We start from the raw sequence: 115,343 nt of genomic DNA, 5'->3' as shown, positions 1-115,343 counted from the left end.
TGACTAGTTCCCAAACCCACTGCTTTGTATTTTTCACCATACCCAACGGCAAGTACTACGTAAAGGTTCTTACTTAAAGATATATTATAATATTTGACATTGTCTAAATAATTAGTCAAATATCTGTCTATTTTTTTTATTTCTTCTATCTTATCTATGTTTAATTGCTGAGCCTTAGTATGAAACAAGAAGTTAGTAATATAGCTCTGTCTTTCAAAGAATTCTTTATATGCTGTCCATATTAATGGCTTTGATTTTTTATGCGAGGCCATACCCGAAGAATCCACAAAACTATTTTTAAACAAAATCATATCAAGATTGACTTGTTTAATGCTTCCATCAATTAAATTCGTGGCAATAACCGTATGCTCTTTTGGTGAATTTTCGTTGATGAGTGTTTCTCGCTCCAAATACTCTCCTATAGTCGAAAGAATATGCTGCCTTTTATTCTTTAAATCAACCTCATAGGCTTTGATAGGTCTTTTAGAATATTTTTCTATATATACGTTATAGTGATGTGACATAAATAAGTCCTCATTTAAAACAAAATTCACCTTATTTCTTAAAAAACCTTTCAAAAGTATTCTCCTTTCTATCATTGGATAGGACAATCAACAGAGTAATCAATTAAGTATCTTTTAGTAATCTCTTTATCTTTTTGTCTTTCAATATTTATCTTAATTGGTAAAGAATTTAGTAACTGTTTGGATATACATTTTATTGTTTTAACTCCTCTATTTATGTCATCTCCAATTACGGATACCTCAACATTGTCAATCCAATCAGCAGTTTTAATATATTTCGTGGCTTGTATAGAATCTTTTGTAATAACTTTGTATGTTTCATCCATAAACTTTACTTTTTCAAAAATTTGTTTATGCAATTTATCAGAAAATTTATTTGCTTTTGCTAAGGGATTATTAAAAGTTTGCCACTCTATTCCCTTAGCTTCTTTCAAGGCCAAAATTAGAGATTGTTCTATAGTAATACTACAACATACACCTGAGGTTAGTAATTTCCCTTCTAAAAACCCCATCACGATCACTGTTGAATAATTACTAAGTTCACGAACTACATAAATTTTAAACATATTTGAAATAAAATTATATTCATTAATTAAGTCATGAATTTCTTTATCTTGTGTTAACTTTTCCCCTTTCAAACCATACCAAAAACAAAAAACTTCATTTTTCTCAATCAATTCTGTTAGTGCCTTTTGGATTATTACTTCTGAAAGTTTTCCAGATGAAGTTCCTGTCGTATCATTAAATCCAAACTCATGATTTCCATATCCAAATTCTGAATATTTTCTGCTACTTACAATATTTTTTTCTAAATTTACAGAAGAAATAGTTTTATTTGTACTTAATGGTACCCCTAAGAAAAGTCTTTCTAAATATTCATTATAACTTTTAATAAGTGATAACTGTTTATTTTCATCAACTGAGAAAGCACTACCTGCTGTCGTTCCTTGCTTAATCTTGACACGTGAAAAATTTACATATCCAATATTTATACTTGATAAAAACATACCACTTTTCACACCGTAGGAACTTTTATTCGTAAATAGCATCAGTTAACACCTCTAAAATTAAAGTTTCCATTAACAAACATTTTCTCAAGTTTATACCTAATCCATTTGTCAGTTGTTGCTCTGGTACTAGCATTTCATTTATTATTATGTTTTTTTCTTTACTAATCGCTAATTGACTGCTTTTAGAAACGTAACCAATTTCTTTTATACCATTTGTGTACGCCTTTTTTCTATATAAACAAATTGCATCCTCTATGTTTAAAAAAAAAGCTAACACTAGTTTATCATTTACTATTTCTCTAACCTTAGTTACATCCGTTTCATATAGAATCAAAAAATTATTTTTAAAATCGAAAGAATAACAGCCAGCATTTACATTCCCTATTTTTTTTGTTATGGCTAGTATTGGCATACTAACTTTATATATAAAGGAAGCATAATTTTTTTGTAAATCACTAGCTAACGTTTTTACAAAAACAGGCAACTCATCAAAAGGATATGCCGCTAACCTAATATCCGAGTATTTCACATTATAGAGACCTAAAACATCGTTCAATTCATCTAAATTATTTTCTTCTACTTGTTTATTCACTACCCTTTGTTGATATTTTAACGTATCAATTAAATATGCTTCATCTAATAGTACATTCTTATATTCATTCCAATAATAATCACTCATAGCAATCACAATACCCCCAATGATAAGCAATATCTTTTGTAACTAAATGATTATTTAAATCAATAGATAAAACTTCATCTAAGTCACATTTCATTAAATCGCTATCCAAATTCCTCATTATGGTATAAACTATCGTAAAATAATCATCCTTTTGCAACGGGTATTCTATAGCAAAATTTTGTGATTTTGTATAAAGTAAATCTATAATTGTCTGAAAATTAGCTGTATCAGAAGTTATTTCTCCTCTTAATTGGCTTTCTAGTTCAGAAAAAAAACATATTGGACATGGATTGTACCATTCCCTTTTATAGAAATTCGAAAAATAAATATGATGATTATAGCTAAAAATTATTTTAATGACTACATTCTTTTCCTTAGCTATATTTACAATATTTTCATATTCTTTAAAATTGAAAGCCTTTAAAAATACTATAAGCAATTTACCATCCATATTTTTAGATTCTAAGTGGGAAATACTGCTCTGATGACTAATTATAAATTTTTCGGAAAATACGTAATCGAATAATTCAGAAAATTCAGAATCATCGGTATATACCAAAACCTCATTAATCTTGTTATTTTCTATATCAAGCTTTTTAATTAATTTATTTTCTTCTAAAAAGACCAGTACATTATTAATCATGTTACTTCTAAAATAATTGGATAATAGAGATTCCTCAAAATTTATTACTTCATTTTTTTCTAAATCTTTTAACATTCTAACTAAATTTTTATTAGTAATAATTATCGACGATAGTTTTGTTTGAAAGAATGTTTCTTTTTCACTAAGATCATGCCATATAAAAGGGTTTACTTTATACATTTTTTCACTCCTTTTTACTTGATTATGTAAAGAGGTAAGTGCGTCCACTTACCTTATGAAGTTTCTATTCTTCTAATCCTGTGGCACCCCCACAACAACAGCAGCAACAACAACAGCAGCCACCGCCACCGCCGCCACCACCGCCGCCGCCTTTAGAGACAGTAATGTTCTCAACAACAGAACCATATCCAAACCCATATAATTCAGGCTCTTCATTAATTGCAGTTGGGGTTTTTTGTGACACTAAAATTTCTTCAACATTCATTTTAATACACCTCCGTTATAATTTTATCAATATTGATAAAATTATTTTACCATTACGTAATTATTTTTCAAGGAAAAACTCATCTTTTTTTAATAAAAAAACATGTTTTTGTATTGAAAATTCTAAAAATTCTTGCTTAGACAATAAAAATAAAAAAATTAATAACAAAAAAATATCATTAATTTTTGTATCAATGGAAATTCGAACAACCATAATTTAAAAATAGTTATTTTATTACCATGAAATTATAATGTAAAATGCATATTCCCATATTTTTAAATTTCAGCTATTTTATAAAAATTATGAATACCTCATTCACAGCATTTAATAACAAAACATATTTAAACATTCAAAAAGCAATAACTGTTAACACAAGAGCTGACAATCATTGCTTAACTTATTATAAATTGTATATACAAAAAAATATCAGTTTTTTTCTCTTTGAAAAAATACCCTAAAGAAAACACACAAAGAATCTCAAAGCTAAAATTCCTAAAAAAGTATAAAAAATAGATTGATATAACTTAGGTATTTCCGGTTCTTTAATATGATTAGAAAAATCTTTTTTATCAAAATACAACTGTTTTATATATAGATCTTTTAATTTTTCATATTCTGATTTAAGTTCAGATGTTTCTTTTATAAAAAGTAACCAAATAACTATTAAAGACAATATAAAAATAAGTAAAATTAATAAGCTTTTCTCTGATTTAGAAAATAAAATTTTTTTCCACAAATTGTCTCCATCAACACTTTTTAACTCATCATATATATAGAGAGCCACTGCAGAACACCAACCAAGAAATTTTAAGTGAAGCGCTTGATAACTTTCTTGCTTTTCCTTACTCAATTTTAAAAAGTCATCTTTCAACAAGTTTACTTGAGAAAAGTATTTATCTGTTTCTTCTTTTATAATTCTATTAAATGCAGAATCAGCACTACATAAGTCTCTATTAGATAAATCAAACGACTTTTTCCTAATTATCAGCTCCCGAATTATCTTTAATCTTGTTTGTATATTGTCTTCATTTTTTATGATCCAAAGATAAGTATCATATAAATTCAACACCTTAATATCGCAGTAATTAATATCCATTTTAAACTCTTTGTCATCACATCTAACCTTAAAATTAAAAATATTATTTTTATAATTCGTAATATTAGATAGAAACAATAATATATATATTGATTGGATAAATTTAACTTTATCGGTTTGTTCATAATTTGTAAAATGTTGTATAGATATACCTAATTTTTCCTTCTGCAAGCCATTTATATTATTCTCCCTGATAACATTACTGAATTGAAGAACGTCTTTCGAATAATCAAGTACTTTTTCTATCTTATTATTTTTGTAAATTTTTAAATTATTATCAAAAACTTTTTTTTTAAATTTATCTATAATTTTCGAAAAGTTGTTACACTTATCTATATATGCTTCTTCATAGAATAATAATGAAGGCGTGTTATATATTTGTCTGTCTTCTACATAATCTTGCAGTTCTTCAGGCCACGCACTCGAAAATTGAAAAGCGGTATCTATAAATTCCCCTCTAATTTCCATCAGTTAACTCCTTAGGTAAATTATTTACAAATTTTTCAGAAACAGATAATATTATTTTTCCGTCTTCGTATTCTATTCCCTGTCTCCTGATTAACTTTTCATAATTATCAGTCCATATTTTTGTATCCTCTGATACAAAAATTTCTTTATGATAACGTTTTTTTATAGCTTTTTTTGAAATTTCAAAACCAGTATCAATATTTTTTGAAGACTCTGAGTAGACTAAATTCAATTCTGTATCTCTAATTAAACTTTTTTCTACTAATAACTCTTTTAATTGTGTCTTATCAAAACTTTCATTTTTAAAAATATAATTTTCTGTAGCTTCTTTTATTTCCTGTAAATTGCCTTTTGAAGATATATTTTCTGAAAATAGTTTATTTTCTTTTAGTAAATCAATTAAGTCAATTGAATTTTGGTACGAATCCCTATTTAATGAAAGTTTTAAAAAATCTTCTCTCCAGTATTTTGCAATAGTTTTATTTCGATCAATAACGACTACTTTATTTAAATTTCCGTCGAAAATACATCCCTTATAATAATTTGCTTCAGTAGAAAATGATGTTTTCATCTCATAATTTTTTTCTTTATCAACAACCTCAATATTCTCTAATTTTAATAAAATTAATTGCTCATCTTCTTTTTTTATGAATAAATTTCCTTTTGTAATTTGCTTATTTCTAGTCCCATCTTTCTTTAGTTCTGCCCCTCTCAAACTCTCGGCAAATTCATACATATTAAAAATTGTTTTTGAATTCATATATTTGTTCAAAATAGAATCTTCTCTCGCACTACAATCAATTCTTAAATGATCTGCATTTTCTGAAGAAAATATTTTTTGAAAAACTTTTTTTATATTCTGAATATCTTTTTTTTCTAGTTTCTCTTCATACGCATCTTCACTAATATCAAAGACCTTTATTTCCACTCAGCTTTCTCTCCTTTTATTATAAATCCAATGTTAGAATTTATAATATTTCATTTACCTTATTACTTTATGGTTAGTTTATCACGAATAAAGTTTAAGATAAAATGCATATTCCCATATTTTCGTATATCAGTTAATATAGTCCTTACTGTACTATATTTCCTACAAATAAGTTAACGATATCTATAAAACAAGTACAGCATTTACTGAAAAAAATATTTTTTTTAAATGACTAGTATATATTTAAAAAGAAATAACTACTAACACAAGGGCTAACAATTATTGCTTTTTAAACTTATTTATTATGAAAATAAATCCAATTGAAACCAGTATTCTCAATACATTGAAACAGAAACAACTACCTACAACCATAATTACTGTATATTTCACTTATCATTACAATCGAAATATACAGTAATTTCAAATTGTCAAAAAACCAAAAAAGAATAATATTCAAATTAATGACAAAAATAAGTTCAGATAAATTTTAGTTACTACCATATATTTTCCAACAAAAATTTATCACAGTTCTATCACAGTATATATCATTTTAAGCTATATTTTAGTAATTCAACTAAGCTTAAATCTTGATACACAAGCAAAAGAAATTCAAACTATTCTTTCTACTACAGAGTGGGAATAACAATCAACCCGCTAGAAAACCTATTTTATAGGTGTTTCTAGCGGGTTTTCTTTTGTGTTATCACACTTTGCTCCACCGCCCTCAAAGTCCTATAATTTAATCATAAGAATAGTGGCTATTAATAAAATTCATCAATTAAAAGGAAGCGATTTCAACATGTCAAAAGCAACTTTTCTTAAGTATGGTTTTATTGTCCTCTTCATAGGAATTTTTTTACTTCGTGCCCAAAAATTTATTTCTGAACCCCTTTCGTACCTTTTTTCGGGTATTCTTTTGCTTATTGTTGCGTATTTAATACTCGTGAAAAAAATGAACTTTTTCTCAAGTTTGCTCACTGTTACCGATCAACCTTCTTCTACCCAACAACGATTAGGTCAACTTTCTGGTCTTGTCAGTTTATTGATTGGTTTACTTCTGGTAATTTTTTCAGTCATTTTATAGACACTTTTTCACTATTGTTCTTATAAAAACAAGACGTTCTTGTTTGGCCTTTGACGTTGTCGTATACTATAAATAATAAATAAGCTATGAAGGAGTAAATTAATGAAAAAAAGTGTTATAACTAGTTCTATGTTAGCGGTTTTGTTGTCGGGATTTCTCGTTACCCCTATTTCTGCTTACGCTTTGGAACGCTCTAAGGGAACTACTGAAGAAACGGTGGCTTCAGAAACATCTCTAACGGAGCAACAAATGAGTAGCGGTGTCACTGAAGAAATGAATCCAAGCATCATAAATTCTCAAGAGGAAACAGAAACAACTTCCACTTCCTCAACCTCCGATTCCACCACTGAAGTTTCTACATCAGAAGTAACAACTGTTAATGATACAGAAAATAGTAGCGACGATACTGAAACTACTTTGGAAACATCACAAAGTAATGAGGACACACCTGTAGCACCGGCAAAAGCAGAAGAAAAAGTTCCTGATATTAATTATCAGACACATATCCAAGACATCGGATGGCAAGGGGTTGTCAAAAACGGGGAAATTTCTGGGACTAGCAGACGCTCTTTACGTCTTGAAGGAATTAAAATGAATATTTCAAATTCAGATTTGGCTGGATCTGTAGAATATAGAACACATGTCCAAGAAATTGGGTGGCAAGGATATGTGAAAGATAATCAATTGTCTGGTACAAGCGGAAAGTCTTTGCGGCTCGAAGCGATTCAAATTCGCTTAACTGGAGAAATAGCTAACGCATATGATGTTTATTATCGTGTGCATATAGAAGATAAAGGTTGGTTGAATTGGGCAAAAAACAGTGAGTCCGCAGGTAGTCAAAGCGCCGCTAAAAGATTAGAAGCCATTCAAATTAAATTAGTGAAGAAGGGCGAAGCGGCACCTGAAGGATCTGGAAAAGCCTTTTTAATTGGAAATGAAGCAAAACGTCCAGATGAAATCAAACCAACTGTCAATTATCAAACACACGTGCAAAATATTGGTTGGCAAGGGGTTGTCAAGAATGGTGAAATAGCTGGTACAAGTGGGAAAAATTTACAACTGGAAGCAATCAAAATCAACCTGAGTGATGGTGCTCTAGATGGAAATATAGAATACTCTACGCACATCCAAAATATCGGATGGCAAGATTATAAAGCCAATGGGGCATTATCTGGCACAACTGGAAAAAATTTACAATTAGAAGCCATTAAAATTAAACTGGCCGGTGATGTTTCAAGATATTATGATGTCTATTATCGAGTGCATATCCAAGATAAAGGTTGGTTAAATTGGGCAGCTAATGGCGCCCCAGCTGGAAGTCAAGCTGCATCTAAACATTTAGAAGCCATCCAAATCAAAGTAGTTAGAAAGGGCGAAACTGCTCCTAAAGGAAATGGAAAAGCCTTTTTAGTTGGAAATGAAGCAAAACGTCCAGATGAAATCAAACCAACTGTCAATTATCAAACACACGTGCAAAATATTGGTTGGCAAGGGGTTGTCAAGAATGGTGAAATAGCTGGTACAAGTGGGAAAAATTTACAACTGGAAGCAATCAAAATCAACCTGAGTGATGCTGCTCTAGCTGGAAATATAGAATACTCTACGCACATCCAAAATATCGGATGGCAAGATTATAAAGCTAATGGGGCATTGTCTGGCACAACTGGAAAAAATTTACAATTAGAAGCCATTAAAATTAAACTGGCCGGTGATGTTTCAAGATATTATGATGTCTATTACCGTGTCCATATCCAAGATAAAGGTTGGTTGAATTGGGCAGCTAATGGTGCCTCAGCTGGAAGTCAAGCTGCCTCTAAACATTTGGAAGCTATTCAAATCAAAATAGTTAGAAAAGGTGAAACGGCTCCTAAAGGATCTGGAAAAGCTTTTTTAGTTGGCGATGAAGCTCGCACACCAGCAGAGATAGCAAACAGATTACGTGCAGAAAGATTAAAGAAAAAACCTTATTATTATTCTCAACGTGACCCGCAATGGATTAATACTTATATCGGAAACTATACCATTGGCGCAGCAGGATGTGTTCCAACAAGTTTATCTATGATTTTAAGAGGCTCTTACGGTTATAATGTAAATCCTGTCAGTGTTGCAACAAGAATGGCATCTTATGGCGGGTTAAATCAAAGATACTTTGGCGCTTCTGCAACTGATTTAGTGATAACAGCTCAATCATATGGCCGTTCGATCAAAGTTATTAATGATGTAGCTACATTAAACGCCTATCTTTCTGAAGGATATCCTGTTATTTTATATCAAAATGTTGGGATTGGACATGCTATTGTCGTTCATGAGTACAAAAATGGTTACACTTTAACCTATGATCCATACGGTCGCCAGTTTTACTCAGGTTGGGTGTCAACACAAGCACTTTGGAATACTCCGTCAAATGATCCAATTGATTGGACAGAAGGCCGACCATGTTTCGTTATTTTATAGGAGGATATAATGAAAAAAAAACTTATTGTACTATTGTTAGCCTTATTTTTAACGGCATGTAGTAATAATACTGGGGGAAAAAATAGCGACGCTTCATCTACTGAAGTATCAACTAAACAGCAAACTACCCAGTCTTCTAAAAAAGATAGTAGTAATCCGGACACAACACCAACTTCTACATCATCTATAACAATTGAAACAACCGAGAATTTAAAGAATAGAGAATTGAATCCAACAGATGATGTTTCAAAAACTAGACGACAATTGTATGAACAAGGAATTAACAGTTCAACAATTACGGATAAAGAACTAAAGGAATATATATCAGAGGCTAAAGAACAAAAGAAAGATGTGATTGATTATATTAAGCAAAAAATAAATCAATAAAGTTATCTCATATTCATTCCCCCCTTGACTCTCCCTTCACTCTTGGCTATGATTACCTTAGCAAGTACAATGGTGTACTGTGAACAGTTGAGCAACGGCGCTCAAAAAGATTGGCTTTCGTGCATTCTTTTTGAGGGCTTTTTATTTTTAGAAAGTAGGGAAATTGAATGGAAAAAATGTACCGCAGTCCGTATGAAGCGTACCCGTATCTATCTTCTAAACCAGAAGATTTACGATGTGATTTTGAATTAATGACTGATGAATTGGCCTCGATGACAGGTCTTCTACGAGGATATGTGCAACAATTAGACGTCCCTGAACAGCCTGCACTAACAGAAGAACTAGCTAAAATTTGCGAGTTAATCTACCATGTCAATCCAACGACCCGAACAAAATTAACAGTCACAGAGGACGAAATAGCCTGGCTTTTGGAACGTGTCAATGCTATGAATGAACTGACATACGAAGAAAATCGTCCTTTTGTTTTACCGATGGGCACAATCTGTTCCTCTTATGCACACATTTTAAGAGCCAAAGCCAAAGATATTGTTCGTTTACTTTATCGCATGGACTATGGTGGTAAAAAAATTGATTCGCAGCTGTATGATGTAGTCAACTTACTCTCAGGTTACTTTTTCATGTTAGCTTTGTACCTAAATCAGCTCGAAAATGGTGAAGAAGTCCCCTTTGTTTCTCGCAACTATTCTATTTAAAAAGTACACCCACCGCTAACGACGAATTGCTAGCGGTCGGTGTACTTTTATACAGGCAAGTAAGCTTCCCCTTTTGCAAATAGTTTAGCAGTACCACCAATAATGACTCGATTTTCTTTCACTTCACAAGTTAAAAAGCCGCCTCTTGGGGACACTTGATAGGCGGAAAGGGTCGTTTGATTGAGCCGTTTTCCCCAATAAGGAATTAAATTGGCGTGCGCAGAACCACAAACTGGATCTTCGTTAATTCTTAGTTTCGGGAAAAAAGTCCGTGAAACAAAATCCACCGAGTCTCCAGGTGCCGTTACAATGACTCCTACTCCTAAATCCAATGCTTTTAATGCAGAAAAATCTGGTGTGATTTTTGCCACTGTCTCTTCGTCTTTTAAGACAAAAAATAAATCGCGGCCTAAATAAGCTTCATAAATTTTCGCGCCTAAAGCGACTTCATACTCTGGCAAAATTGGAATCCTTTCCGGTAGGATGTAAGGAAAATCTAGATAATAGTATTCCTCTTTTTTGGTCACTGCGAGCGGTCCACTTTGACTAGTAAAATGAAGCGTTTCTTCCGCAACGGAATAATAGTTAAATAACACAAAAGCCGTCGCTAATGTAGCATGCCCGCAGAGATCGATTTCTCGTTCCGGCGTAAACCAGCGCAGGGCGTAACTTTTTCCCTCTTTGACTGTAAAAGCAGTCTCTGACAAATTATTTTCAATCGCAATGTTTTGCATCACCGCTTCTGGCAACCATTTTTCCAAAACATAAACAGCGGCGGGATTGCCTTTAAAAACTTCCTCCGCGAAAGCATCGACAATATAATAGGGATAACTCATTTTAATTCTCTCCTTGTATTTTTTGATAAATGTATTCCGCGCAACACAAATCCTCAACTGCTAAGCCAACCGCATCAAAAATCGTGCGGTCTTTCTGCTCCGCCTTTAGTTTAACTTTGCCAGTCACTAATTCGCCGAGAGAACCTACAATTTTTTCAGCTGAAAAGGCACCTTCTGAAATCGGAATTAAAAGATCCCCGCTTTCTTTTAATGCAGCCGCATACTCATCTACAAACACTTGACTGTTTTTAACAAGGTCGCTTGTTAATTCTCTGGAAGTCGGCGTGAATGTACCAATTGCATTGATATGGGCATTCGTCAAAACGTCTTTTTCTTCTAAAAATGCGTCCTGACTGGAAGTTAGTGTACAGATAATTTCCGCTTCCTGGACGGCTTCTTGGACAGAAGAACAACCAATAAAGGTACATGCGGGGTAATTGTGCTGTTGCTTAGCGATTAATTTTCGTCCGCGTTCTGCTGTGCGGTCATATATAAAAACCTTTTCAATCGCCCGAACGCTTTGTAGCGCTGCGAGATGAGATGAAGCTTGTTGACCCGCACCAATCAAAGCGATACTTTTTACCTCTGGAGCTGCTAAATAATCGGTTGCCAAAGCAGAAACAGCTGCCGTGCGAAGCCACGTAATCGCATTGGCGTCCATCATCGCGACTGGTCTTCCAGTAGAACTATCAAACAATAAAATTTGACCAAGATGCGAGGCCAAATTTTTTTGTGGATTTTCTGGAAAAGCTGTAATGATTTTTGCCCCAAAAAAGCGATTTTTTCCTAAGTAAGCAGGCATTAATGCAAAAAGATTCTGATTTTCCCCATCTGGTAAAACCTCTACATGGCGCTCACTTTGCGAAATTTTTCCTTTTTGCAACTCTGCAAAGCAACGTTTCATCACTTGAATTGCTTCGGAAAACGACAATTGTTGAATAACCCTCTCATAAGAAATAATGTCCATCTGAATTCCTCCCTTTGCGCTATCATAAACCAGACAAACAATACACTCAATGCTATAATTGTATGGAATACAATTTTATAGAAAGGAAGTTCCCCTCATGCCGATTAATTCCTATGAGAACTATGCGTTGTCATGGCGCCCTGTTAAAGAACGTTTAACAAGACCTTATTACCAATCATTGGTTCAACAATTAGAAGCGGATATCTTATCTGGTGCACTTCAAAAAAATGTGAAATTGCCTTCGCAAAGAGAATTAGCTGATTACTTGGATCTGAATTTCACGACGATTGGTCAAGCCTATAAACACGCTATGGAAAAAGGCTTACTTTATACCAACATCGGTAGCGGCACTTTCGTTTCTCCCAACGCGTTTTACTCAATTACAATCTCTACCAACCAAGTAGCGGACCATCTAATTGATTTAGGGCTGGTTAGTTCCTTTGATATGTGTAATCAGCGGATTTTACCTTTTATTGAATCAGTTAGTAAAAATGCGGCCCTTAACAGTTTGCTAAATTATCGCGATCCTTTAGGTACGCACTTTCAACGAGCAACCGCTGCCGAATGGCTTCAGACACAAGGCGTTCGGACCAATGCCGAAGAAGTTGCCATTGTATCTGGTGTCCAGAATGGGCTGGCCGTGACGTTAGCCGCCGCTTTTTCTCCAGGTCAGCGGATTGCCGTAGATCGATACACGTATTCAAATTTTATTGAACTCGCCCAGCTTTATCATTTAGAAATCGTCCCGATTGGCTATGATTCCGAGGGGATGGACCCAGAGCATTTACTGCAAGAATGCAAAAAGAAAAAAATACACGGTATTTTCTTAATGCCCGCATGTAATAACCCGATTGGTTTCCAAATGTCTAGCGCCCGCCGAATGACTTTAGCTGAAATCATTCAGCAAGAACACTTATGGGTAATTGAAGATGACATTCATTCTTTTTTAACAACTTATGCACAGCAAGCAGTTTTACCAACGTTTCAAGAACTCTTACCTCAACAAACGATTTACTTAGCGGGGATGACAAAGTTTGTCTGTACAGGCTTACGCATTGCGTACCTTGTTTTCCCTCCGCTTCTTCGCCAAGAAATAGAGCGTGCGATTTTTAACATTAACGTTAAAACTTCTGGCTTTGATGCTGAAATTGTCACCCAAGTCTTACGCTCACCAGTTGCAGAAGAATTAGTGATAGAAAAATTGGCTTTAACAAAACAAGCCAATGACTTATTTGATGCCATTTTTGGGTTAGCTAGACCTAGCAATCCTTTGCCGTACTACCGAACTATTCCCCTTTCTACCGAAAAAACGGCGCCGCAAATTGAACAAGAATTTCTCCAAAATGGGGTACGTCTTTTTCACTCGAGCCGCTTTACTGTGCAAAATCAGCCAGATGCTTTTTTACGAATTTCCTTGGCCTCCAATCAGCTTGAGGTATTGGCGAAAGGATTAACCATTATCCAAGAACTCTTACCGACATTAAACGAAAAGAAAGGACATTCCCTATGAATTCATTGCCAATACTTGAAAAAGCAGTGGGCGCGATCACCCTGCTTTCCGAAGAACAACAAAATGCCGAATATGAAGGCTTTTTATGCCAAGTTAATGAATCGCAACAACTTATCCGCAGTCGCTTAGCCAAAAAAACGCCGAAAAAAGAAGGCTATTTTGTAGCCTTCTGGGAAAAAAATCAACAAAATCAGAACGAAGCCTTTGATGCAACGGAAGCCCCTGAAATGTTAGCAATTGTCATTTCTGATCAAGAAAAGCAAGGTCTCTTTCTTCTGCCGAAAGAATGTTTAATCCAACAAAAAATTCTCAAAACGCACCAACAAAAAGGCAAAATGGCAGCCCGTTTTTATCCTTCTTGGTGCCAAAACCTTAATCAAACCGCCAAAAAAACACAAAAATGGCAACTAGCTTACTTTACTGATTTATCTAAATACTAAAAACGTCAGCTGGCTTCAGAAGCCAGCTGACGTTTGTTTCTTCTACTGTTTAACCAATTGGTGGCGTACCTTCTGCGTTCCCAGCAATCGCTTCGATTTGAATCTGGGCACCTTTTGGTAAATCCGTCACACCAATCACTCTTCTGGCAGGCGTGCCTTCAGGGAAGTACGTTTGGTAGACGTCATCTACTGCCGCCAGCTCTTCAATCTCTTTCACAAAAATGTTCACTTTCACCAGATCAGCTAAGCTGTGATCCACACTTTCAATAATCGCTTTGATGTTTTCTAAACATTGCGTCGTTTGTTCCTTGATTCCGCCAGCGACTAACGCATTTGTTTTAGGGTCCAATGGTAGCTGAGCTGATAGATGGTTGTAATGAGAAAAAGCAACAGTTTGTGTCGAAAATGGACACTTCGGTGCGTGATCTGTATTATTTGCTTCAATAATTAATCCATGTCGATCTTCAATCGCTTGTGGTGGCGTACCATCCCCATGAGAAACCACCGCTTCTACTTGCACCGCCGCGCCCACTGGTAAATCAGCAACAGTAATCACTGTTCGTGCTGGCATATAATTGACCGTGCGCGCAATTCCTGAATCTGGGAAAAAAGCGGCATATACTTGATTGACAGCTTCCAACTTAGATAAATCTTTTAAATAAATATTGACCTTCACAATATCATCAAAAGGCACATCAATACTGGTTAAAATGGCTTTTATGTTTTTCAAACATTGTTTTGTTTGCGTTTTAACACAGCCAGCCACAACTCTGCCCGTTTGAGGATCTATAGGCAATTGTGCAGACAGATTGTTATAGTGAGAAAACGCGACCGTTTGACTGGCTAGAGCATCAATTGGTGCCTGAACAGTCTGATTTGTTAATTTAATTAAATCCCCAGCTTGAGGTGCATTAGGGATAGTTCCTTCCCCATTTGAAACAAGTGCCTCCATTTGAACAGAAGCGCCTAACGGCAAATCTGCGACGGCGACCACTGTTTTAGCTGGATAATAATGGGTAAAAAAGGCCGCATAGACCTCCTCAACTGCGGCAGCATCCCGCATATCTTTGACAAAAATGGTCATTCTGACAATGTCACTCATCACATGGTTGATATTTTCAACAACCGCTTGGATATTTTTCAAACATTGTGTCGCTTGGGCCCGAATGCCACCTTCTACCAATTGTCCAGAGGTTGGCTCAATAGGTAATTGTGCCGACAAATGATTGTAGTGGGAAAATGCGACTGTTTGGGCTGCGAGAGGATGCTTTGGTGCACGCTCTGTATTTCTTGCTAAGACGATATTTTCATTACTCATAAATCTACTCCCTTTTTTAGCATTCCAACAAAAATGATTCCGCTTACATTTCCAAGCATTAAACTTCCAACAAGCTCCTTTTTATTTTCCTGCTTTTCTATTAATGGTGATAGCTTTCCACCACCACTTCTTTCAGTCTACAATAAGAACAGGAACATTTCAATAAGGCAATCCTAAATTAATTGTTGGCACTCAAACAAATCTTCTTCAGTTAAAGAAGACTGGCACGAATCAAGCTTGATTCGTGCCAGTCTTTATAGATAACTCGTTAGCTATAACTAGTTTTATTTAACCACCATATACTCACGATAATTTTCCGAGAACGTATCCATTAGCGTATAAATTCGTTCAAAATCATAGTCACGACGAGGGTCATCATACCAAACACATTGAATACTTCCAATAATTGGAAGATTCGGGCTACCTGCTGGCACATCTGTAAATGCTTTTTTCGACATATTTGCTAAAGCATCATCATATTGATAAATGCCAGAATCAACATTGCCAGCTACCCAATACCACGCATCATTGGTATTAAAAATTTTGTGTCCTTTTTGAACAAAGTACTCAGGTTTGGCTACGTCATATCCGCTCCAACCGGCTGTCCAATAAGAAATAATAATCTCTGGGTCAAATGTACCGAAAGAATCGTCACTGTTGTAATAAATGCCATCATTGAAGCTCATTGGCTGCATGCCCGCATCTTTAATTATTTTAGCTAAATCATTCGCATAAGCGACAAAATCCTTGTAGCGCCCAGAAGATTGCAGTTTTGCCCAACCGCCTGTATCGACATCATTTGCATACTCATCGCCACCAAAATTGAAAATTTCACTATGCGCGGAAAAATAAGCCACGTACTTACTGATAATTGCCTTTGTGAAATTCACTGCCTTTTGGTTCCCTAAATCTACTGTTCGTTTTGAGCCATCAAAAGCGGGATTTTTAATCGCTAGTTTTTCCATAGCCACTAACAAGGCATCCATATGTCCTGGACTGTTAATCACGGGAATGATGTTGATGTTGCGCGCTTTCGCAAAAGCCAACAACCGATCCATTTCTTTTTGTGTTAACGCGTTGCCATTAGGGTCATTGTAATACGCGTTGTTGCCTCGTTGGATTGCTTTTGAAACCCGGTTGTGGTTGTATTTTTTACCATTCACATTGACCGACATATCATCCAAGATAAACCGTAAGCCATCATTTCCTAAAATTAATTGGACATCTGTGTACCCATTTTGACTGGCTTTGGCCACTAATTCTTCCAGTTGTTCCACGGAAAAATATTTTCTTCCCGCATCAATGGAAAAGACACTTTTTAAAGGTTGTGTTTGTTTCTCTTTTAAATTATCCAAAGCTGTTTGGACCTCCGTTTGCCAAGTAGTCACTTGCGCGGCTGTATACGTTTTTCCCGCAAGTTCTGTTGCGACTGTCTCTTTTGTTGTTTGTAGTGCTTGAATCGTTTCTGGTGTATAGCTTTCTGCCTTTTCAATGGCTGCAACTGCTTGATCCAACGCACGATATAAAGTGGTTAAGTCAATGGCTAACAGGCCTTTTTCTAATTCAGCATCATAGGTATTTGAAAGCCCTTGGCCATAATCGCCACCTAAAATAGCTTTATTCACATCATAAAGCGTCGTTGCTTGTGTCACTGCTTCTGCGGCTTTATTTTGTGCTTCAAGGTCTGTGTTGGCGTAGCTAATTCGTTTTAAATAGTGTTGCGCAGCCGCTTTCATCTCTCCAAGAGAAACGCCTTTACTCTCTGCAATGGCCGTTTTTGTCCAAAGTAAATTAGAAGGTTTTATCTGATTTAAATCGTCTTCATTATAGGTGCGACCATCGCGATCTAAGGCATAGAGGAACATGCCCCCTAAATTATTTTCATAAGAATAACGAGCTACTTTATACATGTTACTTTCCATATACGGCTCTTTTGTGTCATACCAGCGGTTGCGATCTTGCTCTTCTGGGAAAGTTAATCCTGGAACAAATCGTTCCCCATTGAGAACCGGACTTAAATTATTTAATGCTCGTTGCGTGCGTTGGTCATCGCTGCCATACTGTTGATAAGCGAGAAAATCGAAACAGTCACTGACATCTTGTAAAGGTGGTAAATATTCTGCATTGGTATCATACAAAAATGGACGATCCGTTCCCGACTTCGGTCCAATGTATTTTGATAATGCACGAATGACACCATTAGATAGAACAATATCTTTTTCACTTGGACGAGTTTCCATGTCAATATCTAACCCATCAATTCCTAAATCATCGACAAATTTGGTTAACAGCTCTTTCGCATAAGCATCAAATTCTGCTTCTGTAGGCGTTGTTCCTGCATAAGGAACTTTTAATAGCTCGCTATAATCAATCCCACGAACTAAACGAACACCTCGTGCATGTAATGCTGGCGCATACTCATTTTTTAACGTATCATAAAATAGCTGTGCAAGTGCTTCTTGTCCTTTTGGCACATAACTAAAGACATTCACAATGTCAATACCATAAGGAATATCGTGCATCGTTAGCCAATTTTCATCTGGCAATGTTGTATTAACTCCTTGCATCGTTTTGTCACGCCAAGCCCGATAATAAACCATAAAATGTTTCTCTTGGGTCGGCTCATTGGCTTGGCTGATCATTGGTTGATGAAACAGACTAAATAAGATAAACGCCAAGCCAACCAATAACGAAAGACCCAGCCAACTGACAATTGTTTCTCTGTTTTCTCCTTTTCTTGTCGATAAATTGTTCCCCACTTTGAACACCATTCCTTTCTGCACTCCGTTCATTTTTGTGTATCCGCCTAAAAAGAAAGCGCATACACAACCATCAATAGAATAACAAAAAATAACGAATTTGCAAAATAGAAACTGGAAAAATGAGGATTTTCTATAAAAATCTTTTCCCGCCTAAAATCACTTTTGTTAGACGGCGTTTAAATGGTAAATTTTGAGACTTGCAAGAAAAACAGGCCTATTTTTCTTGCAAGTCTCCTTTACTTAGTCGTAATCAACATCGGCGATTTTCACAACAATTTTCCCTTGTGCTCGTCCTGTCAGTGAATAATCCACCGCTTCTTGAATTTGTCTAAAAGGAACGACTCGGTCAATAATCGGCTGTAATTTCCCCTGTTCAATGAACTCAGTGAGTAAAGCTAATTGCTCGCCATCTGGACGCATAAACAAAAAATGATAACTAACATCTGTGGCTTGCTCCAATCGATGAATCTTGCGGGTAGCTATTTTAAAGGCCCATTGTTTCCAAAGCGGCAAGCCATACTCTTTAGCAAAACGTTCGTTGGGAATGCCTGACAATGTAACGACTTTTCCCTGAGGTTTAACCACTGAGAAAGCTTTTTCTAAGATTGTCCCCCCCATTGTATCAAACACATAATCGTAGTCGGATAAAACTTCTTCAAAATTTTGTGTCCGATAGTCAATCACTTCATCTGCTCCCAACGCTTGAACCCATTCTTTATTTTTACTACTCGTTGTGGTGGCAACGTAAGCGCCCGCTAGTTTTGCTAATTGAATCGCAATGGTTCCAATCCCTCCTGAACCTGCTTGAATCAGGACTTTCTGGCCTGGCTGTACATTCATAATATCATGTAGCGCTTGATAACTTGTCAAACCGACTAACGGAATGGCCGCAGCTTCTTCAAACGTTAAATTTTTAGGCTTCATAGCTACAGCCGCTTGATCCACAGCAATATATTCAGCAAAAGTTCCCACGCGATTTTTGGGTACTCGTCCGTAAACTGCATCGCCCAGCCTAAAATTTTGAACATTTTTTCCAACAGAGACAACAATCCCAGCAAAATCACTGCCTAAAATCAGTGGCATTTGATAATTTAAAAGCATCTTTACTTTGCCATCTTTTGTTTTTAAATCAATCGGGTTGATACTGGCAGCGATAATTTTGACCAAAACATCATTGTCATGAATGGTGGGTAAGGGCACCTCCTCGATTGCTAATTCTTTTTGTCCGTATTTATGAATTAAAGCGGCTTTCATCATTGAATCTTTCCTCTCTTTCTATCCCTTCTATCGGTTTAAAAGTTTAAACCTTTAATCAATTAGTATCTTAACGAAGAATGGGATCCACGTCAAGTTTCAGCCCTCAGCGTATTTTATTGACAAAAAACACGAAAAATGGTTTAATCGTTTAAAAATACGAACCAAAGAGGCGAAAGAATATGAAAGAATTAGAAGAAATTCAAACAGAATTTACTGCGCTTAGTGATTTTTTAATCGCATTGGGTGATGAAAAACGCCAAGCAATTATTATTGCACTGTTAGAAGACCAAGCCTGTGTTGGCCGTCGTGTCACTGAGTTAACAGAGGCGACACAGCTCTCACGCCCCGCTGTTTCTCACCACTTAAAAATTTTGAAACAAGCCAAATTAATTGATTGTCGCAGTGAAGGAACTAAAAATTATTACTCTCTTTCTCACGATACCACCAAAATTGAGCAACTCCAACAACTATTGACCCACATTACGTCGATTATGCCAGGGAGGAAGCAAGCATGAAAAAAATTCTCGTGGTCCTCACAAACGTCTCCCGTTATCACGGCACCGAAGAACCAACGGGCCTCTGGCTAGGTGAAGCCACGGAGTTCGTGGAAGAAGTAATCAAAGCAGGATTTTCAGTTGACTATGTTAGTCCCCAAGGAGGCTATGTCCCTTTGGATCCCCGGAGTATGAAATATGTAGATTCATCCATTATGGCAGTTTATGAAAGTGCTGATTTTCAAGAACGAGCGCTAGCACATTCCCTCTCTCTTGAAGAAATTGAGCCAGATGAATACGCAGCAATTTACTTTACAGGAGGCCATGGCGTTATGTGGGACTTTCCTGATAATCCTCAGTTGCAAGCAATCACTCGTAGCCTTTACGAACAGGGCAAATACCTAACTTCTGTTTGTCACGGAATTGCTGGCCTTTTAAATGTCAAAGATGCGTCAGGAAATTATTTGATTGCAGATAAAACCATTACTGGCTTCACTACTGCAGAAGAAATTTTAGCCATGAAAAAAGCAGTTGTTCCTTTCTTAAACGAAACAATTGCCAAAGAACATGGTGCTACTTTTGCGAAAAAGCGTCCCTATAAAGAATTTGCCTATCAAGATGGCCGTATAATCACTGGGCAAAATCCTTTTTCTGTCCGCGCTGTCGCAAGATTGTTAATTCAACAACTATCAAAATGAAACAACAGCGACTACTTTTAGGTAGTCGCTGTTGTTTCATTGCTTCTTCTTTTTTCCGAAAGCCGAAGCCCTAACATAAAAAATTTTTGATTAGCTAAAGAGTAACATCGCGCCAATTAAGATAATTAGGTTAATTAAGCCTAAGACAATCATTGGTTTGGCCATGAATTTTGTCCAAGTGGCATATTGAACTTTGGAAATTTCCAAACCACCCATTACAACACCAGATGTTGGCGTGATCAAATTAATCAAGCCACAACCTGAAGCAAAAATCATAACCATCACTTCTGGACTTAAACCAATGTTTTTAGCTAACGCACCCATTACAGGAATAGAAACATATGCTAAACCAGAAGTTGAAGGAATTAGGAAAGATAAACCTAAGTATAAAACAAAGGCACCGATGACAAATAAGACTGGGGAGAGTCCTTGTAATAAGCCTGCCGCTTTATCAAGGATAAATGAATCTAAATACGTTTTAGACATCAAAACAGATGCCCCGCGAGCAACTACGATAATTAAAACAACGGATAACATATCTTTGGCACCGTCGATAAATGCTTCAATGGTTTCTTTTTCAGTAAAGCGACCAATCAAGGCAGCAATAATCCCTAAAAGGAAGAACCACATCGCTAAGTCGCCAAAGTACCAGTCACCGAAACTGTTGCCTGTTAAAACAGACGTCCAGCCTTTGAAAATCGTCACTCCAAAGTCGTTCCATGGAATTAAGGAAACAATCATAATGACAAAACAGAAAGCGAATACCATTAAGATTTTTTTATGACGATTCGTAAATGGCATTTCTTTCGACGCTGCTTGTCCATACGTTTTTTCCATATCCTCTTGTTCTTGTAAAGATAAAATTGTTGAACCTTTGTCAGCCTTCACTTTTTTCGCATAACGCATCACAATGAAAATAGAATAGCTGGTAGAGGCCGCCCACAAAATAGCACCGACAATTAAAATAATTCCTGTATTCGGCTGAATGCCAATACCTCGCAACGCATCCATCGCTACCCCTGTGGAGAAAGGGTTAACCGTTGAACCGATAACACCTGATCCTGCACCCAATAGCACAGTACCCACTGCGACAAACGTATCAAACCCAGCGGCGACCATGGTAGCACTCAATAAACCATAAAAAGGAATTGTTTCTTCTGCCATCCCATAAGTCGACCCACCAATAGAAAATAAAATCATTAAAATCGGAATGATTTTCAATTCGTTCCCTTTTAACTTTTTAACGACTGATTGAATCCCCGCTTCAAGAGCCCCAGTTTGTGTCACAATATTTAAAAAGCCACCAAGTACTAAAATAAAAATATTAATTTCAATGGCATCTTTAAACCCATTGAATGGAGCCATGATAATATCCGATAATTTGGCCCCTACCACGTGGTCAACCATTTTGCCATCAATTTCTCTTGGGGTAAATGGCTGCCCATTTAGCAAGACCGTTACGATACCTAAAACAATTAAAATAATAAATAAAATACTAAAAGACGAAAGCTGTTTTTTGTTTTTCTTCTTTTTTTCTGCCATATCCTCTTATACAGGAACCTACTTTCCTGTATCTCCCTTCTCTATGATTAATTACTCAATCGATCAATAAAGAATGGCGTATCTAGAAAAGTTAAGAATTTATGACTGTAGCTAATACGGTTCATTTGGACTAATTTTTTCATAACACTGCTTGCTGTTTCCCGCGTAGTTCCACTCATCCGTGCAATGTCATTAATGGTAATTGGACAAGCAATTGCAACGCGTTCTCTGTTGTCAATTCGTTCTCCTAAATCATTTAATAACATCGCCAGTGATGTCACAATCCGTTCACATGCATCATTGGTTGTTCCTTTTTGGATTTTGATCATGCTTTCTTTTAAAAGGACCGATTGTTCTTGAATCCAATGAATCAATTGCTGGGGATTATTTTGGAGAAAACGCTCAAACAGTTTAACTGGCACAAACACAACCTCAATATCCGTATAGGCAATCGCGGAGTCGTAATGAACCTCATCTTGAAACAGTCCGATTCTCGGAAAAAGAGCCTGCTTTTTCATAAAATGCAGATAGGAAAAATTACCACTGCGATCATTTTTTTCAATTTTAATGACACCTGAAACCAGTAAAATCAAATGATTTCTCGGATCACCTGGATAAAAAAGGACTTGGCCTTTTTTATAGGAGCGAACGAAACTCTCGTTGCGCAATTCTGTTAGTTCTGATTCAGAAAAGTATTGAAAATCTTGATTATTTTTAGTGATTATTTTCTCTATCATCATCTTAATTCTCCTAAATACTATACTTTATTTTGTCACAACCGTTCCTACGATTTCATCGCCGCTCATACTTCCTAAGTTTTCCAAAGAAGTGATAATTGCTTGTTTATTGGGCTGGCTTTCTACAAACTGAATAGCGGCTTCAATTTTCGGTAACATACTACCTGGTGCAAAATGACCCGCTTGTTTGTATTCTTCCAACTCTGCTACAGTGACATTGGTTAATTGTTTTTCATCTGGTTTGCCATAATTAATGCACACATAATCCACGCCAGTTAAAATAACTAGTGCATCCGCATCCACTAATTCTGCTAGTTTTTCAGAAGCAAAATCTTTATCGATTACTGCTTCGACACCTTTTAATTCTTGTCCTACGACAGGGATGCCGCCACCACCACATGAAATGGTAATTATATCATTTTTTATTAAGGTATTAATAGTCTCAGCCTCGTGGATGTCAATTGGCTTAGGACTTGGAACGACTTTGCGCCAGCCACGCCCTGCATCTTCTTTAAAAATAGCACCTGCTTGCATTGCTTCTTTGGCTTCAGCTTCTGTTAAAAATGGACCGATCGGTTTTGTTGGATTTTTGAATGCCTCATCTGCTGGATCTACGACCACCTGTGTTAAAACAGTAGCCACTTGTTTCTTGATTCCTGCTTTGTTTAATTCTTGATTAAGCGCATTGGACAACCAGTAGCCGATACTTCCTTGTGTCATAGCAACACACGTATCTAGCGGCATTGCTGGATTTTTTTCAGAATCAGCTGCTTGTTGTTGCAATAATAGATTTCCGACTTGTGGACCATTGCCATGTGAAACAATCAACCGATGCCCTTGTTTAATTAAATGAACTAAATAGGCAGATGTTTGAACTAATGCTTGCTGTTGTGCGTGTGCGCTAGCATCATTTGAAAGGATGGCATTTCCGCCTAGTGCAACGACCATTTTTTTCCCCATTACAAATCCTTCTTTCCTATCATAATAAAGAATAGGCCGCCCTTCAAAAGAATCTCTTAAAGGGCGAAACGACTATTCTTTTTTCAATGTTTTTTCAGTTGCTTCCTACACACGAGGAATGAATAAGTTGCCTAAAGTAGCTGCCATGATCGCTTTAATAGAATGCATTCTGTTTTCTGCTTCTTCAAATTGACGACCATATTTACTGCGGAAGACTTCATCCGTGATTTCCATTTCAGTAATGCCGAATTTTTCAGCAACCATTTCTCCGTATTGTGTTTTCGTATCATGAAAGGCTGGTAAACAGTGTAATACGATTAAATCGCCATCCATGTTTTCGGTTTTTTCTAACATAGCCATATTAATTTGATAAGGTTTCAACAGATTGACACGTTCTTCAAATTTATCTTCTTCACCCATGGACACCCAAACGTCTGTATATAACACGTTGGCTCCTTTAACACCTTTAGCAACGTCGTCTGTAATCATTAATTCTGCACCAGATTCTTTCGCAAATTCTTTTGCGTAATTAACGACTTCATCAGAAGGGAACAATTCTTTTGGTGCACAAATGCGAACATTTACGCCTAAAATAGCACCTGTCACTAACAAGCTGTTTGCCATGTTGTTACGGCCATCACCGACGTATACTAAAGTGATTCCTTCTAAACGACCAAAGTTTTCTTTCACTGTCATAAAGTCCGCAATCATTTGTGTTGGATGCCATTGATCCGTTAAACCATTCCAAACAGGAACACCAGAATATTTCGCTAAATCTTCCACTACTTCTTGACTAAACCCACGGAACTCAATCCCGTCAAACATACTACCTAAAACAATCGCTGTATCTTCAACAGATTCTTTTTTACCTAATTGAATATCGTTGGCGCCTAAATACTCAGGATGTGCCCCTAAATCAATCGCTGCTGTCGTAAATGCAGAGCGTGTCCGTGTCGAAGTTTTTTCAAATAAAAGAGCGATATTTTTTCCTTCTAAATAGTGATGTGGAATCCCTTTTTTCTTCAATTCTTTTAAGTGAATACTGAAGTCTACCAAATACTCTAATTCTGCTCTTGTAAAATCTTTTTCTGCTAATAAACTACGTCCTTGAAATACTGAATTCATGATGATTCCTCCTATTTTTGGGTGTTTTTTTAAAGATCTTCACGGTAAAGTGGCATGCTCATACAACGAGGGCCACCACGGCCACGTACTAGTTCACTTCCTGGAATGTAATTCAATTTCACGCCTGCTTCTTCTAGCGCTTTATTCGTAATCGTATTCCGATCGTAAACAACAACTTCCCCAGGGGCAATTGCTAATGTATTTGAACCGTCGTTCCATTGTTCACGGGCTGCTGCGGTTAAATTTCCAGCGCCGCAACGGATTAATTGAACATTGTCTAAATGCAAGTATTTGCATAAAATGTTATCTAATGTATCTTTTTCTTTTGTAATTTGGATGTCTCCATCTGCTTTTTCAGTGATCGAGTAAACAACCAAACCACCTTCGATTTCTGGATGAATCGTAAATTTATCATAGTCAATCATGGTAAAAACGGTATCTAAATGCATGAATTTACGATGTTCACCGATATCAAAAGCCAAGATATTTTTGAACCCTAATTTTTGTTCAAAAATATTTCTCGCAATTTTTTCAATTGACGCGGCATCCGTTCTTTGAGAAATCCCAATGGCCACTACTTCTTTTGAAAGAATTAATTCATCGCCACCTTCAATTCTGGTTGATTCTGAACGATCATAGACTCTAGGAACCTCTTTTCCAGCAAAACGAGGATGATAATCAAAAATGTATTGCCCAAAAATAGTTTCCCGTTGTCGAGTTACTGAATACATATGATTTAAAGAAATCCCGTGCCCCATTGTCGCAAAGTTATCACGCGTGAAGTATAAGTTAGGCATTGGATCAATAATGAATGGATAATCCGCTTCAACCATATCTGTTAAAAATTCTTGCTCATATTTAGGTAATTCTTGTTTTTGAATGCCTGCAATCGCTTTTTGAATCAGTTCTTCGTTGTCGTCAATTTCTAACATTAACTCTCTAACTTTTTCTTTTGCTGATTCGCTGCGAATATTGGCTTCTTCTAAGAATTGGTCAATAAATTGTCGGCGGACCTCTTCATTAATCAACGCTTCAGCAGCTAAGTCCTCTAAATAGACCACTTCGATATCTTTTGATCGTAACAACTCTGCAAATGCATCATGTTCTGCTTGTGCTTTTTCTAAAAACGGAATATCATCAAACAACAGTCTCTCCAGATAATCTGGCATTAAATTTTCTAATTCCTTACCTGGACGATGTAACATCACTGTTTTCAATTTTCCGATTTCAGAAAATACATTAATTGGATGACTCATGTGAAATAACCTCCTCAACTTAATTACAAACACAGAATAACAGACCTGATTAACCTAGGACGTGAGCCATTTGCCAAACAAAATACCAAATATACAACGGTATTCTTTCTTATGCATATTTCTAGCCTAAAAGAATGCGCTTTCATAGATATTCTAAAAAAATAATGCATAATTAAATAAAAAAAAATGCATTTATTCAAAAAAAATTATTTCTCCATGCATTTCATAAAGTTATAATCTTATAGAGGTAAAAGGAAGGGAACCAGAAGTCAAAACGACTTCTGGCTCCCTTCCTTTTATGCGTTACTTTTTGACAAAGGTGTTGGCTGAATAAATTGTTGAAAATACTGCTCTAGTTCTTGTGCTTTTTCCTCGGATGATGAAACAATAATAACAGTGTCGAAGCCAGCGACAGAACATTTCTTTTCACACAAAGACACTTCATCAAGTACAGCTGAAAACAATGTTGCGTTGTCTGGTAATGTATGAACCACTAGTAAAAAGGCGACACGTTCAACTTTGGTCACTACCTCACGAATTGCTTGTATCAACTGTTCTTTTTTTCGTTCTTCTAAAGAAGTGAATTGTTCAAAAATCGTTAACCGCATCTCGCCAGAATCATCTAATGCTTTGACGACTTTTAATTCCCATAAATCCCGTGAAATCGTTGCTTGTGCGACATTTATCTCGCGCTTTTTTAATTCTCTTAACAACTCATTTTGACTATGAATTACAGTTGTTTGAATGATTTCTTTAATCAAACTTTGGCGTGTTTGCTTATTCACAAATAACACCCTTCCTCCAGACATTTACAAAGCAATACTAGCAGAATCTCTCTAATTAGAATAGAAAAAGGGTCGTTTAGCTAAAAGGTTCTCATTGATTTTGTCGGATATTTCGCATTTAAAAAAGTGAGACTTGCACAATTTAGTAAAACGTTGTACAGTGATTTTAGGGAATTACTGGCACCGTTTTAAATAACAGCAATGATGTTTTTTTGCATGATTAACTGAACTGGAGGAAAGTAATGAACCGATTAAAACGCCAAACGATGATTAAGCGATTGGTCACAGAAAATGAAATCCATACACAAAGTGAATTACTAGCATTATTGGAAAAAGAAAATATTCACACCACACAAGCAACTATTTCTCGTGACATTCGTGAGCTGAATTTAAACAAAGTAGACAATGGTCAAGGAGAAGCCTATTATCGTATCTTGAATAATTCTGCCCTTCGTCCAAAATATAAAACAGATGAAGAACGTCTTGTTGACATTATTATTGAAACTGGTGTTTCTTTAACACAAATAGAGTTCACAAATCTTTTAACCGTCTTACCTGGCAACGGGCAAGCCATTGGGGTTTTAATTGATCGCATACGTATCCACAACCCTCATATCTTGGGCTGCATCGCTGGGGATGATACCATCTTAATTCTTTCAAAAAATAAAGAAGATGCCCTTGAAGTTAACAACTATTTCCAGCAGTATTTGTACCACCCATAATTCATCACTTAGTAAAATCGACTATTTTTTGACATCATTGCTATTTTTATTAAAGATAAATAAAAAAAGGCGTCTCAGTGAAAGCTGAGGCGTTTTCTCATGAGTTTTTCTTTTGAACACCGTCTTTTTTTTGTATAATAATCAAAAAGCAAAGAAAGGGTTTCTTATGACTGAACAATTCATACTCACTTCAAACGATCAACAAACTCAGCTCAATGTACGTCATTGGCCCTGTCCTTCACCCAAAGCCGTAGTTCAATTGATTCACGGCATGGCAGAGCATATCCAACGTTATGATGAATTTGCTCGTTTTTTAAATCAATTAGGATTTACCGTAATTGGTCATGATCATCTAGGTCATGGCGAATCTGTACAACCAAACGCACCGATCTATGGTTTTTTTGGAGAACAAGGGCCTGAAAATGTCGTTACAGATATTCATCAAGTGAAACAATGGGCTGTGAATCGCTATCCACAATTGCCCTATTTTATGATGGGTCACAGCATGGGGTCTTTCGCCTTGCGCAACTATCTGCAAGACTATCCTGTGACTATGCAAGGAGTCATTTTCATGGGTACTGGAACAAGTCCGTTACCTTTAACCGCCGCATTGCCTTTTATTAAAAAAATGGCCGAGAAACAGCCGAAAAAACCAGCTCCGTTCATTGACAAGCTGGCATTTGGTTCTTTTAGTAAAAAATTTCCTGAAGCAAGTTCCTTTAATTGGCTTTCTAAAAATCAAGCCAATGTGGCTGACTATGAAAATGACCCATTAATGGGCTTCGTATTTACCAACAATGGTTTTGCTACCCTTTTTTCGCTTGTTAAACGAGCCAATCAAAGGAATTGGTACCAAGCGATCCCAAAAGAATTGCCTATTTTAATCATTAGTGGCGCTGAAGACCCAGTTGGTGATTTCAGCAAGGGTCCAGCGAAAATTCAAAAGCAATTAAAGCATGCAGGTTTTCAGCACGTGACGTTACGACTATTTCCCACATTGCGTCATGAAATTTTATTAGAAACGGAAAAAGCAACAGTTTTTCAAGAAATTGGGCATTGGTTAACGGATTTAACGAATTAAAAAAGAAGGTTGATGTTGTGACATCAACCTTCTTTTTTAATCTATTTTCGTTAAACCGCCCATATAAGGACGTAGAACTTCTGGAATCGTTACGGTGCCATCTTCATTTTGATAATTTTCCAAAATGGCAGCCACTGTTCGACCAACAGCAAGTCCTGACCCATTAAGAGTGTGGGCATATTGAACATGACCCGTTTTATCACGATAACGAATCAACGCCCGACGTGCTTGGAAGTCTTCACAGTTTGAACAAGAACTAATTTCTCGATACGTTTTCTGTGCCGGAATCCAAACTTCTAAATCATAGGTTTTCGCTGCCGAGAAGCCCATGTCACCTGTCGAAAGAGTAATCACTCGATAAGGGAGGCCCAATTTTTCTAAAATGTCTCCAGCATTGTTGGTCATTTTTTCTAATTCTTCATAGGAGTGTTCTGCATCACTAAATTTAACCATTTCTACTTTATGGAACTGGTGTAAACGAATTAATCCTCGGGTATCACGGCCTGCGCTACCCGCTTCCGAACGAAAAGAAGGACTTAAAGCAGTGAAATAAATCGGTAACTCTTGCGCATCTAAAATTTCATTATTATAGTAGTTAGTTAATGGGACTTCCGCTGTGGGAATCAGCGTCAAATCACTTTCTGCAACTTGGAAGACATCTTCTTTGAACTTAGGAAACTGACCAGTGCCAAACATTGCTTTGCTATTGACCAAATAAGGAGGAATCACCTCGGTATAACCATGTTCATTAACATGTTGATCTAACATAAAATTATAGACCGCTCGTTCTAAACGAGCCCCTAAGCCTTTGTAATAAAGAAAACGGCTACCAGATACTTTCGCGCCTCTTTCAAAATCTAAAATTCCTAAGGCTTCACCGATTTCCCAATGTGGTTTCGGTTCAAATGAAAAAGTTTTCGGCGTACTCCACCGCCGAACTTCTACGTTGGCGGCTTCGTCTGCGCCAACAGGTACGCTCTCATGAGGTAAGTTAGGCAGACGTTCTGCAATTGCTGTGCATTGTTCTTGCAAATGAACAACTTCTTGGTCTAAAACTTTAATTTGCTCGCTAACTTCTTGCATATTTAGCAACTGTTGTGAAGCATCTTTTTGTGCACGCTTTAATTGTGCAATTTCTCCTGACACCTGATTACGGTGTTTTTTCAGTTCTTCAACTTTAACAAGTAACGCTCTCCGTTCTTCATCTAAAGCCAAAAAGCGTAATAAAACTTCCTCGTCCACACCACGTGTTTTTAACTTTTTCTGTACCACTTCTACATTTTGGCGAATTTTTTTCATATCCAACATCTTATTTCCCTCTTCATGATTAAATTTTAAACAATGGTGAATTTTACTTTTTCAAAAATTTCATTCTTCATTCGTTGGCCAGTCGCTGTGCCAGCTAAGCCACCTAAACCCGTTTCTCTCAATTCTCGTGGTAATTGACGGCCGACTTTATTCATGGCTTCCACCACTTCATCTGCTGGTATTTTATTTACAATTCCAGCTAAAGCCATATCTGCAGCGATTAACGCATTGCCTGCACCTACTGTATTTCGTTTAACACAAGGAATTTCGACTAACCCAGCCACTGGGTCACAAACTAAACCTAATAAATTCCCTAAAGCCATAGCAAAAGCTTCAGAAGATTGGCGTGGTGTTCCGCCAGCCGCTTCAACAGCTGCAGCAGCGGCCATCGCTGAAGCACTGCCTACCTCGGCTTGACATCCACCAACAGCACCAGCAATCATCGCATTGTTGGCTGTGACCATTCCAAATAAAGAACTGGTAAACAAGAAACGAATTTGTTGATCACGCGTTAAATTCAAGGTATTTTTAATCGCTGTTAAAACCCCTGGTAAGGTGCCACTTGCACCAGCGGTTGGCGTTGCGCAAACAACGCCCATTGCTGCATTGACTTCATTAGTACCTAGTGCGGCTTGAACTGCAGACATCATTAAATCACCTGATAACGTTTTGCCAGCTGCGCGGTATTTTTTTAAACGCGCCGCATCACCGCCCGTTAACCCAGTAGGAGAAAAAACGCCTGCTCCTTCTTGTGAGCGTTTGACAGCAGCATCCATGACATCCAAATTTTGACCCATCTGTGTCCAAATTTCTTCATAGCTTTTTTGGCTACGCTCCATTTCTTGCTCAATCATCAAATCAGAGATTTTTTTTCCTGTTTTTTCAGCTTTATCGATAAATTCTTCAATCGAAAGGTACATATGTCAAACTCCTATCATAATAAGATTATTTTCGATGTGTCATCTAGTGAAAACAGTTGTTCTTTCACCGAGGAAATTGGTGCCGAATCTAAGTCAAAGATGAATAAAATTTGATTCCCTTCCACATAACGAGACACCGCATTCACTTGAATATTATTTTTTTGTAACATATCTTTAAAAGCTTGCATCGCCTGCTCTTCTTGATTAATGACTAACAAAATAGGTAAAGGACCATGTAGTTGGACATTGAAACCGTCTAATTCAATGTATTTCACCTCGATAGTACCGCCACCTACAGAAATTCCTGTTAAATGGATTTCGTGCGTTGCATCACTGAGTGTCACACATGCTGTATTAGCATGCTTCACTGGACTTTCTTCACTCATTTCTAAAAATTGAATCTCGATTCCTTGTTCTTCCGCAAGTTCAATGGATTGTGTTACGTTGGCATCATCTGCTGCTAGTCCAAGAATTCCGCCAATAATTGCAAAATCAGTTCCATGTCCTTTATGCGTGTCTGCAAAAGATTCATAGTATTTAATCACAATTTTTTCTGGCGTTCCGCCGAATAACTTTCTTGCCGCTAAGCCAATTGCTAAGGCCCCAGCTGTATGCGAACTAGAAGGACCAATCATAATAGGACCAATAATGTCAAAACAACTTTTGTAGTTCATTACTTTGTTCACTTTTTTAGGTTTATTGATGGCCATAGCTGTGTTCATACGTAACTCCTCCTTTGGTTTTTACTGCTTCTTTTTCTTTTTCACTGGTTACTTCCGTCGTTCCTTCAAATTCTGGTGTATTATCCACCACTTCAATTCTGTAACGTTTAAAGACCAGCGCACCTAAAAATCCAAACATCAGACTGACCACTGTGATAATCGCTACTGCTAGTAAAGTCGTTTGAATGGCATTGTTACCTAATGTCACAAGTAAACCAGCCCACGGCGTTGCCATTCCTGTCACAGGTACTTTTAAGCCAAAGAAAGTCACTACAATACCACTAACCATTCCTGAAAATAAATTCGTTGCGTAAATAGGAATTGGATTGGAGCTGATGATATCGACTTGTGTTAATGGCTCAATTGCCACAGCTAACGGGGTTGAAGCTGTGCCTAGTTTTAACTTTTTAAATAGCGCCGCATTGACAATGGAACTGCCGTAACAAGTCAACGCACCGACAGCCATTGGTACACCAGTCAAACCAATCAAGGCAGTTAAAACCATTGAACTTAACGGTGTCATACCAACAATCGGGATAATAGCACCTAAAATTGCGCCCATCACATATGGATTGCCATCTACTGCACTTAAAATCGTGCCCCCAATAACTTCTAGGACACCTAATACAACGGGTTGAATAAAACCAGCAACTAACGAAGCAGCGACTGGAATGACTAAAATAACGACTAATAAGTCAATCCCTTCTGGAATACGTTTTTGCATCTGCTCAACAACAAAAGATAAAAGATACGCGGTAATAAAAGCTGGTAACAAGCTGACTTTAATCAATGACAGACCTAAAATAATTGAAAAAACTGGACTAATCCCGAAAGCTAGCGGCACAAGAGCTCCAGCTGCTAAACCACCTAGACTACCCATAGTTTCACCAATTTGCGACACATAATCTAAATGAAAAACGCCGCCTACTGCATACCGCAAAAATGCCTCTGGTAGAAAGGTGGCACAAGCTGCACCAGACAAAGCACTTAAAGATTTTTTCCCTCGCGGTGCTTTAAAAGAGAATAGGGACATGCCACATAAAACTAAGACTAACATCAAGATTCCTGATAACGTTTTCATTTCTTTGCCTCCAACTATATTTTTTTATAACGGATGGTACTCCTGAATAAAATTTTTATTGCTCAACAAGTGAAAGAATGAGCGAGCATTTCGATGAACTAAAGTACAATGAGTAACAAAAATTTCATTCCACATTCAGAGTATACGACTAAACAAAAGTTTAGTCAATGTATTTTTTTAACGTAAAGAATCTTATTGCTTTTCCATTAAAAAAGTATTACACTAAAATTAATTTCAGTGTAGGGGAGGATATCACTTGGAGTCATATTTACGTTTAAGTGAAGTAGATAAACAAATCTTACATTCACATGCCTTAATGCTTGATGGATTAGGGAACTTCTTTGGTAGTACCCATGAAGTCATTCTTCATAGTTTAGAAAATTTGGAAAGTTCAGCTATCAAAGTCATCAATGGCCATTTCAGTAACCGCAAGGAAGGTGCCCCCATTACTGATATGGCGTTAAAAATGTTAAGTCAAGTAGAGTCGGAACATGATTACGCTGTGAAACCCTACTACAATAAAAATCAAAAAGGGGTTATTTTAAAATCTTCCACCATTCCAGTTATCGGTGAAAATGATCGTATTATTGGATTGATCTGTATCAATATGCATTTAGAAATGCCATTAATTGATTACTTGCAAGACTTATTACCTTCAGGACAACAAAATGATATGTCCCAAGAGCTTAAAAATTCTGAACATTTTTCTGACAATATTGACGAATTAATCACTACTTCACTGACAAAAGTAAAACAAGCAGTAGAAAGCGATCCAAATGTATCACATTTGAATCAAAATAAAGAAATTGTTATTCGTTTATATGATCAAGGAATTTTTAATCTCAAAGATTCTGTCATAAAGATTGCCGATCGATTAGGTATTTCAAAAAATACCATCTATTTACATATCCGCAATCATAAAAAAGAAGAAGCTTAAAACATCAAAGCCACCAACGCTAACTAGCGTTGGTGGCTTTGATCACTTCTCTTCTATTTTAATTTGGTAAATCAAACAAGTAAGGTGTCCCTATTTCTCCATTTAACGTAACGTCTAAGCGATTTTTTGTGCCGGGAACTAAATTACTGGCTGTGAAATTCCCTTGGGCATCCGCAGTAAAACTTGCTAAAATCACCCGCGCATCATCTGCACGTGACACTAAAATAGTTGCATTAGGTGCTGTTTTACCAGAAATTGTCCCTTGTTTCGGATCAATCGTAATATTGCTAAAAGAAAGCGCTGCTTCTTGTCCTGAACTTGGAATATCAATTTGGACAGGTGCACTATTCCGTTGATCAACGGTTGCGATTAATTGAGTAGTCGCTCCCGCTCTGGGACTAATTACTGTAAAATTGCCATTGGCATCCGCATAAAAAACACCTGCTTGTGCAGAAGCATCACCGACTACCGTTGCTGTAATGGTTGCATTAGGTAATGTAGTACCATTAATTTCATTTCTTTCAGGATTGAAAACAACATTGGTAATTATAATGTTTGTATCAGGTGTTTGATTTTGAGGGACTTCATTCGTTTCATCAGTTCCTGCAGAAGGCTGCGTGGCATTTTCTGACGGATTTTCCCCTGTCACATTAGAATTTTGACCCGTGACAGACGAATGACTACTTTTCATTTCTTGTTGACTAGAGGATTTCTGCGTGGCTTTCTTTGTTTCTTGCTTTGGCTTAGAATCATTTGTGCTTGCTGTTTTTTTGTTTCCACATCCTGCTAGACTTAAAGACAATACACTGAACGTTAACATACTGAACAAAGCAATTTTTTTCATTTTTCGTTACCTCCAGAAATCTTTTTGTAACATTAATGTAACATTGTTTTAAAAATCTAGCAATAATTTTTCAACCGTTTTCCTTTTTGTTTAAAAAGAAAAAACCTGCACAAAGGCATTTAGCCTTTGTGTAGGTTTTTATCTGCTAAATGGATTTAATGTTTGCGATAGCTTAAATAGTAAAAGCCAGAAACAAAAATGGCACCACCAATGATATTACCTAAATAAACAAAAATAAAATTACGGAAAAAATCCCCCCACTGAACGCCGCCTTCAAAAATTGCGGCTGGAATGATGAATGCATTCGCCACACTATGCTGAAAGCCAATTGCAACAAAAATCATTACTGGAAACCAGATGCCTAATAGTTTCCCCGCTGCATCTTTCGCACCATAACAAAGCCATAAGGCCAGACCTACGAACCAGTTACAGCCAATACCTGAAATAATTGCTTGAAGCCAAGTTGCTGCAACTTTATGTTCTGCAAGAGAAAGAACCTGATTTAAATAGGCGCCGCTACTGGTTAAACCTAAATAATGGCCAAAAAAATAGGCAACAAATAGGGCGCCAACCATATTTGCCAATGTAATTGTGACCCAGTTCACGAGTAATTCTCTGAAAGAGACCTTTTTAGCAAACCAAGCCGTACTCACCGCCATCATATTTCCTGTGATTAACTCACCACCAGCCATTAAAATAACAATTAGACCAATCGGGAAAACCGCAGCTCCCACTAAAGCTTGAACACTGGCTAAATCTGCTGGAATAGAGGCGGAAACACGCACATAAGCCAAATAGCCGAGGGAAATCATAGCCCCGCCGATAAATCCTAAAATGAGTTTTGCTACCAAAGGCTTTTGAATTTTTTTCTGACCATTTTCAATACTGATACTTAAAATTTCATCTGGTGTATACAAATATTTCACTTCCTTTGTTTTTTGTCCTCCTTTACTTTACCCTTATATCACAGAAATTCAAGTACTTTTGTGTGTTTTTTCACTAAAAACTGTAGTTCTTTTAATTTTATATGAAAACATCCTGAAACAAGTCCTATTTCTTGTTTCAGGATGTTTACTTATCCGTTTTTAAAGAGTTATCTTTTCACTTTAAAACAATAGGTTGCTATGGCTAACGATAAAAAGCTCAGGCCTAGAAAGCTCCCAACTGCTGAAGATTGTTCCCCTGTTTTGGGGAATTTTTTCTTGGCAATTTTGGTCGTATTATCCGCTTTTTTGACTGTTCCTGACGATTCTTGATTCGTCTGTATCTGTTTAGTTGCTTGGTTTTCTGCTACTGATTCCTTTGTTTGACTAGCCTTGGCAGAGGGCTTTGAATTACTTTGAGCGTCATTAGGATCTTGATTAGACTCTACCGCGTAAATGACAGAATTCTGGCCTTTGTTTTGGCTGCTTTCATTTACAGTGCTTGGGGTGCTACTCTCACTTGTACTGTTGGTTGCGCTGGTCGTACTTGAAGCACTACTTTCGCTGGTACTACTTGTTTTACTGGTTGTACTTGGTGTGTTGCTTTCATTTGTATTGCTTGTTTCACTTGTCGTACTTGAGGTACTACTTTCGCTGGTACTACTAGTTTCGCTGGTTGTGCTTGGCGTGTTGCTTTCACTCGTACTACTGCTCTCACTTGTCGTACTTGAGGTGCTGCTTTCGCTGGTATTACTGGTTTCGCTGGTTGTGCTTGGCGTGTTGCTTTCGCTGGTACTACTGCTTTCACTTGGCGTGCTTGAGGTGCTGCTTTCGCTGGTATTACTGGTTTCGCTAGTTGTGCTTGGCGTGCTGCTTTCGCTGGTATTACTGGTTTCGCTAGTTGTACTTGAGGTGCTGCTTTCACTCGTACTACTGCTCTCACTTGTCGTGCTTGGCGTGCTGCTTTCGCTGGTACTACTGCTTTCACTTGTCGTGCTTGAGGTGCTGCTTTCGCTTGTGTTACTAGTTGTCTCTGTTGATTTTTCAACTAACAGAAGTAACGCCGTTTTTATGGTTTGTGTTAATTGATTAATACGCTTTTGTGCATCTGCAGGCGTTTTAAAGCCACCAAGTGTTGGCTCTAATAATTCTTCATCTGACCAAGCAAGCAGTTGTTGTAACTGCTTAGAGCTTCTTTCGCCAGTTGTTGTATCTATTAAGGCTTCTTGCATGGCTTGCCAAGAGTCTGTGGTATATACAGATTCGTCTAATTTATGAACGCTTGCCAGTTCATTTTCTGCTTCTGCACGCTCTAGCGTGATATCGGCTTTTTTGACTAATACTTTCATTGCAGATTGCAAATTACTTGTTAACTGATCCACTTGTTCTTGAGTTTTGTCCCCACTCACCTGACCTTCTGCTAACAATTGTGTCGCCTGCTGATAATAGGAAGAAACAATCGTTTTAGGCCCAATGGCAGTGAATAGCTGCCAAGAGTAAACCGTATATTGGTTTGCTTCACCAATCGAAGCATAAACGGTTTGTAGTTGGGACAAATCAAGCTTTTTTGCCGGAGCCTCTACCGTCACCGGTACGTTCACTGTTACCAATGAACCTGTTTCATAAGTTAATTGAACAGTCACTTTTTGTTGGCCGATTTCATTTAAAACCTCTGGATTGACGATTTTAGCAGTTGGGACTGCTTCATCCGCGTCATTTGTATTAGCAACCAGTTGCTGCGGATCGATTGATTGTCCTTGCACAATCGTTGTAGCCACAGGGGTTGCTAAAGTATTTCTAACCGGAATTGGCGTATTTTTATATTGCTCATAAAGTGTTGGTGAAATTAACGATTCCCATGTTGCTGGCATTAAACGATAGTCGGCCTCTGTCCAATTTTCTACCAATAATTGGCCGTTTTTAAGGCCATCATCTCGAGTATTGTCTTTCACAAAACTCGTTTCTGGTCGGAAACCACCGCCACTAGCGATTAACAATTCCCGACGTCGGTTTTGCGGAATATTGTGGTAGTTAACAAACTGATTATTGATAAATACGCCATTGAACACATTGTTATTTCCTGTATGTCGATTGTATTCCATTCCAATTGCATATTGATTGTCCCAATACTTCCAATCAAAAATGTTATTAGCCACTAGCCAGTTGGATAATTCTGAAATAGCTCCCTCTGCTTGTGTTTCTGCCAAACCAATCTCTGGTGTTCCATACATAATGAGACCTGTATTTCGCAAATAATTATTCATAATCGTAATATTACGGCCTGATTTAAATTTAAATCCGCCAGCTGGACCATTTTGTAGTCCACGTAAATGATTCCCCACCACCGTGATGTTTTGAGCACCACGGAAATAAATTGCATGATCTCCCACCAGACCATTCAAGTCTTCATTATCATAAGGTGAATAGAAAAAATTATGTTGAACAGTTACATCCTTCAGCATATTAAAAGAATTAACCCCGGTGGATAGATAATTTTGTTCATTAGGTACTGAAATAGCACCAGCTTCAATGGCTGTTTGCAAACGTGTAATAGTCGCTGCTAAATCTGAACGACTGGTACTTTTAATTGCATCTAATTCTGTCACTTTTAACCCAAATAGATTGTCCACGATGTCTACATCTGACATATACTGGAAGCGACTTGGTGTTGAATAACCACCAATGTAAATCGCTCGGTTAAAATCAATCTTGGGTTGCATGTGTGCTGTGTCTCGCATGAAAATATTGCCTGAAATCTTAACGCCAATGTCTGCATTTAAATTGACCACAAATCCTTTTAATGGATTATAGAAGATATTGTTTGCTAGCGTTAATTGATTCGTCAATTTCAAGGTCACATTGATGCCGTCAAAAGCAATATTTTGAAGTCGTACATTGGTTTTCGTCCCGTACGTTGTGTCTGTTAGCTGAATCGGTGCACCTGTAGCATTATGTAAAATAGTGGCTCCTGTTGTATCGCCAATTAATTGATAATTTGAAGAAATCGCAATATCTTTTGACAGAGCATAACTTCCCTGTGGTAAAAATAATGCCCGTCCTTCCTTTGCTGTCTGACTCAGTAATGTCTGTAACTTATCTGTTTGATCCTCTGTGCTATTAGGTACCATCGCTTGCGCACCAAAAATTGTTGCATCTGTTGCATCTGTTGCATCAACTGGTTCAGCCGCTTCAGTCACCATTGGTAGACCAACCACCGTCAATAAACCAAATAGAAGAATAAGTATTGTTTTCTTCATGTGTTTTCCTCTTTTCATTCCGTTACTTCCAACGGCTTATTTTGTAAAAGTTGATACAGCGTAATAACACGACTGTCTTCGTATGCATAAATTTTTTTGAATTTTGGATTCATATGTAAGATACTTGTTACCTTTAACAAGTTTTGATTTGTGACTTCTAATTCTAAGGCCTCAACCAATTCCTTTAATCGAACACCGGCACTATTTTCTTCACAACTTAAGATTTCTTCAATTTGTTCCATCCGTTTTTTCATTCTATCCCGCCTTCCTTCCCTTGCTCTTTCTATTATATAGAAAAATTCTTGTGAGAACCCTCAATATTTTTTAACCGCCTGTTAAAAAAAGTAGTAGTTCCTTTACTATCAATAGCTAATCATCTATTATTTACGATAAAAAAAGCAAAAAAAGTACCTTTTTGACATAATTTTCAGAAGAATTGACGCAGTATTTATTAAAAAACAACGAGAAAACGTCAATAAGTAGGTGTTGATTACCTACTTATTGACGTTTTCTTCTTGTCTTTTTTTACTTTTTAGAAAAATTTTTTTACAATTTATCGGACATATACCTCAAAAAAGCCCATTTTTTTGATTTTTTATTAAAGTGACGTGGTTCTTTTCTCGTTAATTTTTACTATTTTTTGGTTCAAACGATTATATTGCTCAAACGTTAACTCACTTGAAAGTAAAAAGATCTCTGGATGGCCCGTTTCTACATCTGCCAAAGAAGTCACTAATAGTAAATCAATATTTTGCCATTCTTCTTTGCTTGCTTCACTGTATCGTAAAACTTCCAATGCATAGAACCGACGAAAATTATTTTCAATCGAAAGTTTCACCCGTTCTTCTTCCAGTACTGGCAAGCCTGATTTTAAACCTAAAACAATTTTTTGTTCGCGATGAATTAAATCATCGGAAAGCGCCAAAACACTAGAATAACGCAGAGCCAAAAATTCTTTATTTGTAAATAATTCATTGCCTGTTTGTTCGTAAAGTTGATTTAAGCCTTGGCTTAATTCTTCTAAAAGAACCGGATATTTTTCTTTAACTTTATTCCAAAAGACATTGTACATTTTCACATTTTGGACATAGTAAAGTTCGGCAAATAAATGTGTAGCAAACAAATAATAAAAAATTTGCGGACGAATTTTCTCCAATTGCGGCGTCATGTGTATTTCTTCTAATAAGAAATGTTGGACTAAATGAGTCAACATATAAACAGGCGCTTCAGACTCATCAAAATGCGCTAAAATTGCTTGTGCAGTGGCTTCATCTTGATAAAATTGGTCATTGGCTAACAAGAAAAAGTACACAAAAGTTAAATCGTTTTTGTTAAGGAAAAGGGTTGTAGCTGTCATCTCTTCTATAAAGGCCTGGTAATGTTTATTACCTTCTAAATAAGTTTCTTGCTCGGCTGAAGGTCGATATTCGGCGCCTTGCGCACTCCGGACTTTTGAGATAGCGACCATATATTTAACTCGGCGTGTCACCGTTTCCGCAACTTCTACGTTGAAAAAAGCCATCATTTTTTGGACAGTTTGTGCGACTTCCGTTTCTTGTATATAGTCAAAAGGCCAAGTATCACGGATTAAGTCCATAAAAATAGTGTAAGCAAAATGGCGCAAATACGCTTCATTGCCTTCAATTTTCCAGGTACTTTTATTAATTACTAAACCCAATGGTGCTAAAATTTCTGTAAACCCTTTGAGCAAGCGCCGAATCGTGGCATCACTAGTATGATACTTTGCTGTCGCTGGCACAATTCCATTAAATCGACCCCAGAATAAATCTTCCATTACTTGATAAGTTAAACTATCCCGAAAAATTGCTGTATAAAGTTTCTGGAACGCTTGGCTAGACGCCAAGTTCAAGCGATAACCATGCCCCTTTTCAAAAGCCAAAGAAGCATCATTATCCACAGCATAATACGTAATGTCATCTTTTAGAAGCTCTACGTATTTTTTGACTGATTTTTTGTTTAATTGTAATTCTTCTGCTAACTCATTGATGTCAATCCAGCCTTCATTAATTGGCAAGTTTCTTAAAATAATAATTTTAGAAACGACATCTGTATCGAATATATCAACATATTCATCCCATTTCACTGTTCACTCAACTGCCTCTCTTCTGTTCTATTGTACACAAAATGAGAAATCTATTCCACGAAAAAATAACAGTTGTTTCTTTTATTCTTTCGTAGATGTGGACGTTTCAGGAACAAACACGTTGAGTCCCCCAGCTTCCACCGTTACTTTAATCGGTAAATCATCGGTAGGGTCGCCATCTGTTCGTGTTTGGACTTTCTTGTCTTTTTCGCCACTAATTTTAAATTGACTCCCAGAGAAATACACGACACCAGGAATTTCATTTAATTGTCCTCTGATAATTTTAGGTAAATAATAGACAAACTTGTAAAAAACTAACTTAGGTAAAATGATAATGTGCACTTCGCCGTCATCTGGCGTGGCATTGGCATCGAAATTGGTAAAGCCGCCAGCAGAATTCGTCATGGTCATCGTTAATAATTGGGCTTTGCCATGCCAACGTCTTTCATCGCCATCAATTTTTAGTTTGTATTTTTTCTTTTTCATTAATAAGCGGAAAAATTGCTTTGTAAAGGCTAAAGGACCATATTTTTGTTTCTCCTGTTGGGTCACATTTGCTGCTGTGTCCGCTAATAGTCCAATCGTTAAGGTCGAAATCATCACATCTTGATTTACCATCCCAAAATCAACTGGCGTGGTCTGTCCTGCCAAAATAGTCTCAAAGGCGTCTTCTTCTTTCAAAGGAATACTTAACACACGCGCAAAATTATTGACTGTTCCACCTGGAATAATCCCTATTTGATAGTCACGAATGGTGTCTTTAAAATTTTGAACGGCATGATGAATGGTCCCGTCACCACCAATGACGACCAAGACACCCACTTGATTTTCTTTGGCATTTTTCCGCATTTCTTCAGGATCAATGTCTGGATTGGAAGGTTGCAAAATAACCGCTTCCCCTCTCGCTTCTGCAGCTTTTTTAAAGCGTTCTGCAATCTCTTTACTTTCACTACTTCCTGAAGTTTCGTTGTATAAAACCATCATCTTTTTCATCATTCTATCCTCATATCTCTAACTAAATTTCTTGCACATGTAAAGTGTACAATATTTTAGCCAAAATACCTAAAGATAGCATCGAAAAACAAAGGCTGAGGCACAAGCGGTTATCTCCAAGAACCCAGTAAGTTCTGTTCAAAGACTAAACTGCGATGAAGGCTTACCTGAGAATGTCAATAAGAAGGAGCTGCTTTTGTTCAGTTGATTAGCTTAAGATGAAAAAAGAGGTCGGTACAGAACCGTTTAGCTCCGAGAAATAAGAAGAAATTTCCGAAAATTGCTCTTTAATTTTTGGAGAATTTCGGCTTATTTCCGAAGGAGTTGGTTCTGTTACCGCCGTTTATAAGGTTTTGAGCCTGGAACAAAAATCCAAAGTGATTTTTGTTCCAGGCTCTTTCTGTTTTTTTATATCTTTTGCTTATTTCTTGCTCTTTTTATAGAAGAGCCGACTTGCCAAACTGACCAACAGGAGGCCGATAAAGACAAAGAAGTAATTGACTTGTGTGTTGGTTTTCGGTAAACCAAGCCAACCTGTCTCTCTAGCTGCTTGTTTCGTTGTTGGCTGATTTGGTTTTGTTTTTTTGGATACAGGTTGTTTCTCGTTAACAAACGTGCCCGCATCCACGAGTTCAGGTTTGTCTTTCGCTGTTGCTGCAATAGTAAATGCGACAGCTTGCTTAGACAGTTGGTAACCATCCGGTGCTTTTGTTTCCACAAAGGTATATTTTCCTGGTTGTAAGTGGTTCACTTGAACTAACCCTTGGTTGTCAGAACGTAATGAACGAGCGACAGTTTGCCCTGTCACTGCATCTGTCACTTTAAATTCAGCACCTGCTAAGGCATTCTTTTGCTGATCAATTTTCACCAGCTTGGCAGCACCTTGGTAATTAATAAAAGGTGCTTTAAGTACCACAGTGGCTGGTTTGCCTTGGTTGTCTTTGGCAATCGTAAAGCTTGCGCTTGGCGTTTCATTAAGAAGATAGCCAGTTGGCGCTTGTGTCTCCACAAAACGATACGTTCCCGGTGCTAAGTTTTTCGCAATGACTTTGCCTTGCTTGTCAGACATCAGATTGGTTTGTCCAGCTACGGTTTGCCCTGTTTCATCAATGACCTTAAACACCGCACCTGCCAATGCTTCACCTGTTTCGTTTTCTTTGGTTAATTGAGCAGTTCCTTGATAATTGATAAGATCGCCTAAAGCAATTGGCTGCTCTTTTCCTAATTGCGCGGTTACATCAAATGGATGTGGCGTTGTGTCTAACAGATAGCCTGTTGGTGCTTTCGTTTCCACTAAAACGTAATGCCCTTCATTCAGCCCTTTAGCGTAAATTTCGCCAGTCTTATCCGTTGTTATTTCAGAAACCTTTTCTCCTGCACGATTCAAGAATGTTATCGGTGAACCTTGTGGCTGATTCTGCTCATCGGCATTGTAAATTGCAAAAACTGCACCCGCTAAGGTTTGACCTTGCTCGTTGACTTTACGTCCCATTACTTCCGCTTGATAATTTACAAACTCTAACTCATCTAGTGGTTGTTTATCATTTGAATTCTTCTTCACTACAAAATAAATGGGTTGTTTATTGACGATATAGCCATCCGTTGCATCCAGTTCATCTAATTCATAACTACCAGCGCCTAAATCCTCCATAGCCAATGAACCATCTTTTTCAGCAGTTACTTCTCTTTCAAAGATTTTTTCCCCGTTTTCGATTCGATACAATTTAAAAATCGTTCCTGGAAGTGGGTTCGCATTGGCATCAATTTTCTTAAAGACGGCACGTCCTTTGAAATTGGCGAAGGCGCCTAATTGGAAGATCTCCGGATCACCTTTGAAATCACCACGAATTTCTACTTTTACTAATTCAGGATAAATAATATAATCTGCGCCATCTGGTAATTTTGGTGCTTTGATTTCTTTGTAATAATAGGTACCTGGCGCCAAGTCTCTAAAGATAATTTTGCCATCTTTGCCACTCGTTGCTGTAATCCCTAATGATTGTTTATTGTGATTATATAATTCAAAAACAGCACCTGCTAATGGTTGGTCTGCGCTATTCGTTTTCACGATTTGGAAAGCCCCTTTGTAATTCACAAAGTTGTCACTAGCAACCACGACCGCTGGTTTACCAGCATTTTTCTCAGCAATTTCAAATGGGACTGGCGTGGTATTTAATAAATAGCCTGTTGGCGCTTTGGTTTCTACAAAGCGATATTTTCCTGGGGCTAAGTGCTCTGCAACAATTTCCCCTTGATTATTTGTCGTCAAGCCTGTTTGAATCGTTTCTCCCTTCGCATCAAGCACTTTAAATGTCGCACCACTTAATAAGTGTCCATTCACATCTTTTTTGATTAATTTAGCCGTGCCTTGATAGTTAACAAAGTTAGCCGTTGCTATAACTGTTGCTGGTTTGCCCCGATCGCTTGCTGCAATCGTGAAAGCACTTGGTTCAGTGTTTAAAAGGTACCCTGCTGGCGCTTTGGTTTCCACAAATTGATATTTTCCTGGGGCTAAATCCGTCACTGTGACTTTTCCGTTTGCATCCGAAACTAAGTGTTCTCGAACTGCTTGTCCTGTGGTGTCAAGGACTGAAAATTCAGCACCTGCTAATGGATTGCCTGCTTGGTCTTTTTTAATTAGTTCAGCAGAACCTTGGTAATTAAGCATTTTAACATGAACATCACGAATTTGTCCGCTCGTGTTTTGTGTCACAATGAATCGTTTGGGTGTCGTGTCTAAAAGATAGCCTGTCGGTGCTTCGATTTCTGTGAACTGATAAAGCCCTGGTTTTAAACTATCCACCTCTAACTGGCCATTTGCGTTGGTTCGATCCGGCGCAAGGGAAACTTCTTCCCAATGAGTAAACGGCGTGGTTACGGCATGCTCTAATTTAAAGCGTGCATTGACTAATTTTTTGCCCTTCTCATCTGTTTTTTCTAAAATTACTTTACTGACATCGTTTTTAATAATGGTTGGCTGTGCATCATCTGCTGAAGTTTCTTCATCAATAGTAATGACTTGGCCTTTAGCTAGTTCGTCCGAAACTGTATAACCTTCTGGTGCTTTTGTCTCCACCAAAATGTATTGCCCTTGCGGCAACCCACCAAATGTGATAACCCCAGTGGCGTCTACTGTACCTTCACGTAGGACTTGTGTTTTAGCTTGGTCCCAAATTTGGAAATGAGCGCCTGCTAAAATAGTCGTCCCATCCATGGCTGTTTTCTTCAGCTGAATTTTGCCTTTGGTCCCTGTGGCATGCCCGCCACTGTGATCAATGTCAACGACCACATCGCCATTGTCATCCCCATGAACGACTTCTGAACCATTTCCAGTAATTGACACTTGGTTGGATACCGTGTCTGTACTCCCCGCCGCTGAAGAAGTCACTAAACTACGATATTCCATATAATAAGGTGCTTCAATATGGGCCATTTTAACGACAATTTTTTGTTGTCCTGTTTCATTATCGGTGGTAACTTCCAGTGTGTAATCTTTTCCTTCTTCTAAAATAACAGATTTATCTGGCGTAATAGTTCCGTCTTCTGTTACGTTGGTACCGTAAATCACCAATGACTCGGGATCTAACACTTGGTTTGGTGAGGGTGTATCAGTAATAACCACATCGTCTAAAACCGATTGGGCGCCATTGATCATTACATGCCAGTACACATGATCTGGATCATCTTTGTGGTATTCGCCACCTTTTTTCACTGATTCGCCACCATGTTGAATAGAAACTTTTCCTGTCACATCACGTGAAGAACCTTGGTTTGTATAAGATGCGGTGTTGTCATAACTAGCCGAACCTTCGATAACTTTTTCATCAACAGACGTCTTAAATTCAATCACATACGTACGACTATCATTAGGAAAATCAACACGCCAAGTATTTTGGTTTTTCTCGCTTGGTTCTTCCATTGTGATATCCGTCAACGGTTGCGCTGGTTTCACTTTTTCAACCGAACCATCTGGCTTTGTATTGCCTTCATAGACTTTCAAGCTCCCAGCCAAATAGGTTTGATTGGCTAAAATTGGATCCGTCAAAAAGGCGTCGACTAAACGATTATTACTTAAATTAACCGCAAGCGTCCAAGTGATTTCTTTGGTAACGGCATTGTAAACACCGCTTTTTTGCGCATTTAAATCAAAAGCAGGTAAAGGTTTAAACGGTTTACTATCTTCTGAATGATGATTGTTTCCTGCTTCATCCGTCCAATCAATGGCAGCAGTATTTCGGTAATGGTCTAACGCGGGATTGTTAGCGTCTAACTCGGTAACATCGAAAAAGGTAGTATAGGTTATGTGGAAGGCATCACTTGTTTTGGCATACGCCCCTATAAAACTTAACTTAAAGCCTGTTTCACCATCTGCATTATGAGTTATTTCTACCTTGTAATCTTTACCTAACGTCAACTGAGCACCAGTGGTTGTATCTTTGACAACCAACGAATTGGGTACCATGGTTAAGCCAGGAACTGGTTCGTACGTATCCGTAATCACGGCATTTTCCATCAAATAATTATTTTGATTCACAGCTAACGTCCAACCAATCGTCGAATTTTGATAATCAACTGCACCAGTGTTTTTAATAATATTTTGTTGACTGGCTGTGCCATCACCTTCTGAATGCTGACCAGTGCCAACATCCACACGATTATTCACGGCAACATCGCCTTCGACAATTCCATCAACTTTGGTTTTATAATCAATCTTGACTGCACCAGTCACATCATGTAAAAAGTCAATTGCAAAGGAACCGTCTCCGTTGATTACCACTTTGTAATCTTTTCCTTCCACAAGTTCTGCTCCAACGACTTCATTTCCTTTGTCATCAAACGTCACTGAATATAAATGTAAAGAATCTGGTTCAAACGTTAAATTATCGCCCATTGTGTCTGTAATGACTGCTTGGTCTTTTGGAATGGTTTGTTCACCATAGTTGTAGTTAATTTCCCAAGTGAATTCTTGATTGGCTTCGTCGTAATCTATATTGCGCTTGTCTAACATTTTGCCATATGTGGCGGTAACAGTTGCTTCAGCATCTAACCCATTTGGATTATTATCACTTGTTAACGTCGCGTGATTTTTAAAAGGCACATCGCCGCCGCCATCTGGAATAACCGCCTCGTCAATCGTCGTTTGGTACTCAAGACGATACGCTTTGTTGGTGTCACCTTTAATCGTCACATTGCCATTTTTATCAACGGTATATTCATCTGGACTAAGTTCGCGACCCACTTCTTTAATTGTTCCATCAAGATTCATCACTAACTCATAGACTTTCACGGACTTAAAGGTATTCCCTGTTGGCCATGTTTCCGTCACAGTTGGATTTGTTTGATCTTTCATCGCTTGATTGATATCTACCGTCCAAGTAATCGCACTAGGATTGGGCGTTCGATCAAAATGGCCTTGTTTATCAATTTGTTGTTCGGTATCTGGGACAATTGGAATCACTACAGGCGGCAAATCTTCTTGTGTAGGAATATCAATCACCCAATCTCCTGGACCCCGCCCATCTGAATCATTCAAATGAGTATCTAAAGAAAAGTCCCCGTGAATGTCACTTTCAGACGTGATTCGCTCATTAAAGGTAAAACGAACCGTACCATCTTCACTAATTGTGTAGGTTCCATAGACATTGCCTTCTGCATCAACTAAATCACCTGAACCGGGTTTATTAGGTTTCAAATTGCCAGGTAATTGAAACTCAAAGTAATCGCCTGCTTTCATTTGTTCCCGCACATCTTCTGGAATCGACCAGTTAAAGTTCCAATGAATGGTCACATCTTCTTTATACGGCGGTGTTGCTGGTGTGCCATCAGGATTTAAATAAATCGGATCTTCAAAATTATCGATAATCGTTGTTTCATCACCTGTAAAATAGTCACTGATATCTGTTGGTCCTGCTACGCGCGGTTTGACAGTCGTCGATTCAGTTGTTTTACTTTCTATCGCTTTTGTCGTGCTGGCGACAGTTTCTTCGGACGAACGAGGAACAGAGGAGTTTATAGATGCTTCTTCTGTTGAACCTTCATTCGCTGATGCGGCTGGCGAACTCGTGATTGCCGTTGATTCTGTCGGATCAGTACCAGTATTTAACGTCAACGCTCGTTGCTGTTGTCCATAAGAAAACGTCACATCTTCTGTAGCTGTAGGGTTCAACGTTAAGACTAACGTATCTGCTAACGCTTGCTGATTCAATTCAATTTGAATCTGTTTCTTCTGGTCATCCACTTGAATCTTGCGCGTATTATTGGGCGCTGCCCAATGTGCAGCTTTGATTGACACATTGGCACTATAATGCACTACAACCTCTTGTGTTACTGGTTGTGCTTTTCCTTGAAGCGCTAAGGTCATTTCTTGCTGGCTGGTTTGCTTCACTTCTCCTAACGTTAACTGGCCATCGCTGTTAACCTCTTCCGCCAAAGCCATGAGTGGTGTTCCATAATTTAGAACAAGTAACAAACACATCAACCCGTAGAGCCAACGGTTTACCATTGGACCATTCTTTCTCATTTCTTTCATCCTTCCTCTACTAACGACACATAGAAGAGAACGTTCACTTCGTACCAATTTTTTATTTTAAATCAAATAAGTGAGTGCTCTTCTGTTGTCTTTCTTCCTTGCTAAAACAGACAGCCAACACACCTTTTCTTTTTATCTCCTCAAAACGCACTCTTACTTCGAATGCGGATTCATTTTCTGCTTTTTCCTATAGACTCTTCTATAAGAATAAGAAGAGTATAACGGGATTTTTCAGCGAAAATTATCAACAACTTCTCCTCCAAATAGAAAAAGTTGATGAAATCCCAGAAACCCTTTTCATCTTTATGAAAACACGCCCTTATCCTTTCTTATTTTTACTATTCCTCCTTCCACTATACCGTTTTTTTAAATTTTTTTCATAAGAACTAACCAGACAAAAAAGCCTATTTGTATGAGCTATTTAAGCTAAAAAATCAACAGACTCAAATTATCATTTTTGTTATTTAAATGTTTTATATAAACTGGTTGTTTTTCTTAATAATTTTTTGCTCTATCATTTTTTGTCCATATTTTCTTCCATTTGACACATTCAGTTCTTCTTGATTTTTAAGAATAGATACAGTAGCATAAGAACAACTAGTTCTTTCACTGGCAATTGTCAAATGTCATTTAAAAAAGAATGCCCTATCTGTATTATCTGAAAAATCAAACAATCATAACCAATTAGAAAGGTGGTTATTATGCATAACTTATTAACCAAACAGGAAATTCAGTTACTTTCCCTAATTGAATACTTGTATGACAGTAAAGAAAAAGTCCCCATGCAAGTACTCCGACGAAAATATGAATTTTCCCATTACAATATCAACAATTTATTGAATCAATTAACTTTGTTAATTTCTCGAGTCAATACACATGAAAATGTACATATTCGCATCATTAATAATCAACAGTCCATAGAATTAGTCGCCGATGAAAATATCCCGATTGAGTTAATGAAAGAAGCTGTTGTCCGCGGGTCACTAACCTATATGTTAGCCCTGGATTTACTTTTAAAACGCTACACTTCAGCCAAAGATTTTTGTGAAGAACATTTCATTAACTTTTCTATCTTTAAACAAGTCAGTGACCGTTTAAACAATTATCTAGCTAGATTTAATTGTTATTTAAATTTAAAAAGGCGCGAAAAAATTTGTGGCAAAGAGAAAGATTTTCGTAGTTTCTTTTACTCCTTATTTTTCATTTCAGGAACTTCTCTCGTTCCTTTTTTATCTAAAACCAATCAAGCGCAATTGCAGAATTTTATTGAAATCATCAAAAACCGTTATCCTTACTTTACATATACCGATTTACGCAAATTAAAATTAATTATGTCCATAGGTTTACTCCGTTACCAATCTGATTTTACAATCAGCGATTATCCTGAAATTGCTACGATCAATTTAGCCTTTCCTTATTCAGAATTTCAATTATTAGTGAATGATTGTTTTATTAATGAACAAAAAGAACCCGACACATGGCGGGCTGAAATTCGTTTCTACTATGATTTTTTCAGTACATTAACGATGTATTCACTTGAACAAATAGAAACGGTCAACTTTGCCAACTTAGCGATTATGGGCATGGATGAAAGTCCCCATGTCACCTGGATTTTTGAAAAATGTACGCAATTACAGTTGGATTTAAGCGCAATAGAAGTGGTCTTTTTGTTGGTTAATTTATCCAATGCCAGTGAACGACTGATTCATTTCCCTGTGGAAGAGGAATTGAGCTATGAGGTTGCTAATGTCTCTTTGTATGAAAAACAATACCCAAATGTTTCACGAACAACCAACTATTTCTTAAAGCGTTTGCCTTTTGACAAAGAGCACCCACTAGATGCATTATTTAAAGAAACCATTTTTTTAATTATTCGGAGTGTTTTATTAAACAAACAAATTCCTGTTAAAATTTTACTTCATTCATCTATTAATCAGATACAAGAAAATTGGTTAGCGAAGGAAATCAATAATTATTGCGATGTTCCTTTGAAATTTGTTAATCATATTCAAGAAGTGCCTGACCTAGTCATTACTGACAAAAATAATCCGCTTTTTCACGCCAGCAAAACCTTTTATTGGCATCCCGTTCCTTATTTAGACGAATACTATAACCTAAAACAAGTAGTTCGCAAAATTTATTTTGCCAAATTACGTGGGGAAAACAGTTTGGAGGGAATCGGATGTTAACAGGATTACTTGATGTACCTTATCGTAAAAGTTTTGTTCTTTTAGAAGAGTTACTCGAACGTCGTGAAGCAGAAGAACAAACATTGGCGATTTCTACTTTAGCGACTCAATTAAAAATGCAACAAACTACCATTCTACAGTCCGTGGCTTTGCTCCAAACAGAAATTGAAAAAAACGGCTGGGAGAACTTATTTTCTTTATCAGCAAATGCCAAAGAAATCACATTTTGGTTTGCACCCTATTTCCAACTGTCGTTTTTGATGCCCTACTTTGTCAAAAAAAGTTTCGCGTATCAAGTACTGACCTATGCCTTTAACCATAATGCAATTGATAGCAAACATTTTGAAAAAGTCCTAGAAATTTCTTCATCAACCTTTACGCGAAAAATTGGACAATTAAACCAATGGCTCCAAAAATATCAGATTGAAATCAATTTAAAACGTACTAATGTGTTGGTGGGCAAAGAAAAAGATATCCGGATTTTCTTTATGATGCTTTTTTGGAACAATTACTCTGAAGGGGATTGGCCGTTGCACACGATTACTAAAAAAGAAGTCCATAGTCTCTTTCGACGTTTAAAACACTCTGTTTCTTTCAATACAACACAAGATTTTACAAAAGACTTAATTTTTTCTGCTGTGATTTTAGCGCGTTGGAAAGAGGGCTTTTTTATCAAAGAAACTTTCGTGGAGGAAGAAGCGATTGTTAATCCCTTTGTTAATCTGAGTGAATTTGAATTGTTTTTTAAAGAAGAAGCCTTACACCAAGTTCCAACAAAATTTATACAAAAAGAAGGACTTTTTGCCTTTTTCTTATTAACGATTAGTGTCAGCTACGCCACACAAGAGGTCTTGGAAATTCCAGCAGCTCGGATGCATATGGTCCAGCTGTTAGGCTCGCCCATTAAAGAGATTATTTATCAACTGACGTCTTTTTATCAAATTAAATTGACATTTCACGAGTATCTTTATCTATATACTTCTATCCAAAATTTAAGTGTCTTTTTTAAGACCTTTGTTACGATTGCCAATCCATTTGTGCAAGAAAGCTTTTTAAAAGAAGCACTTCAAAAAAATCCGAGTCTCTACAAAGATGTGAAGCGACTTACAATTGAAATGCTTCCAACATTGATGGGCAATGAAAAATTGTTAGTTGACTGCTTGTTCATTCTTTTTTGTACACTGAAAACGAAATCTTTACCACCGATTCGTGTCTTAGTAAGGACCAATCAAAGTAATTTAATTTTAGATACCCTTTATGAAATGCTAAGTAAAGCCGTGGATAAAAAATTAATTTTTGTCGCTTCACCAGAAAAGCCTTTCGATGTAATTATTACAGATATCTTTTCAGAAGTTAGTGTCAAATCAACGATTCCTACTTATTATGTTGATTTTTCCGCTAGCATTGGTGAACTAGCGCAAAGCTTAGAAAATTTAAATACACAAATTGTCACCAAACAAAGTCCACGCCACTTTTAAAAGTTTTCACGTGAAACATTTTAAGTGATAAAAATAAGCAAGAGGAGGTCGGGACAGAAGTGTTTAGCTCCGAGAAATAAGAAGGAATTTCCGAAAATTGTTCTTTAATTTTTGGAGAATTTCGGCTTATTTCCGAAGGAGTTGCTTCTGTTCCCGCCGTTTATCAGTTTTTGAGCATGGAGCAAAAATCCAAAGTGATTTTTGTCCCACGCTCTTCTTGCTTATTTTCTTTAAATTACAAAAAACGCCAAAAGGTAGCAGTTTTTCTGCTACCTTTTGGCGTTTTTTACGAAAATTTTCAATGTTCCACTCTAGTGATACCGAAACGTAGAACATTCATTTACTAACTACTCACTTTACATGACGTTATTATTTTCTGTCACCAATTCTAGCTCTTGCAAGTAATGATCCAAAGTCGCGTGATGTTGATCGACATCGGCTAACTCTGTTTCAATTTTAGCTAAACGCGTGTTCATGCGTTGAATTTCCGTTAGTGTTTGTTGTAAAACGTTTAAAATCCGTTCATCGTTAGGCATTGAAATCACTCCTTGTTCATTTATAGTTCGGAGCCGTGTTCAATCTCTTCAATCGTTTCAAGAGACAAATCTTTGGCATCATTTTTAGCTTTGTGGAAGACCATATATAAAATGGTACAAACGATTGGGATACAGCCTGCTAAGAAGTACATTTGTTGGAATGACATAAAGTTACGTAATTCACCTAAAACGTACGGACCAACCCCTAATCCAAGGTCTAAACCGATGAAATAAGTTGATAAAGCAATCCCGATACGGTGAGGACTTGGGCTTTCTTGAAGACAAACCGCTTGGCCATTTGACATGAAAGTACCATAACCTAAGCCAATTAACCCACCTGAAACTAATAACATCCAACCAGACGTAGTCATACTTAATAAGAATAAGCCTAGTGTTAAGAAAATGTAGCTCGGATACATGACGTAGCGTTCACCTTTGACATCGAAAATCCGACCTGTCGATGGACGTGTTAAGGTAATCACGACTGCATAGACGATAAAGAAGAAGGTGCTGACGTCAACTAAATCGATTACTTTGACATAAGAAGATAAGAAAGATAAGACACTTGAATAAGCAAGACCCATTAAAAAGGCGATAAATGTAATAAATAAAACTTTCTTTTCAACAAAACTATCAAAATTCCATTTAGATAAAGCTTCACGATGTTCAGGTGTTAACTCAATATTTTTCACTGGGAAAATGAAGCAAGCAATGGTTGTTAACAAAATTAAAATAATTGAAAAGTTAATAATGACATGGAAGTTGGAAACATTTAACAATAACATCCCAATAAATGGCCCAATGCCGGCTGCTAAACTAGTACTCAACCCATAATAATTGATCCCTTCCCCTTTTTTATTTTTAGGGATATAGGCGGTAACAATTGCGTTGGTCGCTGTCGAAACGGTTCCGTAACCAAACCCATTTAAAAAACGGACCAGATAAAGAATGCCCATACTTGGCATATACATATACGCAACAGTCGTTAAAAGATAAAACAAAGCCCCATAACGTAAGACTTGTTTGCGCCCAATCAGTTCAAGGAGTTTTCCCATGAAAAGTCGTGCAAGCAATGTCCCGATGATGTAAATTCCTGAGGCCAGACCCGCTTGACCTAAAGTAGCATGTATGCTATCTTGCGCAATCACCGCAATAATAACCATTAATAAATAATAAACAAGATAGACAATGAAATTAATCACTGTAATACTGATAAAGCCTTTATTCAAAAGCTTTGTTGGTGTTTGTTCTGTCATAATTCTTTGAATTCCTCTCTCTTTTGTTCTGTTTATTTTGTGTTGCTATTTTTCAATAAAAGACCGCTATCCCCTCACTTTGATGACTTATCAAAAAATTTTCTGAAATTCATTTGCAGTTATTACTATACGAGATATCCGTTACAAAAAAATGTAAATTTGTGAATGATAAACGTTATCTACAAATAACTTCAACAAATGTTGTTGATTTTTGTTGAAGAAAGAGTCCTCAACTATTCTCAAAATATCGAATGGTTGAGGACTCTTTCTTTTAATTAAAAATAAGTTCACATCTATTACAAACTGTCTATAGTTTGACTCTGTATGTCTAAGACATCGGTTACTTTTTGCAGATTCTTTTGGTATTCTTTCCATAATTTCTCCAATAACTCCATGAACATCCTCCTTCGTTAACTTTTCCGCTGTGCATTTAATTTTCTATACTTTATTTCTAACTCTTCCCTCTGACGGTAAAGTTTTCTCTTAGCATGACTTACTTCTTCTGAAAAGTCATATTCTAATCGGCCAAGCGCTTGTCTCGCTTGTTGTAGTGGTTGCTGATTTTCGGCAATCATTCGAATAGCAGACTGAATGTTATAATAGGTTTCTTCAGCGAGTTGTTGGCTTTTTCTCTGATAAGAAGCTAAGAGCATTTCTTGCTCATCTAACTCCCGCAATTGTCTGCGGCATCTTTCTAGCTCATCGGCTGTCGTCATGTTAAGGCTCCTTTCAGTTGGTTCGCTAATTCTTGATCTCTCTGAACCAATTCATTTATTTTAGCGGTAATTTGTTGGGTTAATTGAACAAATGAAGTTCTAATACGATTGATTTTGCTGAATTTTTTCTGGAAATATTCCAGATCTTGGTCAACCATCGTTTGTTTCGTACATTGGACTTGATCCATCGCCTCTCTCATTTCTGCATACGAAAGTTCTGGTGTATGTCGTTGAATGAGTTGCAATCCGTTTTCCCAATCTTCTTGTAATTCTTGCATCACTTTTTTGTAAATATGTAGGCACTCTTCCATCGCTACATCAAATTGTGATGCGGCGACTTTAACAACCGCTAAGGCTTGACTATCTTCTAAATAAATCCGTTCATTACTAGATAATCCGCCACCGCTCGCCGTTAAAGAAACACGTAATTCATTCAACTGATTAAATTGTTTCAGTTGTTCTTGAAGCCATTTGTTTTCTTTTTTTAAACGGTTGATTTCTGCCAATGTCTCAGGATTCGTGCCGTCGTAAGTCTCCAGCCCACGGATTCTATTTTTATTTTCTAAAATCTGCTGCGCCAGGATGGTTTGCTCGATTGCAACGCCACCATGCCCATCTGAATAGACAGCAATATCGCCAAATTTATCAATATAATTACCGGCATCATCAGTTTTAAACATATCCAAATCATGGCCAAACGTCTTTTTAACCCAACTGACAATTACGCCACTATAATTATCAACTCCAAAACTATAAAAAGGAATTTTCCCTTGTCCACCTGTTACAAAACTGCTGGTGACCGCATCTGAAGTATCATAGAAATTAATAATTTGACCTTTGTAGTTTTTAATTTGTTCGTCTGTCAATCCTGAACCAGCCGCACCATACGTGATGGCATTGTAGCCTTTCAAAACCGCAACGTAAATTGCTTCGGCACCACCAAGAGAATGACCTGTCGTGTTAATTGTATAGCCATCTTCTGGAGAATATTGACGCTCAATCTGACTGGCATATGTTAAAGCAGCTTGGAACGCTCCAGCTTGGTGTTTGTCATTAAAGCCAATTTCTCGAAAATTGGTTTTCCAATCTTGCCATGATTTGGTACCAGCGTAGACAATGGTGAGATTTTGGTTGATTACGGATTGGGGATAGCCTGGTACATTTTTTAAATCAACCTCTTCTTTACCCTTGTATTCATCTTTGAGTTCTGCTACTGTCATGGCTTGCATGCTATTACTTCTTGGTTCATGTTCGTATCCGAGGGTATCTTTATCAGTATCGATGGTATTGATTACAAGGTACTTCGCCCCTTTGTATTTAATAACATCTCCTGAATTTGTTGTTTCTTTCTGCACTCCATATACTGTTTCAGAAAATTTCCGATAGTTATCCATTACTTTATCCCTCCTTCATAATACATAATTTTATTCTTGGACATTGTTACAGAAGTTGGCTGTTCTTTTTCTTCTAAAACATAATTATTTCTCGTATTTCCTGGATCCAAACTATAGCGAAATTTTCCTGTTTCTGCTGAGATAGTACTTAATGTTGTATTATCTTCATACACATCGTTAATAATAAATTCGACCTCTAAACCTTTCATTGGTCCTATTGAAAAACTTGTAAATTCTATTTTGGTAATGTCGGAGTATTCTCTTAACGCACTTAATTTATTAAAATACTCCTCTTCTGAAATACTTCCTTTTCCCTTATTAAACTCTTGATAAATCTCTTCGACTTTTTTTTGATTTCTCGTATAAATCCGATAGTTATTATACAAATAGTTCGCTAAGTCTGTTTGGATTTCGTGTAGTTTTGCTTTTTCTTGTTCGTCCATGTACCATTTCCCTCCAATTCCTATGATTAAAATAATGAGTAATCCGATTAACCATTGCTTCCTATGTTTCACTGATTCACCTCCTTGTTCTTTATGTACGATAGTTATCCATTACTTTATCCCTCCTTCATCATACACAATTAAGTCTTCTGGCATTCTTTCCTTTGTAGGTTTATCTTTTTTTTCAATGTAATAGGGACCTTTGCCTGTACCATTTGTTATGCTATAAATGAACTTTTCAGTTTCTGCTGATATCGTGTCTAAATCCACTTCTTCTTCATACACGTCGTTGATGGTAAAATAACCTTTTAATGTATTCATTGGTCCTACTATAAAACTAGTAAATTCTACTTTTTTAATATCGCTGTATTTGGCAATCTCATCTAATTTATTTGAATACTCTCGATAACTCAATTCGCCATTTCTCTTATTATATTTCTTCTCTAATTGTGCTCTTTCTTGCTCATCAAATGTATAAATTCGGTAGTTATTATACAAATAGTTCGCTAAGTCTGTTTGGGTTTCGTGTAGTTTTGCTTTTTCTTGTTCGTCCCTGTACCATTTCCCTCCAATTCCTATGATTAAAATAATGAGTAATCCAACTAACCATTGCTTCTTATGTTTCACTGATTCACCTCCTTTTTGCCACGTAACGACTTTTTAATTAAATTTTAACAAAATCACCTATCAAAGGAAAGTTATATTTAATCTAATTCTAATAAACTGAATAATATTAAAGAATATAAAAAAAGAGTTTGGACAATCACCCAAACTCTTCTGAAAAATATTCTCTATTTTCGTCCTAAAATCCATGAAACGATGGCAACTAAAATCACTGCCCCGATAATCGATGGCACAATAGCCATCCCAGCTAAGCTTGGTCCCCATGTGCCTAAAATGGCTTGACCAATTGTTGAACCAACTAACCCTGCAATGATATTGGCAATAATGCCCATCGATGATCCTTTTTTAGTAATTGCTCCAGCGATTGCCCCAATGACACCACCGACAATTAATGCCCAAATAAAGCCCATGATTGTTTCCTCCTTTTAACCGTTTATTCTACACGTGGTTCCATGTTTTCTTTGACTTGTTCTGTTCCTTTATTCACAGCTTTTTTTGCTTTTTCTGTTTGTTCAGAAGCAAATTCACCGGTACTTTTGGCAGCGCCTGTGACTTTATCTTGAACCGTTTCGCTATCTTCTTCGTATTCTTCTTTTGATTTGATATCAACTACGTTAACATTCACTTCAATCACATCTAAGTGGGTCATTTTTTTCACTTCACGGCTGATTAATTCTTTCATTTTTTCGTAAATGTCTTGAATATCTTTGCCGTATTCTACTACGATATCCATATCAACAGCGACTTGTTTTTTACCAACTTCGGTATCAATACCAGCTGTGACGTTATCTGTGTTTACTAATTTTTCAGCAATATTTGAGAAAAAGCCGCCATCGACTGTTAATAGACCATCGACATTTTCTAAGGCTAAACCGATAATTTTTTGAACGACTTTATCTTCAAATGTTAATTCACCTTTGATTGCATAATCTTCTGGTGTGTGTGGTCCGTTTCCTGCTGGTTTTGGTACATTATTGAATTTTTCGTTACTCATGGTTCATTCCTCCTAGTTTCTTCTATTATTGCTTTATTTTTAATAAAATAATAACCAATTATTGAACACGAGGTGCCGTGTTTTCTTTGACTTTTGTCTTGCCTTTAGTTACCGCATGTTTGGCTTTGTTGGTTTGTTTTGACATAAAACTACCTGTCGCTTCAGCGGCGCTGCCAAGTTTATCTTGGACTGTTTCACTTTCTTCTTGGTACTCTGCTTGTGTTTTGATATCTACTACGTTGACATTGACTTCGATTACTTCCAAGTGAGTCATTTGTTGGACTTCGCGAGTAATAACCTCTTTCATTTGATCATAAATGGTCTCGATATCTTTCCCGTATTCGGCTACAATGTCCATATCCACTGCGACTTGTTTTTTGCCGACCTCGGTGTGAATGCCTGTTGTAACATCTTCACTGTTAATCATTTTATCTCGTAAATTCGAGAAAAAACCACCGTCCACAGTTAACAAACCGTCGACTTCTTCCAAAGCAATGCCAATAATTTTTTGGATTACTTTATCCTCAAACGTCAACTCACCTTTAACAATCGATACATTTGCATTTTCCATAGCCAAAACCTCCTATTTATGATGAAAATAATTTTTGACAATGCCTGTCTGTTCCAAATACAAACCTAGCCAAATACCTAGTCCTGTCAGGAGTACTACTAACAATGTTTTAAAGAAGCCGATTGACAGAAACAAGATTGCAAAAACCAAGCCGACTAGGCCACCAATTAACGGAACGGCATATTGTTTTATCCATTCAACCATTGTACATCCCTCCTACTCCACACGTGCTTGTGTTTGCTGTTGTTGTGGTCGTTTCATTGATTGAATATCTTCAAAATGAACATCAATCGTAATCTTGTGACCAGTTCCCACCAAACGAGCAAGCCGTTCTTCCATTGTTTTTGACCAAGCTTCTGTTTGTCCAATTAAATCTGCCGTTCGTTTCAGTGTGCCTTTGACATTGACCTTAATGCGCCGTTTTGTCGCCTTTACACGAATGGTTGGTGCTTCCAGAAAGTCACTGTCTTGCAAGCTAGAGCGTACAAATCCTTCGATGGCTTTACGGTGTAACACTAACTTTCCTTGCTCTTCTTTTAATTCAAACGTGCCTTTTCTTCTTGGGAATAAAAGAATGAATAAAAATAGAAAGAGCATAATTCCTAGTAAAACCAGCGCTACCCAAAAGATTGCTTGACGTGCGTACTCGTTGTCTTGCAAGAACCATTGGACATTATCTGGTGGTTGCCAAGCTGTATCGGCTGACCAAGTGGTGATGGCCACCGCACCAAATAATGCCATTAAAATCAGTGAGCCTAGAAGCAAAAGTATTTTAACAACTTTATTCACGGAACATCCCTCCTAAAGATTAATTGCTTCTCCACCAGTTACGCCATAAACTTGAGCCGTAACATAACTTGCATCATTGGACGCCAAGAAAACATAAACAGGGGCTAATTCAGCAGGCTGACCCGCACGTTCCAGTAAAGAATGTTGCCCAAATTCTGGCAACTCTTCAATTGGTTGTCCATGATCTAACTGTAACGGTGTCCAGATTGGTCCTGGAGCCACGCCATTTACCCGAATGCCTTTTGGTGCCAGTTGTTTTGCTAAACCAACGGTAAAGTTGGCAATTGATGCCTTCGTTGCTGCATAATCCAACAAATGCTCACTGGGATTAAAAGCTTGGACGGAAGTCGTTGTCACAATGCTACTTCCGGCAGGCAAGTGAGGCACTGCTGCTTTGACAATACCAAACATCGCAATAATATTGACATGGAAAGTGTCTATCACTTGTTCCATTGGCAATTCTTCAATAGCGGCACAGGAAATTTGTTGAGCTGCATTTAAAACGAGGGTATCCAAGCCGCCTAAAGATTCACGAGCTTGTGCAACCAATTCTTCAGGTGCCTGTTTATCTCTTAAATCTGCTGGCAAAAGAAAGACTTTTCGGCCAGCTTCTCGTATATAGTGCGCCACTTCTTCGGCGTCTTTTTCTTCACCTGGGAAAAAATGTAAGGCGATATCTGCGCCTTCACGAGCAAAAGCAATCGCCGCAGCTCGTCCAATCCCAGAATCACCGCCTGTAATTAATACCCGACGATTTTCTAATTTGTGATTTCCGACATAGCTGTCTTCCCCACAATCTGGTTTAGGGACCATTTTGTCCTGTAATGCGGGAGTTTCTTGATCTTGTTGCGGAAATCCATCACTATAAAATAACTTTCTTGGGTCTTTTAAGTTTGGTTCTGTCATTAAATCTCCTCCCTTTCTACTATTACCTTAATACAATTTTTTCTTTTTGAAAAATATTTGAGCACATAAAATAAAAAAAATATTTTTAATACTCATTAAGCGAAATTTTTGGCAAAATTATCTAAAAGCTGATTTTATTTTTCAAAATAGCGTTTAATTGACCTATTTTATCAACATTTGTTATTGACATATGATGTCCAATTCGCTTAAATAAGAAAGAAGCCCAACAGGCAAAAACAAAAATATTTAGAGATAATTGAGGAGTTACCGCCAATGAGAAATGTTTTACAAGACTACTTAGATGAACATTCCTTTCGAGTCGTTGTAAAAAAGAAGAAAAATTATTTAACTTATGAAGGACTGCAAGATCGTTATGCCTATATTTTAAAAAGTGGCATCATCAAAACTAGCGTTATCTCCAAAGACGGTCGTGAATTTAATTTACGTTATATCAACAATTTGGAAATTGTTTCATTGCTACGTGATGAATATTCAGAATTTATTGATGCACCTTTTAATATTCGCATCGAATCTCCACAAGCAGAACTTTACCAAATCGACCGTGTTCAATTTTGGCGGGATATCAATAATAGTAAAGACTTGCAAATGTATGTCAAAGAATACTATCGGGACCGTTTAATGCATTCCATGAAAAAGATGCAGCAAATGTTGATGAATGGCAAATTTGGGGCCGTTTGTACACAAATCTATGAAATGTACGATTCATTTGGCGTAGAAACAGAGGAAGGTATTTTAATCGATTTCGTGGTGACCAATGAAGAAATTGCGCATTTTTGTGGGATAACTTCTGCTAGTAGCGTTAACCGGATGATGCAGCAACTAAAAGAGTTAGGGGCAATTGAACTACGTAACCGCAAAATTTTGATTAAAGATTTAGATATGATTAGAGATAACATTATTGTTTAACATCAGCACCCCCCGCAAGTTTGACCTTGCGGGGGGTGCTTTTTATTTTTCAGTGACAATATTCACAGGAAATTGTCCATAATCTAAATTAAATGTCCGACCAGCCGTCAGCTGAAGCATTTCTTTTTTCATGCCTTCCGCCAAACGTGCATCCCCAAAACTTTCAATCATATCAATAACGGCGATTACTTCTTTATAATATCTCATTTTGCCAGTGTACAGATAATACGTAAGATTTTTTAAGTAACGTAAGTTAAAATGAATATAGTAGATTTCAGCAGGAATCGTGGTAACACTCATTAGCGCTAAATATTCCCGGGCTTTCGCATAATTTTTCTTATAAAGTTGCGCTGTAATGATATTTAGGTAAAAACCATAGGCGACATTTAATGTTTGGGTATCACGTAATTCAGCATCTTTGACAGGAAACATCTGCTCAAGAATCTGAAGGACTTCGTTTTCAGAAAATAACGCCCCTGTATTAGTCACCATTTGATAATCGTAATATGTATAGTAGCTTTTGCTAGAGATAAGTGCGAGAATTGCCATTCGATCGGTTTCATCAAATTCTGGAATTTCCTCCCAATCATTACTGAAAGTTAGCTTAATATCTGTATAAATAGACATCTCTACTGCGTTTTTGTGGGGATTGCGCTCTAATTGATAAAAGTAATGAATCAGGTTCTTTTTTTCACTTGTATTGTTCAACCCCATTTGACAACATTCAATTTGATGCATAATTTTAGATGAAGCCGTACTTCTTGTTTCAGAGACCATATGAAAAAATTCATTAAAGGTAATCCCCAGTGACTGTAATGCTGTCATTAAATCCTCGTAACTTAGCTTGGCTTCACCAATTTCGATTCTTCGATAGGTTTGTTTCCCTTTTTTTGGTAAAACATCTTTCTGAGCAATTTTTTTCTTTTTTCTAAAATACTTTAATGCCTCTAACACATCCATAATATGCTCCTTTCTATTAATAAGTTAATATTAAGTATTATTTTTTTATTAACTAAAATATAACATTTTATAAAAAATTATTTTTACGAACTTTAATATTACCAAATAATCAAATAATATATTTGTTTGAATTATTTTTTTGCACATTATAATTGTTAGACGTCAACAAATTAAAAAAAACTTTTCTAATTCGTTCTTGAAGAAACTAAGATATCTGTCTTATAATGAAATTCAACATAACTTAGAGCAGGAGGTGTCGCAATGTTTGGTTTCAATATTAGTTTATTTCTTATTACTCGGTTCCGTTAAACCCACTCTTCACTAACCATTGTACAATCAATTCCATTTAATATCTATTTCATTTTTATTAAATAACATTTTTAATAAAAGTACATATCGTTTATTTTTAGATATTTCATTTAATTATTTGAAATATATTTATTTAAACAAATAAATTACATTTAATTAAATCAGAGGGAAACAGATTGTAGCAAGTGAAGAAAAAAATAGCTCTTGAGAGATATTTTCTCAAGAGCTGTTTTTCTATTTTATTTCAAAAGCGGTTTGCGTTGTGGGATTATTACTTAATAAGGTGTTTTTATACAGTAAATAGTATGCTGCCGCTGACCAACTAAAGTTTTTCGTACTTAGGCCCTTCCCTGTTAGTGGATCATAATTTTCATGAATAGGTCCTTCTCCCATCAATCCTTCGGCATGTAAGAAGAGTTTTTGTGTCATTTCTTTTGCTTCTTTTGTATAGTCATAGTTTTGAAGAGCTTCTACACCAAACAAGGCTTGATCAAGCCAAACTGGTCCCCGCCAATATTTCGTTGCAGCAAATTTTTCATTGTCTTTGGATGCCGTTGGGAATGGCATAAAGGTATTGAACATTTCTTGATTCATCATGTTTTTCTTAACTGCCGCCGCCTGTTCTTTGGTCGCTACTTTTGCCCAGAGCGGCAACCAGCCTTCTGTTCCTTTGCCACGATTGACTAACAATTTTGTTTTCGAGCCGTCTTCATTTATTTGTAAGTCATAGAAGAAGCCTGTTTTTTCATCAAACATATTTTCTTGAATATATTTTTTTAGTTTCTTCGCTTCTTTTTGATAGTTCTTATAGTCCTCTTTTTTGCCTAGTTCTTCTGCTATCGAAGCTAAATAGCCCTTTTCAGCGTAGAGATACGCATTCAAATCCACTGATTCTTGATTAATCGAATACCCCACTACTTTTCCTTTATTTTTGTTTTCAAAAACTTTAACTCCCACGTCGCCTTTGCCCACACCTTCTTTGTCAAACCGTGTAGCGTTATCCATGCCACTTTCCCACGCGGCTGCTTCAATAACAGCATCATCATCCACTTTAGGTTGGCCATTTTTATCTTTAATGATTTGATCCTTGTCGTCTTTTTGCCAGTGAGCATCACTGACCATGCTTCCATATTCTGCTATCCCATTTTTATTGTGGTCTCTGTTGGTATACCACCAATTATGATAAACCACAAGTTTGGGATACATTTCTTTTAAAAATTCCTTATCTTTGGTTTCTTGATAAATATGCCAAACTGCCCATGCAGCCAATGGTGGTTTAGAATTTCGTTCATTCCAGTTGCCACCTTCACCACCACGCGCACTGTCTTGATTGTAAAAGACAGCATCAATGATCGCTCCTGCATCTTGTGGACGTACGGTATCATCTTTTTGAATTTGATAATCAAACAAGGCCCGCATATTATTTTTAGCTAACTCGGGATTAAAATCAGCCGTTGCTACATCCGCTTTCCACGAATCCCAAGCCCACATACCAATAAACCATTTATAAGACATGGACGGAACAATCCCGTCATGCTTAAAGGCACCTGCCGCGCTTCGCCAATTGGTATTAATCGTTTCAATCGATTTGACTAGCGCATTTTGATATTCAGGAAATTCTGCTGTTTTCTTTTGATCAAACGTTTTATCTAGATATCCTTGCCATCTTTGCTTGTTCTCTTTGAAATAGCGCGCCGCATTTTTGGTATATTCGGGTGCTTGTTGTTGTTCCTTTGCCTCTTCTTCTTTTGTAAAAGTATAGCTTTCTGTCGTATAGGTGTTGTACGTTTGTTTAGGCTTCAATTCAATTGGTTCAGCGGTTGCTGTATAATTCCGATTATCAATTTTTGTTGAAACTTTATCCGCATGATGAATCGTATATTTTGTGTCTTTCGTAGCAAAATAATTCCACGTTTCTCTGACTTCACCAAAATTCACTTGAATATCATTGTCTTTAGCAGTTAAACGAGTGCCAATATCTAAGGTTTCCGTTCCCTCTTGAATTTTGTCAAAGACCGCACCTGTCCAGCTTGCTTCAAGTGACAAGGGCTCTTCACCAGTGTTTTCCAGTGTCGTTTGGATAAGAGCCGTTCGATTGCTGACAAAAATTAAAGCTAAATGAATCGTTAAATCGTCTAATTCATAGGTTTGCTCTAGGCGCCCAGGATAATAAGACAGGTCCATGCGGTTGCTTTGGCTTAAATCATAGGTTTCTCCCGTTTTTTTATTTTTGACCGTTAATTTGTTTAAACTTGCCGCCAAGTTTACCGGATATTCTTCCGCAATAATCAATGGCCCCGCAAAACCACCCAGTAGCTCTTTATTGCTTTTTTCAGGTAAATAGTAGCCATGCCATGCACCTAAATCAGAAAAATTATTAAAATAATTGGTATCGTATACGCCATTCGTCCGTTCGGTTGGTGATGCACTCACATCTAAAACATTTGCAAATTCATCAACTTTTGTTCTTTCAACACTTGCTTGCACTTCCCCGCTTAACGCAAAACAGCTGACTACGGTGATTCCTAACGCTAACCAAGTAGACACCCGTTTCTTTTTTGATAAACCCTTCATAAAACCCCTCCTATAAAATGATAGCGCTTTATACACTGATTTATTATCAGCAAGGACTATGCCAAATGGAGTGTATCCCTTTTTATTATTGAAAGATTCAACTTTCTCTAGAAAAAAAGCGACCGTATCGAAGTGTATTGATCAAAAAATAACGAGTGTATCGATAGTGTATTTAGTTTATGCTTGATTCTGTTTTATTTTCGTAGCTTCCACAAATTTTTCAGTAATTTTTTGCGGTCGTGTAATAACAGATCCCACCACCACGCTATAGGCACCTAGCTCCAGAACACGTTGGACTTTTGCTGGCGTATCAATCATTCCTTCTGCAATGATTGGTGTAGTAAAATGCTTCTTTGCTTCTCTTAACAGTTCAAAATCATTTTGTTCAATCCCCTGATTTTCACTTTGCGGCGTATAGCCGACTAACGTTGTACCAATATAATCAAAGCCTAACTCCGCCGCTTCAATCATCTCTTCCAGCGTGGAACAATCCGCCATCCATTCTTGGTTAGGATACTTTTCTTTTATTCTTTTGAAAAATGTGGCTAACGTTTCGCCATTTGGTCGTTTCGAATGGGTTGCATCGAGAGCGATAATTTCTGGCTGAACAGCCATTAATTCATCTACCTCACGCATAGTTGCAGTAATATATACTTCTGCGTCAGGATAATCTCGTTTAATAATCCCAATGATTGGTAAATCAACCTCTTTCCGGATTGCTCGAATGTCTACCACAGAATTTGCTCGAATACCTTTAGCCCCTCCTTGTTTAGCGGCCAAAGCCATCTTGGACATGATAAAGGAACTATGCAACGGTTCGTCTGCCAACGCTTGGCAAGAAACAATTAATGCCCCTTTGATTTCTTTATTCAACATTGATCCCTCCAATTTAAAAGCGATTACAAACACAGTATACCTACAACAGCTGAAATATGCCACTCTCCCAAATAAGAACAAACGTTTCACGTGAAACAAAAGAAAACAAGCGGTTAAGGCTTGCTTTCTTTTGACTTATTTTTAATTTTTACGACCCTCTAAATAATCATACCCAAAATGTGCATACGCAAATGGCGTTGCAATTCGTCCTCGCGGTGTTCGTTTAATGAAACCTTTTTGAATAAGATAGGGTTCATACATATCTTCCACCGTTTCGGTTTCTTCACCGATGTTTACAGACAAGGTACTTAAACCAACCGGACCGCCACCGTATAAATCAATCATTGTTTTCAACAATTTTTGATCGACATAATCCAAGCCTTGATGGTCCACTTGCAGTAAGGTTAACGCTTTGTCTGCAATCGCTCGGTCTATTTTACCATCTGATTGGACTTGTGCAAAATCACGGACACGTTTTAACAAACGATTAGCAATTCGGGGGGTTCCTCTTGAGCGGCGCGCAATTTCAAAGGCACCTTCCTCAAAAATCTCCGTTTGAAAAATATCCGCGGAACGGAGAACGATTTCTTTTAAATCCTGCTCTTGATAATACTCCATGTGAGAAATAATCCCAAAACGATCTCGTAATGGCGCTGAAAGCATCCCTGCCCGTGTGGTAGCGCCCACTAAAGTAAAAGGCGGTAACGGAAAATGAACGGGATGTGCCGTGGTTCCTTGACCAACCATGATATCAATGTAAAAATCTTCCATTGCGGAATACAGCATTTCTTCCACAACTCGCGGCAAACGATGAATTTCATCGATAAATAACACATCACCAGGCTCTAATTCGTTCAAAATAGCGACTAAATCTCCCGCCCGTTCGATGGCTGGTCCACTTGTGGTACGAATGTTCACATTCATTTCATTGGCGATGACCATCGCCATTGTCGTTTTCCCTAAACCTGGCGGACCATAAAGAAGGGTATGATCCAACGCTTCATTCCGATTTTTCGCCGCTTCAATATAAATCGTTAGTTCTTGTTTTACTTTATCTTGACCAATATATTGTGCTAAAAATTGTGGACGTAACGATTTTTCAATTGAAGCTTCTGCTTCTTGACTTGCAGCTGAAAGCAACCGTTCTTCTTCTGTCATCGTTATTCCTCCTTAGCGTTTCATCATGAATTTTAACGCATTGCTCAAATAAACATCTGTCGTTGTCTCACCTAACGCTTCCAATTGCTTAGTGATACGCTTAATCTCTCGGTCACTGTAGCCTAGGGCACTTAATGCTTCTAACGCTTCTGCCAATGCTTGATTGCTTGTTGTCACCACTTCGGTTGCGGTCATGGCCGCCACCGCTGCTTCGGAAGACTCTAATTCGCCTAGTTTTCCTTTTAAATCTAAAATCATTTGTTGGGCTGTTTTCTTGCCAACACCTGGGAACTTCGTTAAATATGTAACATCTTCCCCTTCAATTGCATTGATTAAACCACCATGATCAGCCACAGAAGCCATGATAGCTAAGCCACTTTTAGGGCCAATTCCAGAGACACTGATTAATTTTAAGAACAATTGTTTTTCTTCTAAACTGCCAAAACCAAATAAAAGTTGTGCATCTTCCCGCACGACTTGGTGAAGATATAGTTTAATGTCCGTATCCATTTTTCCTGAATAGCGATACGGGTTATCGACTGAAATCTGATAGCCAATGCCATTTGTTTCAACGACAATATAGTATGGGCTAACAAACGTTACTTTTCCAATAATATATTCGTACATGTTGTCACCTTTCCAATTGCTGATTGCGTACATATGTTCCATTTTAACACAAAGCATCAAAAAGCCATAGCGGAGAATTTTTTATCATCGACCTTGGCTACATCTATTTGTTACTTTTCGCTCACTAGGGAATTAAAAAGTGCGTACTGTTTTTTTTGACATGCTTGCGTGATAATAGCGGTAGCTTCAAAAAAATAACCAAGAAGGAGACTACATACATGAAATTAAGTATCTTAGATCAATTAACGGTTCCTAAAAATCAATCAGCAAGCGACACATTACAAGAAGCCAAAGAGCTCGCTCAATTAGCGGAAAAACTTGGTTACACAAGAATTTGGTATGCCGAACATCACGGCTCAGACGCCTTTGCCAGTGCAACGCCAGAAATTTTAGTTGCACATATTGCTAGTACCACCGAAAAAATTCGTGTTGGCGCGGGTGGCATCATGACCATGCATTATGCGCCATTTAAAGTCGCAGAAACGTTTAAAACGTTAGCAGCTTTATATCCTGATCGAATCGATTTAGGCATGGGCCGCTCGCCTGGCGGCAGCCCTTTAACTACGTTGGCGTTAAATAATGGTCAGCCACCACAACTAGATCAATTTGATAAATTACCTGAAATTTTACTCTTTTTAAGGGAGGAATTTCCTGAAGATCATTTATATTCTAAAATTTCAGCTGTTCCGCGGGAAGTTCTATTACCACAACCTTGGTTACTAGGTGCTAGTAAAGAAAGCGCACGTTCAGCTGGTGAATATGGCATTAATTTTTCCTTTGCGCAGTTTATTCATGGACATTTGCCCAAAGAAGTATTGTCCGCATATTACAAGCATTTCCGACCAGTAACTGAACAACAAGAGCCGCAAGTGAGCGCTGCGTATTTCACTTTTGCCGCCGACACGAAAGAAGAAGCAGAATACCATGCGGCTAGTTTCGAGCATTATATCTTTGCCACCGAACATGGGCTTCCTAATAAATTTTTATCGCCAGAAGAAGCTCTAGCTTTCCCTTACAGTGAAATGGACAAACTGGTTTTAGAACAAAATAAACAACGCTTTGTCATTGGTAGTAGCCAAGAAGTTGCGGAGTTTTTCCACCAACAAGAAGAACTAGGGTTGACAGAAGCGATGCTAATCACCCCAGGTTATGACAAACAAACGCGCTTTCAATCATTTGAACGCCTAGCAAAAGAATTATTATAGAAAGGAAATGAGAAATGTTAGAGGTTTTAAAAAGAATTAATACGCTTGCACAAAAAGAGCGTGAACAAGGTTTAACATCTGAAGAACAAGCTCTTCGTGTCGATTTGCGACAAGAATATTTGCGGACCATTCGTGAACAATTCAATAAAACATTAATGGGCGTCACTATTTATGATCCTACTGGTGAAGATGTGACCCCAGAAAAATTAAAAGAAGAACAGCAGAAATATTTTGATTAAAAGAGACACAGAACAGTCGATTTGACTATTCTGTGTCTCTTTTTAACTACTCTTCTGTTAAATATGTCCACTTATAATCATATTGTGCGCCAGCACCATGGGCAACGACGCCTTTCACTTCTTTACTGCGTAGATGGGCAGTCGCCTTTTGATAAAGTGGTGCTAAAGCGGTCTCTTCACCAATCAATAACTTCTCAGCCTTAACCATGTCTTCCCAACGTTTTTCAGGATCTGAAGCATCTCTTGTGGCTGAAGCCTCGATCAACTCATCGTAGGCTTTACTTGAAAAACGCCCGCGATTATAGTTATTACCAGTAACAAAAAGGTCTAAGAAACTACTTGGATCTGCGTAATCCGCAGCCCAACCACCTAAGATTGTCTCAAAATCGCCGCGACTGCCTCGATCAATTCGAACTGAAAACGGCACTGGGCTCACTGTTACATCAATGCCCTCTAAAGTATCCTTTAACGTACCTTGAATATATTCCGCTAACTTTTTCGTAGAATCGACATCATCGGCAACAATATCCATTTTGAGTGTTGTTATGCCCAATTCTTTCTTCGCTTTTGCCCAATATTCTTTTGCTTTTTCTGGGCTATATTCAACAATTTTTTTATTTTCATCAGCAAAATCTTTGTCATCTGTCGGCGAATACGACATCCCTTCTGGAATTAAGCCGGTAGCGACTACTGAGCCGTCGCCTAAAATTTTATCTACTAATGCGTTGCGATCAATCGCTGCTGAAATTGCTTTGCGTAAATTCACATTATTATACGGTGAATTTTTATCTCGCTGATTAAATTCCAAATAGCTGGTTCGTGCTTCTTTTTCGATAACCAATTCTGGATCCTTCGCCATTTGCTGGGCCAATTCGCCACTTAAAATAACATCGTCTGCTTGACCATCTTGGAATAAGTTCAAGGCAGTTGGCGCCTCCTTGACAACATCAAAATTGATTTTATCTAATTTGACATTGTCTTTATCCCAATAGTTTTCATTTTTTTCCAAAGTCCAATTGGTATCTGAGCCAGCCCCTTCAAAGTTAGCTAAGACAAACGGACCATTATAGACTGCTTTTTCACTGGAAGCAGCGTAATCTTTACCATATTTCTCTACGGTTGCTTGATGTTGCGGGAAAAATAGTGGAAAGGCCAGTAAATAATCAAAATATGGTGTTGGTTTTGCCAGTTTAATTTCTAGCTCGTAATCTCCGTTTGCTTTAATGCCTAATTCAGAAACTGGTTTCTTACCAGCTACAATGTCTGCACCGTTTTCAATCATTTCTAGAAAATAAGCATACTCAGCGCCAGTCTGAGGATCTGCTGTACGTTGCCAACTAAAAACATAATCGGCAGCTGTGACAGGATCACCATTGGACCATTTTGCTTCTTCTCTTAGTTTCACTGTGTACGTCAGACCATCATCACTGACTTGCACTTTTTCTTTAGCCCCTGCTGGTTGCGGCTTGCTTTTATCATCTAAACGATAAATTCCTTCATACGCATTATTCAGTGCCGTAAAACTAATTGTATCTGTTCCTAAAGATAAATCTGCAGAAGGCATTTCTTGTTGAACCACTACTTTAAATTCTTGTTTAGCGGCGGTTTTCTCTGATTCGCCCTTTGCTTTTTCGGCGCCAGCTCCCCCATCACCACCACAAGCAGCTAAAACTAACAGCGTTGTTAAACTTAACCCGATAAGTCCTTTTATACGTTTACTTTTCATGCCTTTCTCCCTTCACATAAAAAACTCTTCATTTTTTAATTTTTAGAATATTCTTATAATACTAAAATTAAAAACAAATGGCAAGCATTAAAATAAAAAAAGAACCAATCCCGAAGGACGGTTCTTAAAAAATGACTAACTAGCTTCGTTACGTCGTTTATAAATATACCAGCCAGAAGAAGAAAGTCCAACGAACAGTAAACCATATAATGCAAGCGTTTCTGTTTCTGTACCTGTTTTAGGTAAAAAGCCGCCATACTTTTTCTTCTCTGTTACGGATGGATTGCTCTGTCTTGCTTCCGCTTGGTTTTGTTTATTGGTTGCTACTGGTGTTTCTGGTGTTGGTTTTGGATCTGGTTTTGGATCTGGTTTTGAATCTGGTTTTGGATCTGGTTTTGGATCTGGTTTCGGATCTGGTTTCGGATCTGGTGTTGGCGTCTCTCCTCCACCGATTAACTCTTTGTATGCTTCTTCCGAAATAGAAACAATTCGTTCGCCTGGGAATGGTTCTTTATATGGTGCTAAATCAATCGTCGTTGCTGCACGATACAACCGCAAGCTGGTTGCACTTTTCAAGTATTCAATTAAGACAGCATCTAGTGAGATTCCTTCTTCTCGTTCACCACCTAGCATATCGTAACCATCACCACCAGCAGCTAAGAAATCATTGGTGGCCATCCGGTATTGTTTCTTCTCATCTAACGGTTCAAACTTTTGTGTTTGTCGATTTTTAATTTCTATTCCTAATACGCGACTGCCGACAATCGTTTGTCCTGTTTCATTGCCTTCGTCACTAGCCAAGCGAGTACCTGGTTTTGTGGAATCATAGTGGATACGAATAGAGCTTGAAACATGTAGGAAACCACCATTTGCGCCAAGTTTTGGTTGGCCAGCATCATCTAGTAAAATTGTGCCATTCTCATCTTTTTGTGGAATCGAACGAACAGACATTTCAAACATTTCTTTAACTTGAGCGCCGGTTACTTGAATTTGCGCAATGCTATTGCCAAAAGGTAACACAGCAATGACATCCCCAACTTTAATCGGTCCTTGCTTAATATCAGCGCGAATGCCGCCACCATTAGTTACTGCAAAATCAGCAGGTTGACTAAATGCGTCTTGGCCATATGACATAATCGCATCACCAATCAAATTCCCTAAGTTGGTCTCTCGTGTGCGCACATTTTCTCGTTGTCCATCCAATGTGAATGGAATATAATCGACAATTACTTTTTCATTTTCAGCGTTAAAATTCGTACGTGCTTCATCAACGATGGCTTTAACTGCCGGGTTTTCTGGCAATTCTAGCAACTCTGCTGCTGAAATCAATTTTGCTGTTTTCTTAGTTGGTTCACTCTCTGGTGCTGTGACGATCCCAACATTATTTAAATAATTACCTGTTTGAGCATAGATCACTTTGCCATAACGTTTGCCACTTTCGACGGCTGTATGCGAATGTCCATCAATCACAGTGATATCTAACTCAGGATATGTTTGACTAAGGGTTTCTGCTAGCGTATCACCACGCCAGATATGCGGCGTCGTTTCATCTACGCCTAAATGCCCAGTAACCACGAAAGCTTGAATATCCGCGTACTTCTCTTTAATTTCCTTAATCACTGCTTCTACTTCTGGAATCGGGTCTTTAAATGTCACCTTCTCCACGTTTTTCGGGTGTGTTTTCGTTGCTGTTTCTGGGGTCGTCACACCTACAATGGCAAACTTTTTCCCGGCTTTTTCTACGATTGTATACGGATCAAAAACCCGTCCACTGCCATCTTTGTAATACGTATTACTAGATAGAATCGGAAAATTCAGTTGATCTTTATAACCTAGTGCAATCTCTAAACCAAAATCAAACTCGTGATTTCCCACCGCCATGGCATCATAACCAACTTCATTCATTGCTTTGGCCATATCCGCGCCTTTGGAGAAATTGGAGATTGGTAATCCTTGGAAAACATCCCCTGCATCCACCATCAAGGTTGGGTTTTCTTGGTCTTTAAAGGTTTTTAGACGCGCCATACCTAATTCGCCTTTCCCTGCTTCTAATCGTCCATGAACGTCATTTGTGTGCATAATGGTATATGCATTATCTAAATCAAAGCCCGCATTACGGACGTCTTGTTTCGTAATAGCGGCGGCGTTTGGTGTACGTCCATCAGGAGAAGTCGGAATTTGAAGAGTGCCGTCATTCACTAATTCGATTGCTTTGGCACGCCATTTTTCATCAAAATTTGTCCCAATAATTGACCAATTTTGTTCGATTTCTTGTTCTGGATCAAGCGTTCCTTTTTTCTTAATATAATCAACAATCATTCCTCGTAAGGTTTCTGGATCAGAATTTTTAATAGGTTCCCCTACTTGAATCCCTTGGCTAGCTAAACCGCCGTAACGATAATTATTCATAGCAATCGTATATTCTTTGGCAGGATCCAGCGGTTGGCCGTCAATTTTCGCATCTACAATTCGTTCACCCACTGGTTTTGAAATGTCAATCTTGTAGTCCACTCCAGAAATCATGTCATAGTTATATACACGAATGTTTGGATTAAAACTAATGGTCAAATCATCTGGCTGTGTTTGGTTATAGTACGCCCCTTGTTTTTCTAAATACTTCAGTAAGTTTTCACCGTTAATGGAGACACTCACTAAGGTATTCGGGTATTTGTAGATATCAAAAATCGTGGCATAGGAAATCTTCCCCGCAGGTAATTTACTGTCGTATTTAAACAGCGCTGCCGCACTTAATTGTGCGCCTGTTACTTCTTTTTGAACGTTATTAATTAAAGAAATCATCGCTGTTGGTTGTAATTGTGCTTCGGGAATTCCTTTAATTTCTTGTTTTGGTAAAAAATCAGCTGTTGCTGTGCCGATCTCCTCCTGAATAAACGCTCGCGTTTTTTCATGGTATTCTTTTGTCGCTGCCTTAACTGCTTCATCTGCTGGAACATTCGTTGTTGGTACAATCGTTGCTGTACCTTCTTGCACTTCCCACTTATCGGCATTTTTAGCAACTGAAAGATCAATTTTGACAACCTCTGTCCCCGTATCTTTCGGTCCCCCTACCGGTACAGTTTTTCCATTCGGCGCTGCTCCTTGCTTGGTAAAAGAAAGGTGGTCATGACCCAGAATATACGCATCAATCCCCGCGACATTTTCAATTACTTGGTCGGCACTGGCAGCCGGATCACTATTTTGTTGTCCCGCATGAATCGAAGCAACAATAATGTCAGCCTGATCGTTAGTTTTCAACTCAGCAACTGCTTTTTCTGCTTCTTCTTTCAAAGGTAAAAAATTAAGCGAAGTAACACGAGGGCCATCCCACAAAGGAATGTGCGGAATTGTTAAGCCGATAATCCCAACTTTTAAATCTGGCTGCCCATCTTGATTAAAATCAAGTTCCTTCGTGGTAGTCCCTTCAACAAAACGACGACCATCTTCCTTATTGTAGGTATTCGCAGACAAGATTGGAAAAGTGGCTTCTTGTTGAATTTTTTGGATTAACGGTAAACCAAAATTAAACTCATGATTTCCCAAAACCATTGCATCATACTTCATCACATTCATGGCGGTAATCATTGGATGGGTCTTTTCATTCACTAAAGGCGCTTTATTATACAAGTCATCTGTTAAAATAGTGCCTTGAATATTGTCGCCATTATCAATTAAAACGGTGCCTGCTGGGTTTTGCGCCCGGACTTGGTTGACGACTGTACTTACTTGGGACAAACCAACTGGTAATTCTTTATCATCTTCATAAGACCAATTCCATAATTGACCATGAACATCTGACGTACCTAAAATTGTTATTTTTTGTGGTGTGCTCGTTTCTTCTTTTTCAGCGGTTGACGTTTCTAAATTCGTCGTTTCTGCTGGTGCCGTGGTTTCTTGTGACTGCTTGACACTGTCACTCGTAGCCTGATTTGGTGCTTCTTGTTTGATGTCTGTTGTTTCCTGTGTGATGATTGGTTCTTGTTTTCTACTTGAATCGGTGGTACTTGTTACTGCTTCTGAACTTTGTTGACTCGTTGTTTCTACTGCATATGCCGTACTGGATATTTCCATTTAGCGCAAACAAAAAAACCTCGTTCCCTAGAAGAGAGCGAGGTTTTTTATGGACCATACAGGACTCGAACCTGTGACCGAACGGTTATGAGCCGTTTGCTCTAACCAACTGAGCTAATGGTCCTGAAAAAATACCTCTTAAATAATAAGAGGTATTAATAAATTACTATTTGCATTTATGAGACTTATGTTTTGGATCAATCCTGTATATCACTAAATACCCGTCTTCATTATAATAACCAAATACCCTAAATGGATTTTGGTCTTTGCCATAATGATAAACTTCTCTTTTGATCCCATTAATTTCAACTTCTTCATAATTACTTCCTCGGCCTTTTGTCCGCAAAAATAATTTATCGACCTCTGTAATTGATAAATTTTTTCCTGCTGTTTCAGCTATAAATTTATCTAATTCTTTCAAAGAACCTTTATCCATTTTTTTGAAGCAGTATTTATTGTCCAAACACTCTTGAATACAAAATCGAAATTTCATTGATTTTCTATCTAAAAAAGAACCATTTTCTACAACTACATCTCTTGTTAATTTCTTCGCCAACTATTAGTCACCTACATACACACTTTTATAATAATTAGCCATGTCTTCTGTAGATATTTTTTCCCTACAACTATCTCCTTCTGAAACTCCAGCTCTTAATCTTGCTTGTTTCCAAGGTAATTCTGTATGAGTCAATGCTTCAAGCTCATTTGCTGACTTATCACCATAAGTAATCCAAACTGATTCTAGAACATCCACAGTTTGATTATCTATTGCAGCAGGTGAAGTACATTTAGGAATAGAATTCCATTTATATTCTCTATATTTATTATACAATTCTGGAGAAACAGGTCCATGCGCCCAAGCCTGAAATTCAGAATCATCTATTATGCTGTCATCTAAAAGTGCATTGTTCCACGCTTGTGCATAGTAACAAAGTTTTTGTAACTTTTTAGGAGTCATTGACTCTTTATTCAAAAACCAATCAGCTATTTCAAAAATACTATATTTTTTATTCATACTAGCCCCTCCTTAACACTTATAATATAACATTTAGCTACATTATATGCAATAAAAATATAGCATACACCCCTTTGGAAAACGGCATTAAAACAAGTTTAAGAAGTTTTTTTCACTTACAAACACGCAAATATGCCTAATCATAAGCTGGTTATCATATTTGTTAAGTTTAATTAAATAACAAAAAAAGAGCCACCTTAGAAAGGCGACTCAAGAGAAATTTAATAAGTGTATTATTATTTTACACTACCTATAAATATTTTACTATACTTTATTTCACGACTGGAAACATAGCTTCTAAGCGATTATACCAAGGAGCGTTTTTGTTCCATTTATCTTGTCCGTAGAAAGGAATATCTTTGCCGTTGTTTCTCTTGTATAAGTCCTCAATGACTTTCATTTCATCTGGATGAGAGACACGTCTTGTGTTAACTCCGTTACAAAACATTACTGTCCAAGCATCTCCATTCCATTCTAGTTTACCTGTTTTTGAATTAATTGGTCTTTCGTATAAACATTGCATAGTCGTTTCTCCACCTTTTATATTATTTTGATTGTTATTATTTGAATTGCCATTGCCTTCGTTTAGATTGCCCATATATTTTTTTATTTGGCTAATAAAATAGTCTTTTACGGCATTTGTTTCTTTTCCATGCAATTCCCACGAACGGTGAGGACATGCCGTAGGAACAAATTCTTTGTGTAATCTTACAGTATCTCTATTAGGTTGCATGCCCCAAAACTTCATATCTTCAGCAATTTGTTTAAATGTCATTTGTTCATTCGCTAAGAAATCGGCATCGCTAGCACCCATTGATTGACATACTTCATAGCCAACATAGTTCAAATTCCCCTCTGGATTCGCTGTGTGCCATGCTGCATTGAATGTATCTTCTACACGTGCAATTGTATTTCGATCAATATAATAATGAGCAAAGCCATTCGCCAGTTGTGTAGGAGACATTACAGCCAAGGCATTGACATATTGTGCAGCTGTAGCATAAATACTTCCGGCATCATTATGAATGACAACACCTTTTGGCGTCGCATTGGGACGTCTCCCGGCAATCCCACCGCAAACAGATTGATTAATCACTTGCACCATCTTTAGGTTCACCACCTTTATCATTTTCATCTTTTAATTTACTTAAATGCTCCTTAACCCATGAAGGAAAGGGAACGCCTAACTGCCCTAAGTTTTCAATAATGGAAATGCCATACACTGCTATATAAAATAAGACAAATCCAGTAGCGATTGATTCTAGACCCATGATTTTCAAGTATGGATAAGCAACGCTTATTAAGCAGACCACTAATAAATGTTTTACTAATCCTAGCAATCCTTTTGTGCTATTTCCTTCCTTAATGAAAATACCTTTACATAATCCTGTTAAGATATCCCCTAACACAATCCAGACAAAAACCTGAATAAAACCGTTAGAAATCATATTCTTGAATTCTAGTATCAACGCTTGATTATCAATAATCACCATATTTTCCACCTTCCAATAATAAAAACCGCTTAGCTTTTTGCTAAACGGCTTCATTTTAAAATTCAATCTCTATACTAATTCTGTAATATGCATAGAAGAAAGTTGCGTATAATCAAGTTGCTTATCTGCTGCTAATTCTAAACGAAACGCAAGATACTCACCTTTTTTTAGTGTAACATTTAAATCAAAGGCTGCGACATTTTGATAATTCAAACCGCCAACAGCCCCGACTGCTGATCCAACACCTAAGTCTCCTACACCTTCATCAAGACCTTTGTCTATATGAGTATAAGCATATAGAACCCCTTTTGAGCTCCCAACTTGATATTTAACGGTTCCTTGTATATTTAATTTACAATCTCTCAAAACAGTAGCTTGCCACCTACCGCTATTCCATTGCAATGGATCGCTTTTCATCGGTAATCCAAGTCGCTGTCCTACGTTGCTAAATTCTGGTCCTAAGTTGTATCTTGACTTATTTTTGAATCCAGGATGATTAGTTCCTGATGAATACCAAGCTTCGAAAGGTTGCTCTTTTTCAAAAGCTACTTTTTTCCAATCCGTCCAAGATGAGGGCACACCACCAAATTGACGAATAACAATTGTTCTTTCCGTTTGAAATAATTGTCTGACTCCACCTGGATCTTTATTAACAATCAAGCTTCCAGAGTTTGGTAATGGCTTATTTTCAACTCCTGTAGCTGAAATCGAATAAATACCAGGCTCTACTGCATCATTTAAATCTGATATTTTAGAATTTTTTATAACAAACAAACCATTTTCTATATCAGTTGAGTTTACAACACTATCTGTAGTAGCCAAAATTTTGAACGGACTATTTTGAGAAGAGTTAGGAGAAGTCGTTCTAAATGCGATTAAAGGTGTTGTCAACGAATTCATTCTAATTTCTTGATACATAGCTCCCGCAGTGCCTGCGATGGCATGTTGATAAACATATAGAGCAGAATATTTAAATTCAGTTGGCAGATCTGCTTTGTCAGTCATTGTTCCCGCAACTGTAGCATTTAGATAATAAAAACCAGCATAACCTGATAATTCTTTAAATGAAGTTACTCCCTTTGGTAAAGGTAGACCTGAACCATCATCATTAGTTAGCTTTTTATTTTGAATTTCAAGGTTTTCCGTCTTACTTAAAAATCTATTATCAGCTTCCTGTTTCGTATAGAAGTTTCCCTCTTTAAACTTTTCGAGCGCTGCATCAACTTCATCTGTTACTGTCTTCCCAATGGCTGAAATGCGACCTTCTGCATCTACCAATATATCTGTTATTTGTTTTTTTAGCGTATTTAAATCTACCTTGATCGCTTCAATACGTTTTTCAACATCATCATAGTCAGTATTCATTTTATTTAGTGCAGCTTGATATGCTTCATTCAAAGCTTTTACAAGTTTATTGTATTCAGTAATAATTGTTTCAGCTTCTCCGGCATCAATGTCAGCATTTCCTTTAACAATGATTTTAAAGTCTCCCGTAGTATCTCTTTTCCCATCTTTTTGAAACGAAAAATATGCCCTTTTGTACGTCCCTTCTACGCTAAACGCTGCACTAGGAAACGTGTATTCAAATGTTCCTTTTTGCAATCCAGCGTTATTGGAAGAAACGTTTTCAGAATCAAAAACTTTCACTTTTCCGCCTGCAGGTTCTCCCTCAAAGGTGATGATTCCACCCGATAAATCTGCTATCTCATCTCGTCGAGAAATTTTCACAGTAATTGTTTGCATTTTTTCATCGCCAACACGACCATAAATAATTGGTGGCATTATTGGATCCTTAGAGAAATCAAGATTTAATATTTTATTTGCCATCAAATCCCTCCTCTATGATATTTTCTTCTATTCTTGTTAGGTTTGTTTATTTTTTCTTCTAATTGTTCAATTTTTTCAATAAGTTGTTTATTAGTTAAACTGTTAAGCATCACTTGTTTATTCATATCTAAACTTAAATAGTGGTCTTCATTATGTTTAACACTTAAAAATGGTGAATATTGAGCAATTAGCCCAAGTTCTCTTTTATTAGAAGGCTGTTCTATTGGATTATTACTTTTATAGTTTTGCTTTCTATCAAATTCCACAAAGTTTAACTTTTTGGTTTCTTTGATACCATCAATCTTCGTATCTGTTATATTCTCCTTTAGCCGAACATCTGATTGATTTAGAATTGAAAAACCATTCATGTTTAAATTAGAGTAAAATCCTAAGTTAACATTGTTATTCACTGTAAATTTTGTACTAACACTAGTATTTACCAATGTTGAATTTTTTATTTCTCCAGACCCTCCAACATAACTTCCACCCATGTTTAAATTTGATATTTGAACCCCTGCGTCAAAAACTGTAAAGTGTCTCGCAACATCGTTCCCTGAGACTTTTTTTGCTCCGACACTTGCTAACACTCCTGGTTCAGAATAAATATGGATTTCTTCTTTGCCTAAAGAAGTAGAAAATGCTCTACCCAGACCTCCTAACTTATTTAAAGTTCCTTCTTTGTTAAATCGCACACCATCAGAATTTAGTTGCATCAATTCAATTTCTCTAGAATCATATATTGAAAATTTGTTAGCATCCATCGTTGATTTTAAAACATTATTATAGTAGTTCTTGATAGCTCCCTTTGACATTATAATTTTGTTATAGCCACTTTCACTTGTAATGTCACTACCTGTAATTGTCACACCTATAATGTTAATAGCTCTCAATGTTCCTGTAGCCATCCTGTCTGCAACAATTAGCCCATTATTTGTCATTGCTAACTCATAGTTACCGTTATATCCAGTTGAGCTAAATCCCAGCCCTCCAACATTCCACCGCCAGACTTTTCTAGCAGTATTTATACTTGTCGTATCCATAATTAATAGTTCTTGAGGATCTGCAAGCGACGGATATATGAGCACATGACCTTTTCCTGGATTTTTGATAATATCAGATGCTTCTTTTTGCGCTTGTTCAAGCCAATCTATTTTGTCTGACAAATCATTAATATTTTCTTTTGAGTCTTCAATTACCTTAGCAAAATCAGTTCTCGCTTCACCTAATTCGATTGACTCATATCGGTCTAAAGAAATATTCCACACAGTTTTTACAATTTGTGCCGTTGTATTAATGTTTAATTGATTAAACGCAACCGTTACCCAATCACATAAATCTACAACCTCAAGGCTTTTAAGTTGTTCATCTGAGACGGAACTCGCTAAGTCTACATAACTAGCTTTTATACTTACACGAGGAATCCCCACATTATTAGACTTAATAAACGATTTAACCATGCCGCGTAAAGCTTCAACATCTTTTGGCTCTTTATCACTAAAATCAACCATTTGTATTCTACGTTCCGTATAATTACTGACATAGTCACTATCAATATATATTTCTGGTAGAGTGATTACTTTTTCATCATCGCCATTACCGATTTTAGCCCAGCCATATATTGAAGTATACGTATTTTCAATGGATTCCTCTTGATTAATATCTGTTAAATTTTTACCGTAGGCAATGACTACATTCGTATCGGTACCGGCTTTTGCTAACAAGCGAACTTGATTATTATTAAAAAGATATTCCCCACCGAAATTATCTAAAATTGAACCAGCGACACCGCCTAAAACTTCTTGCGCATTTTTATATTTTGCGGGGTCTGTAAAATCAATTGAAGATGTAGTCCCCACATCACTGTAAAAAGTAAAATCACTTTTAGGCTCCATCTGACTTCTTAATTGATTCAATGCTGTTTGTGCCGAAATATTAGAATATTTGGAACCGATTTTTACCATTGTGCGCAACAATTTATAGCGATAATGCTCACAGTAAACAGTGACAATCCCTTTGATTGGTTTTGTAATTTGTGCAATTTCAAACCGTTGACTTTTAGCGACCAATGTCGGTCCAGCATCAGCGACTATCCATCTTCCTACTTTCAGCTCATGAAACAAATTCCCTACCACTGGATACTGGAATGTCATATCATAAATACCATTACGTTCCCTTGTAGAAAGAGGATTTATTGCATCTTGTAAAGGACCTATGCCTAGGGAGTTCCAATTGTTATTTTTCTTATCATGTAAAATAATCGTGCTCATACGGCTAAAGTCCTCCATTTTGGCTTAATTTTAAAATCAGTGATATAGGTATAATTGATAATGCTTTCGCCTGGGGACAGAGTGATTGGGTTATAACCATCTGTATTTAAAAAGCAATATTTTGTGATATTAAGGCCACCATCTTTATAAGCAATGCCTTCTTCGCAATCTAGCGTAATTTTTCCTGTTCCAGCTTCTTTTGCAATCCTGAATTGTTGGCCATTAATATAAATATTACTATCTTGTGTACTACTAGTTTTATTGAAAGTTATAATTGGCAGACTAGAAAAAGCTTCTGGATTCCTAATACCACCTCCACTTTTTATATCTCTTTCATCATCACCATCAAGACGAAAAACGAACGGCTGGCACTTAAAAACAAAATCAACATCTAACCAACTTCTTGTTTTGTCTGCCGCATCTACTTTGCTGTAGCCTAGCGCCTTATAATAGTATTCGCTATATTCACTAAAAATAAGCGGAGCGTAATCTTTTGATAAATAAAGCCACGCAGCTATATCTCTTAACTGCGCGGCAATAGTTGTATCTGCTTGTTTATACAATCGTACTGGAAAGACCTTCTCGATGTCTTTATATTTTCCTTTATCATAAATGACATCAGAGCTCCTTCCATCTACCTCTGTAAACTGCAAAGCGGCTTCCGGAATAGTAAACGTCATTTCGTTTCTTATCCGCATAGCGAATTCATTCGATTGTTTCCCTCTAAATTGAAAATATGGATAGTTCGTTAAATCCATTATAGCCGCCCCCTTGTTTGTCGTTCTGTGAGTGTTGCCAATTGTTGAGAAGTTTCTTCAATTGATTTCTCATTAGAAAGATCTGCATGTTCAATGTTTATATTGATTGTAGGATTGTAGGTTTTCGCAAAGTTGCTATTATTTACAATTTGGCTACCCAAATTAGCAGCGCCCATCATATTTGTGTTTAATGCTAATTCTGGACTAGTAAAGTTAAAATTTGAAAAAGCATTGTCAAATGAGAGTTCCTTAGAAATAGAATCTGCCATATTAGAAGTAAGATGTTTAACATTATCAAATCCTGCTATTATTCCCTTTTCTAAACCAAACATTAGTGCAGAACCATTATCAATTAAAACTTTTTTATCATATGGAATTGGACCTTTTAAACTAGCGATAGTATCTGCGATACCACTAACAAAGCCTTTAACTTTTTCAAATCCCCATTTTATTCCTTTTAGTAATCCACCCATTAAAGATGTACCTGCATCCCATAGTTCATCTCCAACAATTGCAGAACCTAAACTATTTACTAATCTTTTTACTGCCTCTCTAGCCTCTTCTTTATTATTATCAATACCCTCTGCTAAACCATTAATTAATCGTATAGCTGCTTTCCACATTCTATCTGAGAAATTAATAATATTCTCAACTAATTTATCAACTAAATCTGCAGCAGCGTTTACTAATCTGTATAAATTATTTCCAATTCCTTCTATACATTTCACTACTAAATCCATACCTGCATCGACGATTCGTGATAGATTATTAGAAATACCTTGTAGTACGCTAACGATTAACGTCACTCCGGCATCAATGATATCAGGCATTCTAGAAGATAATCCATTTAAGAAATTAATCATCAAATTAACAGCCGCATCGATAATATCTCCCATTCTATTACCGATTGCATTAACAAAATTAACGATAATACTAATTGCTTCATTAGTGACTTTGCCAATATTATTTGCAATTCCACGAAGAAAATTAATCAACAAATTGAAACCAGCTTGCAAAATATCAGGCAAATGTTTATTCAACTCTGAAAGCCACGTGATAATTAATGTAGCCATGTTTTGCACTATTTTAGGTAATTGTTCTGTTATACCTTGAAGCAATGCATTGATTAAACTAGCTCCAGCTCCTAACAACTTTGGTAGTGCTTCAGTAAGTGAACCTAAAAAAGTAGTAATAATCATCGTTGCTGATTCTATGATAGTCGGCATAACTAATAAGATACCATTAGTCAGTGCATTGATTATTTGTACTGCAGATTGAGCAATGATAGGCAACAGCGTGACTATTCCATTAGTAAACGCCATTATCAGTTCCCCAGCAGATACTACAATGCTTGGCAATCCTTGTGCGATACCAGAAATAAAACCAGACACTACTTGTAAAGCTCCAGTAATAATACCTGGTAAAGCATTGGCAATCGCACCTAAAATTCCTTGTAGCGCTGTACCAAAATTTGTACCTAATTGTGGCCCATAAGTCTTGATTCCTTCAGCTAATCCTTTAAAAGAATTCATAATTGTATCAATACCTTTATTTACATCTCCGCCACCCAGAGCTTTTGCTAGTAATTCAAAAACTTTTATAAAAAGACCAACGGGACCCATCATTCCTAGGATAACCATTTTAAGAATTTTTAAACCTACACCAACTATATCAAATGATTTTCCAACTCTCTCAGTTGGGTTTATAAGTTTTTTTAGAGAATCTATCACATTTTTTATTGCTTTACCGATTTTCATGATATTTTGCTCACCTTTGACGGTGAATGCTCCTTCAAGAAAATTACCTAATTCGCTCATATTTTTAATTGAACCAGACATTATTTTTCCGATTGCCTTTATCCCAAGTTTCATATCATTAATTTTTCCAGTAAAATTAATCATTCCTTGCCAAAGACTTTCAGGAAATAGCTTAATAAATTGAGACCTTAATTCCGCGATTTTCTCTCCTGGACCATTGGTTAGCATTTCAACAAAGCCTTTACTTAAAAGCTTTAATCCTTTAAATACTTGATCAATGGGTTTCATGAACGATTTTAAAGTCAACACCATTCCATCAACCTTATTCCTAAAAGTATCTGAAGTTTTATAAAAATAGATGAAAGCTGCGATTAATGCACCAATTCCAGCGATAACTACAGCAAAAGGATTTGCCATCATAGCCACTTTCATTAATGAGAAAGCCGTTTTGACACCATTAATTGCTGTTTTAACACTGTTCATAATTCCGATAGTTGCTTTGAAAGCAATAAAGCCTGCTATAGCACCAACAATAACAGAACCTAGAAATTTAATTATTTGAGCATTTTTACTAATAAGTTCAAACAATTTATCAAAAATAGGAAATTTATCGCCAATTGAGTCTAATAGTTCTGCAAATGCCGCTTTTACATGAGGAATAGAAGCTTTGACAAAAGTAACAATCGCTCTTGGTAATGCTTTTAATATATTTCCAATCATGGGAATAAAGTTACCAAAAAGAAATGTGGCCGTTGTTTCTGCTAACTGATTTAAAGAAGGTTGGATATCTTGTCCAAGAGCCATTTTACCAAGTACATTAGATAAAGAAGCTTTCATAGCTGCGAATGAACCGCTAAGTGTCTCTGCCGCTTCTTTTGCTGTAGTTCCTGTGATATCAAGATTTTCTTGTATTGCGTGAATGGCATTGTATACATCACTTAGGTTACTAATATCATATTTAACGCCTGTAAGTTTTTCGGCATCAGAGAGTAGTCGTTGCATCTCTTCTTTTGTACCACCGTAACCTAATTTCAAGTTATCAAGCATTGTATAGTTTTGCTTTGCAAAACCTTGATAGGCATTTTGAATATCTTGCATATTTGTACCCATTTTGTTGGCGTTGTCAGACATATCAATCATAGCCATATTTGCAACATCTGCTGCTTTTTCTGTATCGCCACCAACAGATTGTAGTAAACTAGCGCTAAAACTTGTTACGTTTTCCATATATGCATTCGCTGATAACCCAGATGTTTTATACGCTTCATCTGCATACTTTTTTACTTTGTCCGCACTACCTTTGAATAATGTTTCAATCCCACCGAGGGATTGTTGTAGATTTGCTCCTTCTGAAATTGCGGTAGAGAATGCAGTTTTAATTGATGAAATAGCTTTGCCTACAACTGCAGAAGCAACTTTTACTAATCCCATTGAGATAGCTAAATTTTTTATAGAAAAACCAGCTTTGTCACTACTGCCTTCCAATTGATCTAGCTGGCTGTTAAGCCCAGCTACACTTTTACCATTAACATCAACATCAATTACAACTTGCCCATCAGCCATCTTCTTCCTCCTCTCCTAAGTCAGTATTAGGTAAGGCATATTTCCTTTTTAACTCTCGCATTCGACGTTTTTCTTTACTTGATTCCCCTTTTTGAGGTTCCCAATTCCTAATCTGAATAATCCTCTGCATAATACAATTATCTGGTAGACTCTCTAAAAGTGCTTGAAACTCTTCCCAACTCATTTTTCCTTGTTCTTCGAAAAGATTAATACCAATTTGACGAAAAGAAGCATAGATATACTTGGCATCATAAACCAAATCTATATCTTTACTATTTATTTTAGTTGGTAATTCATTGCCTAATTCATCAGTTTCAACTTCGGAATGTTGACCTAAAAGCAGGTATTCATCATAAACGTATTTAAACATTTCAAATTTTTGTAGTATATCTAAATCAACTTCCCCAACTAAGATTAGAATCGAAAGTTCAATCTTATCTTCTAATATCAAACTCTCATCTTGTATTATTTCAAAAACATCAAGGACATGATCAAACGCTAAGTTTATTGGAAATTCTTTGCCCAAAAACGAAAAGGATGTAGTCAGCGGATTATTCAACCGCATAATACTCATCCTTTCTTTTTGCTAACTTTTTTTAGATATTCTTGTTTTAATTTTTTTGATTTTTTACCACGCTCATCTAATAATTCAGTCTGTTTCTTAGTGTATTCTTCAATAGATTCACTAATACCTACTGATAAATCGTAAAAGGCGTTTAGCCATGCGATTATGTCTGGGATGTCTTTATACAAAATTGCAAACGTACCTTCACCAAGTACGGAATCATACCCTTTTGTCAACACAGAAATATATAATTCATCACTCATTTCCTCAGAATTTTCATCTAAGTCTTTCAGTTCTTGTACGACTTTATCGTACGTTTCTTCATATTCTTTTATATGCTCTAATGAACAATCAAAGAAAAATTCGTGCCCAGCAATTTTCACTGGAAAACCAGTACGCTCTACTTTAATCTCTAATGCTTTCATTTAATTACCTCCATAAATAAGGACAGCCAAATAGCTGCCCTTATTTTCGTATTTATGCTTGATTATTAAGTGTTAAGGTATGTTGTGCTGTTTTCTTACCATCCTCTGTTTCGCCTTCGGTAACATAAGTACCAACTGGTACCGTTTCTGTCCAAGTAATATTACCTGTTTCAGAGACAGCAAGGCCTTCTGTTACAGGCGTAATAGAATAGTTTACTTTTTTATTTGTAGCATTTTCAGGCAAAACAGTTGCTGTGATTTGTCGGCTACCTGCAGTACCCGCATTTGCTGTGGACGTTTTAGGAGAAAACTCTAAGCCTGTTACAGCAATTGGCGATGTTTTAAATGACGGTACATCTACTTTTTCGCCGCCGTCTGCAAAACCTACTTTGTATGTTCCTGATGGAACGTCGGTGTTTGGCTCAATACCTGTAATTTCTAGAGGGCTTGGACTAGCCGGAACAATGACTTCCTCACCTTTATAAACAATATACTCTCTAGCCATTCTTATTCTCCTTTCTCCATTTCAATGATTACCCCAGTTTTAGTCGGAGTCATTTTACCGATTACTGGGGTTATACTTTTGGGGTGATATTAGGTAAGGTATCAAAGGTAATCGTGCAGCTGAAATCTTCATACTCTGTCGCATCTCCTGCACCAGCGACAATATCTGTTACTGTTGCACGCCCTACATAAGTATCGCCATTCGTCATAATAATTTTATGCCAAATCTTACGATTTTCTCCAATTTTGTATTTTTTACTTGCAATTAATTTTTGTGCGGGATCTTCTGGGTCATAAAATCCTTCAGGACTATAAGCACCAGAAACAGAAGTCACTGTAGTTTCTGGTGTACCATCGCCATCATAGAAACCTGCATCGTCCGTTTCTTCATCGGTATCATCGCCAATTGAACTAATGTACTTGGCAAGACGTTTCCACTCTAACTCGGTAGTTGGTGTTGTTTCTTTCCCAGGTACATACTCAGCAATAAAATGCTGCCGTTTTGCATTTTTGTTCCGTGCAAACATTTGAATATTCATTTTTAATAACATTAATTTTCCTCCTTAAATGTGGTTAATTTTGCTTGAAAATCTAATAAAAAAACGAACCAACCTTGTTCATCAGCTTCATTAATGAACGGTTTGCTCGTTATCATTAAATTATTACACTCAAAAGAGCCATCTTTACTTGATAATTCTTCAATACTTTCTAATACATCTGAAAGAAGCCACAACGTATGCTCTAACTTATTACCGTCTTTTGATTTCATGGCAATTTCATAGTTTAACAACTCGTCTTTGATTCCGTCATAATATTCGGTTTCTACCTTACCGCCCGGTAATGAGTAAATCACTAAACTTTCTAGTGCTGAAAGGTATCCTTTCCGGATATTTAACGGCAAATTTGGAATCTGATTTATCCTTTCGTTTAAACAATCAAGAAAATCCATTATTTAATACCCGCTCCTTTCAAAAAGGCACGTTCCCACGAATTCATATAAGCACCTTTTGCTTTTAAATCCCACCGTGGTCCAGTCCCAGGCGTAGTATATTTTTTTCCATTTAGATAAAATTGGCGTTTCGCATATTTTGTACCATAAATAATCTTTTCACCTTCACTTGATAAATGAGCGCTTTGCCTTAAACTATTATTTTTTCGTGGTACAAATTGATTCATATCTGCCATCGCTTGATTACCCAGCGCATATCTGCCTCGTCTCATTGCCTCAGGGCTTACTTTGGTTCTTACACCGCTTAAATTCACCTTAATCCCCATCAGACTACCTCAATCTCATACGAGTAGACATCATTCGAATAGGCTTCAATTACGGTATCAACTTTAGTGATTACGTGTTCTTTGTCATCGTAAATAACTACTGATTGTTCTTTGAACTCAGGCAAAGGCGTAGTCAATTCGTGATAACAGAAAATCAATCCGTTATACAGCAATTGTTTGCCACTTGATGAAAAAGTATATTGGCTTCCTCTGTCAATTCGGCAATACTCAATAAGGATCGGTTCCTTGTATACTGGCTTGTTCCAATCGCCCTCCCCTAAGTACTCTTTATACTCAAAGGAATCAACTAAGAATTTTTTGGGTGGCTTTGGCATTAGCATGACGAAACACCTCGATATAACAAACCTGTACCTTCCAGATACAAATAAACGTCTTCGGCAGTTAACGACTTACTTTCGTTATTTCCAGAAGGATTGTAGCGACTGGCATTAGAAATACTCGTACGGCCTGCTGAAAAGCTTTGAGGGGCATTGTTGATACTTTCATACGTATCCGCACCAACATCGACAAAATACATTATTTGCGCACACAGAGCGAGTTTAAACTGTTTCACTCTAAATTGCCTAGAATCTTTCGTTATATCATTGAACTGATAAAAGTAATTCGTTACATTATCAATCGCTGCGGTGGCTTTTACTAAATATTTGTCAAAGTTATCTTTATATTCATCTGCGGCGCCTGTAAGCTCTTTAAACTCTTCAAAATCAATATAGGACATCTTAGATTCCTCCTAAAAAAAGAAGGAGACTAAGCTCCTTCTTCCATTTCAATAACAACCCCGCTTGTTGTCGGCGTTAGTTTACCAACTTTCGGGGCTACACTTTTGGGGCAACACCTTTAATAATCGCTTTAGCATTTTTTTCAGGGATATATTTGCCATACTTACCTGCCGCTTGTAACGCTGTGCCTGCGAAATCTTCTGAATCCATAGCACGTGCTACTTGAATACCTACGCCAGCTACACCTACGTTATCAGCTGAAAAAATTGCTACCTCATTTGGTTGAAATTTTTCATCTGGTAACTCTTCTAAAACAAACCCTTTAAATTTGTATAAAGTTTGTTCATCAACATTAGCGGATGAATTTTTAGAAGTTGTTGCAAGTTTTGAATCAATTAATAAGTCGTAAACGTCTGAATTAACATAGGCAACCCATGCAACGTTTTGAGAAACATTGTTATTAACAAATTTCTTATGAGCATTAGAAAATAGTTTTGTAATACCAGCTTCATCTAATGTAGTGGTTAGTTCTTCACTTGCATTGTCAGATAATGCTTTGCCTAACAAGTTATCCACATGTTGCGCCCAGGCAACAGCATGCAAAGCTAAGCGCTCTGCTACAACTTGATCAGGAATATCATTTACAGTAAACTGATCGACACCTTCATGAATTGAAAGTGGCGCTTCATATTTAACTTGTTTATTGACTGATTTAACTTCTTTACGTTTACCAAAACGGCTTGAGCTGCCTGTCCCTGTTCCAAATCCTACATTTTCATCTGTCGAATATGCTTGAATAACAACGTCCGTATCTGTAACTTTCAAATCTAGAAATGTATCGTTTTGAGAGACTCCGTCTTTTGTCTGTAAAGTACCTCCGAAAGCACGTAAAAATACTGCTTTTTTAGCAAACAGTTCTGGCAAAATACCTGCATATTGTTTAGTGTAATATTTGATTGACATAATTTATTTCTCCTTCTTAAATATATTTTTCAACTGCTGCTGCAAACACGTCTGTGTTTCCTTTATCATTTTTAGGATTTCCAGGGTTAACGATTTGCGGCGTTGAAGCTGGGTCTTTATCGGTTTGAAACAAAAAGGCTTTATTTTCTTGTAGTCCCTTTAATTGTTCTTCAAAACCTTGTAAATTACCGTCGACAACTTTAATAGTGTCTTTATCTAGTTGACCAAGTAAGATTTCTTCATCAAGCGCATTCGCTTCTTTTAATGCTAATTTAATTGCGAAATCTTTTTGTTGTTCAGCTAACTGTTTTTCAGAATTATTTTTCGCCTCATCAAACTTTGTTTGTAAATCAGCTAATTTTTGCGTTAAATCATCGTTTCCTTGTGCTGATTCTTTTAAGGCCGTCAATTCTTCTTGGTTAGCTTCTAGTTCTTGCTTAGCGCTGTCACGTTCACTCTCTGCAGTAGCAACTTGCGCATTTAGTTGCGTGACCGTCTTACCATGTAAAGCCATGATAGCCTTCGCTGTTTCTTCCTCAATGCCTAATGCGATTAAATCCTCTTTTTTCATAAATCTGTTCCTCCTAAGTGTTTTTTGAGTGGCAACTCCCACTGTGAGCCGTCTTTTTGAGACTTCCGAGCAGGTCTAGGTATAAAATAAAAAGCCTAACGATAGTTAGACCTGTTTTCTTCTCTTTTTAAATATTCTTCGTAATCGGCATCTAATCGATCGTAAGGATCTTCCTTTGTCTCCATATTCACGCGAAACACATATCTAATAAAAGCGATAGTGATTGCTAGTGATAAACCAATGACTGGCAATCCAATCACAATGGCGATAAATTTTATTAGCATAGAAACACCTCTTTTTTTATTTTATAAATCATAAAATCCCACTTCTTCTCTCTAAAAATCGTCATAGCGAAAATCTTTTAGCAACGTATTAACCGGGGTGTAAACTTTTTCACGGGCATAATTTCTGCCTAAATACTCATTAGAATCTACTAGTTCTCGTAGTTTCGCTTGGTTTGCTCTTACTTTCTGTTTCCATTGCTTGGCATTGTCAGTATGATCTAATGCTTCGGAAACCATTTGATTCTTTTTAAATTTGACTACTTGGCGCTCTAATTGCCGTTGACGTTTCGTCAATTCAGCAACTTTTTCATTTTCCTTTGCATCAATTTTAGGTTGATTATTTGTATTGATACCAGGGATAAAAGGAATGTGTAAATGATTGCAGTTAATCCCTCTATGCCCGCCAGCAGTTCCATATTCTGCGCCCCAATAAGGGTCGTAAATACTCTTATACTTTTCATTACTTGAAACAGATTCACGTAAATCGGCAACGTGTCCTTGAATCTTAGAACAAGCTTTTCTAGCCCCCATATGGCTAGTGACCAGTACCGTGTGAACGTCATACTCGCTCATACGGTCTTTTCGTAACTTATCATAGGTGTTACCTAATGTAGACTTTAAAACGGTTCGAACGTAACGTTCCAAGCTCCACGTATGACCGCCTTTATCTACAAATGTTGACTTAATCCCTTTCTGTGCCCAACTTTGTATAGTACGTTCTAACGCTTCGTCAAATGTAAATAACCCGCTGTTAAATGCAGCGACTGTCTTATTAATGATTTCATTGTACATTTGGCTGGTGGCTGTTCCATAACCGAAGTTAGTGGATAACAACGTTTGATTTACATAGTTGTTAATATCAGACCACACTTGGTCGTGATAGGCTTTCATAATATTGTCTAAATCTGTTGGCATAGGCTTTGGATCATAAGGTAATTCTTTATCAATATCTTTTACAATTTTTTGCCCGGTACTTTCAAACATTCGCTCTATTTCAGATTCAGCAATTCCTGTTACTTGAGAAATGACTTTTGCGGTTTCTTTGTTAAACAAATGTAACTCTTGAAGCTTTTCTCTTTGCCAATCTAAAATATTCTCGTTACCGTTTTTTAAACGCTTAGCGATGATTCGTATTAATTCGCCCTCTAACGATTGGTAGAGGTGTGACATATTAGAGGACCATAAATCTAATTGATGAGGTGTAATCATTATTCCTCATCTCCTAGTTCATTTTCCGCCGATATTCTTTCTTGTTCTGGATAGTCCATTTCTAACGTTTCTGCTCTAATCTCGTGAACTATTTTTTTGGCCTCTTTTTCAGTCACACCAGTTAATTTCTGAATAGCGCTTAGTTTTGATGAAAGACCAGCTGTAACTAATTTAGAGTAATAATCAGCTTTGGCATCTTGAGATTGAAAAACACCGTCATCAAAATCTATATTAATGCCTAGTTCTTTTGAATATTTGAATAGATTAAATGCTGCGGCCAATTCGAATATAGTTGTAATTAATTCTTTTAATGCTTCTTTCACAATTAAGACATTATCTGAACGGGTAGAAAAAGTCTCAGAATTTTCGCTGATGATTTCCGTAGCTGTTTTGACTGATTGTCCATCAAAGCTAAATGTTCCACTTGAAAAACCGGTTTGTAATTCAACAATGCGTAAAATAAAATTAATTGTCTCAATAAATTCCTGTGACCGTAACGTAGGAACAAATTCACTAATAAAAGGCTCGTCTGATTTCAACCGTTGATATACAGATGTCTTACTGTCAAATCGTTTTATAGGATTCCCTTTTTCATCATATCTAACTTTGAAGAAATGATCTGAAGCTAATATTTTTCTTCTCGCTTCTTCAACTTCATTCATAAATTCATCGTATTTTTCGTTAATATCAATCAATTGGCGCTTCGCGTTGTCAATAATACCTAAACTCAATGGACTATCGATATCTATGTTGTTTTTTCCAGCTAGTTTTATATAGACAAATAATGGTCGAGTAAATCCGACTAAAGCAGTCTCCTCTTTTAGTTCCTTGTACTTGTCTAATGTCGGTAATGGTACCCTAACACCTGTTTGAGATTGTTCTTCTGAACGATACAATTCGTTTCTGATATAGTAAGTGCTATTTTCCCACTCATGAAATTCTAAAAGTGTGTAATAAACATTTTTCTTACCTTCATTCTGTTGTGTAATCGTAGCAATAGCTGCTTCAGATATATCATTAGTGTTGGACTGTAAAGGGTAAAAAGTATCAGCTCGGCAAAAGGATATTTTTATTTTGTTTGTCTTTGTGTCTACATAGGGACGTAGGACAAGCCCTCCTATTGCATATCCTGCTTCCAGCTCTTCACCAAAGTTCTTACGAAACTTATTATCGTTAAAAACTGATTGTAAAAACTGGTCCGCTTCATCATTATCAATGCTTATCGCACACCCGTCATTAAAGACTAGCTTAGCTAATTTGCGAGAAACTACTTTTGATACATTTAATGAATGAAAAGCCCTGTGCATACGCATACCATCACTATTAACGTAGCTCACATCAGGAAACTTATTTTTATATATGCGTTTGTTGTCCATTATTCTATCGATTTCAGCAGTATTTACTCCGATTTTTGGATGATCTGTAATTCTATTAAGTGTTTCTACCATACCTATTTTTGCACCTCCAATCCTGAACATCGCTTTTAATTTGTCAAACATGTAAACACCTCTTTTCTAGGCGATATAGGTTTTATAAAAGTAATTATTACCATACCTTGCTTCATCAAGTGCATGATTATATTTATCTACGGGCAATCCATTGTCATTTCTCACATACATAGAGATTTCTTTTTCAAAATTATAGTGGTCAAATTCTTCTCCACATTCTAAAACTATAAATTGGCCACTTATCATGGTGTTTTGTAGTCGTTCTATTCCAACCTCTATCTTTAAACCATTACTTGAAACTTTATCGGAGCTATTGTTATCAGCTTTATCTGTAATAATCCCTATTAAGTCAAGCTCAGAACGTAACGTTTTACAGGCAGGATCGACAAAGAAATAATTCCAGTGTGGCAAATGGTTCCATTTTGTATAACACCACTCAACAAACTGTTTAATCTCTTTTGCATAAATTGACATCGCTTTTGTTTCTCCCGTATCCGTTCCACTATGATAGTAGTTTGCTAAACGATACAGATAAAATTTCCCAGCATAGAAAGTGACAACCCAAAATGCACAGGTAGTTGCATCAGCTTGGCCACCATCAGCAGTAAAAAACGTTTCAATGATGTTTCCTTTTATTTCGGTTGCTTTGTTGTTCTTACCGAACATTGAGTAAATAACACCTTGTGGTAGCACTCTATGACCATACCAGTCACGTTCTAAAAGATATTCGCTACTTGATAACTCATCGTATAACTGCTGCTTTCTTGATTCACTTAAGATTGGATTATCATCTGGCGTCCAATGACGAAATAAAAAACGTCCTGATTTCTCAAAACGTTCTAACAATTCTAAATTAGGGTGATTCGGTGCTGGCGGATTCTGTTCACCTAAATGATAGCGCCATTCTGCAGCAAAAGTACGTCTAAAGCACTCATTAATGAAATCTTTATGCAGCAAGTTAAATTCTAAGAAAGTAACTGAGCCTAACGACATACCCGTAATAGCACCAACCGAATTGATTTTGCCGCCGCCTTTGTAATAAATCTTTTTTTCTCCGTTAGGTGCATATAAAAGCAAATGGTCCCCATGTTCATCATGTCGAATATCTGAAACGCCATCAAATATATGCATTAATCCTAAACCGTCACCGTCCATAAACATTCGGAAAGCTTGTTCTTGATTATAAGCAGTCACAAGATGGTTCTGGTCTGGTGAGCGTAAATAGAAGTCTGCCATTTTAAATATATCACTGGTGGTTTTTCCACTACGAGGAGTGCCTTCGTTTAATTCAAAGGTCACTTTGCTTGTGTTGAAATTAATGTTCGCCACTTGCTTATCACTAAAATTAATTACCATCGCTCACACCTCGTGATTTAACGTTGAGTAAAGCTTCTAACAATTCGTTAGCTCTTCCGCCAACTGTTAACTTATCAGCATTATTAGATGCGATTTTTGCATCAGCTTCTGCTTTTTCTGTTTGCGCATTTAACAATTGTAATTTAATGCCTCTAGTAACTAGTTCTTCCTGTTGTTTTATTGCTTTAGTTAACTGATTGCTAATTCGTGTTAAAGCATCTTCAATCGCTAAGATGTCATCTAACTTTCTAAATGTCTTACGAGTTATTTGTACATCTTTCAAAACTTCTCTTTTGACAGTAACCATTTTCCCATCAATTGCCGATGGCTCTTTAACTTTCCGAAGCTGTTGCAAACGTTCAACTTCTTCATCATTTAAGCCAGCCTCTGCATTTTTTATGCGTTTAAGCATTCTATATTGGCGAATTTTCAGGATTCTTATTTCTTCATCCAAAATAAAAAAAGGATCATCATTCATATTAGAATAGATGTTCTTTTCTTCGTCAGATAACATATCGGCAAATATTGTTTCATATTCGCCAGTTTTAATAGCGTTCTTATTACCTTTAGGAGGAGAACCTCCTTTGTTCCCCTTAGCATTTTTATTACCTGGCGGCGCTCCACTTTTATTGGTAACGTTACTATTCGATTTAGTAACGTTACCTTTTAATTCTTCCGCCCATTTATCAACAGATTTCCATTTCCTGATTTGAGAATCAGAAACATTTAGTTCACTAGCTAATTCTTTAAGAACCTTTTTCCCACCTGAATCTAGCCATATTTTTTTAGCTTCATCACGACGAGGGTCTCTTTTTCTAGCCATCCATTAACACCACCTCACTTTTCGCTTCAATAGTTGAGTTTGTTTTCGTAAATCAAATATACTTCTCTACATTCTCTTGTACATGTTTGTCACTCCAACACCCATGACCGCAATATACCAACTTGCAATAGTCAATTTCTTGTGGTGTAGCTTCTCGTGTCATCTCAATGATGGAATATTCTTTCTTAATCTGCACCGACATTACTACCCGTTTATGTTGGTTTTTCATGGGTTTCGGATAATGGTGGTTCAGGGATATGTACCAATAATTATCCATCCTTCATTCCCTCCAAACAAAAAAAGCAGCCATCAAGGCAATCTCTTTTATTCATCATTCTTATTTGTTATAATTTTATTAGGTAGCAACTCCTTTTATTTTTAAATCAACACCTTATGTAATTCATGATTCCATGAAAAGACACACAATTAGCTACCTAACCGCTAGTATGTCACCACTAGCGGTTTTTATATGCATCAGACAAGACAATTAATGAATGATTTGCTATAATTTATTTACGGGTAGCGACATACCTTAGAAAATTTCTTGCACATGAAATTCCTCATATCGTACTAGCTACCTAACCACCCATGATTAATTTCACTGGTGGTTTTTTTGTTGTTCAGTAAACATAGTTACTAACTCATCATCTGAAGCTCGATTGCAATTAATGTAAAAAAAACAAACACATAAATGTTTTACAATTTTTTTAATATTTGTTAGAATTTTTACAGGCAGGAATTCCTTCTTGATGAATTTAGATTTTGCGATTTAAAATTCTATCAACAAGTCTTACTATAACTGCCTATCCGCTAATTTTCCGATATTAGCGGTTTTTTACATACTAAAAGAGACATTCTTAATTAATTTTATGTACTAAATATGTCATTTCTTACATAAATTGGATAATGTCTATCACTATTAATTTGCTATAATGCTTTTGGGTAGCAACTCCTTAAATGCTGAAACAGTTATTTACACCTAGAAAGCCCATCTTTTTGTAATATAGTCTGCTACCTATCCACTAGATTCCATAGTCTAGTGGTTTTTTTACGTATAAAAAAAGACTGCACGGTGAAAGTGCAGCCTTAGATAGGAAGGAAAATCTTAACCGTCATCTGATCGTAAAGGTAGTTACATTTGACTTATTGACGATTTTTTTATTTAAGTAGCATAGCTACTTACTGGAATAACGAGACTCGAACTCATGATCCTACGATTAACAGTCGTATGCTCTACCAACTGAGCTATATTCCATCAAAATGTCACTTCCTATTGTTAATTATATTCTAAGGTGTATACTTCAAGTAAGGAGGTGATAACATGACTTATTCTACAGGTGAAAAGCCAGGCAAAGGCACCTATACTTGTACTAATTGCGGTCAGCAAGTTGTATTAGATGACAAAACAGATACACTGCCGCCATGTCCTAGATGTGATAATACAAAGTATAGAAAATAATTATTTATAAGCAGTCTTTTAACGGACTGCTTATTTTATATTAATTTACGAAGTGTTTTACCTTCATCATTTAAGAGCCATACTGCAACAATTTTAAAATCTTCGTAATATGGCAGGTTAATTGCAGTTGTTTGCTCCTTGCCAAATGTAATGACAATCGGGTTACTATTGTTAAAAACTTTAACTGCGTCACTATCACAAGAAGTCCCTGAAACCCCTCCGATATAGTCCACTAAAAGTTTCGCTGCTTCTTTACCTTCTAATTCTTTTTTATTAAACTTATCAATTTGCAATAACATATAAATCTTCCTTTCTGTCTGTCTTTTTTTGCATATGCTAGCAATCGCCAAATATATCCCTTGCAAACTTGTAGAAAAAAGAGGAGGTTATTCACCTCACTTCATTTTATTGAGAACGTATGTCTGCAAGTGACCATCGAAAGTCAAATCAAACGGTGACTAAACCAGAAAGTGTTGTGTAATGTGTCCATTTCTTTGACTTTCGATGTTACTATATTAGCACTCAAATTCGTATAAAAACCGCCAACTTTCCGCCAAAAAACCGCCAAAATTTTATTTATAGGCAATTATTTTTCCATTGCGGTAAGCTTCTGCGAATTCAATCAAAGCTTCTGATTTCATTCTTTGAATACTTCTTTCAGAATATCCAATTTCTCTGGCGATTTTGTAATTAGAGTAATGGTCCTGCACGCAAAAACTGTAGTGAAGAATTTGACGACTTATTATGCTTAATGACATCAAAGCCGTTAGAATTGCATCACGCTCTACTTCGACATCAATCATCTGGATCAACGCATCTTCTGCTTTGTTACCATGCTTTATACCTTTGGGCATGTCTGTAATGATTGGCGACCGAACATCTACTAAGGAACGACCAGCTATTCGGTCCAAACGTCTAAAATTTTTCAACACGGCTCTCGCATTGGCTCTAGTCTGACTGAAATCAACTTCTTTTAACAATTGAATCAAGTTAAATCGCTCCTTTTATGTTATAATATCAATGTGGTTGGTCGGAGCGATTCCGACTTTTTTTATTTTTTAGAATTTTGAGTGCCGTTTGCAATTGCTTTTTCTTGCAAGCGACGCTTTTTCTTTTTAATTTTTGATTTTTTCTTACCCATGTTGCACCTCCAGTGTAATTGGTCTACCATACTTTAAAATTTCCCAAGTGCCATCTTTCATATTGGTTTTATTCATATGATTTCTTTCATCACGAGCAATTGTATAATCGAAAAACAAATCGGCTTGATTTGATCCGTGCAGATATTCAACATACACGCCGTCTACTTGACGACCTAAGATATAAACATCTGGATAACTTAGCATTGTTGTTCTCCTTCAAGAGATATAGTCACACCAGTGATTTTTAAGCCAATTAGTTTACTTAAAACCATAATTGCTTCATCAACCAGCAATCCATCTCGTTGAATGGAACTGCCACATGTAAAGCGGTCCATTCTTACAATTTCATCCACCGTAACAGGATATGGAATAATAACGCCTACTTTTTTGGCAATTTGTTCAGTGGCTTGAACATGAGCTTTATTCGCTGCTAAAATATACTGACCTGTTCTAGCGGATTCTTTAACTAGCTCTGTCGTCTTCCCAGTTCCTCGACCTTTAGCTATAATTTTCATCTATTTAACCTCCTCACTTAATCCCTAACACTACATATCCATCTTGTTGGGCATAATCTGTAATGTACGTTATTTCTGCGACATGGACATCACCTGTATATTGTCCGTCTTGATATTCGTTTAAGCGTAAGATATCACCTTTTTGATAGTTACGGTCATTTTTACGGATTTCAAAACGTTTATTACCTGAAACAACCGCTTCAAAGTATTCTGGTAAAATTTTAAGCTCGTGAATGGTTGGCTCTTTCTCGAATTCGTAGCCATTATCAATCGCATTCAATAGTTTTACTTTATTTTCTGGATGTAAAAGCCAACCCTCAACATCGTCAGTTATCAATGTATATTCGTTATAATATAAGCATTCTAACTGTTGACCAACGAATACCATGAATGCAGCACCAGAACTTAGTTTTTTATCACTAATTCTACCCTTTAAACCATCAAGCCAATCCGCCACAAATTTCTCTTCATGCGAAAATATGACTTTTTTCGGTTCGTCTAGTTGTTTTAAATCGTCTAGGATTTCTTTTCGTGCAACGCCATAACCGTCAATATACAGTTCATTCAAAATCGGATTAATATTAGCTAGAGATGTACTTGTTGCATATGGTGGTACGTCTTCCTTACTTTCCCATTTCTCAATCAATTTTTGCTTATTCATCGCTGTTCCTCCTATTCACATGAGATTAAAATAACTCTCTCGTCAATAAACCCCCCATCTTCATCACACATGCCTTCTTGAATTTCAACACTGGTGATAATTTTGAAAAAGCCGTTGTCTGATCCTTGAGCATTTACCAAGATTTCAATGCCACCGTAGATATCTTGTAATTCTTGTATTTTAGCTATTGCTTCTGAACTATTCATTCTTCTTCCTCCTGATCAACATCTCTGATACTTTGACATTTGCTGCTTCGCTTAAACTCCTTCATAAATTTTTCTAGTTCATCAGGAGAATTTTCTAACTTTTTTAGCAGCTTATCCATTTTTTCTATCATTGTCATGATCCGATTCCCTCCAACAGTTCTAGATTCTCGTAGATATTCCCAACAATCTCAATATCGTCGGTAGCTTCAAATAAATCCTCAGATATATTGTCCCACTCATATTTAAATGCACCATTTTCAAAAATTACTTGTCCGTGCACTTCTTGATGGTCATCCCAGCCAATATCACCCTCGGAAATATCCATACCGTTCTTGTCTTTCAAGCCTGTTGACTGTCCGACTGTTTCCTTATCAATCAAATAAACCGTGTTTTCATCTACTTCATTTACGATGGCATACTGGCCAAACATAAAAGTTAGAAGTCCAACATGCCAATTTCCTCGTTCATCTCTTGCTCTAAACTTTGGAATCATCTTCTTCACTCGCTTTCAACTCTTGTTTGCTTAAATATTCTTGGAATCTCACTTTATCTTGCACATTCCAAACGTGTTTACCATAGTTTTTATACTCAGTTCTAGGCATTTTTTTATAAGGGATTTTTTCACGTTGGCAATGTGCGATTAGAGACGACATCTTAATGTTTAATTTTGTGCATATTTGGCTGAGGTAGTAATCTTCGTCAATCAAACGTCGGATTTCTGTATCTAGCTCTTTAATCTTCTTGTGCTTTGTCAGCCCTAATTTTTTAGCCCTAAACTCAACAGCTCCAACTGTACGATTTAACCTATCAGCTATATACTTATTTTTCATAGATAGATAGTGCTTTTTTAAGAACTCATCCTCTTTTTCAGACCATAGACGGTGCATGTAGCATCTAAAATCATCTTCTTTTCGCATTTTGCACAATTTTTTTCTAATCGCATTGATGCTTCTGTTCAAGTACTTAGAAGCTTCAATTAGCTGAGTATCGTTTTCAAAAACGAAATACTCTAAATACACTAGTTCGTCTTCTGTCCATTTTCTATACATGAAATCACCACACTAGGAAAGTTGCATCAATGCACCAAGAATCTTTTCATCATCTTTACTCTGCAATTCATCAATGATATGCATGTATGTTTCTTGAGTAGTAGTTACGCTTGAATGACCTAGACGTTTAGCTATGCTATGAGTTGACACCCCGTCAGCGAGTAAAATACTTGCATGTGTATGTCTAAGTCCGTGCATTGTGATGACAGTGATTCCTGATTCTTTGCATTTTCTGATCAGGTGGGAATTGTATGTTGAATTGAAAATTCGTTTATATTTGCCTGTCTTTTCATCTCGATTTACAAAAATCAATTCATCTTGAGGTAAATTTTCAATGAGCGGTTTAAACTGACCAACTATTTGCCAATCAATGCTTATCGTTCTAACAGAACTTTTGTTTTTCGTATCCTGAAAAAACATTGTAGAATTTTTGTAGTTCAATGTTTTATTAATGCTGACGGTATTTCTGGTCCAATCAAAATCAGCTGGTGTTAACGCAATGGCTTCCGCAAAACGCATTCCTGTTTTTGCAACCAGTAAAATAAACCAATCCATATTTATCCCTTCGCCAAGTTCTAGTGATTTCAACAGCTTTTGTAGTTCGCCTTTTTGCAAGAATTTTTTCTTTTTTGGTCTCGGCGGTATTCCTTTGATAATCGCTTTGTAGGTTGGATCACGTTTAATTAGTCCTTCGTGATACATATCTCTTACACAGCTGCCAATTTGGTGATGGAAATCCATTGTCGTCTGCCGCTCATGTGTCAGAGCGTATTCATTAAGGATGCTTTGATAAGCCTTTCTATCTAATTTATCTATCGTTAAATCAGGGCAAATTTCAGTAAGGTGTTTGTGGGCTATATAATATTTACTAACTGAGATATCTCTAATTGCACCGACTTTGTAAGTTTCAATCCATTCTAAAAAATAGCCGGCAAAAAGTCTGGGACGTTTGCTCATTCATTTTCTCCTCCTAACACGCTGGGACTCTCGATGTGATCAATAGCTTCTTCCAGCCATTCTCTAACTTGAAACTCTCTTGTAACCACATCGCTGTGCGGCATAACATTTACATCGCTAAAAGCCAACGAATCATCTTTTGAATTTTGTAAAAAGTAAATCTGTTTTATTTTTCTGTCTAGCGAATCACCGTGGACTACGGTGGCATTCATGCCCCGAATGGCCAAATTAAAGATCAGGAACGGAATGGTTCTATCAGATAACTCCTCTAAATCGTAAAAAGTCATTGATGGTTTATATTCAAAAAAACCAATAGATAGTCTGTCTGCTCGCCATTTTTGTATGATCATTCCACCTGTCCCAGAAGCTACTTCATGTGTCAATCCACTTCCAGGTCCTACGATTTTTGCAATCACTTCGCCAATGGAATTTGGCGTAAAATCTTGTTTCTTAACTTTCCGATCAGCGTGTTCGTCTTGAAAATATTCGTGAAACCAATCGAAAGTTAAATCTTTTTCTATTTCTAAAAATTTGTTAAACACGATTTCTCGTTTATCACGATTAAGTAATATATTCATGAGCGCTTCTGGCGCTTTGTAGGCATCGTCAACACCTAGCAGTTCATTTATTTTTTCTGTTGTTAGTTTCATAATGTTAAAGGAGCAAAAAGCTTTTTAATGCGGCCGCAAATCTCCGCTCCTTTCTTACAACTTCACTGGCTCTTTTTTATAACCAGCATCAATCAAAATTCCCTCAATCACATAAAGGTCCGTTTTCTGCTTTAAACTAGCCTTAAATTTCTTCGCAATATTTCTAGCTGTTTCTAAAGAAACGACTTCATATGTTTTAGCCAATGCATCCGCAATAATAGCGGATGTTGGCGTATAATAAATCTCCAGCAAAATGAACACTCACTTTCATTTCATAAATCTAATTTAAATGTTCAGCTTTATATTCCCAGAATTTGTTTCTAGGCATTCCTAACGCTTCTATGATTGCATTCACTGAATAACCAACCCACTGCAAATACAAATATTCTTGAATGGTGAACTTGTCTTTATCAATTGAGCTGATTGGTTTAGATTTATCCATTGTTTGCTCACCAATATCCTTACCAAGCATTTTAATTTGACGATAGGCCATGCTTTTTGGATGTTTATACCAGTCCGGATTCTCATTCATTAGCTTTAGCATTTCTTTCCGCTTTTGCTTTTTTTCAGCTTGAATACGTGCTATATCTTCAAAAATTACACTGTTCATTCTTTAACCTCCTAGAACGGCAGATCATCGTCGCTAATGTCGATTGAATTACCTGCGCCTGCGAACGGATCTACATCTCCACCAAACGACATTTGTTGGCTGTTATTTTGCTGATTTAAGCCTTTATTTTGATTTGTGGCATAATTACTCTCGAAATTGTTTTGAACGCTTGTACCGTCATTCTGTGACGTCTGAATGCTATTTCTATTCTCATTGGCGCTTTTTGGCTCTAATAATTGGAAACTCTCGCAAATAACTTCAGTCACATAGACACGTTGGCCTTGTTGGTTGTCATAATTACGAGTTTGAATTCTGCCAACAACTCCTAATAATGTTCCTTTACGAGCATAATTAGCCATTGTTTCAGCAGGCTTACGCCAAATTACACAGTTGATAAAATCCGCTTCTCGTTCGCCGTTTTGGTTTGTAAAGTTACGGTTCACAGCAAGAGTAAAGCTTCCAACTGCAGAACCACTTGCGGTGTAGCGTAAATCTATATCTTTCGTTAAACGTCCAACTAACACAACTTGGTTTATCATATTGTCACTCTCCTAATAATTCTTGTTTTTGTCGTTCTAATTCAGCTAATTCTTCAGCTGATAAAGGCACATCTTCTTGCATTCCAGTCCAATTTGGTAACTGCTCTTGTCTCACTGGCGCCTTAGAATACGCAGGCTGTTTATTTGTTTGAGACAGATCATATTCATCGTTGTAACGATCATCACGTATCCAACGAAACAATTCTTGCGGGTGATACCAATCGTTTAATTTAATATACGCAAGATAGTCCTTATATCCTTTTTTAAACGACTCTAAATCTTCTTCCGTCTTGAACTTCTTTAAAAATTGTTCTCTAGCTTTTTTCTTGTTGGTTTTCTTTGGATAAGTTTGCCAAATTTTTTCGAATAATTCGGACATGGTTGAGCTCGGCTCAACACTATTCTTTTTATTCTTTGTATTATTCTCTGTATTATTAAATAATGTATTATTCTCTGTGAAGTTTTCTTCACCAGGGGTAGTGAAATTTTCTTCACCACCCTCGTGATGATTTTTTCCATAGGTGATGAAATTTTCTTCACTAGGGGTGTAGAATTCTGTATCAGTTGGAAAAGGCAATATATAAATATGTCTACGATCTACAATTTTGCTATCTGGTTTGTAAAAGACTTGTATCTTTATATATTTTCGTTTTTCTAATTGCTTCATCCATGATATGATTGTCCGTTTGCTAACGTTGTATAGGCTGGCAAAGTATTGATTTGTTGCCCAACAGTAGCCTCTTTCATTTGCTAATGCTGTCAGCTCTCCATATAATAGCTTTGCATTTCCGTTTAATTGGTTATCGTAGCGGACAATGGCTGGAATGATAGCATAAAAGCCTCTATGTTCATTCACTGGTTACCCTCCTATATTTAATTTCTTGCGTTCTTCAATATTTAGTTTGACTGGTTTTATTTGATACTTATTCAAAAAGTTCTTAGTACCAATACGATGTTCTTCTTGGTGATGGAAACGGCAACCTGCATAAAAAGTAAAATTTTCATGGCTGATTTTCTTACGATTGCGACCCATTCCGACAACTTCGATATGACAAACGTCAGCATGCTTACCGCAAATACAGCACTTACGATATTTCAGGCAGTAATAAAACCATTTGTTATTTTCAAGCAAGTATTGGTATCTTTTTTCCAGTGGTATATCGTTTTTCAAAATGAACTCAATCAAGAAACCGATCCACTCAGTCGCTTCATTCTTGGTAGCTCTACTATGTTCAAAATAAACACCACTCTTAGCCTCGTAGTAGTATTTCAAGACACTTTCAATCCATTTAGGTTCGTCATAGCTCCAACGTGCTACATCGGCTATTAGAACGTGAGAAAGTGCATTCTGTTTTTGAGACATCTGTCGATTATCTAAGAATTCAACTTTCGCTAAATTATCATCGTTATTAGCCAGAAGTTCGAGAAAATTTGAATTTATTTCATCCTCAAATTCGATGGCCAACATATTCCCTTTATGTTTTATGATTTTCCCAATCATTCAATCACTTCTTTTCAAAATCATTTGCAATCGGAGGATTTGCCTCGTCAAATAATTCTGTTTGTTCTTCATCGAGTTCGTTTTCACTTTGTTGTTCCACAGTAGGAACTTCAATCTTTTCTAACATTTCTTTCATACGCTCAAGAACTTTAGTTTTTACGTTTTTTAAAGGTACGTTGTTAATCTTGCTGTGCAACTCTTTAAACATATTTTCATGATTTTCAGATTGTGTAGCAAGTTCTGTAATACTACTAATTAATTCATCTTTTAATTTTTCTAAATCTATTCCTTCGCTACTCCATTCATATATTTTTTCGCCTACTTCTTTTGTTATTTTAAAAGGCATATTAAACATATTTGAGTTATCTTTTGTAGCTTCCGCTATGTGGTCCTGATCAATACGTAAAGCGATAGCAAATTCATATTCCAAACTATCTTTTTGATCAGGTTTCAACCCTAGTTTTACTACTTGTGTTTTACCTTGTTCATTTTTTTCCATGTCGTAGGCTTGCTTACTTCTAGACGTTCCAATCACATACATTGAATTTCCTGTTACTAACTTAAGAAATTCTTTCTCTAATGGTTTTACTTTATTCCAAGCCAACATTTGATTTTTAGAGTTGCCTCTCTGATGGTTTTCTACTTGTTCTAAAATGCCACCTTCACCACTCCAAGCATGCGTTAGAGAATCGACTATAACCACTTCAACCCCAGCTTGTTTGAATAAATTAAAAGCCTGTATATATCGCTGTACAGTAAATGGTGCTTCAAAATCAATATGCAAAAATTCCCCTATGTCGACATTTCCAATGGTTGAATCAGCATATAACAACGATCGTTTGTGCTCAGTGTCAATGACACCTATTTTTTCCCATTGTTCTTGTTCTGATAAGTCTGAATGCATTTTTTCAATAATTCCTTTAGCAATAAACAACGCACTTACTGTTTTTCCACTACCACTTGCGCCAGTTATCATGATAGGAACTTTTATTTTTTCGCGTTTAGCCTTTTTTATTTCCATATTGAAACCTCCTATCTAATTCTCAAACTCTTAGTTTGAACTAATTCTGCACCTTTGATTTCCCCATGTTTCAGTTCTTCTTTCAAAGCTGTTTTATCAACTTTGGGAGGTTGAGGAATTAAAAAGCCAATAGGAATTAATTTTTCGTCTATAATATTCACAGAAACTGGATTGTTTTGAATTCCTACATTGAATAATTCGCCCTTGATTTTCGTTTTGCCGACCTTTTCCATTTCATCTTGCAGATATCCTTTTAGGTTCTTTACATTGTTAGAAAGCGTTGTTTTTCGTGACTGTAGCCGTTTGATTTCTTTTTCAACAATAGATATGTTGCTCTCAAGTTCTTTAACTACTTTTGCTGTGTTTTCTACTTTTAAATCGATTGAATCGCTAATACTATCTAACGTATCTTTTAATGTTCCATCATCAAGCTCTTCAGCTAATGACAAAACTTTTAAATAATCGTTGCTAAGTTCATAAAGTGTTGCCACGGCTATCTTCCTCCTCGTCATATTCCCATTCTGGTTCGATTTTCTGTAATTCTTCTGACGGCTCTGTTAAAAATTGATCTAGCGCATCTGCTTCACTACGATTCATTCACAAGACCTCGTTTCTGTGATATAATTTTTCTTGTATAATTTTTGTATGCGCCTTATTGCTTGCCGGCTTAAGTCGCTTTTTTGTCGTCATACAACACCTCTGCGCTCTTTTTGTTGTGCAATGTATATTTTATTTTTTTGTTGCTGGTACCATAAATCAGCAAGTTTTTTGGTTTGCTGTAGTTTTTGTTTACGCGTCATACCTTTTCCTTCCTTTCTTTTGGTATAATTTATTTATCAGCAAGTAGTCTGCTGAAATAACTGAAAAGGTGGTGAATTTTATGAAAAAATGTTTCTTTGTGACCCCTATCGGCTCCTCTGATTCTGAAGAACGTAGAGACTCTGATTTTGTTATGAAAAACTTTTTAAACCCAGTTACTAAAAAAATGGGTTTTGATGTTTTACGTGCCGATCTGCTTAATGACACAGGGAAAATTGATGATACTATTGTGCAGCAATTGGAGACTTCAGAACTTGTAGTTATTGATTTAACCAAATTAAATCCTAACGTTATGTTTGAGTTTGGTATCCGATATGGTTTAGGAAAACCTTTTGTTGTAATTGCACAAAACTTAGAAAATCTTCCTTTAGATGTACGTAATATTCGTGTCTTAGAATATACAGTCACCGCTCCTGACATTGAATCCATCAATGAAAAGTTAGAAGCAATGATAACTGTTAGTCTTGAACAAAATTCAAAAGACAACTCAGGGTATACTAAAGGTCGTGAACTAGGGGAAGAATTAGCTATGTCAGCAATTCAATCTGGTGATTTTACTCAAATAACGAATTTCTTATCACTTGCGGATAAGTTAGGAATATCTTATAAAGATGACGAGTGAGTAGATACAATTTCATAAATTCCCTTAAAAAAATTTATAACTATATCTTTTTCGTTTTGCTCTAAACTACTCGCAATAGTTTGGAGCAATTCGTTTGTTTTCTTCTGTTCTTTTAGTAACTCTTTCAATAAATTTTCCACTATATATCAACCTCTTTCTCGTATTTCGCATCGTCATAATACATCCATAAAACAGCTGCAATCGGACCGCACATCAGAAGCAAAACATTTAAAGTAAAACTATCTCTCATAACGATTCCTAAGATAAAAACAAAAAACATAGTAGTCATTAAACGTGATTTGTAAATTTTTCTCATTTTATTTCTCCTTAAATATGCATTCTATTTTGAATCTCTAAGTATCTTAAAAATTCGAGTTCTTTTTCAATTTGATATGCTTTTCCTTCGGTCAGTTGTTCTGATTGTCTAAGCGCTGCTCTATCATCTTGTAGCTGTTTACGCTCTTTTTTGATTTGGTTGAGTATCCAGCTTTCTTGTTCAGTTGTATAAGCCATGTTGGCACTCCTAACTTTGTTTAACTCCGTTGAGACGTTCAGCTAGTTCTTTGTATGGGTCTGTGATATTTCGTCCCTTTAAAGATTCATGATATTTATCTTGGATATTTTCTTTTGGCATTGATACTCCTCCTTTAATTATGTTTTTTTGATATAATTTAATTATGAAAGTGAGGTTGTCTTATGAGATTAAATCCTGAATGTATTCGCGATATACTTTTTGAAATAGAAAGCGAATCTAGTTTTTATACCCCTTTTAACTACGATGGCGAAGAGCCACAAGAATCATTGTCTAAGTATTCTGCAGACGAAATCATGTACCACATACGCCAAGCATTTTTATCTAATTTGATCACTAAGCCTGAATATTTTTATAGTGATAACTTATGTTCAGTAGGTGATTTAACACCTCAAGGACACGAATTTATTAATAATATTCGCCAAGATACAAATTGGAATAAAACTAAAGAGGTGGCAAAAAACGTTGGTGCATCTTCTTTACGCACCCTAGTTGATATTTCTTCTAACGTTATTACTAATCTTATTAATCAAAATCTTTCCCCTGGACAGTAGCTTTAATAACAAGTGTGACTTCTGATTCTTTTTCAGAAGTCTTTTTCATTGAAATTGACTTCAAATACTTTAATTTTTTTCCATTTAAAAAATATTCATTACCTCTTAGTTCAATTCGATTCATTTTTTTCCTCCTATGCAATATCGTTTAAGTCAAAACTCATTTGTCTTACAACTGTTTTTGTGGCTGTAGACGGCTCCCAGTCATTGATATATTCAATTACCATTGGATAATGTTTTTCTCTTAATTGTGATCGGGTACCCACACCTGTGATTTGCTTAATACCTGAATTAATATCTTTGTAAAGCTTGTCACGCTGTTCCTTTGTGATTTTCCCAAATCCTCTTGCAACTTCTGCTACTCGTTGATGAACTCGACGTGATAAGTAGCCATAATCATCTGCACCGATTTTTTGATTGTCTTTTAAGTCGGCTACTTCTTTTTCAATTACATCTACGCGCTCATTTGTTTCTTCATTTGCTGATAAAGTAAGCATCGCTAATTCTCTTTGCGAGGTTGGAAGTTTAGGCTGTTGAATTTCTTTTTCCATTTGATTAAAAGCTTCAATATATTTCAGTTTGAATTCCAACACTTTTTGAGAGTTATTAAAACCTAATACTGCTAGCGTAAATCCATCTCGATTCATATAAACAACACGGTAAGCCTGTTTGTTTTGCGGATGAATATAAGTGTCTTCACAAAATAGGTCTGCATATTTTTGTGCAAGCCCCTCTTTCAAATCATCAATTGCTTTTAAAACAGCTCTGTGTTCTTTTCCGAAAGTTTCAGCAACTTGTAAACTACTTGTTACTGCTTGTTTATTTTTCATTATTACTAATTGCATATTCTGTTTCTCCCTTCATTTTTAGTTAGCTTCTTTCTGATAACTGTTACCTTCACTTTTCTTAGATTCACTTTTACTTTTTATTTTACAAACATGTTGTATGCCAGTACGTCGCGTTAAAACATCAGCAAAAGCTTGTGCCAATAAATCGATATCTACTTTTTCTGACGACTTTTGATTCATATCACACTTCCCTCCTCCTTTGTTGACATTCGGGAACTCAACGATTAAAAAAAATAGATATTCTAGATTCTGGCATTTCTAATGCTGTTGCTATTTTTGCTAGTTCGTCAACTCCCAATGAAACTGTACCATTTTCACGTTTTGTATACATACTTCTGGTCCAACCTAATTTTTTTGCTAATTCTTCTTGCGAATAACCCTTAGCAATCCTTTCAGCCTTTAAACGATTGAGTTCAAATTCCATATTAATAATTCCCTCCTTGATTTTTATTCATCCATGAATGTGCTTTAATGATATATCGACAATTCCCGATTGTCAACTAATTGTGCCGAATTAGAACATTTTTTGTTGACTATTGGGAACTTTATTAGTATTATTCTCTTAGGAGGTGAATAATTTGAGAACAAACGATGAGATCATGACATTAATTACAGATTTGCGCAAACAGAAAAAAATGACATCCACTGAATTAGCAGAAAAAGTAGGGATAGCTAAGTCCGCAATGTCACGTTACGAAAATAGAACAAGACAATTCCCTGTTAATAAGATAGCTGATTTTGCCAAAGCTTTAGAAACAAGTCCAGAATACCTATTAGGATTTGAAGAAGAACCACTTTCTCAAATTTTAACGAAAATAAACGAAACCTCAGCTAAGTTAGAAACTAAAAGACAAAAAAATGTATTAATATTTGCCGAGAAAGAATTAGATAAGCAAATTCTTGAAACGGAATCACGCAATAGAAAAGTTGTTCCATTGGTAGGAAAGACCGCAGCAAACCCTGCAGTTCTAGAATATGGAGATATAGACGTTGAACAGCACTCTTTCGCACACGTGCCGGAAGGAGCAGATTGTGCTATTAATATTCAGGGAGATTCAATGGAACCGCTAATTAAAGATGGAAGCATTGTTTTTTATAAAAAACAATGTGATGTTGAAAATGGTGAAATTGCAATCGTAGAAATTGATAATGATGGTGTTACATGTAAGAAAGTAATTAAAGACTACTCAAATAAACAAATTATTTTGAGATCAATCAATACCAAATATGAAGATAGAATTTTAGAAAATGAAAAAATTAGAATTATTGGAAAAGTTATATTATAGAACTTTTGTATTAGACTTAAAAGTATTCTATTAAAGACCAATCTGTTTAAAAAAATAATTTATAGAAGAATAGTTCGTGGTTAGCTAAGAAATAAATATAAATTTTAACCCTCGGACTTTTCTTCTTACAAAAAAAGAACATACATTCTCTAAGGAGGGATATTATGAATAAATATGAGGTAGAAAAAAGACTTTGCGAAGAGTTGAATATTGAATATATTAACTTAAATTTACGTACAGGACCTAGTCACAGATTTACTGAAAAAGAATACCAAGAGCTTAAATCTGATTATGCTCAGTTATTTTTACAATTAAACAAGCTTAATGTTGAGAAAGACCAAGAGTAGTTTTTAAATAAGATAGGGGGATTCGTTTATGCTAAAGAGAGCAGCGTTATACATTAGGGTTTCTACTGATCAACAAGCAAAACACGGGGATAGTTTAGACGCACAAATAGCTACTTTAAAAGATTATGTAAGTACTCAAGACAATTTGACAATCATTGACACGTATATTGATGACGGCATTTCAGGACAAAAATTGTACCGCGATGAATTTCAACGCTTATTAGAAGATATAAAAAAGAACAGAATAGATATTATTTTGTTTACCAAATTAGATCGATGGTTTAGAAATTTACGTCATTACTTAAATATCCAAGAAATATTAGATAATTCTGGCGTAACATGGCTTGCCGTTTCGCAACCATTTTTCAATACTGATACTGCTTATGGACGTTCCTTTGTTAATCAGTCAATGAGTTTTGCTGAATTAGAAGCACAAATGGCGTCTGAACGCATCAAAGCAGTATTTGAAAACAAAATTAGAAAGGGTGAAGTAGTAACTGGGAGTGTTCCTTTTGGTTATAAAATCTGTGATAAGAAGTTAATTCCTAACGAAAATGCACCTATCGCAAAAGACATTTTTAAACATTATTCTATTCACAACAGTATACGCCTAACTGTTGAATATCTATTCAATGAATATGATATTACAAGAAGTTCTCGAACAATCAAGCACATGTTAAGGAATAGAAAATATATAGGTGAAGTTTCTGGTAACAAAAATTATTGTCCTCCCATAGTAGATAAGGAAACCTTTGAGAAGGTTCAAAATCTATTAGATAAAAATATTTCATCTATAGCAAAACGTACTTATATCTTTTCAGGACTGGTAGTATGTAGTTGTTGCGGTAAAAAAATGACTGGACGTTATCGAAAAAGAAAATATATTAAAAAAGATGGCACAGTGATGTATTATACAAAAAAAGTATACCGTTGTAACGGAAACACTTATAAAAGAAATAAATGCCCAAATAAGATAAATATAGCTGAAGAGATACTTGAAGAGTATTTATTAAACAACATTAAAGCAGACGCGGAAAACTTTGAAGCTAAACAGAAGAAGATAGCAGTTTCTGCTCCTGAAAAAAACAATAATTCAAAAATACTAAAGAAAATAGAACGGTTAAAAAAAGCGTATCTTAATGAGGTTATAAGTTTAGACGAATATAAGAAAGATAGAAAAGAGCTTGAACAGATGATTGTTCAAGTCAAGCCTAAGGAAACTATAGTATTTAAATCGAATTGGTTTAACAAAAATATAGAAAGTACTTATCATGATTTCGATGAAGAAGAAAAAAGGTTTGTTTGGAGATCAGTACTTAAAAACTTAATTGTAGACCCTCATGGCAAAATAACAATTAATTTTTTAACAAAAAATTAGCCACTTTTAGGAACTGTCCTACTAGTAACGCTTGGCGCTATCAACGCAACAGCCATTAAAAAATGCATGCCCCACTTCACTTTTTTAAAGCTCAACTTTTTCACAAATTTCCTCCTTGTGTTTCAACCCATTTGCAACAAACAATTGTCAAAGTAACAAACAACAAAAAGAGCCTTCCCCCATCACGCTGCTCTTCTTTTCCTATCATAATATATCCGTTAAATAAAAAACAGTAAATTCCGTTAAAATAAGATGTTTTTCCTGTAAATTGTTTTTATTTTTGGACAATATAGCGGATTTGTTTGTGAAAAAAATAGTAATTTTGAACAAAACACGAACTTTATAAAAAAGAAAGTCTTTTTATATTGGAAAAGCGGAACAAAAACTATTTTTTTGAAAAAAATAACTAAAAATACCGAATAAACAGCATTGGTCTAGTCCTTGAATACCTCTAAACAAATATTATCAGCAATTGGTCTAGTCTTTAAGGAGGAAAAAGAACGCTCTTTTGCTTAAGCAAAAGAGCGTTCTTTTTTATTTGAGGTTAATCCTTCATATAAGGTAACTTTTTAGCATAGCCTTCTTTATTCACTTGACGTGCCCGGGCAATCGCCAAATCTTCTGAAGGGACATCTTCTGTGATGGTTGAACCAGCAGCAGTCACCGCATGATCACCAATCGTGACTGGCGCAACAATGTTCGTTGCAGAGCCAATAAACGCGTGATCACCCACGACTGTTTGGTGTTTATTTTTGCCATCATAATTAACAAAAACAACGCCGCAACCGACATTAATATCTTTGCCTAATGTTGCATCACCAACGTATGTTAAATGGCCCACTTTTGTGCCTTCATCGATTGTTGCATTTTTTACTTCCACGAAGTTACCAATGTGTACGTTTACCCCCACATCTGCTTTAGGACGTAAATGTGCATACGGACCCACATCGGCCCCCTCGCGAACCACACTTTCTTCAATCACAGACTGTTTAACAACCACTTGATTGCCAATGTGACTATCAACGATTTCTGAATGTGCGCCAATCAAGCAATCTTCGCCAATCACTGTTTTTCCTTTGATAGTGACTCCCGCTTCAATGACTGTGTCTGAACCAATTACCACGCCTTCATCAATATACGTTGTATCTGGATCAATAAATGTAACACCATTTCGCATATGCATTTCATTTAAACGACGATGCATAATTTTATTAGCAGTGGATAAAGCGACACGATCATTTACACCCATTGCTTCGTCAAAGTCTGCCATTTGATAAGCAGCGACAGCTTTGCCTTCTTTTTTCAAAATTTCAATGATATCTGTTAAATAGTATTCCCCTTGTGTGTTGTTTGTATCTGTTTTCGCTAACGCTTCAAACAATGATTCATTATCAAAACAGAAGGTTCCTGTATTAATTTCTTGAACACGTGCTTCTTCTTCACTGGCATCTTTTTGTTCCACGATTCGTTCAACAATGCCCACATGGTCACGAATAATTCGACCATAGCCTGTTGGGTCTTCCGCATGCGCTGTTAAAATAGTCGCACTTGCATTCTTACCTTGATGGTAATCGAATAAATTTTTCAAGGTTTCCGCAGTTAATAATGGCGTATCCCCTGTAATAACTAATGTTGTTCCTTGTTTGCCACCTAATAACTCTTGTGCTTGCATGACTGCATGCCCAGTTCCCAATTGTTCAGCTTGTAAGGCATATTGACTACGTTCGCCTAAATGGCTTTTAATCATTTCCGCCCCGTGTCCAACGATCGTCACGATTTCTGTTGGTTCTGTTTGTTCTACTTGATCTAAAATATGTTCGACCATTGGTTTACCAGCAACTGGATGCAATACTTTATAAAGTTTAGATTTCATGCGTGTTCCTTTACCAGCTGCTAAAATAATTGCGTATCTATTTTCCACGTTTGCCACCTCAAATTAACTAAATTGTTTGATTTTCTTCTAAATCGTCCTCATTATACCTTTTCTAGTTTATCTTACTCTTTTGTCTTTTTCAACAAAATAAGGCATTTAAAAGGTAGACCAATTTATTTTCTCATCTTTTTTTAAAGGAATAAAACAGAAAAAAAGAACCTGAAAATGGAATGGACCATTTTCAGGTTCTTTTTCAAATTATTTCTCTGTGAAATAGTTTCCTGGGACTACGCTAATCGTTTTTGTTTGTGTATCCACATCTTCCACATATAATAGCGAAGTGTAGTCATCGATTGCACGACGGCCATTGAATTTTGACTCAGCAAAAACGGTAATGCCCACAAGTTCTGCTTCAAATTCTTCAATCATACTCTTCATACCATTGACGGTGCCGCCGCCTTTCATGAAGTCATCCACGACTAAAACTTTTGATCCGCGTTTTAAGCTGCGTTTTGAAAGTTCCATTTTTTCGATACGTTCTGAAGACCCTGATACATAGTTCACGCTCACCGTTGAACCTTCAGTAATCTTAGAATCGCGACGAACAATCACAAACGGAACATTTAAGTAATAAGACACAGCTTGCGCAATTGGCACGCCTTTAGTCGCAACGGTCATTACCGCATCAATTTGTTTGCCTAAATATTTAGAAGCAATAATCCGGCCCACTTGTCTTAATAAATTCGGTTCCCCAAGTAAATCTGAAAGATAAACATAGCCCCCAGGTAATAAGCGATCTTGTTCTGACAAACGATCACACAAATCCA

120 protein-coding genes, 2 tRNA genes and 1 pseudogene (2 of these 123 cut by a window edge) are annotated in these 115,343 nt (G+C 36.6%); 22 read left to right on the top strand and 101 right to left on the bottom strand.

The features are described from left to right. From IGL23_RS00870 to IGL23_RS00840, 7 genes are all read right to left on the bottom strand, one after another. Window positions 1-578, bottom strand: partial view of a YcaO-like family protein gene (locus IGL23_RS00870; protein ID WP_010774390.1) — the 5' portion only. Its footprint begins 466 nt before the window's first position; 578 of the gene's 1,044 nt are visible here — the first part of the coding sequence; the start codon lies at window positions 576-578; its stop codon lies beyond the left edge, outside the window. Window positions 579-595: 17 nt separating this feature from the next. Further along, window positions 596-1,573, bottom strand: a complete 978-nt coding sequence (locus IGL23_RS00865; RefSeq protein WP_002405756.1) for a hypothetical protein — start codon at window positions 1,571-1,573, stop codon at window positions 596-598. Beyond that, window positions 1,557-2,213: a hypothetical protein gene (locus tag IGL23_RS00860; RefSeq protein ID WP_002379876.1), complete on the bottom strand. Its 657-nt coding sequence runs from the start codon at window positions 2,211-2,213 to the stop codon at window positions 1,557-1,559. The genes IGL23_RS00865 and IGL23_RS00860 overlap by 17 nt, the downstream gene beginning before the upstream one ends. Further along, window positions 2,206-3,036 (bottom strand): McbB family protein, encoded by an 831-nt coding sequence (locus IGL23_RS00855; RefSeq protein WP_002379875.1) that lies wholly within the window; start codon window positions 3,034-3,036, stop codon window positions 2,206-2,208. Before IGL23_RS00855 ends, IGL23_RS00860 begins: the two co-directional genes overlap by 8 nt. A gap of 64 nt (window positions 3,037-3,100) precedes the next feature. After that, window positions 3,101-3,301 (bottom strand): hypothetical protein, encoded by a 201-nt coding sequence (locus IGL23_RS00850; protein WP_002405754.1) that lies wholly within the window; start codon window positions 3,299-3,301, stop codon window positions 3,101-3,103. Between the two features lie 454 nt (window positions 3,302-3,755). Then, window positions 3,756-4,865, bottom strand: a complete 1,110-nt coding sequence (locus tag IGL23_RS00845; RefSeq protein ID WP_010774774.1) for a hypothetical protein — start codon at window positions 4,863-4,865, stop codon at window positions 3,756-3,758. Further along, window positions 4,855-5,793, bottom strand: coding sequence for a hypothetical protein (locus tag IGL23_RS00840; RefSeq protein ID WP_002405751.1), 939 nt, complete (start codon window positions 5,791-5,793; stop codon window positions 4,855-4,857). Before IGL23_RS00840 ends, IGL23_RS00845 begins: the two co-directional genes overlap by 11 nt. 754 nt (window positions 5,794-6,547) lie before the next feature. On the opposite strand from IGL23_RS00840, the gene IGL23_RS00835 reads away from it, so the two are divergent. The 4 genes from IGL23_RS00835 (at window position 6,548) to IGL23_RS00820 (ending at window position 10,431) form a co-directional block, all read left to right on the top strand. After that, the gene (locus IGL23_RS00835; protein WP_033594606.1) at window positions 6,548-6,877 is read left to right on the top strand and encodes a hypothetical protein; all 330 of its coding nucleotides are present in this window, start codon (window positions 6,548-6,550) and stop codon (window positions 6,875-6,877) included. A 102-nt stretch (window positions 6,878-6,979) separates the two neighbouring features. After that, a complete protein-coding gene (locus IGL23_RS00830) occupies window positions 6,980-9,331 on the top strand; it encodes a C39 family peptidase (protein ID WP_113826351.1) in 2,352 nt (783 codons plus the stop codon). Window positions 9,332-9,340: 9 nt separating this feature from the next. After that, window positions 9,341-9,718 carry a hypothetical protein gene (locus tag IGL23_RS00825; RefSeq protein WP_002379241.1) on the top strand — a complete coding sequence of 126 codons (378 nt, stop codon included), beginning with the start codon at window positions 9,341-9,343 and terminating at the stop codon, window positions 9,716-9,718. 167 nt (window positions 9,719-9,885) lie between these two features. Further along, a complete protein-coding gene (locus tag IGL23_RS00820; RefSeq protein WP_033595306.1) occupies window positions 9,886-10,431 on the top strand; it encodes an ATP:cob(I)alamin adenosyltransferase in 546 nt (181 codons plus the stop codon). A 47-nt stretch (window positions 10,432-10,478) separates the two neighbouring features. On the opposite strand, the gene IGL23_RS00815 is transcribed toward IGL23_RS00820, so the two are convergent. Together IGL23_RS00815 and IGL23_RS00810 are read right to left on the bottom strand one after the other, a co-directional pair. Then, entirely contained in the window at window positions 10,479-11,267 is a 789-nt protein-coding gene (locus tag IGL23_RS00815; protein ID WP_033595308.1) for a PhzF family phenazine biosynthesis protein, read from the bottom strand. Window position 11,268: 1 nt separating this feature from the next. Continuing rightward, a complete protein-coding gene (locus tag IGL23_RS00810) occupies window positions 11,269-12,234 on the bottom strand; it encodes an ornithine cyclodeaminase family protein (protein WP_033595310.1) in 966 nt (321 codons plus the stop codon). Between the two features lie 97 nt (window positions 12,235-12,331). On the opposite strand from IGL23_RS00810, the gene IGL23_RS00805 reads away from it, so the two are divergent. Together IGL23_RS00805 and IGL23_RS00800 are read left to right on the top strand one after the other, a co-directional pair. After that, complete coding sequence (locus IGL23_RS00805) at window positions 12,332-13,744, top strand: PLP-dependent aminotransferase family protein (RefSeq protein WP_033595311.1); 1,413 nt, start codon at window positions 12,332-12,334, stop codon at window positions 13,742-13,744. Then, on the top strand, window positions 13,741-14,184 hold the full coding sequence (locus IGL23_RS00800; RefSeq protein WP_010816961.1) for a MepB family protein: 444 nt from the start codon (window positions 13,741-13,743) through the stop codon (window positions 14,182-14,184). The genes IGL23_RS00805 and IGL23_RS00800 overlap by 4 nt, the downstream gene beginning before the upstream one ends. Before the next feature lie 49 nt (window positions 14,185-14,233). Here the strand turns inward: IGL23_RS00800 and IGL23_RS00795 are convergent, their stop codons facing one another. From IGL23_RS00795 to IGL23_RS00785, 3 genes are all read right to left on the bottom strand, one after another. After that, window positions 14,234-15,502 carry a RidA family protein gene (locus IGL23_RS00795; protein ID WP_033595313.1) on the bottom strand — a complete coding sequence of 423 codons (1,269 nt, stop codon included), beginning with the start codon at window positions 15,500-15,502 and terminating at the stop codon, window positions 14,234-14,236. Window positions 15,503-15,786: 284 nt separating this feature from the next. Continuing rightward, window positions 15,787-18,294: an EndoS/ChiA family endoglycosidase gene (locus IGL23_RS00790; protein ID WP_033595315.1), complete on the bottom strand. Its 2,508-nt coding sequence runs from the start codon at window positions 18,292-18,294 to the stop codon at window positions 15,787-15,789. 210 nt (window positions 18,295-18,504) lie between these two features. Beyond that, window positions 18,505-19,521, bottom strand: coding sequence for an NADP-dependent oxidoreductase (locus tag IGL23_RS00785; protein WP_033595316.1), 1,017 nt, complete (start codon window positions 19,519-19,521; stop codon window positions 18,505-18,507). A 179-nt stretch (window positions 19,522-19,700) separates the two neighbouring features. On the opposite strand from IGL23_RS00785, the gene IGL23_RS00780 reads away from it, so the two are divergent. Continuing rightward, window positions 19,701-20,036: an ArsR/SmtB family transcription factor gene (locus IGL23_RS00780; protein WP_002356136.1), complete on the top strand. Its 336-nt coding sequence runs from the start codon at window positions 19,701-19,703 to the stop codon at window positions 20,034-20,036. Next, window positions 20,033-20,713: a type 1 glutamine amidotransferase domain-containing protein gene (locus IGL23_RS00775; RefSeq protein WP_033595318.1), complete on the top strand. Its 681-nt coding sequence runs from the start codon at window positions 20,033-20,035 to the stop codon at window positions 20,711-20,713. Before IGL23_RS00780 ends, IGL23_RS00775 begins: the two co-directional genes overlap by 4 nt. 90 nt (window positions 20,714-20,803) lie before the next feature. On the opposite strand, the gene IGL23_RS00770 is transcribed toward IGL23_RS00775, so the two are convergent. The 6 genes from IGL23_RS00770 to IGL23_RS00745 all read right to left on the bottom strand — a co-directional run bounded on the left by IGL23_RS00770 (window position 20,804) and on the right by IGL23_RS00745 (window position 27,142). Further along, complete coding sequence (locus IGL23_RS00770) at window positions 20,804-22,255, bottom strand: YfcC family protein (RefSeq protein WP_002356134.1); 1,452 nt, start codon at window positions 22,253-22,255, stop codon at window positions 20,804-20,806. 47 nt (window positions 22,256-22,302) lie between these two features. After that, window positions 22,303-22,995 carry a Crp/Fnr family transcriptional regulator gene (locus IGL23_RS00765; protein ID WP_002363490.1) on the bottom strand — a complete coding sequence of 231 codons (693 nt, stop codon included), beginning with the start codon at window positions 22,993-22,995 and terminating at the stop codon, window positions 22,303-22,305. 24 nt (window positions 22,996-23,019) lie between these two features. Continuing rightward, entirely contained in the window at window positions 23,020-23,952 is a 933-nt protein-coding gene (arcC, locus tag IGL23_RS00760) for a carbamate kinase (protein WP_002356132.1), read from the bottom strand. A gap of 105 nt (window positions 23,953-24,057) precedes the next feature. Further along, window positions 24,058-25,080 carry an ornithine carbamoyltransferase gene (gene argF / locus IGL23_RS00755; protein WP_160747730.1) on the bottom strand — a complete coding sequence of 341 codons (1,023 nt, stop codon included), beginning with the start codon at window positions 25,078-25,080 and terminating at the stop codon, window positions 24,058-24,060. 26 nt (window positions 25,081-25,106) lie between these two features. Continuing rightward, window positions 25,107-26,333, bottom strand: a complete 1,227-nt coding sequence (gene arcA / locus IGL23_RS00750) for an arginine deiminase (RefSeq protein ID WP_002356129.1) — start codon at window positions 26,331-26,333, stop codon at window positions 25,107-25,109. A gap of 296 nt (window positions 26,334-26,629) precedes the next feature. Continuing rightward, the gene (locus tag IGL23_RS00745) at window positions 26,630-27,142 is read right to left on the bottom strand and encodes an arginine repressor (RefSeq protein ID WP_002397689.1); all 513 of its coding nucleotides are present in this window, start codon (window positions 27,140-27,142) and stop codon (window positions 26,630-26,632) included. Between the two features lie 218 nt (window positions 27,143-27,360). Here IGL23_RS00745 and IGL23_RS00740 point away from each other — a divergent pair, with 218 nt between their 5' ends. Together IGL23_RS00740 and IGL23_RS00735 are read left to right on the top strand one after the other, a co-directional pair. After that, the gene (locus IGL23_RS00740; protein WP_002356125.1) at window positions 27,361-27,840 is read left to right on the top strand and encodes an arginine repressor; all 480 of its coding nucleotides are present in this window, start codon (window positions 27,361-27,363) and stop codon (window positions 27,838-27,840) included. Window positions 27,841-27,970: 130 nt separating this feature from the next. Beyond that, on the top strand, window positions 27,971-28,921 hold the full coding sequence (locus IGL23_RS00735; RefSeq protein ID WP_033595325.1) for an alpha/beta hydrolase: 951 nt from the start codon (window positions 27,971-27,973) through the stop codon (window positions 28,919-28,921). Window positions 28,922-28,957: 36 nt separating this feature from the next. Here IGL23_RS00735 and serS read toward each other — a convergent pair whose 3' ends face one another. Genes serS through IGL23_RS00715 form a run of 4 tightly spaced genes read right to left on the bottom strand, consistent with a single transcriptional unit; the run spans window position 28,958 to window position 32,952 of the window. Then, complete coding sequence (gene serS / locus IGL23_RS00730; protein WP_002356123.1) at window positions 28,958-30,229, bottom strand: serine--tRNA ligase; 1,272 nt, start codon at window positions 30,227-30,229, stop codon at window positions 28,958-28,960. A 26-nt stretch (window positions 30,230-30,255) separates the two neighbouring features. Next, entirely contained in the window at window positions 30,256-31,149 is an 894-nt protein-coding gene (sdaAA, locus tag IGL23_RS00725) for an L-serine ammonia-lyase, iron-sulfur-dependent, subunit alpha (RefSeq protein WP_002356122.1), read from the bottom strand. 14 nt (window positions 31,150-31,163) lie between these two features. Continuing rightward, the gene (gene sdaAB / locus IGL23_RS00720; protein WP_033595326.1) at window positions 31,164-31,859 is read right to left on the bottom strand and encodes an L-serine ammonia-lyase, iron-sulfur-dependent subunit beta; all 696 of its coding nucleotides are present in this window, start codon (window positions 31,857-31,859) and stop codon (window positions 31,164-31,166) included. Further along, on the bottom strand, window positions 31,846-32,952 hold the full coding sequence (locus IGL23_RS00715; protein WP_033595320.1) for a PTS sugar transporter subunit IIC: 1,107 nt from the start codon (window positions 32,950-32,952) through the stop codon (window positions 31,846-31,848). Before IGL23_RS00715 ends, sdaAB begins: the two co-directional genes overlap by 14 nt. A gap of 316 nt (window positions 32,953-33,268) precedes the next feature. Between IGL23_RS00715 and IGL23_RS00710 the strand changes: the two genes are divergently transcribed. Further along, the gene (locus IGL23_RS00710) at window positions 33,269-33,889 is read left to right on the top strand and encodes a helix-turn-helix transcriptional regulator (RefSeq protein ID WP_002383467.1); all 621 of its coding nucleotides are present in this window, start codon (window positions 33,269-33,271) and stop codon (window positions 33,887-33,889) included. A 58-nt stretch (window positions 33,890-33,947) separates the two neighbouring features. On the opposite strand, the gene IGL23_RS00705 is transcribed toward IGL23_RS00710, so the two are convergent. From IGL23_RS00705 to fss1, 7 genes are all read right to left on the bottom strand, one after another. Continuing rightward, window positions 33,948-34,733 (bottom strand): hypothetical protein, encoded by a 786-nt coding sequence (locus tag IGL23_RS00705; RefSeq protein ID WP_002395232.1) that lies wholly within the window; start codon window positions 34,731-34,733, stop codon window positions 33,948-33,950. Between the two features lie 155 nt (window positions 34,734-34,888). After that, entirely contained in the window at window positions 34,889-35,650 is a 762-nt protein-coding gene (locus IGL23_RS00700; protein WP_002389593.1) for a formate/nitrite transporter family protein, read from the bottom strand. A 176-nt stretch (window positions 35,651-35,826) separates the two neighbouring features. Next, window positions 35,827-38,931, bottom strand: coding sequence for a glycosyl hydrolase family 28-related protein (locus IGL23_RS00695; protein ID WP_033595323.1), 3,105 nt, complete (start codon window positions 38,929-38,931; stop codon window positions 35,827-35,829). Beyond that, window positions 38,928-39,167, bottom strand: coding sequence for a hypothetical protein (locus tag IGL23_RS00690; RefSeq protein ID WP_002356115.1), 240 nt, complete (start codon window positions 39,165-39,167; stop codon window positions 38,928-38,930). Before IGL23_RS00690 ends, IGL23_RS00695 begins: the two co-directional genes overlap by 4 nt. Window positions 39,168-39,511: 344 nt before the next feature. After that, complete coding sequence (locus IGL23_RS00685; protein ID WP_002390358.1) at window positions 39,512-41,017, bottom strand: helix-turn-helix domain-containing protein; 1,506 nt, start codon at window positions 41,015-41,017, stop codon at window positions 39,512-39,514. 81 nt (window positions 41,018-41,098) lie between these two features. Next, window positions 41,099-42,013 (bottom strand): diacylglycerol/lipid kinase family protein, encoded by a 915-nt coding sequence (locus IGL23_RS00680; RefSeq protein ID WP_002387466.1) that lies wholly within the window; start codon window positions 42,011-42,013, stop codon window positions 41,099-41,101. A 418-nt stretch (window positions 42,014-42,431) separates the two neighbouring features. Further along, the gene (fss1, locus tag IGL23_RS00675) at window positions 42,432-48,530 is read right to left on the bottom strand and encodes a fibrinogen-binding MSCRAMM adhesin Fss1 (protein ID WP_154230824.1); all 6,099 of its coding nucleotides are present in this window, start codon (window positions 48,528-48,530) and stop codon (window positions 42,432-42,434) included. A gap of 710 nt (window positions 48,531-49,240) precedes the next feature. Here fss1 and IGL23_RS00670 point away from each other — a divergent pair. Next, window positions 49,241-50,728: a helix-turn-helix domain-containing protein gene (locus IGL23_RS00670; protein WP_010711885.1), complete on the top strand. Its 1,488-nt coding sequence runs from the start codon at window positions 49,241-49,243 to the stop codon at window positions 50,726-50,728. Beyond that, entirely contained in the window at window positions 50,722-52,206 is a 1,485-nt protein-coding gene (locus IGL23_RS00665) for a helix-turn-helix domain-containing protein (protein WP_033595329.1), read from the top strand. The genes IGL23_RS00670 and IGL23_RS00665 overlap by 7 nt, the downstream gene beginning before the upstream one ends. A 356-nt stretch (window positions 52,207-52,562) precedes the next feature. Here the strand turns inward: IGL23_RS00665 and IGL23_RS00660 are convergent, their stop codons facing one another. The 12 genes from IGL23_RS00660 to IGL23_RS00605 form a co-directional block, all read right to left on the bottom strand. After that, a complete protein-coding gene (locus tag IGL23_RS00660; RefSeq protein ID WP_002381345.1) occupies window positions 52,563-52,742 on the bottom strand; it encodes a hypothetical protein in 180 nt (59 codons plus the stop codon). Window positions 52,743-52,762: 20 nt separating this feature from the next. Further along, window positions 52,763-53,998, bottom strand: coding sequence for an MFS transporter (locus IGL23_RS00655; RefSeq protein WP_430619665.1), 1,236 nt, complete (start codon window positions 53,996-53,998; stop codon window positions 52,763-52,765). Window positions 53,999-54,408: 410 nt separating this feature from the next. Continuing rightward, window positions 54,409-54,714, bottom strand: coding sequence for a hypothetical protein (locus IGL23_RS00650; protein WP_033594353.1), 306 nt, complete (start codon window positions 54,712-54,714; stop codon window positions 54,409-54,411). Further along, a complete protein-coding gene (locus IGL23_RS00645) occupies window positions 54,711-56,108 on the bottom strand; it encodes a DUF2974 domain-containing protein (RefSeq protein ID WP_033594354.1) in 1,398 nt (465 codons plus the stop codon). The genes IGL23_RS00650 and IGL23_RS00645 overlap by 4 nt, the downstream gene beginning before the upstream one ends. Further along, on the bottom strand, window positions 56,108-56,623 hold the full coding sequence (locus tag IGL23_RS00640) for a hypothetical protein (RefSeq protein ID WP_033594356.1): 516 nt from the start codon (window positions 56,621-56,623) through the stop codon (window positions 56,108-56,110). The genes IGL23_RS00645 and IGL23_RS00640 overlap by 1 nt, the downstream gene beginning before the upstream one ends. Before the next feature lie 39 nt (window positions 56,624-56,662). Then, window positions 56,663-57,178, bottom strand: a complete 516-nt coding sequence (locus IGL23_RS00635; RefSeq protein ID WP_033594358.1) for a hypothetical protein — start codon at window positions 57,176-57,178, stop codon at window positions 56,663-56,665. Between the two features lie 164 nt (window positions 57,179-57,342). Beyond that, window positions 57,343-57,585 carry a GlsB/YeaQ/YmgE family stress response membrane protein gene (locus IGL23_RS00630; protein ID WP_002356092.1) on the bottom strand — a complete coding sequence of 81 codons (243 nt, stop codon included), beginning with the start codon at window positions 57,583-57,585 and terminating at the stop codon, window positions 57,343-57,345. 23 nt (window positions 57,586-57,608) lie between these two features. After that, on the bottom strand, window positions 57,609-58,169 hold the full coding sequence (locus IGL23_RS00625) for an Asp23/Gls24 family envelope stress response protein (RefSeq protein ID WP_033594360.1): 561 nt from the start codon (window positions 58,167-58,169) through the stop codon (window positions 57,609-57,611). A gap of 58 nt (window positions 58,170-58,227) precedes the next feature. Beyond that, window positions 58,228-58,740, bottom strand: a complete 513-nt coding sequence (locus tag IGL23_RS00620; RefSeq protein ID WP_033594362.1) for an Asp23/Gls24 family envelope stress response protein — start codon at window positions 58,738-58,740, stop codon at window positions 58,228-58,230. 12 nt (window positions 58,741-58,752) lie between these two features. Continuing rightward, window positions 58,753-58,944, bottom strand: a complete 192-nt coding sequence (locus IGL23_RS00615; RefSeq protein ID WP_002356087.1) for a DUF2273 domain-containing protein — start codon at window positions 58,942-58,944, stop codon at window positions 58,753-58,755. A 12-nt stretch (window positions 58,945-58,956) separates the two neighbouring features. Further along, window positions 58,957-59,529, bottom strand: coding sequence for an alkaline shock response membrane anchor protein AmaP (gene amaP, locus IGL23_RS00610; protein ID WP_002381343.1), 573 nt, complete (start codon window positions 59,527-59,529; stop codon window positions 58,957-58,959). A 12-nt stretch (window positions 59,530-59,541) separates the two neighbouring features. After that, window positions 59,542-60,435, bottom strand: a complete 894-nt coding sequence (locus IGL23_RS00605; protein ID WP_033594363.1) for an SDR family oxidoreductase — start codon at window positions 60,433-60,435, stop codon at window positions 59,542-59,544. A gap of 273 nt (window positions 60,436-60,708) precedes the next feature. Between IGL23_RS00605 and IGL23_RS00600 the strand changes: the two genes are divergently transcribed. Continuing rightward, on the top strand, window positions 60,709-61,362 hold the full coding sequence (locus IGL23_RS00600; protein WP_002356081.1) for a Crp/Fnr family transcriptional regulator: 654 nt from the start codon (window positions 60,709-60,711) through the stop codon (window positions 61,360-61,362). A gap of 42 nt (window positions 61,363-61,404) precedes the next feature. Here IGL23_RS00600 and IGL23_RS00595 read toward each other — a convergent pair whose 3' ends face one another. The 5 genes from IGL23_RS00595 to ruvA all read right to left on the bottom strand — a co-directional run bounded on the left by IGL23_RS00595 (window position 61,405) and on the right by ruvA (window position 67,866). Continuing rightward, a complete protein-coding gene (locus IGL23_RS00595) occupies window positions 61,405-62,322 on the bottom strand; it encodes a helix-turn-helix domain-containing protein (protein ID WP_002379261.1) in 918 nt (305 codons plus the stop codon). A gap of 543 nt (window positions 62,323-62,865) precedes the next feature. After that, complete coding sequence (ygjK, locus tag IGL23_RS00590; RefSeq protein WP_033594365.1) at window positions 62,866-65,205, bottom strand: alpha-glucosidase; 2,340 nt, start codon at window positions 65,203-65,205, stop codon at window positions 62,866-62,868. Window positions 65,206-65,382: 177 nt separating this feature from the next. Then, window positions 65,383-66,081 (bottom strand): N-acetylmannosamine-6-phosphate 2-epimerase, encoded by a 699-nt coding sequence (locus IGL23_RS00585; RefSeq protein ID WP_033594367.1) that lies wholly within the window; start codon window positions 66,079-66,081, stop codon window positions 65,383-65,385. A 141-nt stretch (window positions 66,082-66,222) separates the two neighbouring features. Further along, window positions 66,223-67,239: a Holliday junction branch migration DNA helicase RuvB gene (gene ruvB / locus IGL23_RS00580; RefSeq protein ID WP_002381340.1), complete on the bottom strand. Its 1,017-nt coding sequence runs from the start codon at window positions 67,237-67,239 to the stop codon at window positions 66,223-66,225. Window positions 67,240-67,251: 12 nt separating this feature from the next. Continuing rightward, on the bottom strand, window positions 67,252-67,866 hold the full coding sequence (ruvA, locus tag IGL23_RS00575; protein ID WP_002361491.1) for a Holliday junction branch migration protein RuvA: 615 nt from the start codon (window positions 67,864-67,866) through the stop codon (window positions 67,252-67,254). Window positions 67,867-68,084: 218 nt separating this feature from the next. On the opposite strand from ruvA, the gene IGL23_RS00570 reads away from it, so the two are divergent. Together IGL23_RS00570 and IGL23_RS00565 are read left to right on the top strand one after the other, a co-directional pair. Further along, a complete protein-coding gene (locus tag IGL23_RS00570; protein WP_033594368.1) occupies window positions 68,085-69,071 on the top strand; it encodes an LLM class flavin-dependent oxidoreductase in 987 nt (328 codons plus the stop codon). A 14-nt stretch (window positions 69,072-69,085) separates the two neighbouring features. Next, complete coding sequence (locus IGL23_RS00565; RefSeq protein ID WP_002356070.1) at window positions 69,086-69,310, top strand: DUF896 domain-containing protein; 225 nt, start codon at window positions 69,086-69,088, stop codon at window positions 69,308-69,310. A gap of 46 nt (window positions 69,311-69,356) precedes the next feature. Here the strand turns inward: IGL23_RS00565 and IGL23_RS00560 are convergent, their stop codons facing one another. The 28 genes and pseudogenes from IGL23_RS00560 to IGL23_RS00425 all read right to left on the bottom strand — a co-directional run bounded on the left by IGL23_RS00560 (window position 69,357) and on the right by IGL23_RS00425 (window position 97,202). After that, a complete protein-coding gene (locus tag IGL23_RS00560; protein ID WP_033594369.1) occupies window positions 69,357-71,036 on the bottom strand; it encodes a peptide ABC transporter substrate-binding protein in 1,680 nt (559 codons plus the stop codon). Window positions 71,037-71,171: 135 nt separating this feature from the next. After that, a pseudogene (locus IGL23_RS00555) lies at window positions 71,172-75,098 on the bottom strand (5'-nucleotidase C-terminal domain-containing protein); the annotation flags it as partial. 56 nt (window positions 75,099-75,154) lie between these two features. Beyond that, a tRNA-Ile gene (locus IGL23_RS00550) sits at window positions 75,155-75,228 on the bottom strand. Window positions 75,229-75,270: 42 nt separating this feature from the next. Next, on the bottom strand, window positions 75,271-75,660 hold the full coding sequence (locus IGL23_RS00545) for an MAG6450 family protein (protein WP_002410143.1): 390 nt from the start codon (window positions 75,658-75,660) through the stop codon (window positions 75,271-75,273). A gap of 3 nt (window positions 75,661-75,663) precedes the next feature. Continuing rightward, window positions 75,664-76,119 (bottom strand): Panacea domain-containing protein, encoded by a 456-nt coding sequence (locus IGL23_RS00540; protein ID WP_202255171.1) that lies wholly within the window; start codon window positions 76,117-76,119, stop codon window positions 75,664-75,666. 271 nt (window positions 76,120-76,390) lie between these two features. Continuing rightward, window positions 76,391-77,224 carry a peptidoglycan recognition protein family protein gene (locus tag IGL23_RS00535; RefSeq protein WP_202255172.1) on the bottom strand — a complete coding sequence of 278 codons (834 nt, stop codon included), beginning with the start codon at window positions 77,222-77,224 and terminating at the stop codon, window positions 76,391-76,393. Beyond that, window positions 77,208-77,612 carry a phage holin family protein gene (locus IGL23_RS00530; protein ID WP_002406655.1) on the bottom strand — a complete coding sequence of 135 codons (405 nt, stop codon included), beginning with the start codon at window positions 77,610-77,612 and terminating at the stop codon, window positions 77,208-77,210. The genes IGL23_RS00535 and IGL23_RS00530 overlap by 17 nt, the downstream gene beginning before the upstream one ends. A 69-nt stretch (window positions 77,613-77,681) precedes the next feature. Continuing rightward, the gene (locus tag IGL23_RS00525) at window positions 77,682-79,439 is read right to left on the bottom strand and encodes a BppU family phage baseplate upper protein (RefSeq protein ID WP_311779159.1); all 1,758 of its coding nucleotides are present in this window, start codon (window positions 79,437-79,439) and stop codon (window positions 77,682-77,684) included. After that, a complete protein-coding gene (locus tag IGL23_RS00520) occupies window positions 79,439-81,706 on the bottom strand; it encodes a phage tail spike protein (protein ID WP_048942551.1) in 2,268 nt (755 codons plus the stop codon). Before IGL23_RS00520 ends, IGL23_RS00525 begins: the two co-directional genes overlap by 1 nt. Beyond that, window positions 81,703-82,464, bottom strand: coding sequence for a distal tail protein Dit (locus IGL23_RS00515; protein ID WP_002411214.1), 762 nt, complete (start codon window positions 82,462-82,464; stop codon window positions 81,703-81,705). The genes IGL23_RS00520 and IGL23_RS00515 overlap by 4 nt, the downstream gene beginning before the upstream one ends. After that, the gene (locus IGL23_RS00510; RefSeq protein WP_010826289.1) at window positions 82,464-85,784 is read right to left on the bottom strand and encodes a hypothetical protein; all 3,321 of its coding nucleotides are present in this window, start codon (window positions 85,782-85,784) and stop codon (window positions 82,464-82,466) included. The genes IGL23_RS00515 and IGL23_RS00510 overlap by 1 nt, the downstream gene beginning before the upstream one ends. Beyond that, window positions 85,777-86,358, bottom strand: coding sequence for a Gp15 family bacteriophage protein (locus IGL23_RS00505; RefSeq protein WP_002411216.1), 582 nt, complete (start codon window positions 86,356-86,358; stop codon window positions 85,777-85,779). The genes IGL23_RS00510 and IGL23_RS00505 overlap by 8 nt, the downstream gene beginning before the upstream one ends. Next, complete coding sequence (locus IGL23_RS00500; RefSeq protein WP_002411217.1) at window positions 86,355-86,774, bottom strand: DUF6673 family protein; 420 nt, start codon at window positions 86,772-86,774, stop codon at window positions 86,355-86,357. Before IGL23_RS00500 ends, IGL23_RS00505 begins: the two co-directional genes overlap by 4 nt. Window positions 86,775-86,826: 52 nt before the next feature. Continuing rightward, complete coding sequence (locus IGL23_RS00495; protein ID WP_010784203.1) at window positions 86,827-87,279, bottom strand: hypothetical protein; 453 nt, start codon at window positions 87,277-87,279, stop codon at window positions 86,827-86,829. Between the two features lie 70 nt (window positions 87,280-87,349). After that, window positions 87,350-87,829, bottom strand: a complete 480-nt coding sequence (locus tag IGL23_RS00490) for a phage tail tube protein (protein WP_010784202.1) — start codon at window positions 87,827-87,829, stop codon at window positions 87,350-87,352. Then, window positions 87,829-88,227 carry a minor capsid protein gene (locus tag IGL23_RS00485; protein ID WP_002411220.1) on the bottom strand — a complete coding sequence of 133 codons (399 nt, stop codon included), beginning with the start codon at window positions 88,225-88,227 and terminating at the stop codon, window positions 87,829-87,831. Before IGL23_RS00485 ends, IGL23_RS00490 begins: the two co-directional genes overlap by 1 nt. Beyond that, window positions 88,227-88,553, bottom strand: coding sequence for a minor capsid protein (locus tag IGL23_RS00480; protein ID WP_002411221.1), 327 nt, complete (start codon window positions 88,551-88,553; stop codon window positions 88,227-88,229). Before IGL23_RS00480 ends, IGL23_RS00485 begins: the two co-directional genes overlap by 1 nt. Then, complete coding sequence (locus tag IGL23_RS00475) at window positions 88,553-88,894, bottom strand: putative minor capsid protein (RefSeq protein WP_002411222.1); 342 nt, start codon at window positions 88,892-88,894, stop codon at window positions 88,553-88,555. The genes IGL23_RS00480 and IGL23_RS00475 overlap by 1 nt, the downstream gene beginning before the upstream one ends. Next, window positions 88,888-89,292 carry a hypothetical protein gene (locus IGL23_RS00470; protein WP_010826286.1) on the bottom strand — a complete coding sequence of 135 codons (405 nt, stop codon included), beginning with the start codon at window positions 89,290-89,292 and terminating at the stop codon, window positions 88,888-88,890. The genes IGL23_RS00475 and IGL23_RS00470 overlap by 7 nt, the downstream gene beginning before the upstream one ends. A gap of 97 nt (window positions 89,293-89,389) precedes the next feature. Further along, window positions 89,390-90,256 carry a hypothetical protein gene (locus tag IGL23_RS00465; RefSeq protein WP_002357374.1) on the bottom strand — a complete coding sequence of 289 codons (867 nt, stop codon included), beginning with the start codon at window positions 90,254-90,256 and terminating at the stop codon, window positions 89,390-89,392. 16 nt (window positions 90,257-90,272) lie between these two features. Next, window positions 90,273-90,827, bottom strand: a complete 555-nt coding sequence (locus tag IGL23_RS00460) for a phage scaffolding protein (protein WP_010826285.1) — start codon at window positions 90,825-90,827, stop codon at window positions 90,273-90,275. 95 nt (window positions 90,828-90,922) lie between these two features. Continuing rightward, the gene (locus tag IGL23_RS00455; protein ID WP_430619664.1) at window positions 90,923-91,111 is read right to left on the bottom strand and encodes a hypothetical protein; all 189 of its coding nucleotides are present in this window, start codon (window positions 91,109-91,111) and stop codon (window positions 90,923-90,925) included. A gap of 51 nt (window positions 91,112-91,162) precedes the next feature. Beyond that, window positions 91,163-92,320: a phage minor capsid protein gene (locus tag IGL23_RS00450; RefSeq protein ID WP_002411227.1), complete on the bottom strand. Its 1,158-nt coding sequence runs from the start codon at window positions 92,318-92,320 to the stop codon at window positions 91,163-91,165. Then, on the bottom strand, window positions 92,320-93,819 hold the full coding sequence (locus IGL23_RS00445; RefSeq protein ID WP_231423888.1) for a phage portal protein: 1,500 nt from the start codon (window positions 93,817-93,819) through the stop codon (window positions 92,320-92,322). The genes IGL23_RS00450 and IGL23_RS00445 overlap by 1 nt, the downstream gene beginning before the upstream one ends. A 15-nt stretch (window positions 93,820-93,834) precedes the next feature. Further along, window positions 93,835-95,124, bottom strand: a complete 1,290-nt coding sequence (locus tag IGL23_RS00440) for a PBSX family phage terminase large subunit (RefSeq protein ID WP_173961988.1) — start codon at window positions 95,122-95,124, stop codon at window positions 93,835-93,837. Beyond that, on the bottom strand, window positions 95,114-95,947 hold the full coding sequence (terS, locus tag IGL23_RS00435) for a phage terminase small subunit (protein ID WP_231423889.1): 834 nt from the start codon (window positions 95,945-95,947) through the stop codon (window positions 95,114-95,116). Before terS ends, IGL23_RS00440 begins: the two co-directional genes overlap by 11 nt. Window positions 95,948-95,999: 52 nt before the next feature. Next, the gene (locus IGL23_RS00430) at window positions 96,000-96,224 is read right to left on the bottom strand and encodes a hypothetical protein (protein ID WP_002404955.1); all 225 of its coding nucleotides are present in this window, start codon (window positions 96,222-96,224) and stop codon (window positions 96,000-96,002) included. Between the two features lie 905 nt (window positions 96,225-97,129). Beyond that, window positions 97,130-97,202, bottom strand: a tRNA-Asn gene (locus IGL23_RS00425). A 66-nt stretch (window positions 97,203-97,268) separates the two neighbouring features. Here IGL23_RS00425 and IGL23_RS00420 point away from each other — a divergent pair. Beyond that, window positions 97,269-97,406, top strand: a complete 138-nt coding sequence (locus IGL23_RS00420) for a zinc ribbon-containing protein (protein ID WP_010773976.1) — start codon at window positions 97,269-97,271, stop codon at window positions 97,404-97,406. A gap of 35 nt (window positions 97,407-97,441) precedes the next feature. Here IGL23_RS00420 and IGL23_RS00415 read toward each other — a convergent pair whose 3' ends face one another. The 19 genes from IGL23_RS00415 to IGL23_RS00325 form a co-directional block, all read right to left on the bottom strand. Continuing rightward, window positions 97,442-97,705, bottom strand: a complete 264-nt coding sequence (locus IGL23_RS00415) for a hypothetical protein (RefSeq protein WP_002414610.1) — start codon at window positions 97,703-97,705, stop codon at window positions 97,442-97,444. A 273-nt stretch (window positions 97,706-97,978) separates the two neighbouring features. Next, window positions 97,979-98,395, bottom strand: coding sequence for an ArpU family phage packaging/lysis transcriptional regulator (locus IGL23_RS00410; protein ID WP_047648909.1), 417 nt, complete (start codon window positions 98,393-98,395; stop codon window positions 97,979-97,981). Between the two features lie 144 nt (window positions 98,396-98,539). Beyond that, window positions 98,540-98,752, bottom strand: a complete 213-nt coding sequence (locus IGL23_RS00405) for a hypothetical protein (RefSeq protein ID WP_267591790.1) — start codon at window positions 98,750-98,752, stop codon at window positions 98,540-98,542. Next, window positions 98,746-99,063 carry a replicase gene (locus tag IGL23_RS00400; protein ID WP_267591789.1) on the bottom strand — a complete coding sequence of 106 codons (318 nt, stop codon included), beginning with the start codon at window positions 99,061-99,063 and terminating at the stop codon, window positions 98,746-98,748. The genes IGL23_RS00405 and IGL23_RS00400 overlap by 7 nt, the downstream gene beginning before the upstream one ends. A 13-nt stretch (window positions 99,064-99,076) precedes the next feature. Then, the gene (locus IGL23_RS00395) at window positions 99,077-99,724 is read right to left on the bottom strand and encodes a DUF3850 domain-containing protein (RefSeq protein ID WP_267591788.1); all 648 of its coding nucleotides are present in this window, start codon (window positions 99,722-99,724) and stop codon (window positions 99,077-99,079) included. A gap of 11 nt (window positions 99,725-99,735) precedes the next feature. Then, window positions 99,736-99,930, bottom strand: coding sequence for a hypothetical protein (locus IGL23_RS00390; protein ID WP_267591787.1), 195 nt, complete (start codon window positions 99,928-99,930; stop codon window positions 99,736-99,738). Next, complete coding sequence (locus tag IGL23_RS00385) at window positions 99,927-100,067, bottom strand: hypothetical protein (protein ID WP_267591786.1); 141 nt, start codon at window positions 100,065-100,067, stop codon at window positions 99,927-99,929. Before IGL23_RS00385 ends, IGL23_RS00390 begins: the two co-directional genes overlap by 4 nt. Continuing rightward, on the bottom strand, window positions 100,064-100,423 hold the full coding sequence (locus IGL23_RS00380; protein ID WP_430619690.1) for a YopX family protein: 360 nt from the start codon (window positions 100,421-100,423) through the stop codon (window positions 100,064-100,066). Before IGL23_RS00380 ends, IGL23_RS00385 begins: the two co-directional genes overlap by 4 nt. Beyond that, on the bottom strand, window positions 100,407-100,979 hold the full coding sequence (locus IGL23_RS00375) for a hypothetical protein (protein WP_002380699.1): 573 nt from the start codon (window positions 100,977-100,979) through the stop codon (window positions 100,407-100,409). The genes IGL23_RS00380 and IGL23_RS00375 overlap by 17 nt, the downstream gene beginning before the upstream one ends. Before the next feature lie 12 nt (window positions 100,980-100,991). Continuing rightward, the gene (locus IGL23_RS00370; RefSeq protein WP_002380700.1) at window positions 100,992-101,936 is read right to left on the bottom strand and encodes a site-specific integrase; all 945 of its coding nucleotides are present in this window, start codon (window positions 101,934-101,936) and stop codon (window positions 100,992-100,994) included. Further along, the gene (locus IGL23_RS00365; protein ID WP_002380701.1) at window positions 101,933-102,586 is read right to left on the bottom strand and encodes an N-6 DNA methylase; all 654 of its coding nucleotides are present in this window, start codon (window positions 102,584-102,586) and stop codon (window positions 101,933-101,935) included. The genes IGL23_RS00370 and IGL23_RS00365 overlap by 4 nt, the downstream gene beginning before the upstream one ends. 54 nt (window positions 102,587-102,640) lie before the next feature. Beyond that, on the bottom strand, window positions 102,641-102,847 hold the full coding sequence (locus tag IGL23_RS00360; RefSeq protein WP_430619663.1) for a hypothetical protein: 207 nt from the start codon (window positions 102,845-102,847) through the stop codon (window positions 102,641-102,643). A gap of 19 nt (window positions 102,848-102,866) precedes the next feature. After that, window positions 102,867-103,196: a hypothetical protein gene (locus IGL23_RS00355; protein ID WP_002414634.1), complete on the bottom strand. Its 330-nt coding sequence runs from the start codon at window positions 103,194-103,196 to the stop codon at window positions 102,867-102,869. Between the two features lie 11 nt (window positions 103,197-103,207). After that, complete coding sequence (ssb, locus tag IGL23_RS00350) at window positions 103,208-103,735, bottom strand: single-stranded DNA-binding protein (RefSeq protein WP_002414633.1); 528 nt, start codon at window positions 103,733-103,735, stop codon at window positions 103,208-103,210. A 4-nt stretch (window positions 103,736-103,739) separates the two neighbouring features. Beyond that, window positions 103,740-104,591 carry a helix-turn-helix domain-containing protein gene (locus IGL23_RS00345; RefSeq protein ID WP_430619662.1) on the bottom strand — a complete coding sequence of 284 codons (852 nt, stop codon included), beginning with the start codon at window positions 104,589-104,591 and terminating at the stop codon, window positions 103,740-103,742. A 3-nt stretch (window positions 104,592-104,594) separates the two neighbouring features. Then, entirely contained in the window at window positions 104,595-105,236 is a 642-nt protein-coding gene (locus IGL23_RS00340; protein ID WP_002414632.1) for a putative HNHc nuclease, read from the bottom strand. Window positions 105,237-105,240: 4 nt separating this feature from the next. Beyond that, window positions 105,241-106,257: an AAA family ATPase gene (locus IGL23_RS00335; protein ID WP_002365157.1), complete on the bottom strand. Its 1,017-nt coding sequence runs from the start codon at window positions 106,255-106,257 to the stop codon at window positions 105,241-105,243. 11 nt (window positions 106,258-106,268) lie between these two features. Further along, window positions 106,269-106,748 (bottom strand): siphovirus Gp157 family protein, encoded by a 480-nt coding sequence (locus IGL23_RS00330; protein WP_002381628.1) that lies wholly within the window; start codon window positions 106,746-106,748, stop codon window positions 106,269-106,271. After that, window positions 106,732-106,854 carry a hypothetical protein gene (locus IGL23_RS00325; RefSeq protein WP_002414628.1) on the bottom strand — a complete coding sequence of 41 codons (123 nt, stop codon included), beginning with the start codon at window positions 106,852-106,854 and terminating at the stop codon, window positions 106,732-106,734. The genes IGL23_RS00330 and IGL23_RS00325 overlap by 17 nt, the downstream gene beginning before the upstream one ends. A gap of 283 nt (window positions 106,855-107,137) precedes the next feature. Between IGL23_RS00325 and IGL23_RS00320 the strand changes: the two genes are divergently transcribed. Next, on the top strand, window positions 107,138-107,698 hold the full coding sequence (locus IGL23_RS00320) for a hypothetical protein (protein WP_064687099.1): 561 nt from the start codon (window positions 107,138-107,140) through the stop codon (window positions 107,696-107,698). 139 nt (window positions 107,699-107,837) lie between these two features. Here IGL23_RS00320 and IGL23_RS00315 read toward each other — a convergent pair whose 3' ends face one another. Then, complete coding sequence (locus IGL23_RS00315) at window positions 107,838-107,987, bottom strand: hypothetical protein (RefSeq protein WP_200829408.1); 150 nt, start codon at window positions 107,985-107,987, stop codon at window positions 107,838-107,840. A 38-nt stretch (window positions 107,988-108,025) separates the two neighbouring features. After that, window positions 108,026-108,211 (bottom strand): hypothetical protein, encoded by a 186-nt coding sequence (locus IGL23_RS00310; RefSeq protein WP_002364665.1) that lies wholly within the window; start codon window positions 108,209-108,211, stop codon window positions 108,026-108,028. A 183-nt stretch (window positions 108,212-108,394) separates the two neighbouring features. On the opposite strand from IGL23_RS00310, the gene IGL23_RS00305 reads away from it, so the two are divergent. Next, a complete protein-coding gene (locus IGL23_RS00305) occupies window positions 108,395-108,784 on the top strand; it encodes a DUF2513 domain-containing protein (protein WP_016634381.1) in 390 nt (129 codons plus the stop codon). Here IGL23_RS00305 and IGL23_RS00300 read toward each other — a convergent pair. Genes IGL23_RS00300 through IGL23_RS00285 form a run of 4 tightly spaced genes read right to left on the bottom strand, consistent with a single transcriptional unit; the run spans window position 108,756 to window position 110,056 of the window. Then, window positions 108,756-108,908, bottom strand: coding sequence for a hypothetical protein (locus IGL23_RS00300; protein WP_010707996.1), 153 nt, complete (start codon window positions 108,906-108,908; stop codon window positions 108,756-108,758). The two genes, IGL23_RS00305 and IGL23_RS00300, sit on opposite strands and share 29 nt — an antisense overlap. Window positions 108,909-108,918: 10 nt before the next feature. After that, window positions 108,919-109,614: a Rha family transcriptional regulator gene (locus IGL23_RS00295; protein ID WP_430619689.1), complete on the bottom strand. Its 696-nt coding sequence runs from the start codon at window positions 109,612-109,614 to the stop codon at window positions 108,919-108,921. Window positions 109,615-109,650: 36 nt separating this feature from the next. Further along, window positions 109,651-109,812, bottom strand: a complete 162-nt coding sequence (locus IGL23_RS00290; RefSeq protein ID WP_010824905.1) for a hypothetical protein — start codon at window positions 109,810-109,812, stop codon at window positions 109,651-109,653. 37 nt (window positions 109,813-109,849) lie between these two features. Further along, window positions 109,850-110,056, bottom strand: coding sequence for a helix-turn-helix domain-containing protein (locus IGL23_RS00285; protein WP_104659775.1), 207 nt, complete (start codon window positions 110,054-110,056; stop codon window positions 109,850-109,852). A 145-nt stretch (window positions 110,057-110,201) separates the two neighbouring features. On the opposite strand from IGL23_RS00285, the gene IGL23_RS00280 reads away from it, so the two are divergent. From IGL23_RS00280 to IGL23_RS00270, 3 genes are all read left to right on the top strand, one after another. After that, on the top strand, window positions 110,202-110,918 hold the full coding sequence (locus tag IGL23_RS00280; protein ID WP_231423892.1) for a S24 family peptidase: 717 nt from the start codon (window positions 110,202-110,204) through the stop codon (window positions 110,916-110,918). A 164-nt stretch (window positions 110,919-111,082) separates the two neighbouring features. After that, window positions 111,083-111,265: a hypothetical protein gene (locus IGL23_RS00275; RefSeq protein ID WP_010824902.1), complete on the top strand. Its 183-nt coding sequence runs from the start codon at window positions 111,083-111,085 to the stop codon at window positions 111,263-111,265. A 28-nt stretch (window positions 111,266-111,293) separates the two neighbouring features. Further along, window positions 111,294-112,643 (top strand): recombinase family protein, encoded by a 1,350-nt coding sequence (locus IGL23_RS00270; protein ID WP_104659774.1) that lies wholly within the window; start codon window positions 111,294-111,296, stop codon window positions 112,641-112,643. A gap of 544 nt (window positions 112,644-113,187) precedes the next feature. On the opposite strand, the gene glmU is transcribed toward IGL23_RS00270, so the two are convergent. Together glmU and purR are read right to left on the bottom strand one after the other, a co-directional pair. After that, window positions 113,188-114,573 (bottom strand): bifunctional UDP-N-acetylglucosamine diphosphorylase/glucosamine-1-phosphate N-acetyltransferase GlmU, encoded by a 1,386-nt coding sequence (gene glmU, locus IGL23_RS00265; RefSeq protein WP_002361483.1) that lies wholly within the window; start codon window positions 114,571-114,573, stop codon window positions 113,188-113,190. A gap of 201 nt (window positions 114,574-114,774) precedes the next feature. Continuing rightward, window positions 114,775-115,343: the 3' portion of a pur operon repressor gene (gene purR, locus IGL23_RS00260; protein ID WP_002381336.1), read on the bottom strand. The gene runs 253 nt beyond the window's last position; the window shows 569 of its 822 coding nt (coding positions 254-822); its start codon lies beyond the right edge, outside the window; it ends in the stop codon at window positions 114,775-114,777.

Origin of the sequence: Enterococcus sp. MSG3299, assembly GCF_050555765.1 — a bacterium.
Taxonomy (GTDB): domain Bacteria; phylum Bacillota; class Bacilli; order Lactobacillales; family Enterococcaceae; genus Enterococcus; species Enterococcus faecalis.
This window is presented reverse-complemented; position numbering and strand designations above follow the sequence as displayed.

Bases quoted from the DNA above. Each gene is read 5' to 3' on its own strand.
- IGL23_RS00815 (WP_033595308.1), bottom strand. From the start codon at position 11,267: ATGAGTTATCCCTATTATATTGTCGATGCTTTCGCGGAGGAAGTTTTT.
- ruvA (WP_002361491.1), bottom strand. From the start codon at position 67,866: ATGTACGAATATATTATTGGAAAAGTAACGTTTGTTAGCCCATACTAT.
- IGL23_RS00460 (WP_010826285.1), bottom strand. From the start codon at position 90,827: ATGAAAAAAGAGGATTTAATCGCATTAGGCATTGAGGAAGAAACAGCG.
- IGL23_RS00335 (WP_002365157.1), bottom strand. From the start codon at position 106,257: ATGGAAATAAAAAAGGCTAAACGCGAAAAAATAAAAGTTCCTATCATG.
- IGL23_RS00845 (WP_010774774.1), bottom strand. From the start codon at position 4,865: ATGGAAATTAGAGGGGAATTTATAGATACCGCTTTTCAATTTTCGAGT.
- IGL23_RS00500 (WP_002411217.1), bottom strand. From the start codon at position 86,774: ATGAAAGCATTAGAGATTAAAGTAGAGCGTACTGGTTTTCCAGTGAAA.
- IGL23_RS00650 (WP_033594353.1), bottom strand. From the start codon at position 54,714: ATGACGACAGCCGATGAGCTAGAAAGATGCCGCAGACAATTGCGGGAG.
- IGL23_RS00325 (WP_002414628.1), bottom strand. From the start codon at position 106,854: ATGAATCGTAGTGAAGCAGATGCGCTAGATCAATTTTTAACAGAGCCG.
- IGL23_RS00370 (WP_002380700.1), bottom strand. From the start codon at position 101,936: ATGAGCAAACGTCCCAGACTTTTTGCCGGCTATTTTTTAGAATGGATT.
- IGL23_RS00680 (WP_002387466.1), bottom strand. From the start codon at position 42,013: ATGATGAAAAAGATGATGGTTTTATACAACGAAACTTCAGGAAGTAGT.
- IGL23_RS00665 (WP_033595329.1), top strand. From the start codon at position 50,722: ATGTTAACAGGATTACTTGATGTACCTTATCGTAAAAGTTTTGTTCTT.
- fss1 (WP_154230824.1), bottom strand. From the start codon at position 48,530: ATGAGAAAGAATGGTCCAATGGTAAACCGTTGGCTCTACGGGTTGATG.
- IGL23_RS00810 (WP_033595310.1), bottom strand. From the start codon at position 12,234: ATGGACATTATTTCTTATGAGAGGGTTATTCAACAATTGTCGTTTTCC.
- IGL23_RS00850 (WP_002405754.1), bottom strand. From the start codon at position 3,301: ATGAATGTTGAAGAAATTTTAGTGTCACAAAAAACCCCAACTGCAATT.
- IGL23_RS00490 (WP_010784202.1), bottom strand. From the start codon at position 87,829: ATGTTATTAAAAATGAATATTCAAATGTTTGCACGGAACAAAAATGCA.
- IGL23_RS00820 (WP_033595306.1), top strand. From the start codon at position 9,886: ATGGAAAAAATGTACCGCAGTCCGTATGAAGCGTACCCGTATCTATCT.
- IGL23_RS00400 (WP_267591789.1), bottom strand. From the start codon at position 99,063: ATGAAAATTATAGCTAAAGGTCGAGGAACTGGGAAGACGACAGAGCTA.
- IGL23_RS00380 (WP_430619690.1), bottom strand. From the start codon at position 100,423: ATGATTCCAAAGTTTAGAGCAAGAGATGAACGAGGAAATTGGCATGTT.
- IGL23_RS00615 (WP_002356087.1), bottom strand. From the start codon at position 58,944: ATGGTTGAATGGATAAAACAATATGCCGTTCCGTTAATTGGTGGCCTA.
- IGL23_RS00865 (WP_002405756.1), bottom strand. From the start codon at position 1,573: ATGCTATTTACGAATAAAAGTTCCTACGGTGTGAAAAGTGGTATGTTT.
- serS (WP_002356123.1), bottom strand. From the start codon at position 30,229: ATGTTGGATATGAAAAAAATTCGCCAAAATGTAGAAGTGGTACAGAAA.
- IGL23_RS00690 (WP_002356115.1), bottom strand. From the start codon at position 39,167: ATGAAAAAACGGATGGAACAAATTGAAGAAATCTTAAGTTGTGAAGAA.
- IGL23_RS00600 (WP_002356081.1), top strand. From the start codon at position 60,709: ATGAGAAATGTTTTACAAGACTACTTAGATGAACATTCCTTTCGAGTC.
- IGL23_RS00565 (WP_002356070.1), top strand. From the start codon at position 69,086: ATGTTAGAGGTTTTAAAAAGAATTAATACGCTTGCACAAAAAGAGCGT.
- IGL23_RS00495 (WP_010784203.1), bottom strand. From the start codon at position 87,279: ATGGCTAGAGAGTATATTGTTTATAAAGGTGAGGAAGTCATTGTTCCG.
- sdaAA (WP_002356122.1), bottom strand. From the start codon at position 31,149: ATGTACCTTTCGATTGAAGAATTTATCGATAAAGCTGAAAAAACAGGA.
- IGL23_RS00670 (WP_010711885.1), top strand. From the start codon at position 49,241: ATGCATAACTTATTAACCAAACAGGAAATTCAGTTACTTTCCCTAATT.
- IGL23_RS00480 (WP_002411221.1), bottom strand. From the start codon at position 88,553: ATGGGGATTAAGGTGAATTTAAGCGGTGTAAGAACCAAAGTAAGCCCT.
- IGL23_RS00620 (WP_033594362.1), bottom strand. From the start codon at position 58,740: ATGGAAAATGCAAATGTATCGATTGTTAAAGGTGAGTTGACGTTTGAG.
- IGL23_RS00855 (WP_002379875.1), bottom strand. From the start codon at position 3,036: ATGTATAAAGTAAACCCTTTTATATGGCATGATCTTAGTGAAAAAGAA.
- IGL23_RS00420 (WP_010773976.1), top strand. From the start codon at position 97,269: ATGACTTATTCTACAGGTGAAAAGCCAGGCAAAGGCACCTATACTTGT.
- IGL23_RS00485 (WP_002411220.1), bottom strand. From the start codon at position 88,227: ATGGATTTTCTTGATTGTTTAAACGAAAGGATAAATCAGATTCCAAAT.
- sdaAB (WP_033595326.1), bottom strand. From the start codon at position 31,859: ATGGCCATCAATAAACCTAAAAAAGTGAACAAAGTAATGAACTACAAA.
- IGL23_RS00340 (WP_002414632.1), bottom strand. From the start codon at position 105,236: ATGATTGGGAAAATCATAAAACATAAAGGGAATATGTTGGCCATCGAA.
- IGL23_RS00695 (WP_033595323.1), bottom strand. From the start codon at position 38,931: ATGAAAAGAGGAAAACACATGAAGAAAACAATACTTATTCTTCTATTT.
- IGL23_RS00405 (WP_267591790.1), bottom strand. From the start codon at position 98,752: ATGCTAAGTTATCCAGATGTTTATATCTTAGGTCGTCAAGTAGACGGC.
- IGL23_RS00520 (WP_048942551.1), bottom strand. From the start codon at position 81,706: ATGAGCACGATTATTTTACATGATAAGAAAAATAACAATTGGAACTCC.
- IGL23_RS00450 (WP_002411227.1), bottom strand. From the start codon at position 92,320: ATGATTACACCTCATCAATTAGATTTATGGTCCTCTAATATGTCACAC.
- IGL23_RS00625 (WP_033594360.1), bottom strand. From the start codon at position 58,169: ATGAGTAACGAAAAATTCAATAATGTACCAAAACCAGCAGGAAACGGA.
- IGL23_RS00430 (WP_002404955.1), bottom strand. From the start codon at position 96,224: ATGGATAATTATTGGTACATATCCCTGAACCACCATTATCCGAAACCC.
- IGL23_RS00560 (WP_033594369.1), bottom strand. From the start codon at position 71,036: ATGAAAAGTAAACGTATAAAAGGACTTATCGGGTTAAGTTTAACAACG.
- IGL23_RS00385 (WP_267591786.1), bottom strand. From the start codon at position 100,067: ATGACAATGATAGAAAAAATGGATAAGCTGCTAAAAAAGTTAGAAAAT.
- ruvB (WP_002381340.1), bottom strand. From the start codon at position 67,239: ATGACAGAAGAAGAACGGTTGCTTTCAGCTGCAAGTCAAGAAGCAGAA.
- IGL23_RS00290 (WP_010824905.1), bottom strand. From the start codon at position 109,812: ATGAATCAAAAGTCGTCAGAAAAAGTAGATATCGATTTATTGGCACAA.
- IGL23_RS00800 (WP_010816961.1), top strand. From the start codon at position 13,741: ATGAATTCATTGCCAATACTTGAAAAAGCAGTGGGCGCGATCACCCTG.
- IGL23_RS00770 (WP_002356134.1), bottom strand. From the start codon at position 22,255: ATGGCAGAAAAAAAGAAGAAAAACAAAAAACAGCTTTCGTCTTTTAGT.
- terS (WP_231423889.1), bottom strand. From the start codon at position 95,947: ATGGCTAGAAAAAGAGACCCTCGTCGTGATGAAGCTAAAAAAATATGG.
- IGL23_RS00465 (WP_002357374.1), bottom strand. From the start codon at position 90,256: ATGTCAATCAAATATTACACTAAACAATATGCAGGTATTTTGCCAGAA.
- IGL23_RS00570 (WP_033594368.1), top strand. From the start codon at position 68,085: ATGAAATTAAGTATCTTAGATCAATTAACGGTTCCTAAAAATCAATCA.
- IGL23_RS00455 (WP_430619664.1), bottom strand. From the start codon at position 91,111: ATGCTAATAAAATTTATCGCCATTGTGATTGGATTGCCAGTCATTGGT.
- IGL23_RS00470 (WP_010826286.1), bottom strand. From the start codon at position 89,292: ATGTCCTATATTGATTTTGAAGAGTTTAAAGAGCTTACAGGCGCCGCA.
- IGL23_RS00535 (WP_202255172.1), bottom strand. From the start codon at position 77,224: ATGGTGCAAGTGATTAATCAATCTGTTTGCGGTGGGATTGCCGGGAGA.
- IGL23_RS00315 (WP_200829408.1), bottom strand. From the start codon at position 107,987: ATGACTACTATGTTTTTTGTTTTTATCTTAGGAATCGTTATGAGAGAT.
- IGL23_RS00390 (WP_267591787.1), bottom strand. From the start codon at position 99,930: ATGAATAGTTCAGAAGCAATAGCTAAAATACAAGAATTACAAGATATC.
- IGL23_RS00605 (WP_033594363.1), bottom strand. From the start codon at position 60,435: ATGACAGAACCAAACTTAAAAGACCCAAGAAAGTTATTTTATAGTGAT.
- IGL23_RS00645 (WP_033594354.1), bottom strand. From the start codon at position 56,108: ATGGATAACTATCGGAAATTTTCTGAAACAGTATATGGAGTGCAGAAA.
- IGL23_RS00530 (WP_002406655.1), bottom strand. From the start codon at position 77,612: ATGGTGATTATTGATAATCAAGCGTTGATACTAGAATTCAAGAATATG.
- IGL23_RS00440 (WP_173961988.1), bottom strand. From the start codon at position 95,124: ATGGTAATTAATTTTAGTGATAAGCAAGTGGCGAACATTAATTTCAAC.
- IGL23_RS00365 (WP_002380701.1), bottom strand. From the start codon at position 102,586: ATGAAACTAACAACAGAAAAAATAAATGAACTGCTAGGTGTTGACGAT.
- IGL23_RS00305 (WP_016634381.1), top strand. From the start codon at position 108,395: ATGAGATTAAATCCTGAATGTATTCGCGATATACTTTTTGAAATAGAA.
- IGL23_RS00630 (WP_002356092.1), bottom strand. From the start codon at position 57,585: ATGGGCTTTATTTGGGCATTAATTGTCGGTGGTGTCATTGGGGCAATC.
- IGL23_RS00765 (WP_002363490.1), bottom strand. From the start codon at position 22,995: ATGATGATAGAGAAAATAATCACTAAAAATAATCAAGATTTTCAATAC.
- IGL23_RS00745 (WP_002397689.1), bottom strand. From the start codon at position 27,142: ATGTCTGGAGGAAGGGTGTTATTTGTGAATAAGCAAACACGCCAAAGT.
- IGL23_RS00510 (WP_010826289.1), bottom strand. From the start codon at position 85,784: ATGGCTGATGGGCAAGTTGTAATTGATGTTGATGTTAATGGTAAAAGT.
- IGL23_RS00375 (WP_002380699.1), bottom strand. From the start codon at position 100,979: ATGTATAGAAAATGGACAGAAGACGAACTAGTGTATTTAGAGTATTTC.
- IGL23_RS00705 (WP_002395232.1), bottom strand. From the start codon at position 34,733: ATGAAAAAAATTGCTTTGTTCAGTATGTTAACGTTCAGTGTATTGTCT.
- IGL23_RS00660 (WP_002381345.1), bottom strand. From the start codon at position 52,742: ATGCCTAACGATGAACGGATTTTAAACGTTTTACAACAAACACTAACG.
- IGL23_RS00295 (WP_430619689.1), bottom strand. From the start codon at position 109,614: ATGAAAAATAAACAAGCAGTAACAAGTAGTTTACAAGTTGCTGAAACT.
- IGL23_RS00415 (WP_002414610.1), bottom strand. From the start codon at position 97,705: ATGTTATTGCAAATTGATAAGTTTAATAAAAAAGAATTAGAAGGTAAA.
- IGL23_RS00785 (WP_033595316.1), bottom strand. From the start codon at position 19,521: ATGATGAAAGCCGCTTTAATTCATAAATACGGACAAAAAGAATTAGCA.
- IGL23_RS00355 (WP_002414634.1), bottom strand. From the start codon at position 103,196: ATGAACAGTGTAATTTTTGAAGATATAGCACGTATTCAAGCTGAAAAA.
- IGL23_RS00540 (WP_202255171.1), bottom strand. From the start codon at position 76,119: ATGAATAAAAAATATAGTATTTTTGAAATAGCTGATTGGTTTTTGAAT.
- IGL23_RS00270 (WP_104659774.1), top strand. From the start codon at position 111,294: ATGCTAAAGAGAGCAGCGTTATACATTAGGGTTTCTACTGATCAACAA.
- IGL23_RS00525 (WP_311779159.1), bottom strand. From the start codon at position 79,439: ATGGCAAATAAAATATTAAATCTTGATTTCTCTAAGGATCCAATAATG.
- IGL23_RS00395 (WP_267591788.1), bottom strand. From the start codon at position 99,724: ATGAATAAGCAAAAATTGATTGAGAAATGGGAAAGTAAGGAAGACGTA.
- IGL23_RS00830 (WP_113826351.1), top strand. From the start codon at position 6,980: ATGAAAAAAAGTGTTATAACTAGTTCTATGTTAGCGGTTTTGTTGTCG.
- IGL23_RS00585 (WP_033594367.1), bottom strand. From the start codon at position 66,081: ATGTTGAATAAAGAAATCAAAGGGGCATTAATTGTTTCTTGCCAAGCG.
- arcA (WP_002356129.1), bottom strand. From the start codon at position 26,333: ATGAGTCATCCAATTAATGTATTTTCTGAAATCGGAAAATTGAAAACA.
- ssb (WP_002414633.1), bottom strand. From the start codon at position 103,735: ATGATAAACCAAGTTGTGTTAGTTGGACGTTTAACGAAAGATATAGAT.
- ygjK (WP_033594365.1), bottom strand. From the start codon at position 65,205: ATGAAGGGTTTATCAAAAAAGAAACGGGTGTCTACTTGGTTAGCGTTA.
- IGL23_RS00775 (WP_033595318.1), top strand. From the start codon at position 20,033: ATGAAAAAAATTCTCGTGGTCCTCACAAACGTCTCCCGTTATCACGGC.
- IGL23_RS00740 (WP_002356125.1), top strand. From the start codon at position 27,361: ATGAACCGATTAAAACGCCAAACGATGATTAAGCGATTGGTCACAGAA.
- arcC (WP_002356132.1), bottom strand. From the start codon at position 23,952: ATGGGGAAAAAAATGGTCGTTGCACTAGGCGGAAATGCCATCCTTTCA.
- IGL23_RS00595 (WP_002379261.1), bottom strand. From the start codon at position 62,322: ATGGATGTGTTAGAGGCATTAAAGTATTTTAGAAAAAAGAAAAAAATT.
- IGL23_RS00825 (WP_002379241.1), top strand. From the start codon at position 9,341: ATGAAAAAAAAACTTATTGTACTATTGTTAGCCTTATTTTTAACGGCA.
- IGL23_RS00790 (WP_033595315.1), bottom strand. From the start codon at position 18,294: ATGAACGGAGTGCAGAAAGGAATGGTGTTCAAAGTGGGGAACAATTTA.
- IGL23_RS00715 (WP_033595320.1), bottom strand. From the start codon at position 32,952: ATGAAAACGTTATCAGGAATCTTGATGTTAGTCTTAGTTTTATGTGGC.
- IGL23_RS00285 (WP_104659775.1), bottom strand. From the start codon at position 110,056: ATGGAATTTGAACTCAATCGTTTAAAGGCTGAAAGGATTGCTAAGGGT.
- IGL23_RS00445 (WP_231423888.1), bottom strand. From the start codon at position 93,819: ATGTTTGACAAATTAAAAGCGATGTTCAGGATTGGAGGTGCAAAAATA.
- IGL23_RS00300 (WP_010707996.1), bottom strand. From the start codon at position 108,908: ATGAATCGAATTGAACTAAGAGGTAATGAATATTTTTTAAATGGAAAA.
- IGL23_RS00475 (WP_002411222.1), bottom strand. From the start codon at position 88,894: ATGCTAATGCCAAAGCCACCCAAAAAATTCTTAGTTGATTCCTTTGAG.
- IGL23_RS00275 (WP_010824902.1), top strand. From the start codon at position 111,083: ATGAATAAATATGAGGTAGAAAAAAGACTTTGCGAAGAGTTGAATATT.
- IGL23_RS00710 (WP_002383467.1), top strand. From the start codon at position 33,269: ATGCTTGATGGATTAGGGAACTTCTTTGGTAGTACCCATGAAGTCATT.
- IGL23_RS00805 (WP_033595311.1), top strand. From the start codon at position 12,332: ATGCCGATTAATTCCTATGAGAACTATGCGTTGTCATGGCGCCCTGTT.
- IGL23_RS00795 (WP_033595313.1), bottom strand. From the start codon at position 15,502: ATGAGTAATGAAAATATCGTCTTAGCAAGAAATACAGAGCGTGCACCA.
- IGL23_RS00320 (WP_064687099.1), top strand. From the start codon at position 107,138: ATGAAAAAATGTTTCTTTGTGACCCCTATCGGCTCCTCTGATTCTGAA.
- IGL23_RS00310 (WP_002364665.1), bottom strand. From the start codon at position 108,211: ATGGCTTATACAACTGAACAAGAAAGCTGGATACTCAACCAAATCAAA.
- IGL23_RS00780 (WP_002356136.1), top strand. From the start codon at position 19,701: ATGAAAGAATTAGAAGAAATTCAAACAGAATTTACTGCGCTTAGTGAT.
- IGL23_RS00860 (WP_002379876.1), bottom strand. From the start codon at position 2,213: ATGAGTGATTATTATTGGAATGAATATAAGAATGTACTATTAGATGAA.
- IGL23_RS00505 (WP_002411216.1), bottom strand. From the start codon at position 86,358: ATGAGTATTATGCGGTTGAATAATCCGCTGACTACATCCTTTTCGTTT.
- IGL23_RS00515 (WP_002411214.1), bottom strand. From the start codon at position 82,464: ATGGATTTAACGAACTATCCATATTTTCAATTTAGAGGGAAACAATCG.
- IGL23_RS00655 (WP_430619665.1), bottom strand. From the start codon at position 53,998: ATGACAGAACAAACACCAACAAAGCTTTTGAATAAAGGCTTTATCAGT.